The organism is Paraburkholderia sp. MM5482-R2 (assembly GCF_050436125.1).
Classification (GTDB): domain Bacteria; phylum Pseudomonadota; class Gammaproteobacteria; order Burkholderiales; family Burkholderiaceae; genus Paraburkholderia; species Paraburkholderia tuberum.
In genome coordinates this window covers 859,659-975,001 of sequence record NZ_JBNDLP010000004.1, presented here as the reverse complement: position 1 = coordinate 975,001, position 115,343 = coordinate 859,659, and the positions used below count along the sequence as shown (strand labels likewise).

The 115,343-nt window shown below is 62.4% G+C and carries 96 protein-coding genes and 7 pseudogenes (1 of these 103 only partly in view); 53 read left to right on the top strand and 50 right to left on the bottom strand.

Features of this window, described 5'->3' with window-relative positions; genetic code table 11:
* Positions 1–29: 29 nt before the first annotated feature.
* Genes OKW37_RS40525 through OKW37_RS40515 form a run of 3 tightly spaced genes read right to left on the bottom strand, consistent with a single transcriptional unit; the run spans position 30 to position 2,234 of the window.
* The gene (locus OKW37_RS40525; protein ID WP_429402452.1) at positions 30–941 is read right to left on the bottom strand and encodes a hypothetical protein; all 912 of its coding nucleotides are present in this window, start codon (positions 939–941) and stop codon (positions 30–32) included.
* A 5-nt stretch (positions 942–946) separates the two neighbouring features.
* Positions 947–1,159 (bottom strand): hypothetical protein, encoded by a 213-nt coding sequence (locus tag OKW37_RS40520; RefSeq protein WP_184056627.1) that lies wholly within the window; start codon positions 1,157–1,159, stop codon positions 947–949.
* Positions 1,149–2,234 (bottom strand): DNA-binding protein, encoded by a 1,086-nt coding sequence (locus OKW37_RS40515; RefSeq protein WP_429402543.1) that lies wholly within the window; start codon positions 2,232–2,234, stop codon positions 1,149–1,151. Before OKW37_RS40515 ends, OKW37_RS40520 begins: the two co-directional genes overlap by 11 nt.
* On the opposite strand from OKW37_RS40515, the pseudogene OKW37_RS40510 reads away from it, so the two are divergent.
* A pseudogene (locus OKW37_RS40510) lies at positions 2,149–2,622 on the top strand (tyrosine-type recombinase/integrase); the annotation flags it as partial. The gene OKW37_RS40515 and the pseudogene OKW37_RS40510 overlap by 86 nt on opposite strands.
* Positions 2,623–2,845: 223 nt before the next feature.
* Here OKW37_RS40510 and OKW37_RS40505 read toward each other — a convergent pair.
* Together OKW37_RS40505 and OKW37_RS40500 are read right to left on the bottom strand one after the other, a co-directional pair.
* Positions 2,846–4,843, bottom strand: coding sequence for a PhoX family protein (locus OKW37_RS40505; protein ID WP_429402453.1), 1,998 nt, complete (start codon positions 4,841–4,843; stop codon positions 2,846–2,848).
* Positions 4,844–5,025: 182 nt separating this feature from the next.
* Positions 5,026–5,559, bottom strand: coding sequence for a hypothetical protein (locus OKW37_RS40500; protein ID WP_429402454.1), 534 nt, complete (start codon positions 5,557–5,559; stop codon positions 5,026–5,028).
* 135 nt (positions 5,560–5,694) lie between these two features.
* Between OKW37_RS40500 and OKW37_RS40495 the strand changes: the two genes are divergently transcribed.
* From OKW37_RS40495 to OKW37_RS40450, 10 genes are all read left to right on the top strand, one after another.
* Positions 5,695–6,393: an IS6 family transposase gene (locus tag OKW37_RS40495; RefSeq protein ID WP_429402455.1), complete on the top strand. Its 699-nt coding sequence runs from the start codon at positions 5,695–5,697 to the stop codon at positions 6,391–6,393.
* 359 nt (positions 6,394–6,752) lie between these two features.
* Positions 6,753–8,462 (top strand): phosphodiester glycosidase family protein, encoded by a 1,710-nt coding sequence (locus OKW37_RS40490; RefSeq protein ID WP_429402544.1) that lies wholly within the window; start codon positions 6,753–6,755, stop codon positions 8,460–8,462.
* A 24-nt stretch (positions 8,463–8,486) separates the two neighbouring features.
* On the top strand, positions 8,487–8,837 hold the full coding sequence (locus OKW37_RS40485; RefSeq protein WP_429402456.1) for a transposase: 351 nt from the start codon (positions 8,487–8,489) through the stop codon (positions 8,835–8,837).
* Between the two features lie 32 nt (positions 8,838–8,869).
* Complete coding sequence (locus OKW37_RS40480) at positions 8,870–9,103, top strand: IS3 family transposase (RefSeq protein WP_429402457.1); 234 nt, start codon at positions 8,870–8,872, stop codon at positions 9,101–9,103.
* 262 nt (positions 9,104–9,365) lie between these two features.
* Positions 9,366–10,226, top strand: a complete 861-nt coding sequence (locus OKW37_RS40475) for a transposase (RefSeq protein WP_429402458.1) — start codon at positions 9,366–9,368, stop codon at positions 10,224–10,226.
* Between the two features lie 705 nt (positions 10,227–10,931).
* Positions 10,932–12,908 (top strand): type VI secretion system Vgr family protein, encoded by a 1,977-nt coding sequence (locus OKW37_RS40470; RefSeq protein WP_429402459.1) that lies wholly within the window; start codon positions 10,932–10,934, stop codon positions 12,906–12,908.
* A gap of 18 nt (positions 12,909–12,926) precedes the next feature.
* Positions 12,927–13,373, top strand: a complete 447-nt coding sequence (locus OKW37_RS40465; RefSeq protein ID WP_187619882.1) for a DcrB-related protein — start codon at positions 12,927–12,929, stop codon at positions 13,371–13,373.
* Positions 13,374–13,386: 13 nt separating this feature from the next.
* A complete protein-coding gene (locus tag OKW37_RS40460) occupies positions 13,387–17,496 on the top strand; it encodes an RHS repeat-associated core domain-containing protein (protein ID WP_429402460.1) in 4,110 nt (1,369 codons plus the stop codon).
* Between the two features lie 11 nt (positions 17,497–17,507).
* Complete coding sequence (locus OKW37_RS40455; RefSeq protein WP_429402461.1) at positions 17,508–18,128, top strand: hypothetical protein; 621 nt, start codon at positions 17,508–17,510, stop codon at positions 18,126–18,128.
* Positions 18,129–18,286: 158 nt separating this feature from the next.
* Complete coding sequence (locus tag OKW37_RS40450) at positions 18,287–19,630, top strand: IS4 family transposase (RefSeq protein WP_429402462.1); 1,344 nt, start codon at positions 18,287–18,289, stop codon at positions 19,628–19,630.
* A 180-nt stretch (positions 19,631–19,810) separates the two neighbouring features.
* Here the strand turns inward: OKW37_RS40450 and OKW37_RS40445 are convergent, their stop codons facing one another.
* Positions 19,811–21,265 carry an IS5 family transposase gene (locus OKW37_RS40445; RefSeq protein WP_429402463.1) on the bottom strand — a complete coding sequence of 485 codons (1,455 nt, stop codon included), beginning with the start codon at positions 21,263–21,265 and terminating at the stop codon, positions 19,811–19,813.
* Between OKW37_RS40445 and OKW37_RS40440 the strand changes: the two genes are divergently transcribed.
* The 4 genes from OKW37_RS40440 to OKW37_RS40425 all read left to right on the top strand — a co-directional run bounded on the left by OKW37_RS40440 (position 21,258) and on the right by OKW37_RS40425 (position 25,152).
* On the top strand, positions 21,258–22,793 hold the full coding sequence (locus OKW37_RS40440) for an ATP-binding protein (RefSeq protein WP_429402464.1): 1,536 nt from the start codon (positions 21,258–21,260) through the stop codon (positions 22,791–22,793). The genes OKW37_RS40445 and OKW37_RS40440 overlap by 8 nt on opposite strands.
* Before the next feature lie 48 nt (positions 22,794–22,841).
* Positions 22,842–23,171 carry a hypothetical protein gene (locus OKW37_RS40435; protein WP_429402465.1) on the top strand — a complete coding sequence of 110 codons (330 nt, stop codon included), beginning with the start codon at positions 22,842–22,844 and terminating at the stop codon, positions 23,169–23,171.
* 305 nt (positions 23,172–23,476) lie between these two features.
* Positions 23,477–24,589 (top strand): BMP family ABC transporter substrate-binding protein, encoded by a 1,113-nt coding sequence (locus OKW37_RS40430; RefSeq protein ID WP_429402466.1) that lies wholly within the window; start codon positions 23,477–23,479, stop codon positions 24,587–24,589.
* Between the two features lie 26 nt (positions 24,590–24,615).
* Entirely contained in the window at positions 24,616–25,152 is a 537-nt protein-coding gene (locus OKW37_RS40425; RefSeq protein WP_429402467.1) for a nucleoside deaminase, read from the top strand.
* A 149-nt stretch (positions 25,153–25,301) separates the two neighbouring features.
* Here OKW37_RS40425 and OKW37_RS40420 read toward each other — a convergent pair whose 3' ends face one another.
* The 7 genes and pseudogenes from OKW37_RS40420 to OKW37_RS40390 form a co-directional block, all read right to left on the bottom strand.
* A complete protein-coding gene (locus OKW37_RS40420) occupies positions 25,302–26,369 on the bottom strand; it encodes a purine-nucleoside phosphorylase (protein WP_429402468.1) in 1,068 nt (355 codons plus the stop codon).
* A 300-nt stretch (positions 26,370–26,669) separates the two neighbouring features.
* Positions 26,670–26,903 (bottom strand): annotated as a pseudogene (locus OKW37_RS40415) (GntR family transcriptional regulator); the annotation flags it as partial.
* 53 nt (positions 26,904–26,956) lie between these two features.
* A complete protein-coding gene (locus OKW37_RS40410) occupies positions 26,957–28,567 on the bottom strand; it encodes an HAL/PAL/TAL family ammonia-lyase (RefSeq protein ID WP_184058647.1) in 1,611 nt (536 codons plus the stop codon).
* A gap of 19 nt (positions 28,568–28,586) precedes the next feature.
* Positions 28,587–29,381, bottom strand: coding sequence for an ABC transporter ATP-binding protein (locus OKW37_RS40405; protein ID WP_184058645.1), 795 nt, complete (start codon positions 29,379–29,381; stop codon positions 28,587–28,589).
* A gap of 25 nt (positions 29,382–29,406) precedes the next feature.
* Positions 29,407–30,153, bottom strand: a complete 747-nt coding sequence (locus tag OKW37_RS40400; protein WP_184012210.1) for an ABC transporter permease — start codon at positions 30,151–30,153, stop codon at positions 29,407–29,409.
* 18 nt (positions 30,154–30,171) lie between these two features.
* Positions 30,172–30,894, bottom strand: coding sequence for an ABC transporter permease (locus tag OKW37_RS40395; protein ID WP_018422333.1), 723 nt, complete (start codon positions 30,892–30,894; stop codon positions 30,172–30,174).
* A 95-nt stretch (positions 30,895–30,989) separates the two neighbouring features.
* Entirely contained in the window at positions 30,990–31,850 is an 861-nt protein-coding gene (locus OKW37_RS40390) for a transporter substrate-binding domain-containing protein (protein WP_429402469.1), read from the bottom strand.
* A gap of 155 nt (positions 31,851–32,005) precedes the next feature.
* On the opposite strand from OKW37_RS40390, the gene OKW37_RS40385 reads away from it, so the two are divergent.
* Positions 32,006–32,332: a LysR substrate-binding domain-containing protein gene (locus OKW37_RS40385; RefSeq protein WP_429355234.1), complete on the top strand. Its 327-nt coding sequence runs from the start codon at positions 32,006–32,008 to the stop codon at positions 32,330–32,332.
* A gap of 52 nt (positions 32,333–32,384) precedes the next feature.
* Here the strand turns inward: OKW37_RS40385 and OKW37_RS40380 are convergent, their stop codons facing one another.
* Positions 32,385–32,546 (bottom strand): hypothetical protein, encoded by a 162-nt coding sequence (locus OKW37_RS40380; protein WP_429402470.1) that lies wholly within the window; start codon positions 32,544–32,546, stop codon positions 32,385–32,387.
* A 327-nt stretch (positions 32,547–32,873) separates the two neighbouring features.
* Between OKW37_RS40380 and OKW37_RS40375 the strand changes: the two genes are divergently transcribed.
* Together OKW37_RS40375 and OKW37_RS40370 are read left to right on the top strand one after the other, a co-directional pair.
* Positions 32,874–33,473, top strand: a complete 600-nt coding sequence (locus tag OKW37_RS40375; RefSeq protein ID WP_184058641.1) for a LemA family protein — start codon at positions 32,874–32,876, stop codon at positions 33,471–33,473.
* Between the two features lie 51 nt (positions 33,474–33,524).
* Positions 33,525–35,474, top strand: a complete 1,950-nt coding sequence (locus OKW37_RS40370) for a M48 family metallopeptidase (RefSeq protein ID WP_429402471.1) — start codon at positions 33,525–33,527, stop codon at positions 35,472–35,474.
* A gap of 83 nt (positions 35,475–35,557) precedes the next feature.
* On the opposite strand, the gene OKW37_RS40365 is transcribed toward OKW37_RS40370, so the two are convergent.
* Positions 35,558–36,475, bottom strand: a complete 918-nt coding sequence (locus OKW37_RS40365) for a mechanosensitive ion channel family protein (RefSeq protein ID WP_429402472.1) — start codon at positions 36,473–36,475, stop codon at positions 35,558–35,560.
* A gap of 440 nt (positions 36,476–36,915) precedes the next feature.
* Between OKW37_RS40365 and OKW37_RS40360 the strand changes: the two are divergent.
* The 7 genes and pseudogenes from OKW37_RS40360 to OKW37_RS40330 form a co-directional block, all read left to right on the top strand.
* Positions 36,916–37,239, top strand: a pseudogene (locus OKW37_RS40360) (hypothetical protein); the annotation flags it as partial.
* Positions 37,236–37,484 carry a helix-turn-helix transcriptional regulator gene (locus tag OKW37_RS40355; protein ID WP_429402473.1) on the top strand — a complete coding sequence of 83 codons (249 nt, stop codon included), beginning with the start codon at positions 37,236–37,238 and terminating at the stop codon, positions 37,482–37,484. The pseudogene OKW37_RS40360 and the gene OKW37_RS40355, both read left to right, overlap by 4 nt.
* A 149-nt stretch (positions 37,485–37,633) precedes the next feature.
* Positions 37,634–38,119 (top strand): Hcp family type VI secretion system effector, encoded by a 486-nt coding sequence (locus OKW37_RS40350; RefSeq protein ID WP_429402474.1) that lies wholly within the window; start codon positions 37,634–37,636, stop codon positions 38,117–38,119.
* A gap of 12 nt (positions 38,120–38,131) precedes the next feature.
* Positions 38,132–38,649: pseudogene (locus tag OKW37_RS40345) on the top strand (DUF2778 domain-containing protein).
* Entirely contained in the window at positions 38,630–38,896 is a 267-nt protein-coding gene (locus tag OKW37_RS40340) for a hypothetical protein (RefSeq protein ID WP_429354425.1), read from the top strand. Before OKW37_RS40345 ends, OKW37_RS40340 begins: the two are co-directional and overlap by 20 nt.
* Positions 38,897–38,909: 13 nt before the next feature.
* Positions 38,910–39,176, top strand: a complete 267-nt coding sequence (locus tag OKW37_RS40335) for a hypothetical protein (RefSeq protein WP_429355232.1) — start codon at positions 38,910–38,912, stop codon at positions 39,174–39,176.
* A gap of 130 nt (positions 39,177–39,306) precedes the next feature.
* A complete protein-coding gene (locus OKW37_RS40330) occupies positions 39,307–39,447 on the top strand; it encodes a hypothetical protein (protein ID WP_429354424.1) in 141 nt (46 codons plus the stop codon).
* Positions 39,448–39,542: 95 nt separating this feature from the next.
* Here the strand turns inward: OKW37_RS40330 and OKW37_RS40325 are convergent, their stop codons facing one another.
* The 3 genes from OKW37_RS40325 to OKW37_RS40315 all read right to left on the bottom strand — a co-directional run bounded on the left by OKW37_RS40325 (position 39,543) and on the right by OKW37_RS40315 (position 40,927).
* Positions 39,543–39,680 carry a hypothetical protein gene (locus OKW37_RS40325; protein WP_429402551.1) on the bottom strand — a complete coding sequence of 46 codons (138 nt, stop codon included), beginning with the start codon at positions 39,678–39,680 and terminating at the stop codon, positions 39,543–39,545.
* A gap of 34 nt (positions 39,681–39,714) precedes the next feature.
* Positions 39,715–39,978, bottom strand: a complete 264-nt coding sequence (locus OKW37_RS40320; RefSeq protein ID WP_429402475.1) for a DUF1348 family protein — start codon at positions 39,976–39,978, stop codon at positions 39,715–39,717.
* Positions 39,979–40,069: 91 nt separating this feature from the next.
* Positions 40,070–40,927, bottom strand: coding sequence for an oxidoreductase (locus tag OKW37_RS40315; RefSeq protein WP_429402476.1), 858 nt, complete (start codon positions 40,925–40,927; stop codon positions 40,070–40,072).
* Between the two features lie 115 nt (positions 40,928–41,042).
* Between OKW37_RS40315 and OKW37_RS40310 the strand changes: the two genes are divergently transcribed.
* Both OKW37_RS40310 and OKW37_RS40305 read left to right on the top strand, forming a co-directional pair.
* Positions 41,043–42,017 (top strand): LysR family transcriptional regulator, encoded by a 975-nt coding sequence (locus tag OKW37_RS40310; protein ID WP_429402477.1) that lies wholly within the window; start codon positions 41,043–41,045, stop codon positions 42,015–42,017.
* A 199-nt stretch (positions 42,018–42,216) separates the two neighbouring features.
* A complete protein-coding gene (locus OKW37_RS40305) occupies positions 42,217–43,074 on the top strand; it encodes an MBL fold metallo-hydrolase (RefSeq protein WP_429402478.1) in 858 nt (285 codons plus the stop codon).
* A gap of 180 nt (positions 43,075–43,254) precedes the next feature.
* Here OKW37_RS40305 and OKW37_RS40300 read toward each other — a convergent pair whose 3' ends face one another.
* The gene (locus tag OKW37_RS40300; protein WP_184068182.1) at positions 43,255–44,187 is read right to left on the bottom strand and encodes a LysR family transcriptional regulator; all 933 of its coding nucleotides are present in this window, start codon (positions 44,185–44,187) and stop codon (positions 43,255–43,257) included.
* 189 nt (positions 44,188–44,376) lie between these two features.
* Here OKW37_RS40300 and OKW37_RS40295 point away from each other — a divergent pair, with 189 nt between their 5' ends.
* From OKW37_RS40295 to OKW37_RS40285, 3 genes and pseudogenes are all read left to right on the top strand, one after another.
* Positions 44,377–45,177, top strand: coding sequence for a putative hydro-lyase (locus tag OKW37_RS40295; RefSeq protein ID WP_429402479.1), 801 nt, complete (start codon positions 44,377–44,379; stop codon positions 45,175–45,177).
* 149 nt (positions 45,178–45,326) lie between these two features.
* Complete coding sequence (locus OKW37_RS40290; RefSeq protein ID WP_429402480.1) at positions 45,327–46,634, top strand: MFS transporter; 1,308 nt, start codon at positions 45,327–45,329, stop codon at positions 46,632–46,634.
* Between the two features lie 50 nt (positions 46,635–46,684).
* Positions 46,685–50,319 (top strand): annotated as a pseudogene (locus OKW37_RS40285) (hydantoinase B/oxoprolinase family protein).
* An 83-nt stretch (positions 50,320–50,402) separates the two neighbouring features.
* Here the strand turns inward: OKW37_RS40285 and OKW37_RS40280 are convergent.
* The 6 genes from OKW37_RS40280 to OKW37_RS40255 form a co-directional block, all read right to left on the bottom strand.
* Positions 50,403–50,756, bottom strand: a complete 354-nt coding sequence (locus OKW37_RS40280; protein ID WP_184033060.1) for a DUF1428 domain-containing protein — start codon at positions 50,754–50,756, stop codon at positions 50,403–50,405.
* Between the two features lie 137 nt (positions 50,757–50,893).
* Positions 50,894–51,229, bottom strand: coding sequence for an AraC family transcriptional regulator (locus OKW37_RS40275; RefSeq protein WP_316251738.1), 336 nt, complete (start codon positions 51,227–51,229; stop codon positions 50,894–50,896).
* An 80-nt stretch (positions 51,230–51,309) separates the two neighbouring features.
* Complete coding sequence (locus OKW37_RS40270; protein ID WP_429402482.1) at positions 51,310–53,265, bottom strand: ABC transporter ATP-binding protein; 1,956 nt, start codon at positions 53,263–53,265, stop codon at positions 51,310–51,312.
* Positions 53,265–54,257, bottom strand: a complete 993-nt coding sequence (locus OKW37_RS40265) for an ABC transporter permease (RefSeq protein ID WP_090811125.1) — start codon at positions 54,255–54,257, stop codon at positions 53,265–53,267. Before OKW37_RS40265 ends, OKW37_RS40270 begins: the two co-directional genes overlap by 1 nt.
* The gene (locus tag OKW37_RS40260; RefSeq protein WP_026226132.1) at positions 54,254–55,207 is read right to left on the bottom strand and encodes an ABC transporter permease; all 954 of its coding nucleotides are present in this window, start codon (positions 55,205–55,207) and stop codon (positions 54,254–54,256) included. The genes OKW37_RS40265 and OKW37_RS40260 overlap by 4 nt, the downstream gene beginning before the upstream one ends.
* 132 nt (positions 55,208–55,339) lie before the next feature.
* On the bottom strand, positions 55,340–56,920 hold the full coding sequence (locus OKW37_RS40255) for an ABC transporter substrate-binding protein (RefSeq protein ID WP_429402483.1): 1,581 nt from the start codon (positions 56,918–56,920) through the stop codon (positions 55,340–55,342).
* Between the two features lie 314 nt (positions 56,921–57,234).
* Here OKW37_RS40255 and OKW37_RS40250 point away from each other — a divergent pair, with 314 nt between their 5' ends.
* From OKW37_RS40250 to OKW37_RS40240, 3 genes are all read left to right on the top strand, one after another.
* Complete coding sequence (locus OKW37_RS40250; protein WP_429354418.1) at positions 57,235–58,125, top strand: GNAT family N-acetyltransferase; 891 nt, start codon at positions 57,235–57,237, stop codon at positions 58,123–58,125.
* A gap of 260 nt (positions 58,126–58,385) precedes the next feature.
* Complete coding sequence (locus OKW37_RS40245) at positions 58,386–59,786, top strand: aspartate aminotransferase family protein (RefSeq protein WP_429402484.1); 1,401 nt, start codon at positions 58,386–58,388, stop codon at positions 59,784–59,786.
* An 88-nt stretch (positions 59,787–59,874) separates the two neighbouring features.
* The gene (locus OKW37_RS40240; protein WP_090811115.1) at positions 59,875–60,378 is read left to right on the top strand and encodes an Lrp/AsnC family transcriptional regulator; all 504 of its coding nucleotides are present in this window, start codon (positions 59,875–59,877) and stop codon (positions 60,376–60,378) included.
* 93 nt (positions 60,379–60,471) lie between these two features.
* Here OKW37_RS40240 and OKW37_RS40235 read toward each other — a convergent pair whose 3' ends face one another.
* The 11 genes from OKW37_RS40235 to OKW37_RS40185 all read right to left on the bottom strand — a co-directional run bounded on the left by OKW37_RS40235 (position 60,472) and on the right by OKW37_RS40185 (position 70,865).
* Positions 60,472–60,873, bottom strand: a complete 402-nt coding sequence (locus OKW37_RS40235; protein WP_184068210.1) for a helix-turn-helix domain-containing protein — start codon at positions 60,871–60,873, stop codon at positions 60,472–60,474.
* A gap of 11 nt (positions 60,874–60,884) precedes the next feature.
* Entirely contained in the window at positions 60,885–62,057 is a 1,173-nt protein-coding gene (locus OKW37_RS40230) for an NAD(P)/FAD-dependent oxidoreductase (RefSeq protein WP_429402485.1), read from the bottom strand.
* Entirely contained in the window at positions 62,054–63,430 is a 1,377-nt protein-coding gene (locus tag OKW37_RS40225; RefSeq protein WP_429402486.1) for an FAD-dependent oxidoreductase, read from the bottom strand. Before OKW37_RS40225 ends, OKW37_RS40230 begins: the two co-directional genes overlap by 4 nt.
* Positions 63,409–63,720 carry a (2Fe-2S)-binding protein gene (locus tag OKW37_RS40220; RefSeq protein WP_184044624.1) on the bottom strand — a complete coding sequence of 104 codons (312 nt, stop codon included), beginning with the start codon at positions 63,718–63,720 and terminating at the stop codon, positions 63,409–63,411. The genes OKW37_RS40225 and OKW37_RS40220 overlap by 22 nt, the downstream gene beginning before the upstream one ends.
* Complete coding sequence (locus OKW37_RS40215; RefSeq protein WP_184005824.1) at positions 63,717–64,493, bottom strand: amino acid ABC transporter ATP-binding protein; 777 nt, start codon at positions 64,491–64,493, stop codon at positions 63,717–63,719. The genes OKW37_RS40220 and OKW37_RS40215 overlap by 4 nt, the downstream gene beginning before the upstream one ends.
* Positions 64,494–64,511: 18 nt before the next feature.
* Positions 64,512–65,168 (bottom strand): amino acid ABC transporter permease, encoded by a 657-nt coding sequence (locus OKW37_RS40210; RefSeq protein ID WP_018422365.1) that lies wholly within the window; start codon positions 65,166–65,168, stop codon positions 64,512–64,514.
* A gap of 114 nt (positions 65,169–65,282) precedes the next feature.
* Positions 65,283–66,086 (bottom strand): ABC transporter substrate-binding protein, encoded by an 804-nt coding sequence (locus tag OKW37_RS40205; RefSeq protein ID WP_184005820.1) that lies wholly within the window; start codon positions 66,084–66,086, stop codon positions 65,283–65,285.
* Between the two features lie 77 nt (positions 66,087–66,163).
* Positions 66,164–67,441: an NAD(P)/FAD-dependent oxidoreductase gene (locus OKW37_RS40200; RefSeq protein WP_429402487.1), complete on the bottom strand. Its 1,278-nt coding sequence runs from the start codon at positions 67,439–67,441 to the stop codon at positions 66,164–66,166.
* A gap of 81 nt (positions 67,442–67,522) precedes the next feature.
* The gene (locus OKW37_RS40195; protein WP_429402488.1) at positions 67,523–68,191 is read right to left on the bottom strand and encodes a haloacid dehalogenase type II; all 669 of its coding nucleotides are present in this window, start codon (positions 68,189–68,191) and stop codon (positions 67,523–67,525) included.
* Between the two features lie 106 nt (positions 68,192–68,297).
* Positions 68,298–69,791, bottom strand: coding sequence for an aldehyde dehydrogenase family protein (locus tag OKW37_RS40190; protein WP_429402489.1), 1,494 nt, complete (start codon positions 69,789–69,791; stop codon positions 68,298–68,300).
* 459 nt (positions 69,792–70,250) lie between these two features.
* On the bottom strand, positions 70,251–70,865 hold the full coding sequence (locus tag OKW37_RS40185) for a cupin domain-containing protein (protein WP_184068225.1): 615 nt from the start codon (positions 70,863–70,865) through the stop codon (positions 70,251–70,253).
* A gap of 317 nt (positions 70,866–71,182) precedes the next feature.
* Between OKW37_RS40185 and OKW37_RS40180 the strand changes: the two genes are divergently transcribed.
* The 9 genes from OKW37_RS40180 to OKW37_RS40140 all read left to right on the top strand — a co-directional run bounded on the left by OKW37_RS40180 (position 71,183) and on the right by OKW37_RS40140 (position 82,806).
* Entirely contained in the window at positions 71,183–72,067 is an 885-nt protein-coding gene (locus OKW37_RS40180; protein WP_429402490.1) for a GNAT family N-acetyltransferase, read from the top strand.
* 6 nt (positions 72,068–72,073) lie between these two features.
* Complete coding sequence (locus OKW37_RS40175; protein ID WP_429402491.1) at positions 72,074–72,997, top strand: 2-hydroxyacid dehydrogenase; 924 nt, start codon at positions 72,074–72,076, stop codon at positions 72,995–72,997.
* 94 nt (positions 72,998–73,091) lie between these two features.
* Positions 73,092–74,180, top strand: coding sequence for a tartrate dehydrogenase (locus tag OKW37_RS40170; protein ID WP_184071942.1), 1,089 nt, complete (start codon positions 73,092–73,094; stop codon positions 74,178–74,180).
* Between the two features lie 83 nt (positions 74,181–74,263).
* Positions 74,264–75,742, top strand: coding sequence for an NAD-dependent succinate-semialdehyde dehydrogenase (locus tag OKW37_RS40165; protein WP_429402492.1), 1,479 nt, complete (start codon positions 74,264–74,266; stop codon positions 75,740–75,742).
* A 2-nt stretch (positions 75,743–75,744) separates the two neighbouring features.
* Entirely contained in the window at positions 75,745–76,737 is a 993-nt protein-coding gene (locus OKW37_RS40160) for a M14 family metallopeptidase (RefSeq protein ID WP_429402493.1), read from the top strand.
* Positions 76,734–77,078: a cupin domain-containing protein gene (locus OKW37_RS40155; protein ID WP_187613530.1), complete on the top strand. Its 345-nt coding sequence runs from the start codon at positions 76,734–76,736 to the stop codon at positions 77,076–77,078. Before OKW37_RS40160 ends, OKW37_RS40155 begins: the two co-directional genes overlap by 4 nt.
* Before the next feature lie 52 nt (positions 77,079–77,130).
* Positions 77,131–78,459, top strand: a complete 1,329-nt coding sequence (locus OKW37_RS40150; protein ID WP_429402494.1) for an NAD(P)/FAD-dependent oxidoreductase — start codon at positions 77,131–77,133, stop codon at positions 78,457–78,459.
* 385 nt (positions 78,460–78,844) lie between these two features.
* Positions 78,845–79,978: a substrate-binding domain-containing protein gene (locus tag OKW37_RS40145; protein WP_429510124.1), complete on the top strand. Its 1,134-nt coding sequence runs from the start codon at positions 78,845–78,847 to the stop codon at positions 79,976–79,978.
* Positions 79,975–82,806: an ATP-binding protein gene (locus tag OKW37_RS40140; RefSeq protein ID WP_429402496.1), complete on the top strand. Its 2,832-nt coding sequence runs from the start codon at positions 79,975–79,977 to the stop codon at positions 82,804–82,806. Before OKW37_RS40145 ends, OKW37_RS40140 begins: the two co-directional genes overlap by 4 nt.
* A 39-nt stretch (positions 82,807–82,845) precedes the next feature.
* On the opposite strand, the gene OKW37_RS40135 is transcribed toward OKW37_RS40140, so the two are convergent.
* The 3 genes from OKW37_RS40135 to OKW37_RS40125 form a co-directional block, all read right to left on the bottom strand.
* Positions 82,846–83,478, bottom strand: a complete 633-nt coding sequence (locus OKW37_RS40135) for a response regulator (RefSeq protein ID WP_090811083.1) — start codon at positions 83,476–83,478, stop codon at positions 82,846–82,848.
* Positions 83,475–85,100: a response regulator gene (locus tag OKW37_RS40130; protein ID WP_429402497.1), complete on the bottom strand. Its 1,626-nt coding sequence runs from the start codon at positions 85,098–85,100 to the stop codon at positions 83,475–83,477. The genes OKW37_RS40135 and OKW37_RS40130 overlap by 4 nt, the downstream gene beginning before the upstream one ends.
* A gap of 255 nt (positions 85,101–85,355) precedes the next feature.
* Positions 85,356–85,673, bottom strand: a complete 318-nt coding sequence (locus OKW37_RS40125) for a hypothetical protein (RefSeq protein WP_429354404.1) — start codon at positions 85,671–85,673, stop codon at positions 85,356–85,358.
* 309 nt (positions 85,674–85,982) lie between these two features.
* Between OKW37_RS40125 and OKW37_RS40120 the strand changes: the two genes are divergently transcribed.
* From OKW37_RS40120 to OKW37_RS40110, 3 genes are read left to right on the top strand one after another with little or no spacing between them, the layout of a single operon-like run.
* Positions 85,983–86,228: a hypothetical protein gene (locus OKW37_RS40120; protein WP_026226136.1), complete on the top strand. Its 246-nt coding sequence runs from the start codon at positions 85,983–85,985 to the stop codon at positions 86,226–86,228.
* A 26-nt stretch (positions 86,229–86,254) separates the two neighbouring features.
* Entirely contained in the window at positions 86,255–86,464 is a 210-nt protein-coding gene (locus OKW37_RS40115) for a hypothetical protein (protein WP_429402498.1), read from the top strand.
* Positions 86,465–86,503: 39 nt separating this feature from the next.
* Positions 86,504–86,767, top strand: coding sequence for a hypothetical protein (locus OKW37_RS40110; protein WP_429402499.1), 264 nt, complete (start codon positions 86,504–86,506; stop codon positions 86,765–86,767).
* Between the two features lie 73 nt (positions 86,768–86,840).
* Here OKW37_RS40110 and OKW37_RS40105 read toward each other — a convergent pair.
* The 6 genes and pseudogenes from OKW37_RS40105 to OKW37_RS40080 all read right to left on the bottom strand — a co-directional run.
* Positions 86,841–87,043 (bottom strand): annotated as a pseudogene (locus OKW37_RS40105) (NUDIX hydrolase); the annotation flags it as partial.
* Between the two features lie 206 nt (positions 87,044–87,249).
* Positions 87,250–89,682, bottom strand: a complete 2,433-nt coding sequence (locus OKW37_RS40100; protein WP_429402500.1) for a WD40 repeat domain-containing protein — start codon at positions 89,680–89,682, stop codon at positions 87,250–87,252.
* Between the two features lie 670 nt (positions 89,683–90,352).
* Positions 90,353–93,052 carry a CoA-binding protein gene (locus tag OKW37_RS40095; RefSeq protein ID WP_429402501.1) on the bottom strand — a complete coding sequence of 900 codons (2,700 nt, stop codon included), beginning with the start codon at positions 93,050–93,052 and terminating at the stop codon, positions 90,353–90,355.
* Positions 93,053–93,079: 27 nt separating this feature from the next.
* Entirely contained in the window at positions 93,080–94,366 is a 1,287-nt protein-coding gene (locus tag OKW37_RS40090) for an ATP citrate lyase citrate-binding domain-containing protein (RefSeq protein WP_429402502.1), read from the bottom strand.
* Between the two features lie 7 nt (positions 94,367–94,373).
* Positions 94,374–95,261, bottom strand: coding sequence for an amidohydrolase family protein (locus tag OKW37_RS40085; protein WP_184068267.1), 888 nt, complete (start codon positions 95,259–95,261; stop codon positions 94,374–94,376).
* The gene (locus OKW37_RS40080) at positions 95,258–96,562 is read right to left on the bottom strand and encodes an MFS transporter (RefSeq protein WP_184068270.1); all 1,305 of its coding nucleotides are present in this window, start codon (positions 96,560–96,562) and stop codon (positions 95,258–95,260) included. Before OKW37_RS40080 ends, OKW37_RS40085 begins: the two co-directional genes overlap by 4 nt.
* A gap of 143 nt (positions 96,563–96,705) precedes the next feature.
* Between OKW37_RS40080 and OKW37_RS40075 the strand changes: the two genes are divergently transcribed.
* The 3 genes from OKW37_RS40075 (at position 96,706) to OKW37_RS40065 (ending at position 100,431) form a co-directional block, all read left to right on the top strand.
* Positions 96,706–97,449, top strand: coding sequence for a GntR family transcriptional regulator (locus OKW37_RS40075; RefSeq protein WP_184068273.1), 744 nt, complete (start codon positions 96,706–96,708; stop codon positions 97,447–97,449).
* A gap of 307 nt (positions 97,450–97,756) precedes the next feature.
* Positions 97,757–99,064: an MFS transporter gene (locus OKW37_RS40070; RefSeq protein ID WP_090811874.1), complete on the top strand. Its 1,308-nt coding sequence runs from the start codon at positions 97,757–97,759 to the stop codon at positions 99,062–99,064.
* Positions 99,065–99,627: 563 nt separating this feature from the next.
* A complete protein-coding gene (locus OKW37_RS40065; protein WP_429402503.1) occupies positions 99,628–100,431 on the top strand; it encodes a hypothetical protein in 804 nt (267 codons plus the stop codon).
* 209 nt (positions 100,432–100,640) lie between these two features.
* Here the strand turns inward: OKW37_RS40065 and OKW37_RS40060 are convergent, their stop codons facing one another.
* The gene (locus tag OKW37_RS40060; protein WP_429402504.1) at positions 100,641–101,519 is read right to left on the bottom strand and encodes an NmrA family NAD(P)-binding protein; all 879 of its coding nucleotides are present in this window, start codon (positions 101,517–101,519) and stop codon (positions 100,641–100,643) included.
* A 115-nt stretch (positions 101,520–101,634) separates the two neighbouring features.
* Here OKW37_RS40060 and OKW37_RS40055 point away from each other — a divergent pair, with 115 nt between their 5' ends.
* Positions 101,635–102,558: a LysR family transcriptional regulator gene (locus tag OKW37_RS40055; RefSeq protein ID WP_429402505.1), complete on the top strand. Its 924-nt coding sequence runs from the start codon at positions 101,635–101,637 to the stop codon at positions 102,556–102,558.
* Positions 102,559–104,062: 1,504 nt separating this feature from the next.
* Here OKW37_RS40055 and OKW37_RS40050 read toward each other — a convergent pair.
* Complete coding sequence (locus OKW37_RS40050) at positions 104,063–105,784, bottom strand: dihydroxy-acid dehydratase (RefSeq protein ID WP_429402545.1); 1,722 nt, start codon at positions 105,782–105,784, stop codon at positions 104,063–104,065.
* A gap of 205 nt (positions 105,785–105,989) precedes the next feature.
* Here OKW37_RS40050 and OKW37_RS40045 point away from each other — a divergent pair, with 205 nt between their 5' ends.
* From OKW37_RS40045 to OKW37_RS40035, 3 genes are all read left to right on the top strand, one after another.
* A complete protein-coding gene (locus OKW37_RS40045) occupies positions 105,990–108,755 on the top strand; it encodes an MGH1-like glycoside hydrolase domain-containing protein (protein WP_429402506.1) in 2,766 nt (921 codons plus the stop codon).
* 170 nt (positions 108,756–108,925) lie between these two features.
* On the top strand, positions 108,926–110,248 hold the full coding sequence (locus OKW37_RS40040) for a DUF2254 domain-containing protein (protein ID WP_429402507.1): 1,323 nt from the start codon (positions 108,926–108,928) through the stop codon (positions 110,246–110,248).
* Between the two features lie 10 nt (positions 110,249–110,258).
* On the top strand, positions 110,259–110,936 hold the full coding sequence (locus OKW37_RS40035) for a carbonic anhydrase (protein ID WP_429402546.1): 678 nt from the start codon (positions 110,259–110,261) through the stop codon (positions 110,934–110,936).
* A 199-nt stretch (positions 110,937–111,135) separates the two neighbouring features.
* On the opposite strand, the gene OKW37_RS40030 is transcribed toward OKW37_RS40035, so the two are convergent.
* Positions 111,136–112,533 carry an MFS transporter gene (locus tag OKW37_RS40030; RefSeq protein WP_429402508.1) on the bottom strand — a complete coding sequence of 466 codons (1,398 nt, stop codon included), beginning with the start codon at positions 112,531–112,533 and terminating at the stop codon, positions 111,136–111,138.
* Between the two features lie 112 nt (positions 112,534–112,645).
* On the opposite strand from OKW37_RS40030, the gene OKW37_RS40025 reads away from it, so the two are divergent.
* Entirely contained in the window at positions 112,646–113,518 is an 873-nt protein-coding gene (locus OKW37_RS40025) for a LysR family transcriptional regulator (protein ID WP_429402509.1), read from the top strand.
* A gap of 270 nt (positions 113,519–113,788) precedes the next feature.
* Here the strand turns inward: OKW37_RS40025 and OKW37_RS40020 are convergent, their stop codons facing one another.
* Both OKW37_RS40020 and OKW37_RS40015 read right to left on the bottom strand, forming a co-directional pair.
* Positions 113,789–114,457 carry a LuxR C-terminal-related transcriptional regulator gene (locus OKW37_RS40020; RefSeq protein WP_429402510.1) on the bottom strand — a complete coding sequence of 223 codons (669 nt, stop codon included), beginning with the start codon at positions 114,455–114,457 and terminating at the stop codon, positions 113,789–113,791.
* 18 nt (positions 114,458–114,475) lie between these two features.
* Positions 114,476–115,343 (bottom strand): annotated as a pseudogene (locus OKW37_RS40015) (S1C family serine protease); it runs 39 nt beyond the window's last position.

Sequence of the window (115,343 nt, the reverse complement as noted above, 5' to 3'; positions counted from 1 at the left end):
ATGTGACCATTCGCGGCCTCGCTCACCGATCAACGGTGCTGCACTTTCCGTGTCGCCATGTAGGTGTCGAACAGGCCCGCATGCAGCCGGCTGAGCTCCTGGCGCAGCCCGATGAGTTCATGCTGGTCGCCTTCGTGCTCCCGGCGCCGGATCTCTCCGAGCAGGGCCGTCGCGCGCGATGCCGCCTGGTCACGCTGCACGCGCGCCTCACCTAACCTGCCGGCGAGCGCCGGCTTCACCAACAGCAGCCATGCCGGGAACCACAAATAGTCGTCGACCTCGCCGGTGCCAGGGAATTCGGCATCGAAGCGCCGGCGCAGCGCGTCCAGCGAAGCATCACCCAAGGTGGGCAACAACGCCACGAACCTCGCCGGCGCCAGCCACGCCAGCTGCGCGAGCAGCGGCCACGCCGCATCCAGGCCGGCCGCCCGGTAGCGTGCCTCGGTCATCCACGCAAGCGGTGCCGGGATGCGCGACCAGGACTCGATGGCTTCGACTGCTTCAATCGCAGCCGCCCCGTCGCCCGCCAAAAGCCACAGCGGCACGGCGTGACTGTCTGCGTCGGCGGTACGAAACGGTAGCGATTCAGCCCGCTGAGCAAGCGCTCGCCAGCACGGCGTGAGCCACGACTGAACATTCTGCGCGGGCAGCACCCGCCGGGCGGCAGGTACGACCTCGTCCTCGAGATGCCGGCGTGCGCTGGCCAGCGTCTCGTGATCAGAAAAGGGCGTGGGCGATCCGCGTTCCAGCTCACGAACCAGCACGCTCATCGCTGGGAGCGCGCCATCGTCCGGATATTCGCCGGCGAGCAGCTCCAGTGCCGTTCGCGCCGCCACCGCATCGCGCCGCTGCAGCGGCTCCAGCACGTCGTTACGCAACATGACATCACGGCTGTCGGCGAAAATGTCGAGCTGCTGAATGGTGGGCTGCTGCATGTTCATCCCGCTCAGAAGAGCTGATCGTGAAGAGCGGCCAGATTAGCCCACTTCACCGTGCTGCGGAAGGTGCTTCCGTCTTCGTGCACCGACTCGATGATCACGCGCTGGCCGCTCGCTTCGGCGATCACGCGCACGGTCCGCTCGCCATAGCGCAACAGCGCGCCGATCGGCGGACAGACCGGGGCCTTCCGTCTCTTGCGCGGGCGGGTTCTATTTTCCATCCCTCTTTCCCCGCTTGCGGTGCACTACGGTCTTGCTGGCTGGCGCGGGCGTGACGCGCGGCGCGCGTGAAGGGCGTGTCGCCACCGGGCGCGCCGGGGTGGAGGCGGACTTCGCACGGGCTGGGCGGGCGTCGCGTGTATCCGCCTGCCGCAGTGCCGCCAGCTGTTGCTGCATCGTGACGTTCGTGGCCAGCACGGCATCGAGCCGTCCCTGCAGCACGCCCGCCTGGCGACGCACGTCCCCGAGCCGCGCCTGCAGCGCCTCGACCGCCCGGTGATGGTCCGCCCCGCGACTGTCGGCCCGCTTCACCGCGGCATCGAGGTCCTTCCGCAGCTTCGCGGCCGCACCCCACTCGCGGTCGATCTCCAGCAGCGCGCGCTTTTCCGATGCTCGCAGGCGCTCCTCGGCGCGTTCCGCGCTCTCGCGCAGCTTCTCGAGATCCCGCGAGAAACCTTCGCGCACCTTGTCCAGTTCACGGTCGCGCACGAGCGCCTCGGCCTTGAGCCGGACGACCTCGGCCTCGCACGCCTGCCGCGCCGCGTGGCCCTCGGTCTGCGCCTTTTCCAGTTCGCGCACCTCGACCTGCGCGGCAAGGAGCGTCGCCGTGCGCTGTTCGAGCGCGGTCTCGACGCGACCCAGTTCGTCGCGGGCAGCAACGACCGACCGTTGCGCCTCGACCTCGTCGCGCAGCGCGTCGAGCGCGGCTTCGGCAGAGGCGGTTGCGCGGGTCCAGAGCGCCGCGACCAGTTCGCCGGCGGCCGGCCCCAGATCGGCGGGCAGGTCGGGGTGTTCGATGCGCACCCGGCTCTTTTCGCGCAGTTCGGCCCAGAATTCACCGAGCACCTGGGTCGGCGTGCTCATGCTGCCGCGCTTCACTAACTGGTAAAGCCGGTTCGCGGTCGGCGCGATCCCGAAGCGGAAGAACAGTAGCGCGCAGACTTCGCGGTACAGCTCGCGGGTCTTCGGGAATTCGCCTTTCAGGCGGTCGATTTCAGCCGAGAGGCGGGTTTCGTCGGACAGGACGCCCCTCGATGCGCTTGAACTGTCCGCCGATCTCGACGGCCGCGATGGCAGCAACCGGGCGCGCGGGCATTCACAGATCGCCGCCCACGACGACCTGAATGCGGTCCGCGCATGGCTCGCGCGGGTCGCCGACAAAAAGGCCACCTTCGAGAATTACCGCAAGGAAGCCGAACGGCTGCTGCTATGGGCGATCGTGCAACTGGGCAAGCCGCTGTCGTCGCTCACGCACGAAGACCTGCAACTCTTCCGGCAATTCCTGAAAGACCCGTTGCCGCACGCGCGCTGGGTCGCCGACGGCGGGCGCAAATACCCGCGCCATGATCCGCGCTGGCGGCCGTTCTACAGGACGCTCCGGCCGAGTAGCCAGTACCAGGCGATGGTGATCATCAACGCGCTGTTCGCGTGGCTCGTCGAAGCCGGCTATCTGGCTGGCAATCCGCCCCGTAGTCGCTGACTATCACCACGCAGTTGCCTGAATGCAGGGCTATGTCACAGTTCGAAGAGTGTCTTGCGAACACACAACCTTGCCTCCCGGCTCCAATAAAAAACCGCCTCCAGAGAGGGGGCGATGAACCGCTCGCGAACCGTGCTTTTCGTATCGGATCAACGCGCCATCAATTTCCCCACAATGAGACTTGCGAGGATCTCTGCGAGCCTTGCCGTCACACCAGCTTGATCGATGTCGGGTCTGCTGTCAGATAGCCGACCGACGCGCCGAAGCGATCCCTGTAATTCACGCGCACAAGCGGATCGAGCGTGTCCCTGAGCGCCTGCGTATGCTGGCTGCCCCAGTCGCCGGCATGCTGGAAGTTGCTCATGATGTAGGTCCAGCCGTTGAGTTCGTCGACCGCATGCAGACCGGTCGATTCGGCGCCGGCGGGTGTCGACAGCAGACGCGTGAGCTGCTTCGTGTCGACGTTGTACGCCCACAGGAAATTGTTCACGTGGTAGCCGCTGTCCTCGCCGATAAAGAGCGTGCGCAGCTTCTCCGAGAATTTCAGGTTGTCCGGGTTGGCGACCAACTCCGGGTCGGCCTTGTTGCCGAGCGCGTCGGCGGCGATGTCCTTGCCGACCAGCAGCGCGCTGGTGTGCACCGGCACCCACTCGCTGTTGATCGCGGCACCCTGGTTATCCTTCTGGCCGCCCGCGAGCTTGTGCTGAAGCACGCCGCCGGCGTTGATCGCGGCGTCGACGGAAATGTTGCTCTCCGCGTTCCAGCCCTTCGCGTTGCCCTTCACCATCGAGTCGACGATGTTCTGCAAAGCGGAGTACGCGATCTTGTCCTTGATGTTGACCGTCGTCCCTTCCATCTTCGTGAAGCCCATGCTGCCGCCCGCCAGGTAAGCGTAGCGATGGGTTTCGAGGAAAGCCGCAACCTTCTCCTTGCCCGGCATGATCCTGACCCACTGCGCGGTGCCGCCGGCGAAGATCTTCCGGTAGTTAGCGTCGGCAGGATCGGTCCACTTGACGTCGATGACGTCCTGCGGCCGATTCGACTTCGCCATGGCCTCGACTTCCGCGCTCGTCGCGTGACCCAGCCTGATCCACGTCAGGTCCGCGCCCGCCGCGGCCGGATCGACCGAGAAGCCCGCGCCCACTTTCGCCACATACAACGTGCCGGCCGACAGGTCCTTCTCGTTGTCCGCCACGAACATGAAGAGGCCGCTGTTGGTCGCGTCGTCGCCCATCAGGACCGTGCGGTTGTCCGGCATCACCTGCACCAGTTCGTGCGAAATGCGCCCGAGGCAATAGTGCTTTCTGACCGAGCCGGTGCCATCCGCCTTGACCGTGATTTCCGGCAGATGACCATAGAGATACGGGTTGAAAGCAATGTTCGTGTTGCCGTACAGGTTATCGTTGAACGCCTTGTACTGCGCCAGATTGCTCGAGCTGGCCGTGAACGCATCCGGCTCGTATTCCTCGCTCGACAGATGCGTGTTCCACGGCGACAGGCTCGCGCCGCAGGTGATCCACAGTCCATTCGCGGGCGACGTGTCGACGTTGTGATACTTGACGAGCGTCAACTTGCCGGTGGCCGGATCCTGATCCAGCGTCAGCACCGCGATCGGCGACGGGAGGCGGCCATACATGTCACTGCCGGACTGCGAGCGCGTCGTGTATTCGAACTGGACCACAGCGAACACCGTGTTGCCCTTTACGCCGGCGACCATCGCGCCATCGATCTTCAGCAGCGACGTACCGTCCGGCGAGTCCGAAAAGAACTGGCGCCGTTGCGCGGGCACCGAATCGTCGTCGATCGGCTGGTTGTTGATGTCGAAGTACCCGCCTGCCAGCACGGTGCCGCCGTTGCCGTCCGGGACCAGATCGCCGGTCATGAAGAACGGCCGGTACGCGAGTTTGTAAGCCTTTTGGGAGCCGTCGGAATACGAAACCGTCAGGCCTGAGCCGACCGTGGTGGTTGCCATCAGCGACGGATTGGCGAGCGACGGCGCCGGCATGCTGGTGAAAGACGCCGAAGTGAAGTTCGCGACCGGGGTGGCAGGCGTAGTAGGCGTGGCGGAATTGGCCGACGGAGTCGCCAGATCGCCGCCGCAAGCGGTCAGCATCGACGCCGTGGCGATGCCGCCTAGCGGCAGCATCGGCGCACCGGCAAGTAGTTTCAGGGCCTTGCGGCGAGAAATGTCGAACGGCTCTGCCATGTTGTCGTGATCCAGGGTTCGGGTAGCGTGGGGGAATGCACAGCCGGCACGCAGTCAGCCCCAAACCACATGGTTCACGCTCGCGCCGCTATGACGCGAGGATTCTATGAAGTGAATATGAAAGTATATTGACAGGCTTTAGTAATTTTTGAATCACCCTGGTCAGCCGGCCTGCCCCGCCTCTAGCCCGGGCGGCGAAATTCGTTTTCGACCCAGGCCACGGCGCTCGCCTCGCTGAGCTTGAAGCTGGGCGCGACCTGCACTTGCGCCAACTGCTCGCCGAAGGTGTCGAGCGCGGTCAGCAGCGCGTACGGTTCGATGTCGTCCGCAACGATGTCCAGCGTGATGTCGAGTTCGTCGTTACCGTCCGCGCTCGCCACCCGCACTTCTTTATGGAGTTGCGCACGCAGTTGCTGCTCATGGCGGCGCAGGACTTCTGAGGCGGTCTTCACCAGCGTGTTGAACGCCGACGTGTCGAGGGGTTTCGGATCCTTCTTGTTGCGGCCCATCGTCCACGGCCCGACGAGCGCCGGTTCCGCTTCGCCGTCCTTGATCATTTCGACGGCCCAGCCTTCGTCGTCTTCGTTCTTGATGACGCGCGCGGTCCAGCCGTCGTCGCGCCACAGACGTGCTTCGTGCACGGCTTCGCCTAATCCGGACGAGCCTTCCGTCGTGGGATCAGCAGCGGTGTCGGACGATGGAACGGGTGTATGCAACGCTGCACGTTTGGCGTCGACACGAAGCCCAGCGCGAATGGCTTTTGCGCTTTACTTTTCCGTCCGGCGGACCGGTTCTGTTGCAATAAGGCGGTCGCCTATGATGTGCGGAACAGATGAACGACTGAAAGCTTGATGAAGACTCTGAATCCGACCGTTGCCCGCGTGCTCAAACGCCTGCATTACCCGCTTGATGTGATCCTGACTTGTGTTCGCTGGTATGTGGCCTATCTGCTTAGCCTGCGAAACCTCGAAGAAATGATGGCTGAGCGAGGCATCTCAGTGGATCATTCAACCGTGCACCGTTGGGCGCTCAAGCTGCTGCCGGTGCTGGAAAAAGCGTTTCGCCGCCACAAACGCCCCGTGGGCAAGAGCTGGCGCGTCGACGAGACCTACATCAAGGTCAAGGGCCAATGGAAATACCTGTATCGCGCCGTCAACAAGGCCGGCAACACCATCGACTTTCTGTTACGGGCCCATCGGGATAAGACTGCGGCGCGGCGGTATTTCGAAAAGTCGATGGCCCTGAATGGCGAACCCGAGACTGTGACGATCGACAAAAGCGGCGCCAATATGGCTGCGTTGCAAGCCATCAACGCCGAGCGCGAAACGCCCATCAAGATCCGGCAGACGAAGTACTTGAACAATCTCATCGAACAGGACCACCGCGCGATTAAACGGCGTACCCGCTCCATGCTCGGGTTCAAGAATTTCCGGTGCGCACGCATCCTGCTCGGCGGCATCGAGGTAGCTCACATGATCGCCAAGGGGCAGATGCAAAACAACGGGGCCCGACAAACTTTCGCCGAGCAATTCTATTCGTTGGTGAAATAGGTAGTCCTAGTCATATCCGGCTTTGCTCAAATTGCAATCGGTATCGCGACAAAACCGAACCTCTACTGCCGACTTCCACGCGCATCAATCCGAAGCGATAGCAATTCCCGCCTCCGCCGTCAACGACATTCTGGACGGTACCGGTCTGACGCTTACGATATATTCGCAATGAATTATCTCAAAATCAATTTCGTGATTGATGCGTACTGCATATCAAATAATCTTTCTCAGCGATGTCACCATAGCAAATTAATATTCAATTAAGCTAAGGTTGTTCAGGATTATGATCTGAACAGGCCTAATTCGCTTCTTTGACGAATTGACAAGTAAGAAGAAAATTTGATTTGGAGAGTCGGTTGATGAAGAAGTTGGCCGATAGATATGTAGTTGGAGAATTAGTACTGGCGGCTGCGGCAGCCTTGATTCTATCGGGGTGTGGAGATTGCATTTCTGACGGATCTTCGTCGTCCTTAGCTACTGCGGCGCCCTCCCCGGCGGTCTCATGGCAACTACCCGCGGGCGAATTGCCGCTCGGACCGCCGGGGCTACAGGAAGCGCGTACGACCACACAGGTCAGCCCCGGTGTCACGTATTACCAGATCACTCGCGGCCAGGCGGCCAGCACCGATTCCTGGACGGTCACGGTTCAGTTCGCGAAGACACAGATCGCTGCGGCCCCTGCCGCTGCAGCGATGGCGGCAGCAGGTTATCCGGTACGCTATGACCCGGCGGGAACCGGACCGGACGGGTCGCCACTTGGTTTCAACGTGTCGATCGGCCAGTATGCAACTCAGGCCGCTGCACAGGCTGTTGCAACGGCAATCGCTCAACAAACCAGCAACGCGTATAAGCCCACAGTCCGCAATACAGGTCTTGACGGTAACGCGTCGTCGACCGGGCCATGGCTCGTCAATGTCCTGGCCATTTCACCTACGTTCAAGGGAAACCTTCAGAACATAATCGCGGGCGGCAATGCATCCGGCAGCGGCGGCATGCTGGGCACGGGCGGCGAAACGCCCCAGGCAACGGCCGCGCGCCTGGGGGCCATTGCTGCAATAAACTCCGGTTTCTGGTCGACCAATGCCAACCCCGCCGGTGTCCAGTTGAAGGGTGCAGCCAGCACGATTGTCTCCAACGGCAAACTTGAGGGTATGGCTGCTAATGGAGAGCCGGGTGTTTCGTTTGCGCAGGTGGACGGGCACCCAACCGTCGCTTTCTTACCCAACCTGTCGACGACAGTGACCGTGACCAGCGCGAACGGCACGAGCACGCCAATCGTCGCGTTTAACAGCTCGATTCTTGGTCAGATATTCAATTGTGGCAGCCCGGATGAAACGCCTGCCCCGGAGCGTGCACACGACTACACGTGTACAAACTATAACGATCTCGTGCTGTATGACAGCAATTTCAACGGTGGCCTGACGTCCTCAACCACGGTTGATCCGGGCTACAGCGGGCCGACTTACGAAGTATTGGTGAGCAGCAATGGTCAGGTCCTGTCAGGAAGTGCGACGCTGGGGGCGCCCCCGCCTAATGGCGGTTACGCTTTGCAAGGGCTTGGTACGAGCGCCGCATGGCTGCAACAAAATGCGCCGGTTGGGACGGCGCTGACAGTCGCGTCGCAGGTCCAGTCGAACAACGCTCCGGTGACACTGTCGCCGGGCGTGTCGCTGACCGCTGCCGGCCCAACCTTGTTGCCGGCTGCGACAGTTCAGGGAAGAGCCGTGACAGAAGGCTGGTCGCCTGACTATGCAGGCGTCGATCGATCAAGCTTTTACTGGGGATGGTTCAACGCACGTAACCCGCGCACGATGATCGGCACGGCTGCGGACGGCACGATCCTGCTGGTCGAGACTGACGGACGGCAACCCGGCCTTGCTTTGGGTACGACAATCCAGGAAACAGCAAACGTCATGGAGTGGCTTGGGGCGAGCAAGGCGATCAATCTCGATGGTGGTGGGTCGAGCGCGATGATCGTGAACGGTGCGGATGTCGGTCACCCATCCGACAGTGCGCCGGCGAATCCGACACAACGGGCGGTAGCGTCTTCAATCGTATTGACTCGGTGAGCCACGTGGAGTTGACCCGCTTTCGTGGACACCTATCCTTTGGAACAGGAGGTGTCCATCATGGGAAAGCACCGCAACCCTTACCCTCCCGAATTTCGGGCACAGATTGTCGAGCTGGTCAAGGCTGGGCGCACACCTGAGGAACTCGCGCAGGAGTTCGAGCCAACCGCGCAGACGATCTACAACTGGGTGGCGCAAGCCGATCGCGACACCGGCAAGCGACGCGACGGCCTGACTACGAGCGAGCGTGAAGAACTTACCCGTCTACGCCGCAAGGTGCGCCAGTTGGAGCTTGAGCGCGAGATTTTGTCAAAAGCCGCGGCCTGGTTTGCACGGGAGACCGGAACGGTGCCCGACAAGGGTTCGAGTTCATGAGAACAAACCAGGCCGCCTGGCCCATTGCCACGATGGCACGACTGCTGGAAGGCTCCGCCAGCGGCTTCTACGCGTGTCTGAAACGTGCTCCATCGAAACGTGCATGCAGCGACGCTGAGCTGCTGGGGCGTATTTGCGCCATTCATGCGAGCTCGCGCGGCAGCTACGGCATGCCTCGCATTCATTTCGAACTCACCGAGCAAGGTGTGCGCGTTGGGCGCAAGCGGTTGCTCGCCTCATGCGCCTGGCGGGTCTATGCGGCGTGAGCCGGCGGCGCTGGATCAGCACCACACGGCGACAGCCTGACGCACGACCCGCGCCGGATCTCGTGCAACGGCACTTTGTGGCCGACGCGGGGTGCCGTCAATAAAGGGATTTTTTCGTACGCGTGCGACGTGAAGTCGCACCAGTTATTCAACTGGTTGCGGGTTTTCGACGGCCGTGGAATTTGTCTGCAAGCCGCGCCAGGACTGGATTTCAGGTCAGAGTAGCCAGATCGGCTAAAGTCCAGATTTCTGGACGCAGCGAATGACCCGAAGCCCATACTGGCAAGAGATTCCAACAAGATTGCGCCTGGAGCAGTTCGAGCAATTTGTCTGGCCGCATCTGAGCCTGGGCCGTCGCGGACCTCCCCCCACGCTGGCCTTGCACAAGATCTTCAACTACATCCTGCAGGCACTGTACATGGGTTGCCAATGGAAGATGCTGCCGATCGAAAAGAATGCCAACGGCCAACCCGAAATCCACTACACGCGCATCTACCGCACGTTTCGTCGCTGGCAGGCCGATGGTTGCATCGATGCCATCTTTTCGGGCTCGGTGCAGCAACTTCATCAGGACCAGCTGCTTGACCTTTCGGTCATCCACGGCGACGGCACCACGACGGCGGCGAAGAAAGGCGGCGACAATCTCGGGTATAGCGGGCACGAGCATCTGAAGGGCGACAAGGTGGTGGCCTTGTGCGATCGCAACTGCAACGTCATTGCTCCATTCATCAGCGTTCCCGGCAACCGCAACGAATCACCGCTGTTGCGCGACGCGCTGCCCAGCCTTACCGCCATGGCCCGCGCCATTGGCGCGGACCTGCACGGTTCAATCGTCAGCCTGGATGGCATCTACGACTGCAGCGCCAACCGCAAGGCGATCTTCAATCGCGGCATGACCCCGAACATCCCCGAGAATCCGCGCGGACGCAAAACACCGAAGCGGGGCCGCAAGCAGCGCTATGATCCGGCCATCTTCGAGGAGCGCTTCAGGACCATTGAACGGGTCTTCGCCTGGGAGGACAAGTTCCGCCGTCTGCTGCTGCGCTTTGAACGCATCAGTGACGTTCACTACGCGTTCAAGACGCTTGCCTATACGATGATTAACCTGCGCCACTACTGCTGAACCAGCGCGGCGCTCGCACTTCACTGACTGCGGCACGCGCCGTGATTGCTCACGCCTGTTGCATTTGCATTCCTGATCATAATGCAAACTCCGATATCGAGATACCAGTCGCTTTTCACAACGATGTTCCTGGCTTCGCACGATTACCAACGGTCATCGTAGTTCTTCCGTTCGCAATGGACGGAAACGCGCAACCAGTTGTCCGCTTCAGTCAGTTCAACGGCACATTTCACGGGCAGGCTGGCAATCAGGATGAGATGTCCTGTCAGACTCGCCATTCTGAAATTCGTTTACTCGACAGACTTAACCGAATTTTTCTTTATTGAACAACGCCATCAGCACCCCAGTGAAAGATTCAGGGTGTGCTTTTCACGGCGCGGCATCCGGTAGTCGTTTCCCGAAAGTCGAGGCCAGCTGCAAGTTTTTTGGGCCCTCGCCCATGTACAGACATCCTGTCGAACGGTATTTATTGTGATCGCTGTCGATCCGGGCAGCGATTTCAAATTTTCCGTCGACACACCCAAGTCCTTGTCCGTATTTGAGATGCACTCCGTGGAGCTGCGCTGACACCGGATGGGCAGCCGGTATTCATGGAGGAGGATTGATGCAGACAGGCTTGATGAAACGATGGGCGCAGGACGCGAGGAATAGATGCGTGCGCTGCGATGACAGTGTCCGGTCCGGTTCATTGGGAGGACGGCGCTCATGCTGACCCTTGTGCCCCCCCGCACCTTTACGGTCAGCGGTGCCGCGTTGCCCACGCTGCTCAATGGCGAGCCGGCCCTGCAGTTACGCACGATCTCAGGCGAGGAAGCGCTGTCGAAGATCTACCAGTACGAACTGGAACTGGTCACGACGCTGGATCCGCTGCTGTCCGACCATACCGCGGCCAATTTCGACCTGAAGGCAATGGTCGGAAAGGAGATGACCGTGACGGTCCAGCTCGACGGGATGGGTGCATTTGTACCGGGCATGCCAGGTATGACAGGAGCCGCCAATATCGGCGCCGGCGTGCGGGAGATTAGTGGCATCGTCACCGCAGCAAGCCTGGTCCGGCAGTTGGAGCGCCAGTTCCTGTACCGGCTGGTGCTCAGGCCATGGATCGTGCTGGCCGAACGGCGTACGGACTACCGGATCTTCCAGAACATCACGGTGGTCGAGATCATCGACGCGGTGCTACGCGGCAACTATCCATACACCTGCGAAAAACGCCTGGGTAACGTGTATCCGAATCTGGTCTACCAGGTGCAGTACGGCGAATCGGATTTTTCCTTTATTCAGCGCTTGATGGAGGAAAACGGCATCTACTGGTTCTTCGAGCATTCCAATGGCATCCACCGGATGGTGCTGGTCGATAACCAGGGGGCGCACAGGCCCGTGGAGAGCGCGGCTTACCGCACCTTGTGGTATTACCCGCCCGACTACAAGATCGACCGGGAATACATCAGTGCGTTCGACACCACCGAAAGCATCCAGTCCGGGATCTGGACGACCAACGATTTCGACTTCACCAGGCCGAAGGCCGATCTGGCGGTGCAGAACGCGCTACCGCAGGACACAGCGCACAACCGGCTGACGGTTTACGAGTGGCCGGGCGACTACACCGACCCGGCGCAGGGCGAGCAGTTCGCGCGTGTGCGCATGGAGGAAATCCGCGCGAAGGGCGAGCGTGCTGAAGGCCGCGGCAACCTGCGCGATGTGGTGTGCGGCACGACGTTCACGCTGGCGGGTTACCCGCAGGATGCCGCGAACCGGGAATACCTGGTGATCCGCGCGAGACTCGACGTCGAAGAGATTGCCGAGGCGACCGGTGCGGCGCAGTACCGCGTCAGCACGACGTTCGACGTGCAGCCGACGACCACGATATTCAGGCCGGAGCGCACGGTGGACAAGCCGCGCACGACCGGCCCGCAGACCGCGATCGTGACGGGACCCCGTGAGCAGGAAATCTGGACCGATCAGTACGGACGCGTGAAGCTCAAGTTCCACTGGGACCACTCGGATGTCAACGACCAGAATTCGTCGTGCTGGGTTCGGGTGTCGTACCCGTGGACGGGAAGCAACTTCGGTGGGGTGAACATTCCGCGCATCGGCAGCGAAGTGATCGTCGATTTCGAGAACGGCGATCCGGACCGTCCGATTGTGACCGGCAGGGTGTTCAACGCGATGACGATGCCGCCGTGGGAGTTGCCAGGTAGTGCGACGCAAAGCGGGATCATCAGTCGATCCATGAAAGGCGGGCAATCCAACTTCAGCGGCATCCGCTTCGAGGACAAAGAGGGTTCGGAAGAGTTCATGCTGCAGGCCGAGAAGGACATGAACTCGACCATCAAGCATGACGAGTCGCACACGGTCGGCAACGATCGCGTGAAGACAGTCGTGAGGGATGAAACGGGCAAGGTCGGTCGCGACCGCACCGTCGCGATCACCCGTAACGAAAGCATCGGCGTCGGCAGTGGCTTCGCGATGCTGGTCGGCGCGCTGCCCGCCGCTGACGCCCCGGCTCCCGCTGCCGGTACCTACACCCTGAAGGTCACCGAAAGCCTCGTCCTCGAATGCGGCGCTTCGAAGATCACCCTGCTGAAGAACGGCCACATCGCACTCGAAGGCGTCCAGATCGTGGAAACCGCGAAAGGGGCTTTCCAGATGACTGGCAAGCGAATCGATCTCAACAATTCCTAACGCTTAGCTACCCATTCCATGACCTCGCGCTATCGCATCGACGAGGGCAGTATCGATCTGCCCGAAGGATTTGAAGACCGCAGTACGAACATTTTTGTTTTTGGCGACCCGGACCGCTCACCGCTGAACTTAAACATTGCGCGTGACACGCTGGATGTGGGAGAAACACTGCCGGCCTACGTCGACCGCCAGATCAGGAAACTCGAAAAGATCCTGCGCGGCTACCGTCTCCAGCATCGCCAGGCCGCCCGGCTGGGCAGTGGCGATCACGTATCCGAGGGCGAGCAGATCGATGCTACCCGCAAGGAGGGCCAGCAGACCATCCATCAGCGACAGGCAGCGTTCCTGTGCGCGCCCCGGCGCGCGCTGATTTTTTCGGGCACGAGCATCAGGGCGTTCACCGGCGAGCAGAATGCCCTGTGGTCAACGTGGCTGGCGAGTTATCAGTCTTCATCGGCTGACTGAGCGGGGGCACGCCATGTACGAAGCCGCCCGTCTGCACGATCCCATTGCCCATTCCAGCGCACTCGCCGGTTTTCTGGTGGGTGCGTTGATCGGTATCGCGATCATCGCGGCCGTCGCCTTCGCTACCTGTACCTGTGGCTTTGGCGCGGCCTTGGTGGCGGGCCTGGTGGCGGGCTTTGCCGCACAGGGTGTATTGGCACTTGGGGAGGCGATAGGCCGCAGCATCAAATCGACGGCCGGGAAAATCAGCAGCGGCTCACCCAGCGTCTTCATCAACGGAGAGGCCGCTGCACGTGTCGAGTTCAGCGCGGTCGCATGCGAGAAACACGCGCCGATCAAACGCATCGCCGAAGGTTCCAGCAATGTGTTCATCAACGGCAAGGCGGCGGCACGCAAGGACGATCGCACCGAATGCGATGCGACCATCGGCGACGGGTCGGGGAATGTCTTCATTGGCGGAGGACGGGTTGCGTATCTGAAGATCGATCCCGAAATCCCCGACTGGCTGCGCACCACCGCCCAAGTGGCGTTCATTGTCGCTGGGCTCGCGGGCGGGCTCGCCGGCGGGCTCAAGGCGGCAGCAGAGGAAGCCGGAGAAGCGGGTGAGTCTTTCGGTGGGCGGTGCGCAACCAAATACGCTGCGGGTTTTCTTGAGGACGCCGCCATATCCGAGGCCATCGGCGGATTGATCGGCAGTCCGGTCGAGGTCACCTCAGGGCGCAAGGTGTTGCTGCCCGAGGCCGACTTCGTGCTGCCCGCGCGTATGCCGGTGTCCTGCTCACGCTTCTATTCGAGTACGCTGCACGAACCGGGGCTGCTTGGGCCGGGTTGGCGCCTGGATTGGGAAATCACCCTGCGTCGCACCGATGACGCGCTGATCTACATCGGTCCGCAAGGGCGTCCGATCCATTTCCCGTTGCTCAAACCAGGTCACGAACTGTATGACGCCGCGGAGCTGATCTGGCTGTCGCGCCTCGATGACGGGCGCTACCTGGTGCGAACACCGGAGCGGTATTACTTCCTGTTCGGCGACTTCGATGACAGCGGACTGGCCCGTCTGGTGATGATCGAAGGCCCCGACGCGCAGCAGATGACGCTGACATGGGATACCGCTGGCCGGCCGGTGGAGGTCCAGGCGGATGGTGGTTACCGGCTACGTCTGCAGTATCAGGAAGCGCCCGCGCGTCTGAGCCGCATCGAACTGCTCGAAGGCGGCACCCTTGGCACGCTGGTCAGCTACGGCTACGACAGTGCGGGCTATCTGGCGTCGGTGACCGACCGCGCGGGCGTGGTGACCCGTCGTTTCGGCTACAGCGACGGGCTGATGACCCATCATGCCAATGCCGAGGGGTTCCTCTGCCGCTATCGCTGGGAGATCCTTGCTGGCCAGCCGCGCGTGATCGAACACGACAACAGCAGCGGCGAGCGATACGGTTTCCACTACGACTTTGCCGCCGGCCACGCCGAAGTGACCGACACGTTCGGCAATGTCGCGCGGTGGGACTTCGACGCGAAGGAGCAGATCACTGCCCACACCGGCTTCGATGGCGCACAGTACGGTGCTGAATACAACGCCTCGGGATGGCCGATCGTACTGCATCTGCCGGGTGGGCGCACCCGGCGCATCGACTATGACGAACTGGGCCGGCCGGTGGCTCACACCGATCCGCTGGGCCAGATCACCCGCACGGACTATCACGCGAGTACGTCGCTACCTCGTCAGACGACCCTGCACGATGGCCGCCGTTGGATGACGGTTTACAACGGGCAGCATCAGGCGATCGAAACCGTTGATCCGCTGGGGCGGCGCACCGTCATGCACTACGGCGAGGACGGCCAGTTGCAGCGGGTCACCGATGCGAAGGGAGGCATCGTCACGCTGGAACACGACGCACGCGGGCTGCTGAACGCGCGCACCGACTGCTCGGGCAAAACCACCCACTACACGTACGACCGCGACGGCCTCCTCGACACGGTGACCGACGCGCTGGGCCAGACCACGCGCATCCGCTACGGTGCGCAGGGCCTACCCGAAGCCGTGACACGACCTGACCGGCAGACCGAGCGCTATCAGTGGAATGCCCTGGGTTACCTGGTCAGGCATACCAACGCGGCACATCACACCCAGCAATGGGAGCGCGATGGGGTGGGTCGGGTGCTGCGCCATACCGATGCTGAAGGGCGCACAGTCCACTTCGAGCGCGACGCGCATGGGCGACCGGTGAAGCTCACCAATGGGAACGGTGCGAGCTACCAGTTCGGCTGGGATGCGGCGGACCGCCTGCTTCGTGAGCAGCGCGTCGACGGCAGCGTGCACGAGTTCCGCTACGATGCGGCCGGATTTCTGCAATACATCGCCAGCCAGGCGGGCTCGTCGCGCCGCATGGAAGTCCATGAGCGCGACGCGCTGGGCCGGCTGGTGCGCCGCAGTGGCGACCATAGCGACACGGCGTACCGGTACAACGTGCTGGGCCAGTTGACCGAAGCCCGCCGCACGCCCACCGTTGCCGGCGAAGACCTGGGCATCGTGGCGGACACAGTGCGGATGGAGTACGACGCGGCCGGCCAGTTGCTGGCGGAATGGAGTGCTCACGGTCGCGTGGCCTACGAGCGTGACGAACTGGGTAATCCGCTGGCACTGACCCTGCCGCAGGGACAGCGGATCGAGACGCTTTACTACGGCTCCGGGCACGTGCACCAGATGCGCTTCGAGGGCGCCATCATCGCCGACTTCGAGCGCGACGACCTGCACCGCGAAATCCTGCGCACGCAAGGGCGGCTGAGCACGCACACCGGCTATACCTCACTGGGCCAGATCGCGTGGCAACGTGCCCATGCGCCGAAAGCGGAGGCGTCCAACGTACCGGACGAGACGCACAGTGTGCTATGGCGGCGTTACCGGTATGACCGTAGCGGCGAGCTGACGGAAAGCTACGACAGCTTCCAGGGCCATACGCTCTACGATTACGATCGCACCGGCCAGTTGCTGAGGCGCAGCGCCGAGAGCTTCGACGTCGAGCGCTTTACGTGGGACGCGGCGGGCAATCTGCTGGACGATGCCGGGCGCGAGCCTAACGTCAAGCTATCCCCGCTGCTGGATAACCTGCTGAGGCGCTACCGGGGGGTGTCGTACACCTACGACGACTGGGAGCAACTGGTGAGCCGCAACGGCATGGGCCTGCGCTGGGATGCCGAAGGTCATCTGCTGTCGGTGGACGATGGCGTGCAGCACACCGCTTACCGGTACGATGCACTGGGCCGGCGTATTGGCAAGTCGACCCGCGCCACACGGCACCCGGGTATGCCGCGCGACACCAAACCGCCGGAAGAAATCCGCTTCGTCTGGCAGGGCTTGCGGCTGTTGCAGGAACAGGACGGCAAGGGACAAAGCCGGACGTACCTGTATGACCCGGTGCGTGGGTATGCGCCGGTGGCGCGGATCGATCGTGCCGGCAGAAGCGATCACAGCGAGGTCTATCACTACCACACCGACCCGACTGGCACGCCGCGTGAAGTCACCGACGCCGACGGCAGGCCCGTGTGGAGCGGCAATTACAGTGCATGGGGCCAGGTACGGGCGAACATGCAGACGGCGGTGTTCAATCAACCGCTGCGCATGCCGGGGCAGTACCATGACGAGGAAAGCGGGCTCTCGTACAACACGTTCCGGTATTATGATCCGCATTGCGGACGGTTTATCTCGCCTGATCCGATTGGGTTGGCGGGCGGGCTGAATCTTTATCAGTATGCGCCCAATCCGATTCGGTGGATCGATCCTCTAGGCTTAGCAGCTGCCAATGGCGGCAATGCGCCAGTACACGGTGGAGCGGGCCACAATCAGGTCATTGATGATCATATTGCTGCGCTTCGACAAACTGACGGCGTGACGAACATACGGAAAAACCAGCAGCAGGTTGATGTGAATGGCGATAAGGTCGGAACCAATAGACCTGACATTCAATTTGATCAAGATGGGAACCACTACAATGTTGAGTACGACACAAACCCAAGAGCAAGCGCTGCTCACCAAACTCAGGTTACGGCTAATGACCCTAATGCCAGAAGTACATTCTGGGAAATAGACCAACAAGGCAATAAACAGACCGGTCGATCGTCATGCTAAAGGAGATTGGATTGAATCTGTATAAGTGCGAGAAATTTAAATTCTCATATATTTCATCGTCATTCGATGAGGTCAAAGAATTTCTCTTTGAAAAGACAAGGAGTAATTCTCTCTACAAGCTGATTTGCAGCAGCGATTCCCTGAATGATTTTTTTGGTGACGAAGGGCGATCCCCTCAAGTATACAACAGCAATGGCCGGCTGAAGGCATTGTTCTTTAAGAGTCAATCTGCCGAAGGCATTGTGATGATCAGCAATGTGATCGATGGATGGGAAAGTTTATGCTTTCAACTTAGCAAGTCGATCAGGGGCAATATTTATATATTCCACTTCGATTGCTCGGGTTCGAGCGATATGTTCAATGGATTCTCGCTTCTCGCAGATGGGATAAATGTCAGAACGGTGTATGCAATGAAAGATCCAAAATGGAAATTTTTCGAAAATGGGGATTCGCTATGGTTTGAGGACCGTGAGTGTTATAAAAAAAGAATAATATCAGAGAGAGTTAATAAACCGATTTTAAAAAAATATTGTAATTCATTGAATTTGAACGTAGAAGATGATAATTTTTGGAGGCTTGATGGTGAGTCTCTATTGTTTGGTTACACCCCCTCTGGGACGCGACCGTTGTAATGCACCAAGACTGAGTTCCGCCGGATTTACCCATAGCGTTATACACATTTCGTTGTCCGCGCCGCCCGCGCCAGCAAGCCGTTTACATTCAATGACTTGGAGGCTGGGCTTGTAAACTTTGGCCGAATCGCGTCTACTCTTGCAATTTGGGCGGGCGCGTGACGAAGGCTGCACAGCAGTGGATCGAGCAGGAATTTGCGGGGCTGGACCTTGGCGACGCCCGCCTGGACAGGAGGGCAAAGAAATTGATGGAACGACTTGCGGCCAATCCGACGGCCAGTATCCCGCAGGCGTGCGATAGCTGGAGCGAGACGTGCGCAGCGTACCGTTTTTTGCGCAATACGGATGTGGCCTGGGAAGCCATACTGGAGCCGCATTGGGCGAGCACGCAGGAACGCATGCGCAGCCAGTCGGTGGTGCTGTGCATCCAGGACACGACCGAGCTTGATTTCAACGGCCAGGACATCGACGGGCTGGGGCCGTTGAACTACGAAGCAAGGCGCGGGCTGTACTTGCACCCCACCTATGCGGTGACGACCGAACGCGAACCGCTGGGCGTGCTCGACGCGTGGATGTGGGCGCGTGAGGAGCTTGATGCCGATGGCGTTCGTCCTGGTCCGAAAGAAAGCACACGCTGGGTCGAAGGCTACGAGCGCGTGGCGGAAATGGCGCCGGACATGCCGCACACGCGACTGGTGTACGTGGCCGACCGCGAGGCCGACATGGTGCAAATGATGCGCCGGGCCAGCGAGCTGGGCACGCCGGCGGACTGGCTGGTGCGCGCCAAACATGACCGCTGTTTGCCCGGCGGCGATGGCGCCAGGCTGTGGGCGAGTACAACCAGCGCTGAGCCCTTGGGTGAAATCACCTTCGTGACCGGCGCCCGCGAGACTCAGAAGAGTCGCACCGTGCGCCAGCAACTGTGGGCTCGCGAAGTCGAGATCGCGGACGGCGAGCGCGGCAAGATCAAGGTTCACTGCGTAATCGCACGCGAAGTCGGGGCGCCCGCTGGCATCAAGCCGATTGAGTGGCGTTTGCTGACCAACCGAGCCGTCGCAACCCAGGAAGAAGCGGTCGAACTGATCAATTGGTACCGGGCGAGATGGGAAATCGAAATCTATTTCCATGTCCTCAAGAATGGCTGCGAAGTCGAGACCCTGCAATTGGCCGCTGTCGACCGGATTGAGCGCGCGCTGGCCTTGTTCCTGGTGGTGGCTTGGCGCGTGACGTATTTGATGCGCAAAGGCCGAACCTGCCCGGATCTGGATGCCGCCTTGTTCTTCGATCCGGACGAAATTCGTGGCGCCCATCTGCTGGCAAAAAAGAAGATGCCGGCGACGCCGCCCACTGTGAATGAGGTCGTGCGGCTGATTGCGCAAATCGGTGGTTTCCGCGGCCGAAAGAGTGACGGTGAGCCGGGCGCCAAGACCATCTGGCGAGGGCTCGATCAGGTACTCGCTGCCGCTGACACGCTACGCGCGCTCCGCGAAGGGCTCGGCTAATGACTTCTGTATAACGCTATGGGGTTATGCACTGCGTTATCTGCCATAACGATAAAAACGATCGCTATATGATAAAGCAGCTTGATATGAGTTCATGGTATGAGATTTACGAAGAAAAGTTGAATTCTCTGTTGAAGCGAGCATTTGCTTTGATTTAGCAATTAGTCGGACCTGCAAAATTCATTTAGCGAGTTGAAGGAAGCCGCGTACGGAGCGTGAAAGCAACGTTATCGACGTGAAGTCGACGAACAGGCGCAGAACCATGAGAACAAAAAAGGCAGGCTTGATGCCGAGCCGGGCGATGGCGCGCAGCAGCCAGCGCAGGTTATAGCCGACGGCGCACAGCACCGCATGCAGGGCGTCGCCAGTTTGCCCCTTCAGCCAGCAGCGTCGCATGCCGTGATCCTGCTTGACATGGCCGATGATCGGCTCGATGGCCTGTCGCCGTTTGAGCCAGCGGCGCTGGGGTGCCGACAACGTCCTGCTCTTGCCGCGATGCACGACCTGTACCGGCGCCACGTCGGCATCGACGCCGCGAAACCCGAGATCGACCAGCGCCGTCTTCGCACGGGGTGCGCCCGGCACCTCCTGCAACAGGATCGATGTCTGCTCGAGCTGTTCAGCCAGGGTGTGGCCGTCGTAGGGGTTGCCCGGGAACGCCCGTGCGCCGACGATCAGGCCTTGCTTCTCTGTGATTGCCAGGCTGACCTTGACGCCGAACTCATAGGGCTGCCGCGCCTTGCCCTTCCCGATGCACTCGACTTCCGGGGCATGCAATGCGTACAGTTTGTTCTTGTCCTTCGGGCGCTGGCGGCAGATTCGCCACGCCCGTTCCAGCCAGACGCGAAGCTTGACCTGCTGTGACTCCGAGGCGTCAGGCAGCTTGCGCTCGATGTCTCGCAGCAGTCGTCCCAGCACTGTGCGCTGTCGTTTGAGCACGCGACGCAGGCGCTTGAATTGTTTGGCGTGCGCGTAGCCGCCAGCACGGCGACGCAGACGCTTGCCCTCGCGTTCGTAGGTCTGCTTCAGACTCAGACCCGCGCGCTGCGCCAATTGCACAAGTTTGGCCCGCGCCACATCAAGCAGGCGACTGTCGGTCGGATACGCGATCGCCTTCTCCTGGACTGTGGTGTCAACAATCACGCGTTCGAATTCGGCGGGTGTTACCGCCTTCATGTGCACGGCGGCGGCGATCGTTGTGGCCAGCAATTCCTCGACACCCGCTTCGCCCAGCGCTTGCCGGAAACGCACCAGGTTGGTTGGGTCGCACGGCAGGCGGGGCTGAAAGTACTCTTCGCCGCAGAAGAACTGGAAGTACACGTCCTGCGCCCAACGCTCGCATACCGACTCGTCACTTTCGTTGTACGCGTGCTTCAGGTAGAGCAGGCCGACCATCAGGCGAACCGGCAGGCGCGGCCGGCCTGCCGCGCTCGGGCCAGCCCCCGCCAGCGTCGCCGCACTACCGAACAGATCGACATCATCATTGACTCGTCCTTCGCGAGCACGCCGCTCGAACACCGGGGTCAGCGTTGCTTCGATCGACACCCACGGCATTCGCGTGGCCAACACCGCCAGCGGGTGACGAAGATCAATCATCGCGTCCAGACGGCTGCGAAAAAAATCGGGCGTGCTCATCGGTGAGGCTCGCAAACTCCCGGAAAGAAAATCAGATCGATATTGCTTCTGGGAGTTCGACAATCAACGAACTTCTTCCGATCACTTGCTGCAGCTGGCTCTGCTCAGTTCTGAAGGGGCGACGAATTACGGCACCAGCATGATCGACCTGGGCCGGTTTCAGATCGATTTGGAGATGCGGACGCTGCACCAAAGCGGCACGCTCGTACCTGTCGGATCTCGCGCCTTCGATATTCTTGCCGTGCTCGTGTCGGCCGCTGGACGACTCGTTACGAAAGACGAATTGTTGGATAGTGTCTGGCCGAAAACCGTCGTCGAAGAAAACAATATCCAGGTCCATCTGTCCGCGTTACGCAAAATACTTGGTGAGGATCGCAACCTGATTGTCACGATCCCTGGTCGCGGGTATCAGTTGCGACAACGACCCGTTGAGAGCCGGGCTCCTGCGGTCGAGTCCCGAGCCTTCAGACGTAGCCTGCCGCTACGCGAAACCCGGCTCACAGGCCGCGACGCAGCCGTTCGGCAGATCAGCATGTTGCTCCAGACGACGCAGGTATTGACGCTCACTGGAGCCGGCGGTATTGGGAAGACGAGCCTGGCTATAGAGGTAGCACGGCAGGCATCGAACGATTCTTCCCGCGCTGTGTGTTTTGTCGAACTTGCCACGGCAACAACCGAAGATGCGGTCCTATGCGAGGTCGCCGAAGCATGCGGGCTGTCCACGCTCGATGCTGCAGTCGACGTTGCGCAACTGGCTGCGGCGGTTTCCGGCAAACGTCTGCTCCTCGTGCTGGATAACGCCGAGCATGTGATCGACGCCGTCGCGCGGATCGTCGACGCACTCGTAGCGGCAAGCGAAATTCTGCGTGTGATGGTAACGAGTCGTGAACCGCTTCGCCTGATGCAAGAGACGGTGTACCGGGTCGAGCCATTCGACGTGCCGCCTTCGCATTCAACCCATGCGGAGATCGTCCAGTTTTCAGCGGTAAAGTTGTTTTTGCTGCGCGTCAATTCAATCCAACGGTATGCATACGCCGGCTGCGAGGAAATTCATCTCATCGGCGAGATCTGCCGCCGGCTGGACGGCATTCCTTTGGCAATCGAGCTGGCAGCGGCGCGCGTCGCTGGCCTCGGCATTGGGGGTGTTCATCGCTATCTGCACGACCGTTTCAGTTTGCTGACGGGCGGCTACCGGACCGCTCTGCCACGCCATCAAACCTTACGTGCGACGTTCGACTGGAGTTTCTTCATCCTGAATCCATGCCATCAGTTACTGTTCAGGCGCCTCGCGGTATTTAGCGGCGGCTTTACGTTCGATGCGATGTGCGCGGTGGTGTGCGACGAGAAATACGCTGTGGCGGACGCGATCGGCGGCATCGGCGATCTGGTGGCGAAATCGCTCGTCAACATTGAGCTGGAGGGGCCGGTAAGCAGGTATCGCCTTTCCGATTCGGCACGTGCCTATGCGCTGGAGAAGCTGCATGCGCAAGGCGAGCAGAGGCTGATCGCGGCGCGCCATGCACGCTAGGCCTCCCATTGCTTGCGACCGTGTCTGGCTGACAGTGTCGCTGAACAATTGGACCTGGAAATCGATTTCCGGCAGTCGCTGGATGATGCACGCAGCGCTTTCGATTGGGCGTTCTCGCGGCATGGCGATACGCGGATTGGAGTCGAGCTCGCGGCAGGTCTCACAGAGGCGCTGCTCGATGCGGGCCTGATTCACGAATGCCGCACGCGTGCCGAGCAGGCCATCGATGCGCTTGAAGAACTGCCCCCTGCCTCGGTGGACTCAGACACCGAAAATGCGCGTACGTGCCACTCTCGCCTCGGCATTGATCTATGCTCATGGGCCCGTGTCAAAGTCGGCACAATCGTGGACGGAACTGCTGGCTCTTGCTGGCGATAGAGGCGACGGTTCTGGTGCAAATAGTGAAGGTGAATCGGTTAAGGTGTTGCCCCCCGATCTCATCATCCGACAATGATGTCCGAGCGCGGCCTGTCGCTGGTCCACACGACGATCGCTGTCTCCTATTCGAACTCCGCGATCCGCAGGCCAATTTCCCAAAGGCTTCATATCCATTCCGTTATACGACACATAACGAATCAATATTTCGGCCTTGATATTGACTCACCATCATCGCTGACGCGACGCAGCCAGTCGGCTGGACGACTGGCGTCGTCTCCTTCCAGTTCCCCATCTTCGGAGACTCCATGAGAACAAACTTCGCTCGCGCGGTGGTGCGCTCACTGCGCCCTGCGGTTACGCTTTTAGCCGCGCTTGGCATCTATGTCGCGTTGAGCCCCACTGCCGCCGCCGCGGTGCCGATGGGCGTCGCGTTCGTCTACCTCGGCAACCCCGGTGACGCTGGCTGGACCTACGCACACGAACAGGGTGTGAAGGCGATCGAAGCGAGGTTCGGCGACAAGATCAAGGTCACGCGCGTCGAGAACGTACCCGAATCCGCTGACTCGGAGCGCGTGTTTCGCGACCTCGCGAACAAGGGCAACAAGATTATCGTGGGCTCGAGCTTCGGATTCCAGGACTTCGAACTGAAGACTGCAAAGGATTATCCCGACGTCGTCTTCGAGCATGCGACCGGATACAAGAAGGCCACGAACTTTGCGACCTATGACGTGCGCACCTACCAGAGCGCCTATCTGGCTGGGCTCGTCGCCGGCTATACGACGAAGACGAATACGCTCGGCTTCGTCGCCTCGGTGCCGGTCCCGGAAGTGGTGCGCAACATTAACGCCTTCACAATGGGTGCGCGTTCGATCAATCCGAATGCGAAGGTAAAGGTCATATGGATCAATAGCTGGTTCGATCCAGGCAAGGAGAAACAGGCGGCCGAAACGCTGATCGGCCAGGGAGCCGACGTGCTGATCCAGAACACCGATTCGACGGCGACAATGCAGACTGCCGAGCAGAAGAATGTGCACGCGTTCGGTTGGGACTCGGACATGAAGAAGTTCGGCCCGAATGCCCAACTGGGCGCATGCGTGAGCTACTGGGGCGTCTACTACTCTCACCTGATCGAACAGGTGCAATCCGGCACGTGGACCAACGCGCCGACGTGGTGGGGTCTCAAGGAAAAAGCAATCGACCTCGCTGACATCAACACTGCAGCCGTATCGCCTGCCGCGCAAAAGGCGCTGGCGCAAAAGCGCGACGACATTATCGCTGGCAGATTCGATCCGTTCTCCGGACCGATCAGGGATCAGAATGGCGCGATCAAGGTGGCAGCCGGCACGTCGCTGCCCGACGCCGAGTTGCTGCGGCTCAACTGGTTCGTGCAGGGGGTCGAGGGCACGTTACCGAAGTAACTCAACCAACGTGGAGGAGACACACTTTGAGCCTTATCACTTCTCCGAAACAGAACGCGTCGGCGTTCCCTGAGCAGGGGCTCGCGCCGACACGCGAGCAGATCGTCCGCCATCTGCGTCATGCAAGCGTCATCGCAGAACGTGCGATGCTGTTGGGCCGTCACCCGTTTGGCGCCATACTCGTCGGGCCTGATCAGGAGTCGGTTCTAATAGAACAGGGCAATGTCGATTCCGTCAATCATGCGGAAGCGGTGCTCGCGCGTATCGCCGCGCTCAACTTTACGCCGCAATTCTTGTGGGGTTGCACGCTCTATACGACGGTTGAGCCATGTTGCATGTGCGCAGGCACGGCATATTGGGCCAACATTGGGCGGGTGGTTTTTGCAATGACGGAAGAGCGCCTGCTGCAAGCCACGGGCAATCATGCAGAGAATTCGACGATGAGTGTGTCGTCGCGGTATGTCTTCGACCATTGCCAGAAGCGCATTGAACTGGTCGGGCCCGTGGCCGAGGTCGAGGAAGAAGTGATGCAGGTGCAGCGCAGGTTCTGGGGACGCCGATGAGCATGGCGCATCGCGGCCTTATGTTCGCATCATGCCGCGCGCGGAGCCGCCACCGCCCGCGCAGCGGCCGCCGCGGCAACTGACGACAACGGTGGACACGATCGCTGTGCAGACCGGCACGCGGTACGCTCCACCACGCCGCAAACGCGCTACCGCTGCGGTACGCCGTCGCGCCACTCGCCCCAATGCATGACGATGTCCTGCACGAGCGGATTGCCCGTCAGGAACAGATTGTCGATCGCGATCGTGAAGCCCCCCTGCGACGAGTAGTTGAGCAGATTGTCCGCGCTCGACTGGCCCGCGTACGGCCGGTCGAAGTCCGAACCAGCGCGCAGCACCGCGACACGGTTCAGGTCAACGCGATGCACGGTCGCCGCGCGCGTCAGCGCCTCGAAGGTGGCGTTGTCTTCCTGCTGCGTCGTGCAATAGGTGCCCTTGCCGTCGGTCAGGATCTTCGTCCATTGCCGCGCGCGCTCGCCGAGATCGGTGCCCGACCACCAGGTATCGCCCGCCAGCGTGTCACACTGGATCACGGTCGGCGGACGGTTCGCGGGCGCATAGTTGTATTTGGCGCGGGCAGCCTGCGCCTGTGCGTCGTCGGTCAGCGTCACGTTGCGCGACAGCGCGAATGCCGCGTTCGAAAGCGCCGGATTGAGCTGGAACACTTCGGTGCGATAGTCGAGCGGCGGCTTCTGCGTCGGGCCCGTCGTGTTGATGCCGAGATAGCCGGTATTCCAGCCCGGCGGAATTTCGCGTCCGTCGATTTCCCATTGAATCCCGAAGTCGACGAGCCAGTTCGCCCACGCAGCGGAACCGACGGTGCCCTGAAGCGGATCAATACCAGCGATGCCCGCCACCATGAAGTACGTATGACGCAAGTCGAAACGCGGCGAGAACGTCAGCGCCATGATCGACGCGGCGGCATTCGCGTGCCCCATGCCCGTCGTCATCACGCAGACCTCCTGGCGATTGCAGTGTACGGCAGGGTAGTCAGGAGACAGGCCCGCGACGGTGATGTCCTGCCACGGGCCGAGATGATCGAGCCATACCTGGCCTTCCGGACCGAACATCGAAACGATCATCACCTTGACCGGCCGGCCACGCGACGCGCCGTCGTCCTGCGCGAAGCTGTCGTCGGCATGCGCGATGGCCGGTGCAACTGCCGCGCCTGCCACGAGCAACGATGAAATCGCTGCACCAAAAGCACGATTTAGCATAAGAGGTCCCACCTGATATGTAAGAACTGCGGTTGCGAAAAGTGAGTCGCGTGCCGTGTTGTCGACTGACGTCGTGGTTTTTTGTCGGCGTGCAGCGTGGGACCTGGGCGTGAGCCGTTCAGGTGACAGTGAGTATAAGCAGAGAAAAATCTGTATTGCCAAGCGGCGGCGAATTTTGATGCGGACGAAACGGCAACGGCGGACACAATGTACAGCGACTGGTTCTGGCGCAAATAGTGAAGGTGAATCGCATTCGCAAAGGCCAATTCAACCTGGCGAAGCTCGGCCTCAAAGATACCGCCGCGTGAGCACACGTCGTGCGCTCAACTCGCGCAACACGCGCGAAACGGTCATGCGTGCGACTCCGGACTCCTTGACCAACTCGGTTTCCGAAGGGATTGCGTCTCCAGGCTTCCAGGTGCCATCGGCTATGCGCTCGATTACATAGCGCTTGATCTGTTCGTATGCTGGCGCAAGCTTGCGCTGCAGCTTCAACCGCTTCGCCTCTCCACCCGCCTGCGCCGCCTCAGTCATGACTGTCCTGGTTGCACCGTGAACGATTTGCGCGGCGCCGCGCGACGCCAGCCTCAAGTACCCACCGCCCCGGGCAAAGCATCGTTCGCCGAGGCCGCCGCGCTGCCCGCCACGCAGTCCGTTGGTGCCGGAATGCAGAAATCCCGTGAGGGCCGGACCGTCAGCGGGCCGGGCAACGGCGGCGGACCATCATCCATGATCATGTGGAATGCGCGTGTCATGTCGTCCGCAAGCGGACGGTCGTCACGGTAGGTCGGCAAGACAGCGCGAACCTGGCTATACAACGCCTGCGTATACGGCGCGCGCTCGGCTGCGATAGGCTGCAGGTCGTATGCCTGAACCGCGGCAAGCAGTTCAATGCCAAATATGCGGCCGCTGTTGTCGATGACGGCCAGCGCCTTGAGCGCGGCCGGCGTGGCGTGGCAAAGGTGATCTTCCTGCAAGCCGGACGTCACACCGCCGTCGAGGCTCGCGGGCGCGGCCTCGCGGCGGTTCTGCGCGACCAGCGCCGCCGCCGTGTATTGCGCGATCATGAAGCCCGAGCGCGTGCCGCTCGCTTGCGCGAGAAACGCGGGCAACCCGCTCACGAGCGGATTGACGAGACGATCGAGACGCCGCTCCGCCATCGCGGCCACCTGCGCGACCGCAACCGCGAGGCTGTCCATGGCGAGCGCGATCGACGCGCCGACGGCGTGCGCCTGCGAGAACACGCGCGGCTCCTCGGGCGTGCCGGCGATGATCGGATTGTCAGTCGTCGAGGCGAGTTCGCGGTTCACGACTTCGGCCGTCGCAGCCAGCACATCGCGCGCCGCACCGTGCACATGCGGAATCGTGCGCATGCTGAGCGGATCCTGCGTACGCCGTCCGAGTGCCGCCGCCAGCAGACCGCTGCCCAGCAGCGCCGCGCGCATGCGCGCGCCGACCTGCGCAAGGCCCGGTGAGACGCGATACGCGAGCGAGCCCGCGTCGAACGCCACCATCTGGCCGCCGAGATTCTCGAAGCTCATCGCCGCCACGGCGTCGGCCCAGTCGAGCAGCCGGTGCGCGCGTTGCAGCGCGAGCGCCGCGAGCCCGGTCACGCACGGCGTGCCGTTCACGAGGCTCAAGCCTTCTTTCGCTTCGAGCGACAAGGGTTCGAGCCCCAGCCGGCGCAGCGCCTCGGCGCCGCTGATGCGCTCACCACGCCAGTTCACGTGCCCCGCGCCGACGCACACGAGTGCGATATGCGCCATGTGGCTCAGATAGCCGACCGAACCGAGCGCGGGCACTTCGGGCAGGCAATCGGCCTGGAGCAGCGCGACGAGCCGCTCGACGAGTTCGACGCGCACGCCCGAATGCCCGTGCGCGTAATTGTTGATGGCTGCGGCCATGATCGCGCGCGTCTCCTGCGCGCCGAGCGACGCGCCGACGCCCACCGCGTGGCTCATCAAAATGTTGTGCGAAAGCGTGTGCTGTTCGGCCGGCGACACCACCACGTCGCACAACGCGCCGACCCCGGTGTTCACGCCGTAGGCGCGCATGCCGCGCGCGATGATCTGCTCAACGAGCGCGCGCGCGGCGCCAATGCGCTCGCGCGCTTGCTCGGAGAGCTCGAGCGGTGCGCCTGCCGCGACGGCGCAGACTTCGCGCCAGTCCAGCGGGTTTCCGGTACGGATGACGGTCATGATGAACCCCGACGATGGATCAATGTGCGTTGCGGTCCTGATGGCTCGACACGAACTGGCGGAAGCGCTCCGACTTCAGTTCGCCGAATACCTCCGCGGGCGTGCCGTCCGAATCGACCTGGCCCTGATCCAGGAACATCACGCGATTGGAAACGTGTTTCGCGAAGCCCATCTCGTGCGTGACGACGAGCATCGTGCGGCCCTCGTCGGCAAGCGTGCGCATGACGCGCAGCACTTCGCCCACGAGTTCGGGATCGAGCGCCGAAGTTGGCTCGTCGAACAGCATCACCTTCGGATGCATCGCGAGTGCGCGCGCGATTGCCACGCGCTGCTGCTGGCCGCCCGAGAGATGTGCGGGATAGTGGCCGCGCTTGTCGGCGAGGCCGACCTTCGCGAGCAGCGCCTCGGCTTCCTCGACCGCTTCGGCGCGGCTGCGCTTTTGCACGCGCATCGGGCCTTCGATCAGGTTCTGCAGCACCGTCATGTGCGACCACAGGTTGAAGTTCTGGAACACCATGCCGAGCTGCGAGCGCACGCGGTCCACCTGGCGGCGGTCGCCCGGTTGCAGCTTGCCGTCACGGCGGCGCTTCATCTTCAGCGCTTCGCCGGCAAGCGCGACGGTGCCGTCGTCGGGCATCTCAAGTAGGTTCAGGCAGCGCAGGAACGTGCTCTTGCCCGAGCCGCTAGCACCCAGGATCGAAATCACGTCGCCTTCGTGGGCGTCGAGCGAAATGCCCTTGAGCACGTGATGATCGCCGAACGACTTGTGGATGTTCCTCACGGACAGGGCGGCGACCGGTGCGACTGCGTTCATACGATTCTCCGGAAAGATGGGCCGATCAAGACGCGACGCGGCGGGTTTCGAGTTGCGTGGCGGGGCGGCGCACGACGGTGGGCGCGGCGCGCAGATGGCGCGAGAGGCGCCGCTCGACGAGGCCGATGAGGCGCACCACGAGGAAATTCAGGCATAGATAGATCAGCGCAGCGCACGTGAACACCTCCGTCGTGCGATAGGTCTGCTGAATGATCTGTTGCGCGACACCTGTCACTTCCCAGACGGTGACAAGGCTTGCGAGCGCCGTCGACTTGACGAGCAGCACGGCTTCAGTCGAATAGGCGGGCAGGCACTGCCGCAACGCGATGGGGCCGATCACGCGGCGCAGCAGCGCGAAGCCCGACAGGCCGATTGCATGACCTGCCTCGATCTGCCCGACCGGCACGGCCATCAGGCCGCCGCGGATGATCTCGGCGGTGTAGCCCGCCGTGCACAGCGCGAGCGAGAGCACGGCGCACACGTAGGGCTCGCGCAGCACGGGCCACAGGAAGCTTTCGCGGATCACGCCGAACTGTCCGAGCCCGTAGTAGACGAGAAACATCTGGATCAGCAGCGGCGAGCCGCGGAACACGAGAATATAGGCGCGCGCGAAGCGGTTAGGCAGCCAGTGCGGCGAGACGCGCATCGTGACGATCACGAGCGAAAGCAGGCCGCCGAGCACGAGCGAGGTGAAAAAGAGGCTCAGCGTGGTCGGCACGGCGGCAACGAGCTGGCGCGTCGTGTCGAGAAGAAAATCGAAATCGATATGCATGATGAGGCCGCCCTTGCGTCAGTTGCGCGCGAAGTTGCGCTTGAAGGAGCGGCCGACGATCGTCTCCGCCCGGCCGAACACACGGTTCGAAACGCCCGTCATCGCGAGATAGAGCGCTCCGCCAACGACGAAGAACAGGAAGTACTGGTGTGTCGATCCCGCCGCGACCTGGCTGGCACGCAGCAATTCGACGAGACCGGTGACCGAGATCAGCGCCGAGTCCTTGAGGCTCAACTGCCACACATTGCCGATACCCGGCAGTGCGAATCGCAGCACCTGGGGAATCAGGATGCGGCGCGCCATGGTGAGCGTCGGCATGCCGATCGCGCGCGCAGCTTCGAGTTCGCCGCGCGAGACAGCTAGCACGGCGGCGCGATAGACCTCCGTCTGATACGCGCCGGAAATCATGCCGACCGCGAACGCGCCAATCACGAACGGCGGCACGCCGATGAAGCCGTCGGCACCGAACCACTGCCCGATCGAGGACACCAGCGTCGAGCCGCCAAAGTAGAACAGATAGATGACAAGCAGTTCCGGCACGCCGCGGAAGACGGTCGTGTAGAAGTCGCCGATCACGCGCGCCGTGCGAAAACGCGAGAGCTTTGCCGCTGCGACGAGCGCGCCGAATACCGCGCCGATCGCGAGCGCCGCAAGCGTCAGCACCACCGTCATGAACGCACCGAGCAGGAGCAGGCCGCCCCAGCCATCGGTCCCGAAGCCGAGCATTTCGAAAAGAGCCATCACGCCACCTCAACCAAGCCTGCGAAACAAGCCGCGCGGCATCAGCCTTTCGAGCCGGATCAGGCCGAAGCGCGCGGTCACGTTGTGAGCGACGCTCAGGGCGTCACATCGGTCTTGAACCACTTCTCCGAAAGCTTCTTCACGGTCCCGTCGGTAATCGCCGACGTTATCGCCGCGTCGAACTTCGCCTTCAGGTCCGCGTCCTGCTTGCGGAACGCGAGGCCTTCGCCCGGCCCCCAGATCAGGCCGCCGATCTTCGGGCCGGCCGTCACCGTCGGCACCGCTTCCTTCTTGTCGGCATTTGCGGCGTAGTACGTCACATCGTCGAACGACGCGTCGATGCGGCCATTGGACAGATCGAGATCGCGTTCCGGCGAGGTCTTGTAGACGCGGATCGACGCGACATCCTTGAAGTTCTCGTTGATGAAGCGCGTATAGACCGTGCCCGACTGAATGCCGATGGTCTTGCCCTTGAGCGCCGTGCGCAGCGCCTGGACGGCGGGCGCGTTCGACTTGGCGTCGGTGTCGAGCTTCAGCGGCGCCGGGTTGCCGGTTGCCTTCGGCAGGATCTTCGTGTCGGTGACCGCGAAGGTCGCCGGCGTGGACGCATACGGCTTCGAGAAGGCAATGATCTTCTCGCGCTCTGGCGTGATCGAGATCGCATCCATCAGAACATCGAACTTTCCGGCTTGCAAGCCGGGAATCATGCCGTCCCAGTCCTGCGCCACGAGATTGCACTTGAGTTGCGCCCGCGCGCACAGGTTAGCGGCGAGTTCGGGTTCGAAGCCGCCCAGCTTGCCGCCCGGCAGCGTCATGTTCCAGGGCGCGTAGCCGCCTTCGAGGGCGATCGTCACTGTCGTCCAGTCCTTCGCCTCGGCGGTGTTGCCCGCAAGCGCCGCCGCTCCAAACGCGACACCGATCAAACTCTTGACCAACCATCTGCACTTCGCCTGCATGTCCACACTCCTTGGATTGCCGAAAACTTCATTACGGTAGCGCGCCAATCGCGGTTTCGTCTTGTCTAGACAAGATGCGGGAAGTCGAATTTTGGCGCAAGCGCAATTTCTGAAAATGTCGCCGATTCAGGGTATCCACCAGGTTAGGGTCTCGGATCTGGCGCTTTACCCCGCCTGGCGGCGAACGCACAGTGGCAGTCACGGGTAATCGCATCAGCGACGATGCCGATGCAGTTCGTCGCTGGGCGATAGCCGGGGAAGGCCTTGTCTACAAGTCGCGACTGGACCTCATCGACGATCTGAAGGCAGGTCGACTGGTGGAGTTGTTTCCGCCGGCGTATTGCGAGCCTTCGCCGCTGCACTTGATTTGTGCTCACCGTGCGCAACTGACACCGACGATCAGCGCGTTGAATGCCTTCCTGCGCGAGCGCTGCTCTGCATTGCTGGCGAGCTACCCCTCGGGAGGCTCCCGCTCTGCGTAACGAAGTTCGCCCTTTCCTGATCGTCTCAATGAGTCGACCGAAGGCTCAGGCGCTAGCTCAGTGTCTTGAACTGGATACCCGGCCAGGTGAGTTTTGGCAGCCTGCTTTCCAGGCAGGTGCGGAGTTCCGGCACCTGCGCCGCTTGGTCGGAATCTCCCGGTCTGGTGAGGTAATACGCGTCACCACTTCCAACGGCGGTTTTAAACGGCAGCATGAGTTGCCGCTCGTCGATCGCGTCCTGTCGACCAGCTGCATCTCGCCGACGACGTTGCGCTCGCGGTCCGCGCGAACGTCGCGGTCATTACGACGCTCTCCGCACAGATCGCCATCGTGGAAAAGCGTCTTCGAAAAAACGTCGCACACACGCGGACTGCGCCCTCTTTACTCCAGTACCCGGCAATTGATGGAGCACGCTTAATTCGTACCCTTTGTCTTATAACAGTTTCACGAATTGATTGAATTAAATGTCATTTCACTTATCCTGTTTCCATAGTCGCGCGATGGTCCAAACCAGCAGTCCTCTCGTCGGAGGTCACGGCCAATGAGTCCCGTCGTCGTCACCCTGCTCGTGCTGCTGGGCGTCGGGCTACTGCTCGCGCTCCGCCTCATGGGCATCTACAACGGGCTAGTGGTCGCCCGGAACCGCTTCGCGAACGCCTTCGCCCAAATCGACGTGCAGCTCAAACGCCGCTACGAGCTGATTCCGAACTTAGTCGAAGCGGTCAAGGGCTACATGGGTCACGAAAGGGAGACGCTCGACGCCGTCATCAAGGCCCGCAACAGCGCGATGGCAGCCGAGCAGAAAGTCGCCGCCAACCCCAGCGACCCGGCGGCCATCAGGGGGTTTAACGAGGCCGAGGCCCAGCTCGGCGGCATTCTGGGCCGGCTCTTTGCGCTATCCGAAGCGTACCCGGACCTCAAGGCCAACCAGAACATGCTCGCCCTGCAGGAGGAACTGAGCTCGACCGAGAACAAGATCGGCTTCGCGAGGCAAGCCTTCAACGACGCCGCCACCGACTACAACAACCAGCGCGAGGTCTTCCCAGCCGTCATGGTGGCCGGCATGTTTGGTTTCAAGGAAGCGTCACTGCTCGAAACCACAGAGGCCGAGCGCGCAGCGCCCAAGGTGTCGTTCCGGTAACCGGAACCGCCACGGCTCCGTGTGCTTCACGCTCTCAAAACCGCGCCGACCATGGCCACCAATTTCTTTCAGCAGCAGGATTCGGCACGGCGCAAGACCTTCCAGCTGGTGGTCTATTTCGTCCTCGCGATCCTGATTCTGATCGCCCTCGTGTACGGTCTGTTGGTGGCGCTCAGCATGTATGGCGCTCACGAGCCCGTGTCTTGGTGGCAACCTGACATGCTCCTGCTCGCGGCGCCGGCGGTGGGCATCCTGGTCGGCGGTGCCAGCGCGCTCAAGGTGTCCCAGCTCGCTTCTGGCGGGCAGGCCGTCGCCTTGATGTTGGGCGGTAAGGAGGTGCCCGGCACGAGCACCGACGCGCGGCAGAAGCGGCTGCTCAACGTGGTCGAGGAGATGGCCCTCGCTGCGGGAGTGCCGGTGCCCCCCGTATATGTTCTGCCGGAGACCGGCATCAATGCCTTCGCGGCCGGCTACGCCCCGGGCGATGCTGTGGTCGCCGTCTCCCAGGGCTGCCTCGACTACTTGACCCGTGACGAGCTGCAGGGCGTGGTGGCGCACGAGTTCAGCCATATCCTCAACGGCGACATGCGGCTCAACATCCGGCTGATCGGCCTGATCTTTGGGATCATGGCGTTGTCCATCATCGGCCGCAGCCTCATGTTCGCTTCCCGCGCACGCTCGTCGGGAAGACAGGATTCCCGCGGCGGCATGGTGCTACTGGGCCTGGGCGTGTTTGTGCTGGGACTGGTGGGAGCGTTCTTCGGTCGGCTGATCATGGCAGCGGTGTCCCGGCAGCGCGAGTACCTGGCCGACGCGAGCGCCGTCCAATTCACGCGCAACCCCGACGGGATTGGCGGGGCACTCAAGAAGATCGGCGGGCTGGCCGAGGGGTCGCGCATCGACACCCCCCGGGCCGCCGAGGCTGGTCACATGTTTTTCGCCAACGCTTTCGCCGGCGAGGGGCTCGCCGGACTGCTGGCCACCCACCCGCCCCTCGTCGAGCGCATCCGCCGGCTCAATCCCCCGTTCGACGGCCAGTTCCCGGAAGTGCGACCGGTCGATGTCGATCGGGAACAACTCAAGGGCACCCGCCCCAGCCGCGTCCCGCCGTTCGCCGGGGTTCCCACGTTACCGGGGCTGCCGCAGGTGCCGGTGCCGGTATTGGGCTTCGCCGCCGATGCGGCGTCCCGCGTCGGCCACATTGATCCACAAGTGATTGACTACGCCCACGAGCTGCACGACAGCATGCCCGAGGTGCTCCGGGTCGCCGCACAGGAGCCGTTCAGTGCTCGCGCCCTGGTCTATGCTCTTCTCATGGACCCGCGGGCGGACCTGCGGGAACTCCAGCTGACCCAGCTGAAGGCCGACGCTGAGCCCCAGGACTTCGCGGAAGCCTTGCGGCTGGTTGTCCCTGTCCAGGTACTGCCGGACACGCATCGGTTGCCGCTGCTGGACCTGACCTTGCCAGCCCTGCGGCAGATGTCGCCGCGCCAGCACCGGGCTTTCCGCGCCCAGGTCGAGATGCTAGTGATCGCCGACCAGCGGCTGAGCCTGTTCGAGTACACGCTCCGCTGTGTGCTGCATCGCCATCTCGACGCCCAGTTCCTGCCGCAGCGTCAGACTCGTCCAATGCACAGTTCGCCGCAAAAACTGGCGCAGCCGGTGGCGACGGTGTTAGCGCTGTTGGCCTGGGAAGGCCAGCCGGAACCCGACCAGGCCGCCCGGGCTTTCGATACCGGCATGCGCGGCTACATTGGCGGCGACCACACCCACCGCTTGCCGCCCCGCGAGAAATGCACCCTCGCCGGTTTCGACGCGGCCCTGCAAACGCTCGATCAATCCATCCCGGCCATCAAGCAGCGGATTGTCGCCGCCTGCGCGGGCTGCATCGTGGCGAACCAGCAGGTCACCGTCCGTGAAGCGGAGCTGCTCCGCGCCATTTGCGATACGCTCGACTGCCCGCTACCGCCGCTCGTCGCGAGCGAATCGGAAAGACGATGAACGACATTGCATGCAGGGTTTTGTCGCGGCAAGGAACGCAGAACAACTGCGATCGCTATGCCGCGAGATCGAAGAACCGCGGGTTACACCCCCTGCTCCGGTTTTCTGATCGCGGATGACCCTGCCTGACCGGCGGCTGCGCCGGTTGCCGACGCGGCCGTCGCGCTCGGCACGATGTGCAGTTCACGGGTGCGCAACGGCAGCGAACATTGCGCGTCGGTCAGTGTTTGACGCACCCGGCGCGCGAGTTCCCAGCGCATGGTCCAGAACATGTCCGTGTTCGACCAGACGCGGATATTCAGCACCGCCGTGCTGTCGTCGAAGCGGATGACCATCACCTGCGGCGCGGGATCGCGGAGCGCACGCGGGTCGGCCGCGGCGAGCGTGCGCAGCGCCTCAAGCGCGCGATCCACATCGTCACCGATCGAGATCTCCACTTCGAGATCGAGCCGGCGCATCGGATTACGGCTGAAGTTGCGGATCGAATTGCTCCACAACGCGCTGTTCGGCACGTATTCGCAGATGCCGTCGGGTTTGGTGAGACGCGTCGTGAACAGATTGACTTCGTCGACCGTGCCCGCGACACTGCCGGCTCCGCCCTCGATATAGTCGCCGACCTTGAACGGCCGCAACACCAGCAGCATGATGCCGGCCGCGATGTTCTGCATCGTGCCTTGCAGCGCGAGACCGACCGCAAGACCGGCTGCGCCAAGCACGGCAATGATGCTGGCCGTCTGGATGCCTAACTGCGACAGCGCACCGACGATCGCGACAATGCGAATGCCCCACAGGCCGATGTCGCAGAGGATCGGTCGCAGCGTGGCGTCCATGCGTGACTGACGCGCAAGGAGCCGGCTCAGCGACATCGAAGCGCGGCGCGCGACCCACCATCCGATCACCAGTATGCCCGCAGCGGCGCCCAGATGAATCGAGAACGCGGTGAGCATATCCAGCAGGAAGGCCCATCTGCCCGGACTGATTTCGACGAGAAGATTCTCCATGTGTCTTGACGATCCCTATATTGGACAGCGGGTAGATTGCCGCGCGCGAGCATCGACGGTATATGTGGACGAACTCGACTGGCTTCCGGGAATTTAACCAGATAACTTCCGTTTTGGGCATTATCAGCGGTTAGAGCTGCGTGTTTTTTCTGAGCCTGTTATCCAGATCGCTTCTGTCGTAACGGCAGCCGCCCGAGCTAGCGGCTGCCCGCCCCGAGTTCCGTGAACGGCCCCGCCGGCGTGACTTTGAGGAGACGGAAACGATGTCCTCACGCCCCGTTCGACCTTCTCTGCAGGCGTTTCGATAAACCACTCAAGATACCCACAGAAGCTGGGCACAAGCCTGTGGACAACAGGCTCATGACTCGCTCAACTCATTGAGCGCATTGGTTTTCACTCACATGCTTCCGATAGGTCGGCTGCGTCGCGGCCACACGCGTGTCGGACGAGCCGCCGTCGCCGCGGCGGCGCTCTCGCTCACCTTCATCGTGCGCGGCGCGCTGCACGTACCGATTCAAGGATCGGTCGCGCTCTTTCTCGCTGGCGCGGCGCTGCACCTGTTCGCCACCACTTCGATGGGCATTTTCATGGCCACGCTCGCGCGCAGCATGCCGCAGTTCGTGCAGAACGTCATGCTCGCCGCGCCCACCACGCATTTCGTCGAGCTCGGCCAAGCCATACTCTTTCGTGGCGCGGGCATCGCCGTGGTCTGGCAACCCTTCCGGTGGCTCGCGGCGATAAGAGGTCACACAGCGCATGAATGAGCGCCCTGCTACGCCGCGCGGAGGTCGAGCAGCGTATCGGCCTGACCGGATCGACGATCTATCTGAAGATCGCGCAAGGCAAGTTCCCCAAACCCATCAAGGTCGGCGTGGCGGCGGTGCGCTGGCGTGAAAGCGGGGTCAATCAATGGATCGCAGGACATCCACCCGACCCGCATCGCGCGGGTCTTTTTTTGCCTGCGCGCTGCGCTCGATCAGATCGCAGTCACACTTCCGATGTTTGTTAAATCACGTCAAGGTATTGATAGTGCATAGCATCCCCGTTGCAAATGTTTGCGTAGCCGGGTAAAAAATTGTCCGTTCGTAGCGCATACCTTATTAAAAATGAGGTCGTAACCATGCAGCGCTCATTTGACCATTCAAGGAAAAATTCAAGATGCCAATTCCTGCCCATATGTGGCTGAAAGATGATGGCGGCGCAGACATCAAAGGCTCGTCAACCGTTCAGGATCGCGAGGGAAGTATCGAAATTATCGGCTTCAGCCACGGCGTGAATTTGCCGGTCGATGCGGCCAACGGCAAAATCACCGGCGCGCGTGCGCACTCGCCGATTGCGTTCGAAAAGGAGTTCGATGCGGCGACGCCTTATCTTTACAAGGCCGTGGCGAAGGGGCAAACGCTGCAGTCCGCCGAGATCATGTGGTATCGCATCAACGATGCAGGCAAAGAGGAAGTCTATTTCGTGATCACGATCGAAGGTGTGAAAGTGTGTGGCATCAACCCCGGCATGGCTAATACCAGGCTGGCGCAGGCAACCGCACTCAATCACGTTGAAGCGGTCTCCATGATGTACGACCGCATCACGTGGCATTACCTTGATGGCAATATCAAATACACCGATTCGTGGAATGAGCGCGGATAAGGGGGCGTGACAATGGCCTATCAGGGTAAGTTTTGGTGAACAACGAGCAGTTTTCACCGCTCACAATTTTCGGTGTCGGCACGTTCGACGCGTATTCTGGAAACGATCAATACCGCAATCGCGGTGGCTGCACGGCTGTGCCAAGTAACGGTCCGATCCCTGCCGGAAAATACTGGATCGTAGACCGGCCCACTGGCGGTATCGGGTCTCAAGCTTGGGCTTCGATAAAGGACACAGTTAATTCAGCGATTGGGAGTGCGGTACATCATCGCGAATGGTTCGCACTGTATCGGGATGATGGACTCATTGACGACGTGACATGGATTGATGGTGCCAAGCGCGGACAATTCCGGTTGCATCCGGCAGGCGGCGAAGGTATTTCACTCGGCTGTATTACGCTTCCGAGCCGCACGGATTTTCTGAGAATCCGTAACGCGCTGCTGCACACCATGACCATTCCTGCCGGCAATTCGGGGCTTCGCGCCTACGGAACAATTGAGGTCATCACGTATGGCAACACTTGTCCGTAGGCTGTTCAAGGTGGCGCTATTTGTCGGCCTGTTCTGCCTTTCCGTGCCCTACGTCCACACATACCCTATACCGATGCCGGAAAGGCAGGCGCTTGCGTGGTTACACGCTGCAAATCGGCTTGGCATTCGCGACCCGGATGATTTATACATCCCGGTCATGCTGCTGGCTGATCTGCTTGTGGCGACGCTTGCCTATGTGCTGATCATGAGGCTATGGCGGCACTGTCGCGGCAAAAGGCAACGTTGAGAAATAGCGAATGATGTCCGCACTTGTCCGTAGGCTGTTCGAGGTCGCGCTGTTCATCGGCCTGTTCTGCCTTTCCGTGCCGCATGTCCACACGTACCCCCGGCCAATGCCTGAAAGCCAGTCGGTGGTATGGTGGCGTGCTTCGCGCTGGCGTGGCATCCGCGATCCCGAAGATTTGTATTTCGTGGTCTGGGTGACTATTGATCTAATCGTGGCGACGCTTGCCTATGTGGTGATCATGAGGCTATGGCGGCGCTATCGCGGCAAAAAGCCACATTGAGAAATAGCGAGTGACGGCCGCACTTGTCCGTAGGCTTTTCAAGGTCGCGCTCTTTATCGGCCTATTCCTTCTATCCGCGCGCTACATTGGCCGGAATGGGCCGATGCCAGAGAGTGAGGCGCTTAGGTGGTTGAGCATCGCCAACGGCCTTGGCCTGCGTGAAGCCGATGATGTTTATGTCCCGGTGATGCTGACGGTTTGGTTGGTCGTCGCTGTAGTGGCTTATATCGCAATCATGAGGCTATGGCGGCGCTATCAACGCAAAAACTAACAGGGTCGATGAGCAGCGATCGGGCCGAATTCATTCCTGCGCGGTCCCGTCCAGTCCGGCGCGTGATGATCGCGTTGCGGGGGTTAACTGGTGGGTCAGAAAGTGCGCGTTTGCTCAGAGCCAGGCGAGACAAGGCTTTGCACGGCGCGCGCGAATTTGGTCTGGAAGGCGATCCCTTCGATGATCCCGGTGATATCCGCGATTCTGGTGGAACTCGTCCTGATCTTGCTCATCGTATCGACCAACGACGGTGCTCAGCGCAATTTTTCAAAGACCCAGCTCGCTCAGACCTGGGTGATCGTCGGGGCGGCGACCCAGCGGCGAATGGAACTTGCGATCGCTTGCCTTGATCGGCATGTCGTTGATACAGGCATACCGGTGGTGCGTCAGACCATCAGGTCCAAACTCCCAGTTCTCGTTTCCGTAGGAGCGGAACCAATTGCCAGCGTCTTCTGCAAGTCGAACCTTCTCGATTGCGGATTCAAGGGTGAACGGTGGGATGGGCGGGCGCACTTCAGCGTTTATGGACATCACAGACTCCCCTTATCCAGGCGGGATTGAGATAGAAATGGGCACTACTCAGCAGCGCAACCGCGCTACACGTTCGTCATCTCGAGAGAACTCAGTCTGAGAAATCGGTTGACGCCGATAGTGCCTTCCACGTTTCAGTTTCCGTAGCCACATAGGCGTTCTTTTCAGCTATCGCCTTCAGCGTGTCGGTTCCGAGCGGCAGACGCAGTGGCGGTCTCGGTACATCGACAAGCGTGACGAGGGCCTTCGCAAGCTTCTGCGGGTCGCCCGGTTGATTGTGATTCATTCCTTCAGCGAATCGACGCACATTGCCCGACGTCTCGTCGTAGTCGTCGATGACCTCCTTGCCGACGACGAGCGACGACGCATCGAGGAAATCGGTACGGAAATAGCCGGGCTCAACGACGGTCGCGTGAATGCCGAGTGGCTTCAACTCCGCGTGGAGCGCTTCCGTAATGCCTTCGACGGCGAATTTCGTCGAGCAATACACCCCGAATCCCGCCGCCGAGCGATAGCCGCCGATCGAGGACACGTTGATCACATGGCCCGAGCGCTGTCCCCGCATCACTGGCAGCACCGCACGCGTGACATTGAGCAGTCCAAAAACGTTGGTGTCGTATATGCGACGCACGTCTGCGTCGGCCGATTGCTCTACGGCTGCGAGCAGTCCGAAGCCGGCGTTGTTGACCAACACGTCGATCCTGCCAAACTTTGCCAAAGCTGCCTGCGCGGCTCTTTTGGCCTGCTCCTCGTCAGTTACGTCGAGCGCGACCGGCAACAGCGCAGGTGATTCGCCGAGACGCTCAATGATCGCCCGAACGTTGCGTCCCGCCGCAACCACTGCATTTCCGTCCGCCAGGGCCGCTTGTGCGATCAGTGCGCCTAACCCGCGTGAGGCGCCCGTAACGAACCAGACGCGCTTGAACTCGTGCTTCGTAGCGTTGCTCATGATTTGCTCCCGTTTCGTGGTGAACGTGAAGAGAAGCATAGGGCGCGCGATTAACAGCTACCAGGCATCGAATGCTAGACTCATAATCAACCAATATTTGCGAATGGACTCAGCCATGAATGAGGTCCGGGCGATTTCGGTGTTCGTCCGCGCAGCAACGCTCGGCAGCTTCCGTCGGGCAGCTGCGGACCTGGGCATCTCGCCGCAGGCCGCGAGCCACGCGGTCATGCAGCTCGAAAAGTCGCTTGGCGTCCGGCTGTTTCATCGGACAACGCGAAAGTTGAGTCTGACCGAAGAGGGGCAAAGACTATTGCAAGGTGTCGAGCCAGCGCTCGCTATGTTGTCGTCCGCGATTGACGATGCTCGCCGTTCAGGGGAAGAAGTTGCGGGGCCCCTACGGCTAAGCGCTCCGACGGCGCTCGGGCGAACGGTACTCTGGCCATCGATCCTTGAGTTCGCGGCGCTATACCCTGACGTGCAGATCGATATTCGCTTCGACGATCATTTCACGGACCTCGTCAGCGATCGCGCCGACGTCGGCTTCCGCGGCGGGTCCCCGCCTTCCGAGGGGGCAATTGCCAGGCGACTGCTACCGATTCAGTTGATCGTATGCGCGTCGCCAGCCTATCTCGAACGGTACGGCACGCCGAAAACCGTGGACGAGCTCGATGCGCATCGTTGTTCTGGATACCGGCGTGCGAACACCGGCAAGCAGGCGCCGTGGGAATTTATGGTGGGCGGGGAGATTGTGTATCGGGAGATGGCTGCTTCGGTCTGTTCGAACGATATCGACGCGGAAACCGAAGCGGTACTGGCCGGCGTGGCAATTGGGCAGCCTGGAAGTTTCTCGGCCGTCTCACACATCCGGGCTGGACGGCTCGTGCCTTTGCTCACTCAGCATTTGACCCAGCGCGAGTCGATTTACGTCTACTACCGTCGCCGGACGGAACAACCGCTGCGCGTGAGAACCTTCATCGACTTCATCGTTGCGCGCCTCGCGGACAACAGTCAATTTTTCCTCACAGCAGAGGAGTTGGTTACTTCGACGAGCAGAAGCGGCCGCGCCAGGAGCAGACGAAGTGCCGCGTAGGGGTGTCTGTTGCGGCAAGCGTAGCCAGCCGTGGTAAATCACGCGCCAAACGCAGACAAGGCTTCGTAGCGGAACAAGGGCGTGGCGAACGAGCCGTTTGCGCCTGTACGTCAATGATCGTGTAACAATCCCTCCAACGACCGCGAGACGCCAGCGAGCGTCGAGCCGGCGGATGCGCACGTCAGCCCGGGAGCATCAGATGAAGCCCATACGTAATACCGACTCTGCTTCAGGAGAGTGGTACATCGACACTGCATGCATCAATTGCGGTGCATCTCGTCACGTCGCGCCTGGGCTGATTGTCGAGCGCAACGACAAGAGTGTCTTCGTTCGGCAGCCGGCCACACCGGAAGAGCAGCTTGATGCCTGGCGTGCGGTGCTCGTCTGCCCTACGGCGTCGGTACGCAGCGAAACGAAACAGCCTCGTCCGAACGCGGCGATCTTTCCGCAGCAGATCACATCGGGCGTGTGGCGCTGTGGATTCAACGCACGGTCGTCGTTTGGCGCACATTCTTATTTTGCCGCGCGTCCGGAAGGCAATCTGCTCATCGACTCCCCGCGCTATGCGGCGGAACTCGTGAAATGGTTTGACGGCGCTGGCGGTATTGCGCACATTCTGCTGTCGCATCGTGACGACGTCGCAGACGCGGACAAATACGCGCGTCAATTCGGCGCGCGCGTCTGGATTCACCGCGAGGACGTGTCGGCTGCCCCATACGCGACGGATCTGCTCGACGACGGTTCAGCACTGAACATTGCGGCCGGCGTGCGCGCGATCCCTGTACCCGGGCACACTCGGGGTAGCGTCGTGTACCAGCTCGATGATCGCGTGCTGTTCTCGGGGGATTCGCTTGCCTGGAGCCCACGCCAGCAGGACCTCGTCGCGTTCAGGGACGCGTGCTGGTACTCGTGGACAGCGCTCACCGAATCGCTCGGCAAGTTGGCCGCGTATCGCTTCGAATGGCTGCTTCCTGGTCACGGTTGGCACGCGCATTTGCAGGCTGCGGAAATGAATGCCCGCTTGCTCGCATTGGTTGCACGCATGCGAAAGGACTGAATTCGCTGTTTTTCGCTAAAACGCGTCGTCCTTGCCCCTGTGGAAACGCTTGAACTCGAACCGCACGTGCCAAACAATCGCCTCGACCAGGATCGACGAAGTCGTCAACGATCTGGAGCGCGGGGTCGAATGACTCTTCCCGGGTCGCTTGCCGCCTCCAGAGTCCGCAAGAGCCGGGCTCTATAGCCGCTCGATCAGGCGTCGGTCTCCCTGCTCGCAGTATTCATGACACGCCGCACGTGCCGCGTTCGCTGCGCCGTGCACGAAAAGCGGCGCATCCGCGCGTCGGGACATCGACACCACGATGGACGGCGGCGAGGGCTGCAGCGGCAGTTCGACCACCTCGCCTCGCGCGATCAGATCATCGACGAACAGACGCGGAATTGCCGCCACGCCGAAGCCATCGCGCACGAGTTGCACGATCACCGAAATCGATGGCGAACCCGTAATGCGCGTATCCGCGAGCGGCACGCCGTTGGCGAGTGCGAGCTTGCTGACGATGTCCTCCAGCGCGCGATGAGGCGCCGTCCCGCGCCCGAATGTGAGGATCGGATGACGCAGCACGCGTTTCGCGAGTCCGCTGCGCGAAGGCGGTAGCAGCCCCGCGCGCGCGATCCAGTGCACCGGATAGTTCGCGAGCGCATCGCAGACGATCGATTCCTCGTCGCTGCCTTCCACGCGAACGATGAGATCGAGTTCGCCCGCCATCAGACGCCGCTGCAGTACCACGCTCACGTCCACCGCAAGCTCCACTTCGAGCTGCGGATAGTCCTTCGAGAGCCGCCGCAGATAGTCGGCAAGCCAGCTATGCACGACCGTCTCGATCACGCCGAGTCGCAACTTGCCGCGCATCGCGCCTTCATGTGACGCGGCGGCCTGCAACTGGCGCGTCGCCTCGACCACGGCCTTCGCGTAGCCGAGCAGATATTCGCCGTTCGGCGTGAGCCGAAATTCCCGGCTCTCGCGATCGACGAGCACGGTATGCAATTCGTCTTCCAGTGCCTTCAGGCGCTGCGAGATCGCCGCCGGCGTGGCGTGAAGCGCGGTCGCCGTAGTGCGGAAACTGCGCAGCTTGGCAAGCGTGACGAAGGTTTCGAGGAAGCGCGTATTCATCAGTCAAAGGTGGGCAGTGCAATGGAAGCAAACCGCTCCAAAAATCTCAACGTGACTCGGGAAAACCCGCGATTCCGTTAAGAAATTCTATTCACCTGGCGCAAAGAAAACTAGCTGGCGTCAAATTTTCTTCTTTTCTATGCTTCGCCTGACGGTAGGCAAGGCGCATCGCCCACCGCAGACAATCCGATGCAACCGCCAGAGCACGCTAACACCATGACTCCATCCGAATTCCGCCAGGCCGTCCGTCACCGCGACTTCCGTGGCCCGACGGCCGGCCATTGCGGCGACTACGCGCAAGCCAATCTCGCGATCCTGCCCGCTGCGCACGCGCACGATTTCCTGCGCTTTTGCCATGCGAATCCGAAGCCATGTCCGCTGCTCGGCGTGGGCGAGCCTGGCGAGTTCCGCGTGCCGATGCTCGGGCGCGACATCGACATCCGCACCGACGTGCCCGCGTACAACGTCTATCGCGACGGCAACCTGAGCGAGCGCGTCGAATCGATCGAAGCGCTCTGGCAGGACGATTTCGTCGTATTTGCAATTGGCTGTTCGTTCTCGTTCGAGCACATGCTCGCGAAGGAAGGCATCGGCCTGCGCCACGTCGAAGAAGGCCGCAACGTGCCGATGTACCGCACCAGCATCCCCAACCAGCGGGCGGGCGTGTTCGGCGGCGAACTCGTCGTGTCGATGCGGCCGCTGCGCGGCGCCGACGCGATCCGTGCCGTGCAGATCACGAGCCGCTTTCCGGGCGTGCATGGCGCGCCCGTGCATATTGGCGATCCAGCGGAACTCGGCATCGTCGATCTCGCGCGCCCCGAGTTCGGCGACCCGGTGACGGTCCGCTCGGGCGAACTGCCTGTCTACTGGGCTTGCGGCGTGACGCCGCAAACGGCACTGATGGCCGCGAAGCTGCCGCTCGCGGTTGCGCACGCGCCGGGCCACATGCTGATGACGGATATCACTAACGCGTCGCTGGCTATTTTCTGACCGTCCCGGCGGCGCGCCGCGCCGTCGTGCAACAAGCGATTCACAGCACCTTGAAGCCATCGGGCCGCGCGGCCCGGAGGGAATGACGCATCCCTACGTTCGTGCGTGGCTTCGATCGTTTCGCATGCGTCTATCCATAGGAGCAGCAGATGGACAGCAAGACACTCACGGCGAGCGTCGACGATGCCGCCGACATGAAGTCAGGAACGGGAAGCCCGCAGCTTTCCTGGTATGCCGAAGCCGGTCCGCACGCGCGTCGCGCGTTCTGGAGTTGCAAGGTCGGCTACATGCTCGACGGCATGGACACGCAGATGCTTTCCTTCGTCATCCCGACGCTCGTCGCTACCTGGGGCATCTCGCTCGCGGACGCCGGCTTCATCGGCACGTTGACGCTGCTGTCCTCTGCGCTTGGCGGCTGGATTGCCGGCATTCTTTCCGATCGCATCGGCCGTGTGCGCACGTTGCAGCTCACCGTCTTGTGGTTCGCCGTGTTCACCGGCCTATGCGGCCTCGCGCAGAACTACGGCCAGTTGCTCGCGGCTCGCGCGTTGATGGGCTTCGGCTTCGGCGGCGAGTGGACGGCGGGCGCGGTGCTGATCGGCGAGGTGATCCGCGCGCGCGACCGCGGCAAGGCGGTCGGTCTCGTGCAGTCGGGCTGGGCGCTCGGCTGGGGCATGGCGGCCCTGCTCTACGCGGTGCTGTTCTCCGTGCTGGCGCCTGAAATCGCGTGGCGCGCATTGTTCCTGATCGGACTCGTGCCTGCCCTGCTCGTGCTCGCGATCCGCCGCTATGTGAAGGAACCTGAAGTATTCGAACAGGCCAGGGTTCAGCAGTACGACACTCAGGACACGCCGCGCTTCACTGAGATCTTCTCTCCCAGGCTGCTTTCGACGACGCTGCGCGCCGCACTGCTTACGACGGGCGCACAGGGCGGCTACTACGCGATCACGACGTGGCTGCCGACTTTCCTCAAGACTGAACGTCATCTCACGGTAATGGGCACGGGCGGCTATCTGGCGACGATCATCGCGGGCTCGTACGCGGGCTATCTGTGCAGCGCGTGGCTCACGGACCGCATCGGCCGCAAGCCGAACTTCATTTTGTTCGCGCTGGGCTCGATGGCGATTGCCTTCGCGTATACCTCGTTGCCGCTCACGAATGCATCGATGCTGTGGCTCGGCTTTCCGCTCGGCTTTTTCGCGTCGGGCATTTTTTCCGGCATGGGCGCGTTTCTCACCGAACTGTTTCCGACCCGTGTGCGCGGCTCGGGCCAGGGGTTTTGCTACAACGTCGGCCGCGCGATCGGGGCGCTGTTTCCGGTGCTGATCGGCGTGCTGTCGAGCCGCTTCGGCCTGGGCACGAGCATCGGGATTTTCGCCGTGGCCGCGTATGGCGTACTGATCATCGCCGCGCTTACGCTGCCCGAGACGCGCGGTCGCGAACTCGAATCGGCCTGATTTTCACCTTGCGCACACCACTACCACTTTCGCATCACGACCACGACACCATGAAGCACGATCACGCCTCCGATGTTTGCACGCCGTCCCGCTGGCAGTTCTGGATCGACCGCGGCGGCACGTTCACCGATATCGTCGCGCGCCGCCCGGATGGCACGCTCACCACGCACAAGCTGCTTTCCGAACACCCGGAGCAGTATCGCGATGCGGCTGTCGCCGGGATTCGCCATGTGCTTGGCCTGCGAGCCGGAGAACCCATTACGTCGCGCGACGTCGAGATGGTCAAAATGGGCACGACGGTCGCGACCAACGCGCTGCTCGAACGCAAGGGCGAGCCGGTAGCGCTCGTCACCACGCGAGGCTTGCGCGCGATGTGTTGCGGATCGCGTATCAGAACCGCCCTCGCCTGTTCGATCTCGACATCGCGTTGCCGGAAGCGCTCTATGAGAGCGTGGTGGAAATCGACGAACGCGTGAGCGCGCAAGGCGAAGTGGTCGCGACGCTCGATCACGCGGCAGCGGAGCGCGCACTGCGCGAGGTCTACCACAGGGGCATCCGCGCACTCGCAATCGTGCTGATCCACGGTTATCGCCACACGTCGCATGAAAGCGAGCTTGCGGATCTGGCGCGCCGAATCGGCTTCACGCAGATCTCGGTGTCCCACGAAGTCTCGCCGCTGATGAAGATGGTCTCGCGCGGCGATACGACCGTGGTGGATGCCTATCTGTCGCCCATCCTGCGCCGATATGTGGATCAGGTCGCCAGCGAAATGCCGGGCGTGAACCTGCAGTTCATGCAAAGCAGCGGCGGACTGACACGCGCCGATGTATTTCAGGGCAAAGATGCGATTCTCTCCGGCCCGGCGGGCGGTATCGTCGGCATGGTGCGCGCGGCACAGGCAGCGGGCTTCGAGCGCGTGATCGGCTTCGACATGGGCGGCACGTCGACGGACGTCTCGCACTTCAACGGCGAGTTCGAGCGCGTATTCGAAACGCAGGTGGCAGGCGTGCGGATGCGCGCGCCGATGATGAGCATCCATACCGTGGCGGCAGGTGGCGGCTCGGTGCTCGGCTTCGACGGCGCCCGGCTGCGTGTCGGCCCCGACTCGGCGGGCGCCAATCCGGGTCCGGCGGCGTACCGGCGCGGCGGCCCGCTCGCGGTCACCGACTGCAACGTGATGCTCGGCAAGATTCAGCCCGACTATTTCCCGCGCGTCTTCGGTCCGAACGCGAACGAGTCGCTCGATCGCGAGGTCGTCGCTGAACGCTTTCGGGCACTCGCCGATGAAATCTTCGCGGCTACGGGTCAGCGTCGCACACCGGAAGAGCTCGCCGAAGGTTTCCTGGAGATCGCCATTGGCAGCATGGCTAACGCGATCAAGAAAATTTCAGTGCAACGCGGCCACGACGTCTCGCAGTATGTGCTGACGACTTTCGGCGGCGCGGGCGGCCAGCATGCGTGCGGTGTGGCCGACGCGCTCGGCATGACGCGGGTGTTCGCGCATCCGCTTGCCGGTGTGCTCTCCGCTTACGGCATGGGCCTCGCGGATCAGACGGCGATGCGCGAGCGAGCGCTCGAAATCTCGCTCGACGACTCATCGCTTGCGACGCTGGAAGCCGCGCTCGATGCGCTCGCGGCCGATGCAACCGGCGCACTGCTCGAACAGGGCGTGGACGCCGCGCGTATCACGACTGAGCGACGTGTCCATCTGCGCTATCAGGGCACCGATTCATCGCTCGCAGTGCCAGCGGGCAGCGTCGATGCGATGTGCGCCGCTTTCGAAGCCGCGTATCGTCAACGCTATGCGTTCCTGATGGCAGATACGCCGCTCATCGCGGAACTCGCTTGCGTCGAAGCGATCGGCCATGCCGACGCGCCAGTCGATGCCGGCAGCCTGCCGCAGCGCGCGGCAGGCGACGCGCCCCATGCGCAGTCGGTTGTGCGCATGTATTCGAGCGGTAGCTGGCACGACGCATCGCTCTACCAGCGCGAAACGCTGTGCGCAGGCGACACGCTCGACGGCCCGGCGATCATCGCCGAAAAGAACGGCACAACCGTGGTCGAGCCGGGATGGCAGGCGGTGCTGACCGTTCAAGGCAACGTGGTGATGACCCGCGTGCAACCGCTGCCCACGCGCCGCTCGATCGGCACCGAGGCCGACCCCGTGCGCCTCGAAATATTCAACAATCTGTTCATGTCGATTGCCGAGCAGATGGGATTGCGTCTGCAAAACACGGCGTATTCGGTGAACATCAAGGAGCGCCTCGACTTCTCGTGCGCGATCTTCGATGCTGCGGGCAATCTGATTGCGAACGCGCCGCACATGCCCGTGCATCTGGGATCGATGGGCGAGAGCATCAAGACCGTCATCGAGCGAAATCGCGGCGCGATGCGCGACGGCGATGTGTTCATGCTCAACGACCCGTATCACGGCGGCACACATTTGCCCGACGTGACCGTCATCACGCCCGTGTTCGCGGACGGTTCGGCCGAGCCGCTCTTCTACGTCGGCTCGCGCGGCCACCATGCGGATATCGGCGGAATCACACCCGGTTCGATGCCGGCCGCTTCGTCGCATATCGAAGAAGAAGGCGTATTGGTCGATAACTGGCAGCTTGTTTCAGCGGGCGTGCTGCGCGACGCCGAAACACGCGCGCTGCTCGCATCGGGCCGCTATCCGGCACGCAACGTCGCACAGAACATGGCCGATCTGCGCGCGCAGATCGCAGCGAACCAGAAGGGCGTGGACGAGCTGCGCCGCATGGTCGCGCAATTCGGCCGCGACGTGGTGCTCGCCTTCATGCAGCACGTGCAGGACAATGCCGAAGAAGCGGTGCGCCGCGTGATCGGCGCCCTCAAGGACGGCGCGTACCGTTACGAACTCGATAACGGCGCGGTGATCGACGTCGCGATTCGCGTCGATGCTGCGACGCGCAGTGCGACCGTGGACTTCAGCGGAACGTCCGTGCAACTGCCGAACAACTTCAACGCGCCGAAGGCGGTCTGCATGGCAGCCGTGCTGTACGTGTTCCGCACGCTCGTCGGCGACGACATCCCGCTCAACGCGGGTTGCCTGAAGCCCCTCTCGGTGATCGTCCCGGACCGCTCGATGCTCAATCCGGTTTATCCGGCAGCGGTGGTCTCGGGCAACGTGGAGACATCGTCCGCGATTACGAATGCGCTCTATGGTGCGCTGGGCATCGTCGCTTCCAGTCAGGGCACGATGAACAACTTCACGTTCGGCGACGCGCGCTACCAGTACTACGAGACGATCGCAGGCGGCAGCGGCGCGGGCGATGGCTTCTGCGGCGTCGACGCGGTACAGACGCACATGACCAACTCGCGCCTGACCGATCCCGAAGTGCTCGAATGGCGCTATCCCGTGCGGCTCGAGTCGCACCTGATCCGCGCGGACTCGGGCGGCGCGGGACGCTGGCGCGGCGGTAACGGCGCGATCCGGCGCATCCGCTTTCTCGCGCCGATGACCGCGTCGATTCTCTCGAACAACCGCATTCACGCGCCTTTCGGCGCGGCAGGTGGACGCGCGGGAAGGCGGGGCAGCAATCGCGTCGAGCGCGCGGACGGCGAGATCGTCGCATTGGACCATATCGCCAGCGTCGAGATGGCCGCGGGCGACGTGTTCGTGGTGGAAACGCCGGGTGGCGGGGGTTTCGGGGAAGCGTAATGCTTCATGGACTGCGGATGTTCAATGCCGGACAGCGGCGTCGGCTCGCGTCTCACTCGAACCGGCGCCATATTTTTACGCCATCACGCGTCGACGATCACTTCGAAACCGCCATAGATTAGCCGCTGACCGTCAAAAGGCATTGGATCTTTTCCCGGTTGCAGCCGTTGGTCGGCCATCACCGCTTTCATCCCTTCGTCTCGAGACTGACGCGACGGCCAGACAACCCAGGAGAACACCACCGTCTCATCATCCTTGCGCTTGATCGCCATTGGGAACGACGTCACCTTGCCCTCTGGCACGTCATCTCCCCAGCACTCGACCACCTTCAACGCGCCGTACTCCTTGAAGACGGCCGCCGCTCTTTCGGCGAACTGCCTGTAAATTTCGCGGTTGGCCGTAGGTACGGGGACAACAAATCCATCGATGTAATTCATTTGCAATCTCCTTGTTTGCACACGCACAGTAGGTGCCGGTTGGCAGCGCATCGCAACACGGCCGCCCATACGCACGACGAGCGGGGAGTCAACAAATCGACAATAGTCGCGTCCCTTTGCTCTGATAGCCTGCGGCTCTATCTGAATGCGCTGCCCGCTTCTGGCGAAGCAACGAAATGCCCCGGCGTCACGCCGACCGCGCGCCGAAAGTGTCGGCCAAGGTGACTTTGATCGAAAAATCCGACTTCGGCAGCGACCTCACAGGGCGGGACGCCGTCACGCAATAGCCGTTTAGCGTGCTGGATTCGCACCAGACACACATAGCGATGAGGCGAAATACCCACCTCTTTGCGAAACAGGGTGGCGAAGCGCGAAACACTCAACCCGGCGGTGCCGGCGAGCGTCGCGAGGCTGACGGGCTGCGCGAACGAACTCTCGATAAAAGCCACGGCCCGCCTGATCGCGCGCGACATCGCCACGGTCCTGTCGCCTGCGCAGTCGTAGAAGACTCCGGTCATGTTCTATCCCCTCGCGCTACGTTTTCGTAGCGGCATCAGACCCGCACCGTGCCGGACTGCGCGAGCACGCTCGCCGCGGCAACACCGTCGGGCGGCCCGCTCTGGTATCGCTCCAGTTCCGCTTCGCTGCGATGGCACAGCACCTGCGCGCCGCTCGCGAGCGTGCGCACGCTCGGCGACGTGCGATTGCAGACACCGTCGATGCGCATCGGGCATCGCGCGAGAAATGTGCAAAGCTCCGGCTCATGAGTCGACTCACCGATCGGCGGCAACGTCTGATGACAACGCTCGCCCGCTTCTTCGAGCCAGCCGGCGCGAAGCTCCGGCGCCGACGACACGAGCAGATGCGAATACGGATGATACGGCGGCGCCGACAACGCGTCGCGGTTGCCCGTCTCGACGCGGTGCCCCGCGTACAGCACGACGATGTCGTCGCTGATCGCACGCACCTTGGCGATGTCGTGCGTGATGAACAGATATGACACGCCGAGCTTCTTTTGCAGATCGCGCAGCAGCTCGAGAATGGCAGCGCCGACCACCGTATCGAGCGCGGACGTGACTTCGTCGCACAGGATCAACTTGGGTTCGGCGGCCAGCGCCCGCGCGAGATTCACGCGCTGTTTCTGCCCGCCCGACAGCTCTCCGGTGCGCCGCTGCGCCAGCTCGGCAGGCAGGCGCACCAGGCCGAGTAGTTCGGCGACGCGGCGCCGCGCGGCCTCGCCCTTCATGCCGTGATAGAACTTCAGCGGACGCGCCAGCGTGCGCTCGACGGTGTGGGTCGGATTAAGCGCGGTGTCGGCGTTCTGGAACACGATCTGGATACAGCGAAACTGTTCGCGGCTGCGGCGGCTGAGGTTGGCGGCGAGCGGCTCACCGTCGAGCAGCAGATTGCCGCGCGCCATCGGCACGAGCCCGGCGATCACCTTCGCGAGCGTCGTCTTGCCCGAACCGGATTCGCCGATCACGCCTACCGTCTGACCACGATCGATCACGAGGTCCACGTCGCGCAGAATGACCTTGTGCGGCCAGCCCTTCGCGTCGGTGCGGCCGTAGCCGGCCGTCAGACCACGCAGTTCGAGCAGCGGCGCGTTCGGCTGGGCTGCGTCGGGAGCCGCCGAGGTGGAGGCAGCTGGGGCCACGGGCGTCACGGCAGCAATCAGACTTTGCGTGTACGGGTGCGCCGGCGCATGCAGAATCTGTTCAGTGCGGCCCGTTTCGCGGATTTCACCATTGCTTAGCACGACGATGCGATCCGCCATCTGCGCGACCACCGCCAGATCGTGCGATACGTAGACGGCCGTCATTCCGCATTGGCGGATCACGCTGCGAAACGCTTGCAGCACGTCGATCTGCGTGGTGACGTCGAGCGCCGTGGTCGGTTCATCGAGGATCACGAGTTCGGGGTCGGTGATCAGCGCCATCGCCGCCATCAGCCGCTGCAACTGGCCGCCCGACACCTGGTGCGGGTAGCGCCGGCCGATCGTCTCCGGCTCCGGCAGCGCGAGCGCGCGGAACAGTTCGACCGCTTTGGCCCGCGCGGCGCGCTTGCTGAGCGTGCCGTGAATCAGCGCGCTTTCGATCACCTGGTCCATGATCGGGCGCGCCGGGTTGAACGCCGCGGCCGCGCTTTGCGCGATGTAGGCAACCTTGCGGCCACGCAATCCCGCGAGCGCTTTCGGCGAGAGCCCGAGCACGTCGGTGTCGCCCACCCGGATCGCGCCGCCCGCGATGCGGCAGCCGCTGCGTGCATGGCCCATCAGCGACAGTGCGATCGTGGTCTTGCCCGAGCCCGACTCGCCGATCAATGCGAGCACCTCGCCGCGCGCAATCTCGAAGTCGATGTCATGCACGATCGTCGTATCCGGCTCGCCGGGCCGGCTTCCCACCACGCGCAGCCCCCGTACCTCGACCAGATTCGACGGGGGTAGCGGCGCGGTCCTCGAGATGGCCTCAAAGGCCGCGTGAGCACGTCTGAAAAAGGGTGCCTTCATCAGTGGCCTCCATCGGCATCAGGCATGCCCTTGCGGCGGCCATGATGCGGCAGTCCGTCGATCAGCAGGTTCACGCCGACCGTGAGGATCGCGATTGCGATCGCGGGCAGGATCACGACCGGCACGCCTTCACCGAGGCCGGCGATGTTCTCGCGTACCAGCGAACCGAGATCGGCATACGGCGGCTGCACGCCGAGACCGAGAAAGCTCAGGCTGCTCAATAGCAGCACGACGAAAGTGAAGCGCAGTCCGGTGTCGGCGAGGATCGGATGAATCATGTTCGGCAGCATCTCGAAGCACGCGATGTAGAGTGCGCTTTCGCCGCGCGCCCGCGCGACCTGCACGTATTCGAGCGTGCCGATATTGACCGCCAGCGAGCGGGCGATCCGGTACGAGCCCGGCATGTAGCTGATCGCCGCGGTCACGATCAGCAACGGCAGTGACGAGCCGAACGCGGCGACGATCATCAGCGCGAACATCTTCGACGGGATCGACGTCACCGCATCGAGCAGCCGGCTCATGGTTTCGTCGATCCGGCGGCCGGCCACGGCCGCCAGCAGTCCCAGCATGGTCCCCGTGAGCGCCGCGAGCAGCGCCGCCGCCAGCGCGAGCACGACCGTCAGGCGCATCCCGTAGATGATGCGGGTCAACATGTCGCGACCCAGGTAGTCGGAGCCGAACGGCAGCTTCGCGCTGAAGCCCGCGAATACGTCAGGCGTGAGGATCGCGCCGATCGAATGCGGCGCGAGCCACGGTGCGAACGCCGCGACGAACAACGCGCAACTGACCATCGCCAGGCCGATCCAGCCGCCGGTCGACAGGTTCATGCGTTGCGCGAGGCTGCGGCGGCGCACCGGTCGAGGCGCCGGGCCTCCGCCGCCGCCCCAGGACCGCGCGGGATCGGCGCCCTCCGGCATCATGCTGCTGCGTTGCACCGGTTCGAGCGCACCGAGCCGGTGAGGCGCATCGGAAGAAGGTCGAAGAATCGTCATGTCCGCAGCCTCGGGTTCGAGATGATGGCGCACAGGTCGGCTAGCAGCACGAGCAGCAGATAGCCGAGGCAGAACAGCAGCGTGCAGGCCTGTACGAGCGGGAAGTCGCGGTTGCTGACCGCGTCGACCATCAGGCTGGCGAGGCCCGGGTAGTTGAAGATGGTCTCGACGACGATCACGCCGCCAAGCAGATAAGACAGGCTCAGCGCGATTGCATTGGCGATCGGGCCGATCGCATTCGGCAGTGCGTGGCGCAGTACCACGCGGGCGGGGCTCGCGCCCTTGAGCATCGCCATTTCCACATACGAAGAACTGAGTTGCTCGATCACCGCGGCGCGTGTCATGCGGGCCATCTGCGCGATCACGACCGCGCACAGCGTGACGACCGGCATCGCATACGCGCGCAGAAAGTCGTGCAGGCTCTCGATCTCACCGCTGTACGACAGCGCCGACAGCCAGTGCAGCTTGACGGCCAGCACCAGCACCGCCAGCGTCGCGATCAGGAACTCGGGCGTGGCGACCAGCGACAGCGTACCGAGGCTCACGATCCGATCGATCAGCGAGTCGCGCTTGACTGCCGCGAGAATGCCCGCCGACACCGCGATCGGCACCGACACCCCGGTGGTGATCGCCGCGAGGGTCAGCGACTTCGGCAGGCGCCCTTCGATCATCTCGGACACCGGCAGATTGCTCGACAGCGACACGCCAAAGTTCGCGTGCAGCAGACCGACGAGCCAATGGAAGTACCGCAGGTATGCCGGCTGGTCGAGGCCGAACTGCAGCCGCAGCGCCGCGACCGTATCCGCCGTCGCCGACTGGCCGAGTGCGGCCTGCGCGGCATCGCCCGGCAACAGGTTGGTGATCACGAAGATGATGATCGAGACAATCAGCAGCGTCAGCGCAGTGACGGCGACGCGCCGGCCGATCAACTGGGCGATATTCCCGTTCATGGGCATGAGCTCCTCGGTTAGGCTGCGCGACACGGCGAGTCATACATGAGCCGTGCCGCTCGGGCGCGCTGCGGCTGCCTGCCGCGAGCGGCGCGGCGGGGGCCACCCGCCGCGTCCGGGCGCTTCAGCGGGTCAGGCGTTCCACCACACGTACTCGGCGAAGTTGAAGCCCATCATCGCGCCGGTAGGCACGGGCTGGAGCCCTTGCAAGTGCTTGTCGTTCGCATCGAGCAGGCTCAGGAAGGTCGGGATGCCAATGCCGCCCTGCTCCGATACCAGCACCTGCATGTCGCCGTACATCTGCTTGCGTTTCGCATCGTCGGTTTCCGAGCGGGCCGCGGCCAGCAACTGGTCGAACTTCGGGTTGTTCCAGCCCGACTCGTTCCACGGGGCGTCCGACTTGAAGAACTGCGTGAACAGCACATCGGCGCTCGAGCGCGGATTGACGTTGCCGAACCCGAGCGGATGCTTCATCCAGTGCGTCGACCAGTAACCATCCGCCGGCACGCGGTTGATGTCCAGGTTCACGCCGATCTTCGCGGCGGACTGCTGCAGCAGCACACCCATCTCGATCGAGCCGTTCGCGTCGGTCGTCGCATAGATCGGCGGCAGCGCCGTACCGATTGCTCCGGCTTTCTGGAAGTGGAACTTCGCCTTGTCCGGATCGTGCGGGCGCTGCGGCAGCGACGCATTGAAGTAGCGGTGTCCGGGCGGAATCGGTTGATCGTTGCCGATCACCGCATAACCGCGAAACACCGCCGAGCGGATCTGCTCACGGTCGAACAGATACTTCATGCCCTGCACGAAATCGGGGTTGCCCGTCAGCGGGTTGTCGCGGCGCATGATCAGATCGGTATAGAGGCCCGACTTGGTCTCGCGCACCTCGTAGCCCGGCGTCGCGGCAATGCGCTGCGTCGCGCGCGGATCGACGGAATTGATCAGGTGAACATCGCCGGACAGCAGCGCATTCACCCGTGCCGAGTTATCGCCGATACCGATCAGCTCGATCTGGTCGAGGTAAGGGCCGCCGCCGGTCTTCCAGAAACTGTCGTTACGGATGCCGACGGTCGAAACGCCGGGCTTGAACGTCTTCAGCTTGTACGGGCCGGTGCCGACGGCCGTCGTGAAGTCCGTCGTGCCGTCCTTGATGATCACGAATTGCGGCGTGGCAAGAATCACCGGCAGGTCCGCGTTGGCGGACGCGAGCGTCAGCGTGACTTCGTTGGGACCGGTCTGCTTCGCCTCCACGAACTGATCGGCCAGCGTCTTCACCTTCGACGCCGTTGCCGGATTCTTGTGACGCATCAGCGAGTAGACGACATCGGCGGGCGCGAGTGGCTTGCCGTCGTGGAACGTGACGCCTTTGCGCAGTTTGATCACCCACACTTTCGCGTCGCTGGTGTCGATCGATTCGGCGAGATTCATCCTCGGCGTCAGCGACGAATCGAGCTGCGTCAGGCTGCTATAGAACATGAAGAAGCGGATGTAATCGGAGCCTGCCGAACCCTTGGCCGGGTCGAGCGTATCCGCGGTCGAGGATGCGTCGTAGGCCACCCGGATCTTGCCGCCTTTCTTCGGCGTGGGTGCCGCGAATGCCGGGCGAGCCCCCGCCAGCAGACCTCCCGCGCCGGTGGCAAGGATGCCGCCGGCGGCCAGCAAACGCATCATGTCACGGCGGCTGAAGCCGCCCGTTTTGATTGGGTCGTCGTACATGCAACTGCTCCTCACTCGGGATTGAACGCGGGGTATCCAGCATTGGTGTTCGACGGCGCTCCGCGTGCTGGTCGCGGCGCGGTGGCATTGCATGAATCGATTTAAGCACTGCAAAAAATGGCGTTGATCGCGTATCGGCGGACTCGACCATTCGAAAACATGGTTTTGAGTGGTCAAAACAGCATGATTTGCCGCTCCTGGCGTTGACCCTGATGTTCTGGACAGGACGCCCCCCACGATGAGAAGTTCGTACTAGTCAATCACCGGGCAACGTGCAACAGTCGCGGCACGGCCGACTATTCACGGAGCGCCCCGTGTCCGATCCAACGCCTCACGCACGTTTCACCTACAGACGCCTGACAGCCGACGACATCCCTGCCGCTCAACGCCTGTCCGCCGCGATTGGCTGGCCGCATCGCCGTGAAGATTGGCGGTTCTCGGCGCGCACCGGGATCGGCTTCGTCGCCGAGACGGCGGGCGCGCTGGTCGGCACCGTGGTGTGCTGGAAGTTCGGCGCGGATCAGGCGACGCTGGGCATGCTGATCGTCGCGCCGGAGCATCGCGGCGTGGGTATCGGCCGCACGTTGCTCGCGCACGCGCTCGACGAGCTTGGCAAGCGTGACATCACGCTCTATGCGACCGAGGCTGGCCTGCCGTTGTGCGACGCGCTCGGCTTCGAGCGCTGCGGCGCCCTCGACCAGATGCAGGGTGCGGCGTTCCGGCCGCCGCTCGTTGCGCTGCCCGCCAACGAGCGGCTGCGCCCGCTCGGGGCGAGCGACGCGCAGCAACTCGTCGCGCTCGAATCACGCGCTAGCGGCCTCGATCGCAGCCACGTACTGCCGCCTCTGCTCGATCTGGCCGACGGTATCGCGCTCGATCGCGACGGTGAACTACTCGGCTTCTCGCTGTTCCGCCGCTTCGGACGCGGCTTCGTGATCGGCCCCGTCGTCGCCAGCGCGTTTCCCGACGCCGTGCGGGCCAAGGCGCTGATCAGCCATTGGCTCGCGCTGAACGAAGGCGCGCTGGTGCGCATCGACGTGCCGCACGGGCACGGCCTGCGCGAGTGGCTAACCGGCCTCGGTCTCGCACGCTCGGAGACGGTCGTGAAGATGCGCCGGCTTGCATCCGCGCCAGCCGATGGCGAGTCGAGCCGCGCCGACCCGGGGCTGCATCAGTATGCGGTGATCGCGCAGTCGCTCACCTGAGCCAGGTGAAGCCACGCTGAACCTGAACCCGCTGCACCGCGGCGCCTCTCTCTTCCACGCGCAAACACGGCCGCTCATGCACGGCAGCGTTGGGGTTCGCCCTGCTATTAAGCACGCCCAGCAGAAAATGCTGTCTGCGGGGTGAAAAACGCTGCGTCGACGCTCTTTAGGCTTTTTTTTGGCTGAACGGCACGCATACGGCTGTCGCTACTATCGAGGGGTGACTCTTACCTGATCGCCACGTGCGGGGAACCACCATCATGTCAAACTCATCGCTGATCGACGCCGACCGCAAGCACCTGATTCACCCGGTCATCAACTATCGCGCGCACGAAGCGCGCGGCACCACCGTACTCGAATCCGGCCAGGGCGCGTATCTGCGCGATATCGACGGCAACGAACTGCTCGACGCATTTGCGGGCCTGTGGTGCGTGAACGTGGGTTACGGCCAACAGAGCATCGTCGAAGCGGCGACGCGCCAGATGATGAAGCTGCCCTACGCGACCACCTACTTCCACTTCTCGTCGGAACCCGCGATCGAACTGGCCGAAACACTGGTGTCGCTTGCGCCCGCTTCGCTGCAGCACGTCTATTTCACGCTCGGCGGCTCCGATGCGATCGACTCCGCGATACGCTTCATCACGCATTACTTCAATGCAACGGGGCGCCCGGCGAAAAAGCAGATGATCGCGCTCGAACGCGGCTATCACGGATCGTCGTCGGTCGGCGCGGGGCTCACTGCGCTGCCCGCGTTCCACCGCAACTTCGACCTGCCGCTGCCGCACCAGCACCATCTGCCGTCGCCGTATGCGTACCGTCAGCCGCAAGGCGGTGACGCGCAAGCGCTGATCGCCGCATCCGTCGCCGCGCTCGAAGCGAAAGTCGCGTCACTCGGAGCGGAGAACGTCGCCGCGTTCTTCTGCGAGCCGATCCAGGGTTCGGGCGGCGTGATCGTGCCGCCGGTCGGCTGGTTAAAGGCGATGCGCGACGCGTGCCGCCGCCTCGACATCCTGTTCGTCGCCGACGAGGTCATCACGGGCTTCGGTCGTACCGGCCCGCTCTTCGCGTGCGAGGCCGAACAGGTCGAGCCTGATCTGATGACGGTGGCGAAGGGGCTGACCTCCGGTTATGCGCCGATGGGTGCGGTGCTGATGTCCGACGAAATCTACCAGGGCATTGCAGGCGATGCGCGCGATACCGCGGTCGTCGGTCACGGTCAGACCTACTCCGCGCATCCGGTAAGCGCCGCCATCGGGCTCGAAGTACTGCGTCTCTATCAGGAGGGCGGTCTGCTCGCGAACGGCATCGCGCAGGCACCGCGCTTTGCCGCCGGGCTCGACGCGCTGCTCGCTCATCCGCTGGTGGGCGACTCGCGTCATCGCGGGCTGCTCGGCGCGCTGGAACTGGTCGCGGACAAGAACTCGCGGGCACGCTTCGATCCGTCGCTGAAGCTGCCGGACCGGATCACGGCCGCAGCCTACCGCAACCGCCTCGTGTTCCGCGCATTCGGCGACAGCATTCTCGGTTTCGCGCCCGCGCTGTGCTTCGGCGAGGCCGAGTTCGAACAACTGTTCGGCCGTCTGCGGCGCACGCTCGACGACGTGCTCGAGCAGGCGGAGGTGCGTGCCGCATTGCGCGGCGCGAGCCGCGCGGCCGCCTGAGCGCGTGATAACATCGGCCTGCGCGTTGCTTGACCAAGGCGAAGCGCAACGAAGCGAAAAGCAGAACCTTCGACGGGCAGACCGATACATGACGACAAGCGGCGACACGAAGCTGGACCGGATCGACCTGCGTATTCTTTCGCAACTCCAGAAGAAAGGCCGTATCACGAACGTCGAGCTTGCGGACGCCGTGGGGCTCTCGCCGAGCCCCTGTCTGATTCGCGTGAAAAGGCTTGAAAAAGCCGGCTATATCGTCGGCTACGGCGCACATATCCAACTGCAGAAACTCGGTGACGTGCAGATCGTGTTCACCGAGGTCACGCTCGCCGACCATCGTCGCGAAGACTTCGCCAAGTTCGAGGCGGCGATCCGTCCTGTGGACGAGATCATTGAATGCCATCTGGCGAGCGGCGGCTACGATTACCTGCTGAAGTTCGTCACGCGCAGCGTCAATCATTATCAGAGCGTGATCGAAGGGCTGCTGGAGCGCGACATCGGCATCGAGAAGTATTTCAGCTACGTCATCATCAAGACGCCATTCGTGAAATCCGAATACCCGCTGGAAACGCTCTTCTCGCAGCAGCATCAATGAAGCGGTGACGGTTTCGGCTGCGCGCAGCCGGCCCGATCGGGTCGAATGCGTTCGAAGCCACCGGCGCGACGCCGGTGGCCTGTCGACTTGCAGTCAACCATTCGCGCTCAGCCATTCCCCCGGCGTTCTGCCAAGCACACGTTTGAAGTGCCGGCATAGATGGCTTTGATCGAAGAAGCCCACCTCGGTCGCGACGATCGACGGCGGCAAGCCTCGTCGCAACAGGCACTGCGCATGCCGTACGCGCACTAGCCGCACATATTGCTGCGGCGACACGCCAATCTCCGCGCTGAAGCGCACCGCAAACCTCGAAATGCTCAACTGCGCGACGGCAGCCAGTTCGGACAGGCTGATTGGCTCGGCGAAACAGGCATCGATGAAGTCGAGCGCACGCTGCACGGCGCGGCTCACGCGATTCGGCGCGCGCGTCGGATGACGGCTCGCGCCCGCAAGCTCAGGCGTGGATGATGACGAAGTTGGGCTCAGGCTCAGCATCGACGCTCCGCTCACGCAACGCGCGACGTGGGCGGCACTGTCGGTGCCGTCTCCCGACTGGTCGCGAAGCGGCGGATGTCGAACGGCTCGAGCGGCGTGCTGGTGGCGCCGGTGTCGATCAGTTCGGCCATCGTGTCGCCTACGCCCGGACCAAGCTGAAAACCGTGGCCGCAAAAACCGAACGCATAGAACAGTCCGCTGGTCGTCCCGCTTGCACCCATGATCGGCTTGTCATCGGGCATATAGCCCTCCACGCCGCTCCACACCCGGATGATGCTCAGCTTGCGCAGCATCGGCGCGACCCGCTGCAGCTGTCTGAACTGCAGCAACGTGCTTGACGGGAGAACCTTCGCGCGACGCTCGTCGAGATACGCAGGCGCACGCGCGCAACCGCCGATCACGATATTGCCGCGCGCGACCTGGCGGAAATACACCACCTCTTCGATCTGCGGCGACGACACGCCGACCACCGGCTGGATCGCATACGGCACGGGTTCGGTAACGGCCATCTGTGGACCGTTGACGGCGATCGGCACCGCTTCGCCAAATTGCTCCGACAGCAGGTTGCCCCACGCACCCGCCGTGATCAGCAGCACGGGCGCATGGAACGTGCGGCCGTCGGCGCTCGTGGCGCGAAACTCGGCGCCCTCTTTTTCCACCGTCACGACATCGCAGTTTTCGACGATCCGCGCACCGAGCCGAGCCGCGGCGCGGGCGAACGCGGGCGCCGCGAGGCGCGGATTCGCGTGCCCGTCCATCTGCGAATAGGAGCCCGCCAGCACCTCCGCACCGAGAAACGGAAACCGCGCGCGCAGCGCGTCGCCGCGCAACAGGTCGAGCTTGAGACCGTAGTGCGCGGCCTCCTTCGCATAGGTTTCGAACTGGTCGGCCTGCTCTTCGCGATAACAGACGCGGACATGGCCCGACATCAGAAACTCGGCGTCGTGCTGGATCAATTCCGGCAGACGCCCCCAGATTTCGCGCGAACGGTTCGCCAGCGGCAACTGCGGCAGAAAGCGCCCTTGACGGCGCACGTTACCGAAGTTGGTGCCGCTCGCCTGCTGCCCGACGAGCTGGCGCTCGAGCAGGATCACCGAGCGGCCCCGCTGCCTCAGAAAAAATGCGGCGGACGCACCCATGAACCCGCCGCCCACGATCAGAACATCGGCTTGTGCACGGTTCACTCGGTATCCTCCACGGTCGCGATGGCCAGCGGCTTTACCGGCGCCTGTCCACGAAGTCTGCCAACCTGCTCGAGCGGCACGTTCGCCGCCGCCGCGATCACCTCCGCACCCGCATGGCCGCAGTAACGTCCCTGACAGCGCCCCATACCGACACGGCTAAAGGCCTTGGCACGGTTCGCTTCCTGCGCGCCTTCATCGCGCACCACGCGGCGCAGTTCGCCCGCGGTGATGCCTTCGCACCGGCAAACGATCGTATCGTCGGACAGACGCGCCGCCTGCGCGGCAGGCCACGCAAACGCCTCTGCCAGACCCAGCCGGAAGCGATCCATTTTGCGCTGTTCGCGCGTCAACGCGTCGAGCGTGGTCGCCGCAACGGGCCGCCCGAGATCGCTCAGCGCAGCGTGGGCCGCGAGCCGTCCGGCGACCTCGGCGCCGTCCGCGCCGAGCACGCGCGCGCCATCGCCCGCGATATAGACGCCCTTTTCGCTACTGCGACCGAGTTCGTCGAGTTGCGGCACCCATTGCCGCGTGATCGCGTCGAAACGGAACGCACAGCGCGCGAGATCGGCAAGCTGGGTTTCCGGCCGCAGGTGATAGCCGAGACCGACCGCGTCGCATTCGACCTGCGCGACGTTGCCGCGCGCATCGCGAAAGCGTACGCCAAGCACGCCGTCGTCCGGAGTGCCGAGAATTTCGAGCGGCTCGATGCCGTTTTCCACCCGCACGCCTGAGCGCTTCAACGCGCTCACGAGCGCGCGGCCCTTGCGCAATACGTCGACGCGCGCCAGCAATTTGGGCAGCGCGCGCAAGCGCGCACCGGTCTTCGACGTGTCGAGTACTGCCGCTACCCTGGCGCCCGCCTGCACATACTGGTTCGCGACCAGATACAGCAATGGGCCGGTACCCATGAAAACGACCTGACGGCCAATCGCGCAGGCCTGCGACTTCAGCGCGATCTGCGCGGCACCGAGGCTGTAGGTACCGGCGAACTGCCAGCCTTTGACCGGCATCAACCGGTCGGTCGCGCCGGGGCACAGGATCAGCGCGTCGTAGCGCAACACGCTCGCGTGCCCTTCATGCACGATATGCAGCTTGCCTTGCGCGACGTTCCACGCCAGCGTCTGCGGACGGTAATCGATCTGCGGGCGCAGTCGCTCGAAAGTTTGATGGAGATTCTCCGCGCGCGCGGCTTCCGTGCCGTACAGCTTCGAATACGGCCGCGTGAAGCCATCGGGCTGACGCCGGTAGATCTGGCCGCCATCGCGCCTGCCTTCGTCGACGACGATCGGGCGGATGCCGGCCGCCAGCAGCGTTTGCGCGCAGCGCACCCCTGCAGGCCCGGCGCCGACGATTACGATGCGAGGTTCGGCCATTGCGCCTCCGGTTGCGTCGTGACGACGCGCATGCCTGCTTCGACCACCGTGGTGCAGGCGCGCAGCCGCTCGCCGTCCGCGGTCCATACCCAGCAGTCCTGACACGCGCCCATCAGGCAAAAACCCGCGCGTTGTTCCGCGCCGAACTCGGACTGCCGCACATGCCGCACCGAGCACAGCATCGCAGTGAGCAGCGTGTCGCCGGCCAGCGCTTCGACCGGCGCGCCGTTGATCGTCAGTTCGACTTTGGCGCGAACCGTCTCGCCTACGCGTACGAATCTGCCGTTCATGCCGCGGCTCCTGCCATACCGTCGGGCGCCACATGAGCGTCGCTGCGATTGGTCAGCACGTGGCGCAGGAACTCGCGGGTGCGCGCCTCGCGCGGCGAGCCCAGCACCTGCTGCGCCGTGCCCTCCTCGATGATGAGCCCCGCGTGCAGAAAACACACCCGGTCTGCCACCTCACGCGCAAAGCCCATTTCGTGGGTGACCACCAGCATCGTCATGCCTTCCCGTGCGAGGGTGCGCATCACGCCGAGCACTTCGCCGACCAGTTCTGGATCGAGCGCCGAGGTCGGCTCGTCGAACAGGATCGCCTTCGGCTTCATCGCGAGCGAGCGCGCAATCGCCACCCGTTGCTGCTGCCCGCCCGAAAGCTGATGAGGATAGGCGTGCAGCTTGTGGCCGAGCCCCACCTTGTCGAGCAGTTCAGACGCTTCGCGTTGCGCGTCCGCGCGCGCGAGGCGCTTGACATGCACCGGCCCTTCCATCACGTTCTCGAGCGCCGTACGGTGCGGGAACAGGTTGAAGCGCTGAAACACCATGCCGACCTGGGTGCGCAACTGGTTGATGTTACGCGCGCGCTGTTCGACGCGCTCGCCGAGCAGACGAATTTCGCCTTCGTCGTATGACTCCAGCGCGTTAATGCAGCGCAGCAGGGTTGACTTTCCCGAGCCCGACGCACCGATCAGGCAGACCACTTCGCCCTGGCGGACGTTGAGCGAAATGCCCTTGAGAACGGGTACGGTGCCAAAGCTCTTGTGCACATTCGTGATTTCGATCATCGCATCCTCACTTCGCACTTATCTCGCCCTGTGCCGACCGAAACGTCGTTCAAGCGTGCGGGTCATGCTCATCAGCGGCAAGCTCATCGCGAGATAGCCGAGCGCGACGAGCGTATATACCGTCAGATTCTGAAACGTCGACGACGCGATCAGTTGGCCTTCGCGCGTCATTTCGGCGACCGTGATGGTCGACGCGAGCGATGAATCCTTCAGCATCATCACGAGCGTGTTGCTGTACGGCGGCAGCGCGACCTTGATCGCCTGCGGCAGGATCACCCGTATCATCGTCTTCACGCGGCCCATGCCGATCGACTGCGCGGCTTCGTACTGACCCGGATCGACTGCCTCGATACCCGCCCGGAAAATTTCCGCGACGTAAGTCGAGTAACCGAAACCAAGCCCAATGATGCTGGCCTGCAGCGCCGACACCTGGATGTGGATTTCCGGCAGCACGAAGTAGATGTAGAACAGCAGCACGATCATCGGCAGGCCGCGCACGACGTTGATCATCGTGCTCACACCGCGTACGACGAGGGGATAGCGCGACATCTTCAGCAATGCCCAGGTCAGGCCGAGCACGGTGCTCAACACCAGACAACCCAGCGTGATGACGATGCTCATCACCGCGCCTTGCAGCAAAATCGGTACAAAGTCGGCTATATCTTGCCAGTGCATGTCGTGCCTTCCATTGCTCTTCGTATTCGTTCAGTCCGCCGCGCCGCTGCGCGACGGACCTGGCAGGACGAGTCCCGCGTCGCCGCGGGCACGGCTCCTTTCACGCGAAGCCAATCAGCTCACGAGGTGCCACTTTTTGAGGATCGCGTCGAGCGTGCCGTCGGCCTTCATCTTCGTCAGCGCGTCGTTGATCTTCGCCATCAGCGCGCTGTTGCCCTTCTTCACCGCGATCGCGATGTCGAACTTTTCCATCGGCACATACGCGTCGTCGACCCGCGTCCCCGCCATCGCGCCCGCTGCTTCCTGGGCCTTCAGGATCGGATAGTCGTTGAAGCCCGCGACGATGCGGCCTAGCGCGACATCGCGCGTCATGTCGGCGGGGCTGTCATACATCTTCACTTCGGTGAAGATGCCGAGTTTCTTCAACTGATCGCCGTAGTCGGTACCGGTCGGCGCCCCGATCGTCATGCCCTTCAGGTCCTGCACCGAGTGATAGACCGCCTTGTTCGTGTCCTTCACGATGATGCCTTCGCCAAACGCCGTCACCGGCTGCGAGAAATCGACCACTTCGGCGCGCTTCGGCGTCGGCGTCATGCCGGCAACGATGATGTCGATCTTGCCCGATACCACCGACTGGATCAGCGCCGAGAACGGCACCGCGTCGTACGACACGTTAAAGTTTTCGCGCTTGCCGATCTCCTTGACGACATCCGGCATCAGGCCTTCGATCTGCTGCGTCTTCACGTTCATGAACGTGGTCGGCGCGCTCGACGGCGGCGAGCCGGCGGTGAGCGTCGCCGTTTCGGCAGCGTGGGCGGCGCCGAACATCATCGTCATCGCGAGGCCCGCGCCGGCGGCAAAGCGCTGCACAGTGTTGAAGCGGACGGCGGCTGCAGGCTGGAACATGAAACGCAACATGGGGATTTCCTCTGGGAATAGTGATTTTCAATCTACGCGCTGCCCGACCATCTAACGGTAGCGATCAGTCGATCCATTCAATGCAGTACATCCTGCAACCTGTAATACGCGCCGACGAGCGGCAGAAACCACGCGCGTCCAAAATGTCCTGGAATCGCGGGCCATTCGAGCGTTCGCCACGGATTGCGCGAGGCGGCGCCGAACATCACGTCTGCCATCAGACGACCCATGTGCACGGACATCTGCACACCGTGGCCGCTGTAGCCCATTGAATAGAACAGTCCTTCATGCTGGCCTGCGCGCGGCAGCCGGTCGGCCGTCATGTCGACGAGGCCGCCCCAGCAATAATCGATGCGCACGTCGGCCAGTTGCGGGAAATAGCCCGCGAGCCCATCACGCAGAATCCGCCCACTTTTCTCGTCCGAACGCGGATTCGACATCGCGAAGCGCGCGCGGCCGCCGAACAGCAGACGCTCGTCCGGCGTCGCACGAAAATAGTTGCCGATGTTCAGCGTCGTCACATACGAGCGGCGCGTCGGCAACACCGCATCGAGGCGCGCCTTGCCAAGCGGCTCGGTTGCGACGATGAAGCTGCCGACGGGCGCGATGCGGCGCCGGAACCATTGCAGCGGACCGACCTGCGACGTGCCGGTGGCAATCAGCACGCGCTCGGCGCGTACCGTCCCGAGCGGACACTGCACGTCGAACGCGTTGCCGCCGAGCGGCTTGAGATTCGTCACCGGCGTGTTCTCGTAGATCTGCGCCCCACGCCGTGCGGCTGCCGTGCCGAGACCCACGCCGAATTTGCCCATGTGCATCTGCATGCCGTTGCGTTGCACGAGGCCGCCGAAAAAGCTGTCCGACCCGACCTCGTTGCGAATCTGCTCGGGCGGCACGAGTTCGACATCGGAATCGACTTCGCGCCGCAACACCTCGTACGACTTCGCGAGCGACGCGAAATGCTGCGGTTTAGCGGCGAGTTTGATCTTCCCGGAGTGGCGCAGATCACAATCGATCTGCTCCTCCCCGATGATCGTTTTCACCGTTTCGACGGCGCCGGCATACGCACGGTAGAACTCCGACGCGCGTTCGCTGCCGATGCGCGCGGACAACGCCGCGTAGTCCTGCGCGACGCCCGTATTGCAGTGGCCGCCGTTCCGGCCCGATGCCTGCGCCGCGAGTCGGCCCGCCTCGAACACGATCACCGACATGCCACGTTTGGCCAGCTCCAACGCAGCCGACAGCCCGGTGAAGCCGCCGCCGACCACCGCAACGTCCACCCGCTGCGGTAGCGGACCCTGGGCGCCGCCGGTAAAGCGTGGCGCAGTGTCGAGCCAGTAGGAGTCGAGCTTCATCGTGATGCGTTCCTGTCGGTTGGTTGCGCCGCTTTCAGCGGCGCGCGGGAAGCGATGTCGTGAGCGGGCCGGACGTGCGAATCAGAGGCCGAGCAGCGATGCCAGTTGCGGGATGCCCGACACTTCGTTGACGCCGTAATACGGGTTCAGCGGCTCGTGACCGCGGTTGACGAACGCCTTGTGTTTGATGCCCATGTCGTACGCGGTCATCAGGTCATAACGGAAGCTCGACGACACATGCAGCACGTCTTCCGGATTGCAGTCCAGTTGCGAGAACATGTACTCGAAGGCTTTCTGCAGCGGCTTGTACGCCTGTGCCTGCTGGGCGGTGTAGACCTTGTGGAACGGCGCGCCGAGCTTGTCGACGTTGCTGTGGATCTGGTCGTCCGATGCATTCGACAGGATCACGAGCTTGTACTTCGAGGCCAGTCGCGACAGCCCTTCCGGCGCGTCCGCGTGCGGGCCCCAGCTCGGCACGGCCTCGTAGATCTTCAGTGCGGTCGCTTCGTCGAACGGCACGCCGGTGCGTTCGCAGGTGCGGCGCACCGAGTTCACGACCACGTCGCGATAGGGCTTCCATGCGCCCAGCACTTCGTCGAGGCGGTAGCCACGGAAGAACTCGACAAACTCATCCATCTTCGCCTTGTCCAGCTTGTCGCCGTACAGCTCGCGCGCGGTCTGGCCCATCTGGAAGTTGGTCAGCGTGCCATAGCAGTCGAAAGTGATGTACTTCGGCTCGAAATCGATCATGGTCAACATCCTGTCGTCGTGGCGAACCTGGTTGCAGGCTCGGGGTTCAGTTTCGGGTTGAATCAGTGCGGTTGATGCTTGCGTATATCCGGTGTAAAGCCGGGCTTCACAGCGTTTCGAAATCGATCAGCACACTCTTGTGCCGCATGCTCGCCACCATCGCTTCGCGGCCGAGATCCTTGCCGATACCGGACTGGCCGAAGCCGCCCGTCGGAATGATCATGTCGCCGCTGCGGCCGTAACGGTTGATCCAGATGGTGCCCGCGGCGATGCGGCGCATCGCCCGCAGCGCCTGACCGATGTCGCTGCTATGGACCCCCGCCGCGAGACCGTAGATCGGATGCGCGGCGAGCGCGATGCCCTCTTCCTCGTCTTTGAATGTCTGTATCGTCAACACCGGGCCGAATAGTTCCTCGCGCACGGCGGGCGTCTCTGAAGTCACATTGGCGAGCAGCGTCGGGCGGTGGAAATAGCCTTCGTCGGTGCCTTCGAAAAAGCCGCCGCCGAAGATCACTTCCGCGCCGCTCTCGCGGCTCTGCCCGATCAGCGCTTCGATGCGTCGCGCCTGGGCGCCACTGATGATCGGCGAATAAGCGGTGCGGCTGTCCCACAGCGGGCCGGGCTCGATCGGCTGCAGTTGCCGTTGAATGGCGGCGATCAGCGGCTCGGCCATGAGCTCGTGCACGATCAGCCGCGTGCCGGCCACGCAGGCCTGGCCGCCGTTGGCCGTAAAGCCGCGGGCGACACAGCGCGCCGTGTGCTCGAGGTCCCGCACATGTTCGAACACCAGTTGCGGGCTCTTGCCGCCGAGTTCCAGCGTGACGGGCTTGGTGCCGTGCATCGCGGCGTCGCTCATGATCGCGGCGCCCGTGCGGGTCGAACCGGTGAAGCTCATCTTCGCGATGCCTGGGTGACGCGTCAGCGCGGCGCCCGCCGTCGCTCCACGGCCATTCACCACGTTGAAGATGCCCGGAGGAATGCCGGCTTCGATGGCGAGTTCCGCGAGACGCAGCGTCGAGAACGGCGTCATTTCCGACGGTTTCATCACGACCGCGTTGCCCGCCGCGAGCGCGGGACCGCACTTCCATGAACACATCGACAGCGGAAAATTCCACGGTGTAATCGCACCGATCACACCGTACGGCTCCGATGCAACAAAACCGAGACTGTCGCGGCGCGTGGCCGCGATATCGCCACCAAGCTTGTCGGCCAGCTCCGCGAAGAAGCGGATCGCCTCCGCGGTGAACGGCACATCTGATGTATAGCTTTCCGTCACCGGACGCGTCGAGCTGACCGTTTCGAGTTGGGCGAGGCTCACCGCATCGCGATCGATCAGATCGGCCCAGCGGCTCAGCACCTTCGCGCGCTCGCGCGGAGAGCGGGTGCCCCAGCCGCTCGTCTTCCATGCCGCTAGCGCATTGCTGACCGCGTGATCGACGGTGGCGTCCGACGCGTCCGGCACATGGCCAAGCAGCGCGCCGTCCGACGGCCGGTGAACGGCGATCTGCGCTTCGCCCGCCGAATAGTACGCACCGCCAATGAAATGCCCCTGCGGCAACGGCACGGCTGAAGGATCGAAATCGAGTGACGGAGTGGACATGTCCGGCCTGATCAGTAGGTTCAAGTGTGTGGTGCCGCGTGCGCATACGCACTGATGACTGCGGCACCACTCGGCACTGCTGTTCGCCATCGCGACCGCCGAATGAACGAACATCGGATGAAGTTCATTTTAATGAACACGAAATGAAATACTAGTGGTCAAAAATAAACTGTATGAAAAGTTCGTTGTGCGCTGCGATAGATTGCCTGCCTCGGAGAGCACACCGCCGCACTGGTGGGCACGGGCCGCAAGCCCACACGGCTGGGGCGCGCACGAGCGAGGCGACGCGACACGCCCGCTCCGTCGTGCAATGCAATACCGAAAAGTGAATGAGAGAAAGGCGTTGACGTCAGCCGCCGTCCGTGCGAACCGGACGCAATGCGTCAGAGCGAGCGAGGAAAAGAGAGGGAAGACAGCGCCGCTTGCCACACGACATGCGGCTCCGGTACAACAAACAGATCAAAGATGAATGACGGGCGGCTGCGTGTTCATGATCCACAGCAAACGAGCAGTCTTCCTGCTTTCGTTACGCACGCTATGCGGCACCGTGCTCTTGAACTGGAAGCTGTCTCCCGCGCGCAGTTCGGAGCGCCGGTCGCCGACATTCAGCACGACCGTGCCTTCCAGCACCAGGCCCGCCTTCTCGCCGATGCCCACCAGCACCTCTTCGGAACCGGAGCCGGCCGGCAGCATGATGATCATCATCTGCAAATCGTGATCGCCATGCGGCGACAGCAATTCTTTCTGCATGCCGTTCTTGCCGACTTCGAACAGCGGCCGCTCGGCCGCCTTGCGCACGAAATCGCCGGTGATCGGGTCCGAGACCGCGTCGTCTTCTTCGAGCAGCGCGGTCAGCGGAACCTCCAACGCCAGGCGCAGGCGCTCGAGAATACGCACCGACGGATTGGCCTTGTTGCGCTCGACCTGACTGACGGTGCCGACCGACACGCCCGCGCGCATCGCCAGTTCGTTGATCGACAGACCCTGCGCGACGCGCAGCGCGCGCAGACGAGCGCCGACGTCGCCGTGACCCGGGTCGGCCGTGCGCTTCTTGCTGAGCTCGGTTCGCTGCATGTGTCTCCCGTTGATGACGCTGCGGCCGGCTGCCCATGTGCCGCCGGTGCGGTTGTTGTGCTGGGCGCGCACGGTCGCATCCGACGAGACGCCAGCCGCCTCGTTACAATGAACGCCCGTTCAATTTTCAGCATTATATTGAATATAGCACCCGCGGGGTGAACGCCAAAAATACCTGTGCAATTGCGTTGCGCGTCGCTGCCGCCGTGAAGCAGACCCGAGCACACACCGGCCCGAATAACAAAAAGATCGTCCTATGAAGCAGGCACCGGGAATGCCACAGTCTAGGCTGATCATGCCGCCAGCAGGAGTTTGCAGTGTCCGAATCAACCGTGAAGAAATCACTGACCTATCGCCGCTTCACTTCCGATGACATCGCCGCCGCCCACGGCCTCTCGGTTGCGGTGCGCTGGCCGCACCGCGCCGATGACTGGCGCTTCATGTACGACGCCGGCACCGGCTTCGTCGCTGAAGACAATGGCGCCGTGATCGGCACCGCGCTCTGCTGGAAATTCGGCGCGGACCGCGGCACGCTCGGCCTCGTGATCGTCTCGCCGGACGAACAGGGCCGTGGCATTGGCCGCAGGCTGATGGAACTGGTGCTCGAAGAACTGGGCAACCGCGTGACCTTCCTGCACGCAACGGTCGCGGGCAAGCCGCTTTACGAAAAGCTCGGCTTCGTCAGCTGCGGCGGACTCACCCAGCATCAGGGCACGCTCGGCAGCGTGGCCGCTGTCGCGCCGCCGGCCGGCGAACAGTTGCGTGCCGCGAGGCCGGACGACACGCCGAAGCTGATCGAACTCGCGTCGCGCGCGAGCGGCTTCGACCGCAGCGCGACGATACCGGCGCTGCTCGGGTTCGCGCAAGCCGTGGTTCTCGAACGTAACGGCGAAGTGGTCGGTTTCTCGCTGTTCCGTCCGTTCGGACGCGGCTACTCGGTTGGACCGGTGGTCGCGCAGCATGGGTCCGACGATCTGCGTGCCCGCGCACTGATTTCGTACTGGCTCGCGCAGCACGCCGGCGACTTCGTGCGGATCGACGTGCCGGACGACGCCGGCATCAACGACTGGTTGACCCATGTCGGCATGCCGCGCGTCGACTCGGTCGAAAAGATGGTGCGCAACGCGCCCGCCGACTTGCGCGAGGTGGCCCCCGACCCGGGCTGGCGCGCGTTCGGCATCATCAATCAGGCGATGGCGTAACCGCCAATGACCGTCCTCTACAAAGCCGATCCGGTGCGTGGAGCGCTATGGGCCGAGCGCTTCGCGCAGCTGGCGCCCGACGTGCCGTTCCGGGTGTGGCCGGACCTCGGCGATCCCGCGGCCGTGCGCTATCTGGTCGCGTGGCAACCGGGAGACCTCGCGCTCACGCTGCCGAATCTCGAAGTGGTGTTTTCGGTCGGCGCGGGAGTCGATCAACTGGATCTGTCGCAGATTCCGGCGCATCTGCCGGTGGTGCGGATGCTCGAGCCGGGCATCGTCGAAGGCATGGTCGAATATGTCACCGAGGCGGTTCTGGCGATTCACCGCGATCTGTTCGATTACGGGTTGCAGCAGCGGGCGCGCGTCTGGCAGCCGATGCCGTCGCGCGCCGCCGCGTCGCGTCGAATCGGCGTGCTCGGCCTCGGCATGCTTGGCCGCGCGGTGCTGGAGCGTTTGCGGCTGTTCGGCTTCGCCTGCGCGGGCTGGAGCCGCTCGAAGCACGAGCTCGAAGGGATCGACTGCTATGCGGGCGAGGCCGGGCTCGATGAGTTGCTTGCCCGTGCCGACATCCTGATCTGTTTGCTGCCGCTCACGGACGCCACGCGCGGCCTGCTCTGCCGGCGGGTATTCGACATGCTGCCGCGAGGCGCGTCGCTGGTTCACGTCGGCCGCGGACCGCAACTCGTCAGCGCCGATCTGCTCGACGCGCTGCAACGCGGGCAGATTCACAGCGCGGTGCTCGATGTCACCGACCCGGAGCCGTTGCCCGCCGACCATCCGCTGTGGGCGCAACCGCGCGTGCGCATCACGCCGCATATCGCGAGCGCGACGCGGCCCGAACCGGCCGTCGATGCGGTACTGGAAAACCTGCGCCGCCATCGCAGCGGCGAGCGGATGAACGGCTTGATCGACCGGACGCGCGGCTACTGATACCCATGCGCGGCCCGCCCCCCGAACGCAACCCCATTTCGCCATCCGCGCGGCGTCGGCAGACGGCGCGCGATCACGGCAAGGAGAGAAACGTATGACCCGCAAATACCGCATTGCCGTGATTCCCGGCGACGGCATCGGCACCGAAGTGATGCCCGAAGGCCTGCGCGTGCTGGACGCCGCATGCAAACGCTTCGACATCGGCATCGACTACCGCCATATCGAATGGGCGTCGTGCGACTACTACGCGCAACACGGCCAGATGATGCCCGACAACTGGAAGGCGCAACTGCAGGACTGCGATGCGATTCTGTTCGGCGCGGTCGGCTGGCCCGACAAGGTGCCCGACCATATTTCGCTGTGGGGTTCGCTCCTGAAGTTTCGCCGCGAATTCGACCAGTACGTGAACCTGCGCCCCGCGCGGCTGTTCGAAGGCGTGCCCTGCCCGCTCGCTAACCGCAAGCCGGGCGATATCGACTTCATGATCGTGCGCGAAAACACCGAAGGCGAGTATTCGTCGGTGGGCGGCACGATGTTCGAGGGCACCGAGCGCGAAGTCGTGATGCAGCAGTCGATCTTCACGCGCCACGGCACCGAGCGCGTGATGAAGTTCGCGTTCGACCTTGCCCGGCGTCGAGCGAAAAAACTCACGGTTGCAACGAAGAGCAACGGTATCGCGATCAGCATGCCGTGGTGGGACGCCCGCGCCGATGAAATGGCCGCCCGCTACCCGGATGTGAAGATGGACCGTCAGCACATCGACATCCTGTGCGCGCGCTTCGTGCTGAACCCGGATCGCTTCGACGTGGTGGTCGCATCGAACCTGTTCGGCGACATCCTTTCCGATCTCGGGCCGGCGTGCACGGGGACGATCGGCATCGCGCCGTCGGGCAACCTGAATCCCGATCGGCGCTTTCCGTCGCTGTTCGAGCCGGTGCATGGCTCGGCGCCCGACATCGCCGGCAAGGGCATTGCCAATCCGGTCGCGATGATCTGGTCGGCCGCGATGATGCTCGACTTTCTCGGCCACGGCGCGGGTGTCGAGCGCGATGCGCACGACACCATCGTCGCCGCGATCACGCGGGTGCTGAAGGAAGGCCCGCGCACGGGGGACCTGGGCGGCAGTGCATCGACCACGGAGGTCGGCGCGGCGATCGCGGCTCGGGTCGCCAACCCGTCCTGATCACTCACAGAGCAGGCAGCACTGACTGCCCGGCGCGCGTCGGGCGCTCTGCCATCGCATGCCAACCGGCACGGAGACCTCATATGAGCACGAATCTCGAACAACAGGCCCGCGCGCTGATCCGCACGGAGAACTTCATCAACGGCGAGTGGGTCGCCGCCGCGAGCGGTCGGCGTTTCGCGGTCACCGATCCGGCAACCGGCAAGCTGATCGCGGAAGTTGCCGACAGCGGCCCCAGCGACGCGCGAGCGGCCACGGACGCCGCCGCTAAAGCGCTGCCCGCGTGGCGCGCGAGGCTGGCCAGCGAACGCGCGGCGGTACTGCACCGCTGGCACGCGTTGATCGTCGCGAATCGCGACGCACTCGGTGCGTTGATCTCACTCGAACAAGGCAAGCCGCTCGCCGAAGGACGCGCCGAGGTGAACTATGGCGCGTCGTACGTCGCGTGGTTCGCCGACGAAGCCATCCGCATCTACGGCGACCTGATTCCGCAGCAGCAGCGCGGCAAACGGATGAGCGCGGTCAAGGAACCGATCGGGGTCGTCGCGGCCATCACGCCCTGGAATTTTCCGCTTGCGATGATCGCGCGCAAGATCGCACCCGCGCTCGCGGCGGGCTGCACGGTGGTCGCGAAACCCGCGGAAGACACGCCGCTCACCGCGATCGCACTGGTGATGCTGGCGCACGAGGCGGGCGTGCCGAACGGCGTGCTCAACCTGATCTCGGCTTCGCGCGCGGCGGCGTCCGAGACGGTCGGCGACTGGCTCGCCGACAGCCGTGTCCGCAAGATCACGTTCACCGGATCGACACCCGTCGGCAAGCATCTCGCGCGCGAATCGGCGGGCACGCTGAAGAAGCTCTCGCTGGAGCTCGGCGGCAATGCGCCGTTCATCGTATTCGACGACGCCGACCTCGATGCCGCGGTCAATGGCCTGCTGGCCGCGAAATTCCGCAATGGCGGGCAGACCTGCGTGTGTCCGAACCGCGTCTTCGTGCAGCGCGGCGTATACGAACGTTTCTCCGCGCTGCTGTGCGCGAAGGTGGCCGAACTGCGGGTCGGACCCGCCAGCGACCCCGCCTCGCAGATCGGGCCCATGATCAATGAGCGCGCTGTGGACAAGATCGCTCGTCATGTCGAGGACGCGCTCGAGAACGGCGCACTCGTGCTGACGGGCGGACGACGGCTCACCGAGCTGGGACCGCACTATTACGCGCCCACGGTGCTGGGTAACGCCACGTCGTCGATGGTGCTGTGCGGCGAGGAAACCTTCGGCCCGGTCGTGCCGCTGTTCCCATTCGACAGCGAGCAGGAAGCGGTGCAGGCCGCCAACGACACGCCGTTCGGGCTCGCCTCGTACTTCTACAGCGAGAACATGCGCCGTATCGAGCGTGTCTCGCGCGCGCTGGAAGCTGGCATCGTCGGTATCAACGAAGGCGCGCTCGCTTCAGAATCGGCGCCGTTCGGCGGTGTGAAGGAATCCGGCTACGGTCGCGAAGGATCGAAGTATGGTCTCGATGACTATCTGTCGATCAAGTATCTGTGTCAGGGAGGTCTGGAGTAAACATGGAAGCCTATCCGATCGAAGTCGAATTTCCGGACCTCTCGGCGCACGCCGACGGCAATACCGGCATTGCATACGTGCACTCGTTCGACTCCGGCCAAGCCGGGCCGCACGTGATGATCAATGCGCTCACGCATGGCAACGAAGTGTGCGGCGCGATCACCGTCGACGCGTTGTTGCGCAGCGGCCTGCGCCCGCGCCGCGGCAAGCTCACGCTGTCGTTCGCGAACGTCGCCGCGTATGCGCGGTTCGATCCCGCGACACCAGACAAAGCGCGTTTCGTCGATCAGGACTTCAACCGTGTCTGGACCGCCGCGAAGCTCGACGATCTGGCGACCCGCTCGTCGGAACTCGATCGTGCGCGCGCGATGCGGCCGGTGATCGACACAGTGGATCTGCTGCTCGACCTGCATTCGATGCATGAAAAAAGCGCGCCGCTGATCGTCGCGGGGCCGCTGCGCAAGGGAGCCGAACTGGCCGAGCGGCTCGGCACGCCCGCCACCGTGATTCAGGACGAAGGCCATCCCGAAGGCCGCCGGATGCGCGACTACGAGGGCTTCGGCGACGACACGAGTCCGAAGAATGCCCTGTTGATCGAATGCGGCCAGCACTGGGAAGCCAGCGCGGTGACGGTTGCGCGCGACTGCACCGCGCGCTTTCTGTTGCTGTCGGGCATCGTCGACGCAGCCGACCTGCCGCCCGGCTGGATCGCGCCATTGCCCGACGAAATGCGCATCGTGCGCGTGACCGAACCGGTCGTCGCCAGGAGCATGGATTTCCGTTTCGCGGGCCCTTACACCGGCCTCGAGACGTTCGACAAGGCCGGCACCGTGATCGCATGGTCCGACGGTCAGCCGGTCTCGACTCCGTACGATGACTGCATGCTGGTGATGCCCTCGCTGCGCCAGTTGCGCGCCGGCGTCACCGTGGTCCGGCTAGGCCGGATCGAACGACGTATCGACCTCCGCTCACGACAACAGGAAACAGCGCAATGAAAGTTCAGCAGATCAGGCAAGCCGCGGAAGTCTCCGCACTGGAGGATTGGGGAACCGCGGGCCTGCCCGGTACCGAACCGTCGCGCGTATCGGGACGCCAGTACGTCATTCCCGGTCACGAAGCAATCGATACCGGCGTGTTCGAGTGCTCGCCCGGCACCTACCGGCGCTCCGTCAAGCAGGCGGAGGTGATGCATTTCATCAAGGGCAGCGGCAGCTTCACGCCCGACGGAGAAGACACGGTCCGCTTCGCCGCCGGCGACACGCTATTTTTCCAAGCCAACACGGAAGGACTCTGGAACATCGATGAAACGCTGCGGAAGATCTATGTGATCTTCTGACAGCGTACGCACCCGGTACCCGGCTGCTCATGTCAATCATGGTTGCTCAAACATGCTAAGAATCGACGAAGTCCCGAATAGCGAGGGGTTCCCCGATCGCTGCGACGTAGCCGTGATCGGCGGCGGCATTATCGGCGTCAGCACCGCTTACGCGCTGGCACGGCGCGGCGTATCGGTCGTGCTGCTCGAAAAAGGCATCATTGGCGCGGAGCAGTCGGGGCGCAACTGGGGTTGGGTGCGTCAGCAGAACCGCGACCTTTACGAGTTGCCGCTCGCGATGCAGAGCCTGAAGCGTTGGGGCGAGTTGAGCGACGAACTCGGCGAGGACATCGGTTTTCGGCGCAGCGGCATTCTGTACGCAAGCGAGCAGTCTGCCGATGTCGCCCAGTGGGAAACATGGCTCGGCAAGGCGCGCGCGCTCGGCTTCGACAGTCAGCTGCTGTCGGCTCGAGAACTGGCCGCGCGCGTTCCGCATAGTCGGGCGAAGTGGGCGGGCGGCGTGTGGTCGCATTCCGATGGACGCGCGGAGCCGTCGCGAGCAGCGCCCGCCATCGCAAGAGGCGCGCAACGACTCGGCGCGCGCGTGCATCAGACCTGTGCGGTTCGCGGACTCGATAGCAGCGCGGGTCGAATCTCCGGCGTATGGACCGAGCGCGGCCGGATTGGCGCGAGCAGCGTCGTGCTGGCCGGCGGCGCGTGGAGCGCCCTGTTCTGCCGGCACCATGGGATCGATCTGCCGGCGGTCAATGTGATCGGCACCGCGTTGCGCACGGCGGAAGCGCCGGCCGTGATAGACGGGTGCTTCTCCGGCCCGAACTTCGCGATGCGGCGGCGGCTGGACGGCGGCTACACGATCGCGGTGCCGGGCTATGGACGCATGGAGATCGCGCCACAGAACCTGCGGCACGCGGTCAAGTTTCGCCAGATGTTCCGCAGCAAACTCAACAAGAAGCTCAAATTCCGGATCGCGCAACCTTTCTTCGGCGGCCCCGAAGGAAGTGCGGACTGGGGCCACGACGACATCTCTCCGTTCGAGGTGACGCGGGTTCTCAATCCCGTGCCCGATGCCGAGTGGCCGACGCGTGCACTGCAAAACGTTGCGACGGTCTTTCCCGAACTGTCGGGATTGCGTATCGCTCATGCGTGGGCAGGCGCGATCGACACGATGCCCGATCTGGTGCCGTTGATGTCACGCGTGGAGAGCAAGCCGGGCCTTGTGATCGCTTCGGGGTTCAGCGGTCATGGATTCGGGCTGGGACCGGGAGCCGGCATGCTGGTTAGCCGCATCGTGACGGACGACGCGACTGGGATCGAGACACAGCCATATCGATTGACGCGCTTTAGCGATGGCACCCGGCTGGCGAAACCCGAGATGATGTAACGCCTGACGTCGCCCCGCGAAATCTCATGTTCCCAGCCCGATCGCGGGAAGATGCAGTTTCGACCGTTTCACCGCCATTCCTCAACCCCGGATACGGCGAAGCGGCTTCCGTGCCAAACGACACTGCCAGTCGTCATGCTGTCGTACCTGCTTGCAGTCGAGAAACTCTAAGGCTTGCGATCGATGAACGGTTGATCGCGCAATCGTGGCAAACACTGACCATCAGACCATTGCAGTTGAGTGCCGACCACGCTTGATCCAATCTGCGCCAGCGCATGACCGATGACACGCGGGAATCGGCTTGTAATATCCTGCTAAAAAGGTCATCCGCGAGCGGCTTTGGGCACCCCCAATCGACCTCGACGGAGCCAATGGGGGGAACAGCATGAAGGGCTTCCTTCTGGCGTTGGCTTGCGCGTGTGTGCTGCCGGCCGCCGCCGCGCAGGATTTATTGCCTGGCCCTGCGCCCGGAGCCCCGGTCGCCGCGACGGACTTCCTGGCCCTGGCCAGGCGAGTGGTCGACGCCGCTTCGCGACCCGCTGCACCCTGGAACGGGCCACGCAAGGGGCCACCCGCGCAATCTGGAAAACACATCGCGGTCGTCACCGAGGATTTGCGCAATGGCGGCATCCTCGGTGTGGTCGATGGTGTGCTGGAGGCGGCCAAGGTGATCGGCTGGCGCGTGAGGATCTTCGATTCCGCGGGTGCGGCCGACCTACGTCTGAAGATGCTCGCGAATGCGCTGGCAAGCCACCCCGACGGTCTGATCCTCGCCGGGGGCGACGCACGCGCGCTGCTCCCCGCACTGCGGCCGTTTGCCGAGAACAACATCCCGATCGTCGGCTGGCATGTCGCGGCCCGGGCCGGACCGGTGCCCGGCACGCCCGTGGCGATGAACGTGGCGACGGATCCGCTCGAGGTCGCGCGCGTGACCGCGCTGGCGGCCATCGTGCAGTCCGGCGGGCATGCGGGTGTCGTCATCTTCACCGATTCCAATTTCCGAATTGCGCAAGGCAAGGCGGATGAAATGGCTGCCGTCGTTCGCGCGTGCAGTGGCTGTACCCTGCTTGAAGTGCGCGACGTGGCGATTTCGCGCAGCCGGGAACTGGTGCCGGGGACGACACGCGCCCTGCTCGCGCGTTACGGCCCGCGCTGGAACTGTGCGCTGGCGATCAACGACATCTACTTCGACTACGCCGCCCCGGTGTTGACTCAGGCGGGAATGCCGAACGCTGCAATGATCATGCTGTCGGCTGGCGACGGCAGCGAGTCCGCCTTCCTGCGCATCCGCACCGGCACGTTCCAGACCGGCACCGTGGCCGAACCCCTGAATCTGCACGGCTGGCAACTGGTCGACGAAATGAACCGACTTTTCGCGGGCGCCGGCGTCACGGGTTACGTGACGCCGGTGCATCTCGTGACGGCGGACAACGTCGCCGCGGACGGCGGCGATCGTCTACTCTACGACCCTGACAACGGCTATCGCGACATTTATCGTCAGATCTGGCAACGACCGTGAAACTGCCTTTCCCACAATCGCTCACCGCTCAATTTGCGCTCGTTGTTTCGTGCCTGGCCGCGCTGGTGGTCGTCGTCGGAGCCACGACGATTTACTCGTTGACCGGTTCGGCCCACTCGATCCGCCAGCTGGCCGAAGAGCGGCTCACGCGCCTCGCGGATGCGCAGGATCTGGTACAGCACACGCTGACCATTGAACGCCTCGCATTGCAGTTGTCTCGCGACGATACGATCGATGCCGTGCGCGAGACCCATCGGCATGTGCTCGAACAGCTGGCATCCTTCGACCGCCTGGTTGACCGCCTGGCCTCCGCGGCCGCAAGCGACGACCCAGAGGTCGACGCGCTGACGCTTTATCGGTCGAGCCAACGCTTTCGCAACATCGTCAACATCGAGGCGCAGGTGCGCGAGACCGCGCTCGGCCCCCGGGGCGCGCCGGCGGATGGGCAACGGCCGGGCGTGTCGCTGACCAGCCTCGACAAGGATCTGCGCGGCGCGGCCGAGGCTCTGGCCGTCGCGGCGCAACGGCAGTCCGATTATTTGACGCGCGACTACCGCGAAGCAGTCCAGGATCTGGCCGTTCGCGCAGATCGCACACGCAAATGGGTGGCAGGTGGAGTCGCGGTGAGCCTGCTGCTCACCTGGCTAATCGCCCGCGAATTCCTCGGGCGCCATGTCGTGGCGCGCCTGCGCCGCGTCAGTCACTTTCTGCGGCACGGCGATGCCGGGAGCACGCAAGCCGGAGTCCCCGTGCACGGCGGCGACGAGATTGCCGATATGGCGCGCGCAGTCGAGCAGTTCCTTGAAGACCGGCGCCGGCGCCGCCAGGCCGAGGATGCGTTGAAGGAGCTCAACGCCGGACTCGAGGCGCGCGTCGCACAGCGCACGGCCGAACTCAGTACGGCGCTTGCGGGTCAGGCGGCCGAGATCGCCGAACGTCAGCACGCCGAAGACGCCGTCCGGGAAAGCGAGAACTTTCTTAACAGCATCATCGAAAACATCCCGGACACGATCTTCGTCAAGGAGGCCGCGACCTTGCGCTTCGTGCGCTGCAACAAGGCTGCGGAGCAACTTCTCGGCTACCGGCGCGAGGAGCTCCTCGGCCGGTCCGTCCACGATCTGTTTCCCGCGGAGGAGGCTGAATTCTTCGCGCTCAAGGATCGGGCCGTGCTGGAGTCGCATCACATGATCGACATACAGGAAGAGCCGGTTCATACGCGACATGGCGTGCGCCTGCTGCACACGATGAAGATCCCGATCGCCGACGTGCGCGGCGTGCCGCAGTTCCTGCTCGGCATCTCACGCGACATCACGGAGCACAAGCATGCCGAAGCGGAATTGCGGCGCTATCGCGAGCACCTCGAAGATATGATCCGCGAACGGACAGCGGAACTCGCCGTGGCCAAGGAACATGCAGATACGGCCAACCAGGCAAAAAGTGACTTTCTCGCGCACATGAGCCACGAACTGCGTACGCCGCTGAACGCGATTCTTGGTTACGCGCAGATCCTCACACGCGACACGACACTCGATCAACGCCAGATCGACGGACTCGCGGTCATCCAGCGCAGCGGCGAACACCTGCTGACGCTCATCGACGACATCCTGGATATAGCCAAGATCGAAGCTGGACGAATGGAACTCAATCTTTCCGACGTTCCGCTCGAACAGTTCGTCTGTTTTGTTGCCGAGACGATGCGGGTCAAGGCAACGGAAAAGGGCCTGGCCTTCGATTGCGACATGCCACCCGATCTGCCCGCGGCTGTCCGGGTGGACGAAATACGGCTCCGTCAGGCGCTGCTCAACCTGCTTTCCAATGCGATCAGATTTACCGAGCAGGGGAGCGTGCATCTGAGCGTCGCTTTTACGCCGCCCGCGCGACTATGTTTCAAAGTGCAGGACACCGGCATCGGGATAGATGAAGGGCGCCTGGAGGAAATCTTCAGGCCTTTCGAGCAAGTGAGCGACGACCGGCACCGCTTTGGCGGCACGGGGCTGGGGCTCGCCATCAGCCGGCAACTCGTCCGCCTGATGGGCGGCGACATCCATATCGAGAGTCGCCGCGATATTGGCAGCGTCTTCTCGATCGAGCTGGATGTCCAGGTGGTGGCGCCCCCGGCGGCTGTCGCCGCGTCTGGACGGATCGTGAGCGGTTACAAGGGGCCGCGCAAGGCTATCCTGGTCGCGGATGACGTGGCGGAGAACCGTGCCGTGATGGTCGATATGCTGGGGCCGCTCGGATTCGACATGGCGGAGGCTGGCAACGGATCCGAAGCTCTGGAGAAAACCCGCACCCTGCATCCTGCGCTTGTCCTGATGGATGTGGTCATGCCCGGGATGGACGGGCTCGAAGCCACGCGTTGCCTGCGCCAGATGCCCGAGTTCCGGGATCTGCCCATCGTCGCAGTCTCCGCAAGCGCCTCGGGGACCGATGCGGCGCACAGTCTCGCGGCCGGCGCAAACGCTTTTCTTGCCAAACCGATCGATTTCGGCCGGCTATTGTCCCATGTCGCGTCGCTCCTGAATGTCGAGTGGATCGACGAAGCGAGCAAGGCGCAAGTCACTGGCGCGGACCACACGGCTGTACCCGCTGCCGCTCCTTTTACCGCGCCCTTGATGGCACCGCCGCAGGGGGAGATCGAAGCGCTGCACTACCTGGCGCGACTCGGCGACATGCGTGCCATCGTGCAACACGCCCAACACTTGAGCGAGCTCGACGAGCGCTATCGACCCTTCGCAGACCACCTTTGCCGGTTGGCGAAGGCTTACCGGTCCAAGGCGATCCTCAGCTTCGTCGAGCAATATCTGGAAAAGAGGCTACCGCGGTGATTCGCGCCTCAGAACGTCAACCGCATCATCCTTCGTTTTCTACTCGACGATCATTCCGTGCCGGATCGCGTACCGGATCACCTCAGCGTTGTTGGAAAGCCCGAGTTTCTGCATCAACCGCATCTTGTGTGTGCTGATCGTTTTCGCGCTGAGGGCACATGCCTGGGCAATTTCATTGATGCTCCTGCCTGCCGCGAGCATCTGCAGGACCTGGAATTCGCGGTCCGACAGGACTTCATGTGGCGGGACGTCGCCGCGCTGTGTATCGAACACCATCGCATCGACGAGCTTCGGATCGATGAAACGGCCGCCGTCCGCGAGCTTGCGGATTGCCGCGAGCAGCACCTCCGGATCACTGTCCTTGGTCAGATATCCCGTTGCTCCCGCGCGCAGCGCGCGCGACGCGACCTGGGCCTCGTCGTGAATGCTCAGCACCAGCACCGGCAACGAAGGATGTTCCGCCCGTACCCTGCGGATCAGAGCGACGCCGCTGATGCCGGGCATCGTCATGTCGAGCAAGAGAAGATCGAGCGCGCACGAGCGCAGCTTGTCGATCACTTCCGCTCCTTGCGCCGCTTCCGCCGCAACGACGATATCGCTCGTGGTCGCGATGATCTGTCTGAGTCCGCCACGGACTATCGCATGATCGTCCGCAATGAGTATCCTGATCATGTTCGAGCTCCGCCATCGAGCGGAATATGAATCGAAACCATGGTGCCCGCGCCCGGCGAGCTGTCGATCGAAAGCGATCCGCCGATCAGCCGCGCGCGCTCGTTCATGCCGAGCAGGCCATATGAATAGTTGCGACTCACCACTTGCTGATCGAAGCCGCATCCGTCGTCACGCACCTGCAGCAAGAGCTGTGAGGCCGTCGAAACAAGCGTCACCTCGACACGTGTGGCGGCGGCATGACGCGCGACGTTCGTCAGCGAAGCCTGTGCAATGCGGAACAGGGCCGTCGCGTGGGCGTCGGACAGCGCGGGTTCGCCGCCTTCGATGCGCAATTCACACGCAATCGCATTGCGGCGGTTGAACTCGTCGACAAGCCATTCGAGCGCAGACACGATGCCGAAGTTAAGCGCCGCGGGCCGCAGGTGGCTCGCGACATTGCGCACCATCGAGATCGTGCCTTCGACCAGTTGGCGCATATCGTCGGCTTTTTTTGTCGCTTCCGCGTCGTGCGCGATGCGCATTTTGAGCAGAGACACGTCCATCTTGAGCGCGGTCAGCAATTGCCCCAGCTCGTCGTGAATTTCCATCGCAATGCGCTTTCTCTCCTCCTCGCGGATCGCCTCCATGTACGCGGACAGTTCGCGTTGCTGCTCGCGCGATTCGACGAGTTCCTGTTCCATCTGCTTGCGCCCCGTAATGTCATTCAGGCCCACATAGATCGCGGGAGAATCGTCGTAAGTCGCGGCGCGCGCCGTCGCCATCGCCCAGAACCGGGTACCGTCCTGGCGCCGGAACTGTATCTCCGTGTTGCGCAAGCCACCCTTGGTCCGCAGATGTTCGATCAGACGCTCGCGCTCGCCCCGCTCGGCGTAGAAATCCGCGATATTGGCGGACAAGCCTTCGTCCATGCCGAAGAGTTCGCGCAGCGGCGGGTTCGTGTACAGGATGTGCCCATCCGGCATCGAGGTGATGCACAGCGGCACCGGACTCGTTTCGACAATCGCGCGAAAGCGAGCCTCGCTTGCCTGCAGGCGCGCGTCCGCGCGCCGCCGCTCGTCGATCTGCGCCCGCAAGTTGGCGTTGGCGCGCGCCAGCTCTTCGGTGCGCAATGCGACACGTCGCTCCAGATCGTCGCGCGCTTGCGATAACGCGGCCTCCGTTTCCTTGCGCACGGCGACTTCCGCCAGCAGTTGCCGGTTCTGCGCGAGAACCTGCTTGTGCATCACCCGCAGCTCGAGGTGCACGCCAACGCGCGCGACCATCTCATCGACGCGCAATGGCTTGGTCACATAATCGACACCGCCCACCAGAAAGCCTTCGACGCGGTCCTCGTTGTCCATCAGCGAGGTCATGAATATGACGGCGATATCGCGCGTGCGCTCATCGCGCTTGAGGCGCCGACAGGTCTCGAAGCCGTCGATGCCCGGCATCTTCACGTCGAGCAGGATCACATCGGGCTGCGAGAAGGCTGCGCGCTCCAACGCTTCGATACCGTCGAGCGCCACCAGCACGCGAATGCCGCGCGCCTCGAGACTGTCGACAACCACGCCGAGATTCCCCGGCGTATCGTCGACGATCAGAATCGTGCCCGTATACGCGACCGGAGCGGCGAGATGGCTCATGATGCGGTGTTCCCTTCGAGATACCGCTCAGCGGGTTGCAGGAGCCCGCTCCACCATGCGTCGAAAATGTCGAGCGCCATATATCCCCGCGAGTGCCGCCGTTGTGGTCGTCCTATTCTGCACTCGATGCCGGCGCCTGGTCCATCACGCCCGCTACGGGTTTCAAACGTCCGATGAAACGGCGCGCCCCGTGGCCTCACAGCCGCCGCATGCGTGCCTGTAAGCAGTTGCGCGCCTGGCCGGCGTTGCCGTTCGCTAGTGCGACACCTCGCCCGCCACCGCGATCAGTCGGACCGTGCGCGGCAAGGTCAGTTCGTCGATGAGGTCGGCCACCTCGCACAGCGCGCGAAAATCATACTCGTCGATCTGCTCCGCGTGATTGCGTCGCAACTCGCGCATGGCTTCGCCCAGGCGCCTGAGCGCGTTGGTCGTGCTGTCTATCAACGGCCAGCAGTGCATCAAATACGCAAGCGATGTCACGCTGCGCGTCTCGCACCAGGTGTCGAACAGTCGCAGACATATCGCGTCGATTTGCTCGATGACGTTTTCCCGTTCCGATAGATAGCCGATCATGTTGCATCAATTCGACATTGCATTTCGATGGCTCATCATCTACGAGCAGAAAGTGTGTCGCATTCAGCGCAAGCTGGAAAATCAGGGTGTGACTTCCTGATTCGCGTGTCAGGAAATCCTTAATGTCATTCATGGCGAAAGCCCCCGCAGATGGGTAAGACCCTTAAATGGCGTTCTATATGCTGTTCCGGTTCAGGAAGTCCTGACGGCTGAAACCAGCGATTCCTGAAACGACATTCCGGCCGGCGCCGATTGGACGCACGCACCGATCGCCATAGCATCGAATCATCGTGCATCGCGGGGAAAATCATGGCGGGCAACAGATCGCTGCGTTCTCAGGTCGAAAAACTCGTTGGCCCGACGGGGGGCCGAGGGGCGCGCGTGCGTCTGCTGAACCGCTCGCGCTCGGGTGGAACATGCCGGGTGTGCATTCAAATCGATCTGCCGACCGGGGCGTTTTCGCTCTTCTTCTTTCGCCATGCCGACGGCGCATGGCACGTGTTTCCGCCGGGCCAGCGCCGTCCGGAAATGGGGATAGGCCGCATGGCGGCCTGATCGTTCAGCCAGCCGGGGAAACGCACATGCACGACGATGCTTCGAACACACTGCCGCAGGACGTGATAGAGCTGCGCTCGTGGCTCAACGACTGGTACGACCATGCATTCGCCGTAGGCTACGTCCATCCGCCCTTCACGCTCGATGAAGCGACAGCCGACCGGCTCGAAGGCTACTTCAAGGCGGGCCTGACGCCGGCCGAAGGCGCAATCTTGTTCTTTGGCGTCGTGCATTGAGAGGCGAGCGATGAAGGCGAAAGACGGTGAAGTCAATCAATGAAACATCACATTGTCGGGCGTTATCGCGGATTCGTCATCGAAGCGCACATGGAGCCGCGGACGGCCCGTTTGTCCGTTGGAATCGCGCTGACATGGTCGTTGCGTAGAAGGACAAGAAAACAGCACGTCACCGGTGACTTAGCCGATGCCGTTACCTACGAGTCGGAAAGTGTTGCTCTCACGTGCGTCGACCGCAAGGCTCGCGCTCTTATCGATGCCATGCTAGCGAATCAGGAAGCGTTAAAAACCGTGGGGCTGTAACCCCGATGCCTGGAAGGCCCGCGCCTCGCGCAGCGTCACGCGGACTCGAACGATCAGGAAAAAAACGGCTCGACTAGCCGCAGACATCCCTGCCGAGATACACAGCGACCGCGCCTGTCACGGCGAAGCCTGGCAATTGCTCCGGCGACGCCAGATGCGCGGCGACGATCTCGCGATTATCGAGCCGCAGTTCGGGTCCCGGATACTGCCGCCCGGAAACCCCCATTCGGCGCGGTACGACGACTTCAGCAGCAACAGCGACTGACCGACGTAGATTGGGCTGATTCAACCGGTCGATGCAACGCAATGAACGCCGGATGAGCGGCTCTCGGTGCAGAGGAAAACATGAGCGGACCTACGAGTAGGCGATGGACCTGCTCATGGCCGCGGACTTCGATGTGAGAGCTAGTCAGGAAGATTGGAAAGCAATTGGTCGCGCTGGCCAAACGTATCGTTGCAGCTCGCTCCGACCGGTCGGCGAGTTACGATCCACATACGTTTTCGCCCCGGCGCCCGCGTACGAGAGAAAGGGCAGCTTCATCATCGGTTGTGAGCAGGTTTGCTCCCACGAGCCTTTCCCTACACACGGCTTTAGCCAGGCTCTGACCTCGCTTCTGCATGAGCCATCGGATAGGCCACACCCGCGCGGTCTGATCCGCGGACGCAGTTACCACCCGCTGGCCGTCCGGGCTGAAGGTGGCGGAGCTTACCGGTCCCTGATGTCCGGTGAGCTTCGCGATCACCTCGCCGGTCGCCGCGTCCCACACCCGCGCGGTCCCGTCCGCGGATGCGGTCACCACGCGCTGGCCGTCCGGGCTGAAGGCGGCGGAGAAAACCGGTCCCTGATGTCCGGTGAGCTTCGCGATCACCTCGCCGGTCGCTGCGTCCCACACCCGCGCGGTCCCGTCCGCGGACGCGGTCACCACGCGCCGGCCGTCGGGGCTGAAGGCGGCAGAGAAAACCGGTCCCTGATGCCCACCGAGCTGGGCGATCTGTTTGCCGGTGGCCGCGTCCCACACCCGCGCGGTCCTGTCCGCGGACGCGGTCACCGCGCGCCGACCGTCCGGGCTGAAGGCGGCGCAATAAACCAGATCCTGGTGCCCGCTGAGCTGCGCGATCTGTTTGCCCGTGCTCGCGTCCCACACCCGCGCGGTCCTGTCCCTGGACGCGGTCACCACCCGCTGGCCGTCCGGGCTGTAGGCGACGGAATCAACCGGGCCCTGATGCCCGCTGAGGAGCAAGATCTGTTTGCCGGTGGCTGCGTCCCACACCCGCGCGGTCCCATCCCAGGACACGGTCACCACCCGCTGGCTGTCCGGGCTGAAGGCGACGGAATCAACCGGGCCCTGATGACCGCTGAGGAGCAAGATCTGTTTGCCGGTGGCCGCGTCCCACACCCGCGCGGTCCCATCCGCGGACGCGGTCACCGCGCGCCGACCGTCCGGGCTGAAGGCGGCGCAATAAACCAGATCCTGGTGCCCGCTGAGCTGCGCGATCTGTTTGCCGGTGGTCGCGTCCCAAACCCGCGCGGTCCGATCACGGGACGCGGTCACCACCCGCTGGCCGTCCGGGCTGAAGGCGGCGGAAATAACTGACCCTTGATGCCCTCTGAGCAGCAAGATGCCCATCGCCGCGTCCCATGCGCGCGCGGTCCTGTCACGGGACGCAGTCACCACCCGCTGACCGTCCGGGCTGAAGGCGGCGGAATTCACCGGCCCCTCGTGTCCGGTGAACTGCACGATCACCTGGCCGGTCGCCGCATCCCACACCCGCGCGGTCTTGTCATCGGACACGGTCACCACGCGCTGGCCGTCCGGGCTAAAGGCGGCGGCGCTCACCGGTCCGCGATGCCCAGTGAGCTGCACGATCGCCTGGCCGGTCGCCGCGTTCCACACCCGCGCGGTGTTGTCATCGGACGCTGTCGCCACGCGCTGGCCGTCCGGACTGAAGGCGGCGGAGAAAACCGGTCCCCGATGCCCTATGAGCTGCGCGATCACCTGGCCGGTCGCCGCATCCCACACCCGCGCGGTCTTGTCATCGGACGCGGTCACCACGCGCCGGCCGTCCGGGCTGAAGACCGCGGAGCTTACCGGTTCCCGATGCCCGGTGAGCTGTGCGATCACGTGGCCGGTCGCCGCATTCCACACCCGCGCGGTCCTGTCCGCCGACGCGGTCACCACGCGCCGGCCGTCCGGGCTGAAGGCGGCGGAGAAAACCGGTTTCTGATGCCCGCTGAGCTGCGCAATCTGTTTGCCCGTAGCCGCGTCCCATACCCGCGCGGTCCTGTCCGCGGACGCAGTCACCACGCGCCGGCCGTGCGGGCTGAAGGCGGCGGAATAAACCAGATCCTGATGGCCACTGAGCTGCGCAATCTGGTTGCCCGTAGCCGCGTCCCATACCCGCGCGGTCCTGTCTGCGGACGCAGTCACCACCCGCTGGCCGTCCGGGCTGAAGGCGGCAGAATAGACCAGATTCTGATGGCCACTGAGCTGCACAATCTGTTTACCCGTGGCCAGGTCCCACACCCGCGCTGTCCCATCCCAGGACGCGGTCACCACCCGCTTACCGTCCGGGCTGAAGACGGCGGAATCAACCGCATTCTGATGGCCACCGAGCAACGCAATCTGCACTGATGCTTGCGCGCCACGCATAAGCTCAAGCTCTGCTTCTGCCGATCCCGGCGAGAGCCAACCGTTGCCCAACGCCAGCATCGCGAAGCGCATTGCGCGGTCATAATTTCCGGCGTCGTTCGCCGTTGTCGCGGCCGACGCCAACGCCAGGGAAGTCTGGCGTGCGACCGTCCGAGTCTGGTGAATGATCCACCCGGCAGTCACAATTAGAATGAATACGATTGCGCCAATCAGTACCTGGATGCGTCGCTGCGCGCCCTGTCCGTGCTCGCTCTTCGTTGACATGGGCTTGACCCTCAACGATTTGTTGCAACGGCGACTCGCGCTCCGCGCGTGCAATCTCCTCGCGCCCGCAGCAAGTCCATCGATAGGAAAGGTCGTCCGCGCCCAGCCGAAAGCAATTCGCACATGTCCAATTCGCAAAGAAATCGCTCGCCCCACACCGTCGCCCAGACGTCTGGGGGCTCCCGGTCGCATCGTCTCACGCCACACCACGCACTCGATTCCAGGAAACAGCACATCAGTGCGCACCAGTGTCCGCTGACAGGGGCGGATTCAACCGGTCGATGCAATAGTTCGATGAAATCGTTCAGCCGGTGTTTCGTAATCCAGGGTCTTCCTTGGGCGCTCGTTCCGCCTTGCAGGAGACGTCACTGATGAAATTGCTAAATGATCGCGTTAAACCATATGTTCGGTATCGCGCATGTTTCAGGTCCGGGTAAAGCACACTTCCGAGACAGCGAACGTCTATGATCACCGCAACCCAAAGAGGAGAAGCCTCGCGAAGCGAAACGCGTCGTAGTTGAGCAAGGCCAACGAATAATCGCCACATAGGCTCGGGTTGTTCGGAAAAGCGTGCACGACTCGCACCCCCAATCCCGTGCGGAGACAACTGATAGTTGTGGGCATGAACCCGGCAGCGCGGAAAGACTTCGTGCGCTTCCGGGTCATTCCGCTACGCAACGAAACGACACTCCGACGCTGGTGTACGTGTATCCATGTTCCTTCCCCGGTTCATATGGTCATCGATTTCAGCCGCGCAACCGAGCATGCGAGGGTAAAGAAAGATGGTAAAGGCGGCCGTCTCCAAAGCGTTGCGCGAATACGTTCCGTCACGATACGGCTGCCAGAGCATCTTGAGCAGTAACGCGGCAATCACCGCATCGATGTTGACGCAGTAAACGTTTCGCGAAACCCCCGCGTCGAACAGGCTTTGGACCAACGTCCGGTAAAAGTCGTGGAAGATGTTGTATTCGTCGCGCTCGGCGAACAATCGCCGCACGAACATTTCACGCGGGTCGTGATTGACGGGTTTATCTTTAAACACCGGATGATTCACGCCAGGGATTTTCTGGATGTCCAGGCTGCCGCTCGTTTTCTTGCTCGATTTGTATTTGGCGTAACTTTCGACGTACGTCATCGCTAGTGCTTTCAAATCCAGCCCGTGCGCAGGATTGCCCGGGTCAGTCAGTCCGCTATGCGCGAACTGGTCCAGCAGAAACGCAATTCCCTCAAATCCATTGCCACCGTGTGTGTAACCACTGTGCGTAAGGAAGCCGATTAACGCCTTGTTGAGTTGGACGCGCTCGGGGTCTTCGGGACCATCGGCAGAGACCGCACCTTTTGCACCCTGCGCGGAAATCGTTCCGGGTCCATTTGACAGCAGCAGACCGACCAGCAATTGGAAGGAAAACAAGTCGCTCGTGCCTGGCCACAATCCAAACAACGCGCCGAAGGCGGTTTCACCAAGCGAACGCTCCTCCAGGACTGTCTTCGTTTCGACGCCGCAGAAGCTGTCCGGACCATGCTGGTCCGAGGGCACTGAAGCGCCTATCAGGGAGCCGAAAAGTTGTATCCACCACGGAAGGCTCTCAGCCGAAAGGCGTGAAATGCGTTTGCGCATGAGCGGTCCCCATGCGAGCGTCGCGCAAATGGCTGCCAATACGCCATCGGTAGTCGGCTCGCCGGGCAGGCTTTCAACATATTGCACGAATGTCGACTTCACGTCGCGAGCTTTGAGTCCCGCCAGGATTGCGCGGGCCCGAAAATCCGGTTCACTGCCGACGAACAGGTTGAGGTCGGTGACTTCGGCGCGCGAAAAGTCGAAACTCTCATCCATCGCGTTCTCGAGCTTCACCGGGGCAAAGGCGTCGATTAGAGCGCGGACCGCCTGGCGAGGCCCGGCTTGCCCTCGGGGCCCGATGATACTCGCCGCCGCTGCAAGGACAGTGTTTGGTGCATTACCGGCATCCCGTGCCGCCTGGGCAGCCCCAAGTGCGGGATGTCCATACAGGTTCAGGAACGCACTCACAGCGACATTGATTAGCGCGCGGTCGTTCATCCCGCCGGGTTCGTGGAGCAGCGCGAGGCTTACGTTTGTCTCAAGGGGGTACTGCGCCGCATCAAGCATCGAAACGCCGTAGAGACTGGTCACCTGCGACTTTGGGTCCATCTGCGACGCGCCAGAAGCATCCTTCATCGACTGTCGCGGTGGTACAGCTCCAACCTGTTTGTCGAGCGCGGCAATCTGGGCATCGTATGGGGCCGTGGCCTGCACGACAGGCAAATCCAGCGCCTGCGGCAGGCTCAATCCGCGGTGACTGCTAAACCACGGTTTTAATGCGAGGTTACCTTCCGGCTCGAAATCTGGCCTGCAGGCGTTTTCACGCATCACAGCCGTGAGTGCTGCGGGTATGTGCGCGATGTTCGTGACAAGCGCACCCTTTGCCGACACGGCCGGATTGTCCGGTGTGAACACACTTGACACCCCGAATCTATCGAGAAACCATTGTTCTTTCGATGCGGCGTCGTCCGCGCCTCCGGACATAGCACCCGCGTGTCCGACAGCACGGGTCAGCTTTGACTTCCAGCGACCCACGACGCACGCAACCACCGGCTTCGTAAAGTTGGCGTCGAGCTCGTAGTAGCCGCCCGGTTCGACATAAAGAACGGCCGCCTTGCTTCGCGCGTCGTTTGCCAAGGCCGCAGCGAACTCGGGCGCCGCGAATTGAATGTAGACGTCTTTGCCACTTGAGATGGCTGTAGTCGTGCCCCATCCGGCCATCCGCAGGTAGGTTGCGATGGTAGTCGTGAAGTTGCCCGAGTTGGAAAACAAGGCAATCGAGCCACGCCGCAATGCCTCTTCAGGGTGGTCGCCGCCCAGCGCTCCCCCGATACGCACCTGGTTCCAGGCGTCAGCCACGCCGAGGCTGTTGCCGCCAAAAATGTCGACCCCGTTGGACTGACCCATCGCGCGGATTTCGCGCGAGTCACTGACGGCCAGCTTTTCGGTAACGATGAAAATCTTCTTCAGTTCCGGATTGACACGGATTAGCTCAGCCACGCCGTCCCGTGCAGCGGAAGGCGGCAGATAGATGACGCCGCAGTTGAACCGGTGACCATCGTTCAGGCCTTCAAGGACATTGTTGTAGACCGGCACGCTTCCAAGTGCCGTTTCCAGTACCTGTCCGCGCTTTCCCGGAGCCGTACCAAACACCACGTTGCCACCGGAATAGGCATGACCGACGGGCGTGACATCGCTCGACTCGCCGCCCAGAATGTTGAGCACGCAAACGCGGTCGTCCTTTGTGGCAACTTGGGATAACGAACTAATTCCTACGAAGTATTTAAAATCGCCAATTCCCTGCTTGTACATAATGATTCTCCTCAGTCGATGAGATGCTCAGGCAGCCTGTTTGACCGCAATTCCCAGCTTCGCGGCAATCTGCTCACGGCCGCCTGCTTTCATCCATTGGTCAACCTGCTTCGCGTACAGGACCACCTCGCTCATGTCCGAGTCAAAGCCGAAGAAGGTGTACGGCAATCCCAGCGAATCGAGCGTGTCGCGCAATGCTCCCATTCCGCGAACCAGATTCGGACCGCCACGGCCGACCACCACATAGAGCGGCGTCGGGCCGTGCTGACTGAAGTGCTCGCGTAACGCGTCGGCCATTGCGCGAAATGTTTCGAAAATATCCGTGTTGTTCGACTTTCCACCAATGATGAACAGCACATTGCTCTGCTCAATCCAGTGCTTGAAGCAGATGCGGGCAACTTCCTTCATTTTTTCGTAGGGTGGGTTGCCGCCGAAGTCTGACGAGATGATGGCGTCGTCTCCGAGCATTTGCGTGACAAGGGAGTTCGCGCCGCCACCGAACGTCGGAGCGAGAATGCTGCCCTTCGCGTTAATGACGTAGACGTCGCTCTGCCCCTGATACGTGCGAAGCTGGTTGATTTCCTGTTCGAAGTCTGAATAGTCGACTGCGAAGAGATGCGCGGGCAGGTCAAGGCGCTGCCAGCGCGGGTCATCACGGTCGAAGCCGCATTTGAAGTCACAGGCGACGGGTGTCAGCCGTCCCTTGCTATTCTCGCGCATCCGGATTGGATTGAGTTCGAGGGTCGTCATTCCGAACCCGTGGTAGAGCTCCCATAACTTGGGGAGGTGCTGTACAAGCGGCGAGATAATCTGTTTGGGTGCGCCCAGCGTCGAAAGCGCGTTCGCCACGACGAACGCCTTGAGCCCGGTGAGCGGGTCAAACGGAATCTGCACGACTTGCGACTTGTCCAGTTCCTCGATGTCGACGCCACCGTGATGTGTGAGCGTCATCGTCGGTGCGCGGAAGTGTGTCGAGTCGGTAATCGAGAAATAGACCTCGTACTCGGCCGGCACACCCGCCTCAAAGGTCACACCATTGGCTTTCGACACAGTATTGGCAACGTGATGTTCGACGAAGTAAAGACGCTCCTTCTCCTTCAAGGCGGTCGTCAGGTCAGTCGCGCGGCCAATCAGACCGGCCTTGCCCTTCTTGCCAACACCGCCCTTGAAAACCGGCTTGATGAAAATCATGCCGTGCTTTTTCAGCATCGCTCGAATCTGTTCTTCGCTAGCGTCCGGACCCAGAATCTCGGGCGTCGGAAAGCCCACGAACTGCAGCAATCTGGCGCCGTGCAACATACCGGTGACTTGCATGATGACCTCAGGAAGTGAGTTGGGAAGTCGGTGTCGTCGGGACAATATCCCTCACGGGGTCTTTGTCGAACCCGTAAAACGAGTGCGGGGTTGAGCACAGGATTGCCTCGACAATCGCGGGCGCAAGATGTAAGTCCAGCAACGCGGTAAGCGTCTGGCTGTAGGCCGTCGCATGTTCAAACTGCGTATGTGGCCAGTCGCTACCCCACATCAGACGTTCGGCGCCAAATGCGTCTATGAGTTGGTCCGTGGCATCGCGCATGAAACTCGAGTCCGGCTCCGAGCACCGATAGGCGCCCGAAATCTTGACCCACACGCGGCCAGATGGGCCAAACTCCAACAGGTCGTTGAAGCCCGGGTCGCGTGTGCCGCTGTCCGGGTCAGGGCGGCCAAAATGGTCAACGACGACTGGCAAGCCCACATCCAGCAAAGTGTTGACGAGCGGCGCCAGGTCCGACGCCTCCCTGTGCAACTCAACATGCCAGCCTAGTTTTGATAACTGCCGCCAAAGCGTTACATATGGCGCCGAGCCCAGCTTGGGGAGCGTCTGTCCGACAAGGTTGAGACGCACGCCCGTCACACCCTGACAGTTCAGTCGCTGCAGGTCGTCTTCTGAAATTTCGGGGGACACGACTGCTACACCTCGCAGCCGGCTAATGTCGCTGGTCAGCGCCTGTAAAAGATGGCTGTTATCGGTGCCGAGAAAGCTGGGCTGGACAAGGACGGCATTGCCAATATCGTTCTCGTCCAGAAGCTTCCGGTAGGCGTCCAGCGTTGCGTCATAGTCGGGTGCGTAGCGCCGTCCGTCCGCCAGCGGCAGAGTCCTGGCAAACACGTGCGCGTGCGTGTCAACGCGCGGCAGCCGTGGCCGCGCGATGGATGGGGCCTGAGTCATCGCTGGCTCCGGTGATGGTCAAGCGCTAATTCGGCGTCGGCGACCAGTTGTGAAGCCTGCTCGACGCCGGACGGCCGCAAGCGCTTGCCGCGCGTTTCGGGAAGCAACAACACGGCAACCATCGCCAGCCCGTACGCAATTGCGGCATCGATACCAATCGCTGCTCCCAGCGACATCGAATGACTCATGTACCCGACCAGCACCGGGAAACCCGCCGAGGCGATGCGACCGAAGTTGTAGCAAAAGCCGACGCCTGTCCCGCGCATGTCCGCAGGATAGAGTTCGTTGAAAAGTGCGCCCAGGCTGGCCGGGATGCCGGCGGCGAAAAAGCCTAGCGGGAAGCCCAGAACAAGCATCTGCGTGTTGCTCAATGGAAGCATCACGTAGGCGAGCACGGTGACGATGCAAGAAAATGCAAAGAATGCGATGTTGCGACGCCGTCCGATACGGTCGAGCAGGTAAGCGCTCGCCATACAGCCGCACCAGAAAGCCACGATAACAACCGCAAGATACCCACCGGTGTTGAGGACCGACAGATGTCTTTCCTTGGAGAGGAAGGTCGGCAGCCAGGTCATGATGGCGTAGTACCCGCCGTGTGCGCCTGTGCCCAGAATCGCCCCGATAACGGTGGTCTTGATGACGCGCGGCTGGAATACTTGCGCGATTTGCCCCCACACAGAAACCACTGGTTCAGCGCGAGACGGCTCAACGCGCACAGGTTCGCGGAGATTGCGGCGGACGTAAAGGACGAGAAGCGCGGGCAGCAGGCCAGCACCGAACATGACACGCCACGCCGTGTCTGACGGCAACCACGAAAAAGCTGCGGCATACAACAGCACTGCGCCGGCCCAGCCGACAGCCCAGGCGCTCTGTACCGCGCCCATGGCCTTGCCGCGGTGTTCCGTCCGGATGGTCTCAGCCATCAACACGGCGCCTGCAGCCCACTCTCCGCCGAACCCGAACCCTTGCAGGGCCTTCAGGACCAGTAGTTGAGGAAAACTCTGGGCGAAGGCACAAAGGAAAGTGAATCCTGCAAACCAGAGAATCGTAATCTGCAGCGTCCGCACCCGACCAATCCTGTCGGACAAGGCGCCCGCCAGCCAGCCGCCCATCGCCGATGACACCAGTGTCACGCCGCTGATCGCGCCCGCCTGCGTGTGGTCGATGCCGTACGCTGCGATGATTGCGGGGATTGCGAGGGTAAACATCTGCACATCAAGGGCATCGAGGCCCCAACCCGCGAAACATCCCCAGAAGGTGTTTCGTTCGAGAGGTGTGCCTTGCTTGTACCAGGTGAACATCGCCGTCTCCAGGGTAAATTCATATATTCATGTATATGACTATATGTTTAGTTTAGGCGCTTCGACGAAGAAGTCATTGGGGATTTACCCTTGTTCCGGCAGATGTTGTACAGTGACTATTCCTGTGAACAACTATATGAATCATGGATATGCAGTCGTTCTCGGCCAGGCCAGACAGTCGTTTGCCGCGATACCAGCAGCTACGCGATGACCTGGTGCGCCGCATCGCGGAGGGCGAGTGGGCGCCAGAAAAGGCAATCGACACAGAGGCGGAGCTCAGCCTGTTTTATAACGTGTCGACCGGCACACTTCGGAAAGCCATTGATTTGCTGGTGGCCGACGGGGTGCTCACCCGCACCCAGGGAAAGGGGACCTTTGTCCGGCGCCCGCGCTTTGATTCGTCGTTGTTCCGCTTCTTCCGATTCAAGTCAGCTGACGGGAAGCCGGTCCGACCGACGGCGAAGGTGCTCAGCCGCGAGGTCGTCAAGCCAAACGAGACGATTCGCTCAACCTTGCAGATGAAGGCGACGGAGAAGGCTGTTCATCTCTCGCGGGTACGATTGATTGACGGACAACCCGTTTTGTCGGAAGAAATATGGCTACCTCGAAGCCGTTTCGAAGCGCTGGCGACTCTGCCCCTTGGTGGCTTCGAGGATTTGCTTTATCCGCTTTACGAGCGGCTTTGCCGCCAAATCGTCGCATCCGCAACCGAGATTCTGAACGTCGAACAGGCGACGGACGCTGATGCGGCGCTCCTGCATATCGACGTTGGCAGCCCGGTAATCCTTGTGCACCGTGTGGCATCCGATTTCGCCGGGACGCCTATTGAATGGCGCACCACGCGTGGTGCTGCTGCAGCGTTCCAGTATCAGGTCGATATTCGCTGACAACGCGACTTCCTCGCCGCGTTTGGTGCTGTCATAGGGACCGACAACGCGAACTGACTTTCTGTCACCCGGCAGGTCGCATTTTTCCTGCGACTTTCAGGCTCTACACCTCGTTCGCCGAATACATCACTGGTCGCCAGTTGCGGCCGCAGCTCGCTTGCGTGCGCTCGTCCGGGTTATACCTCATTGCAGCCCGACCTCAAACATACAAACATATACATGACTATATCAATCTGCTTGTTTTCGTCTGACTGACCGTTTTCGAAACGCCAGTCGAGCGGCAGCGGGCATGGAACTTGGAGCGAACATGTCTACGTCCGTAACACGTGAGCAGCAGGTAATGAAGAAAATGGCATGGCGGCTGATGCCGCTGCTGATTGTCATGTTTCTCATCGCATTCATCGACCGGCAGAACGTCGGCTTCGCGAAACTGGAAATGGTTCAGGCACTCGGCATGACGGAAGCCGCGTATGGCCTTGGAGCATCGCTGTTTTTCATTGGCTACCTGCTGTTCGAGGTGCCCAGCACACTGGCGCTACATCGGTTTGGGGCCCGGACGTGGCTCGCTCGCATCATGATTACGTGGGGCGTCGTTACAGTGCTAATGGCGTTCACCAGGTCCCTGCCAGCTTTTTACTCGTTTCGGTTTGCGCTGGGTGTTGCTGAAGCCGGGTTTTATCCAGGCGTCATTTACTACCTGACGCAGTGGTTTCCTCAAAGCTACCGGACACGTGTGCTTGGCCTTTTTACCCTCGGCAGTTCGCTGGCAAACATGCTTGGCGCGCTGGTCGGAGGGCTGCTCCTTTCCTTGGGCGGAACACTGGGACTGGCGGGTTGGCAATGGGTCTTCCTTGCCACCGGTCTTCCGGCAATACTGATTGCCTTCGTAGCGCTTAAATATCTACCGAGCTCCGTCGAGGAAGCGAACTTCCTTTCTCAGGATGAGAAGGACATTGTGGTCGCAGCGCTTGTGCGCGAAGCGTCCCCGGAAGCAAAGGAGTCCCGGCCATGGGCGGCATTGCTTGACCCGAAGGTTCTCATGTTCGCAGCAACCTACATGCTGATGTCGACGTCGCTCTACGGCGTTACGTACTGGCTGCCCACGTTGGTTAAGAGCTGGGGCGTTTCGTCGAGCGTCAATGGCCTGCTTAACATGATTCCGTGGGCACTCGCGGCTCTTCTCCTGCTTTGGCTTCCCGGGAAGCTCAAACGTGAACAGGTGGTGTTAAAAGCAATGGCCATAGTCGCCGGCATCGGCGTCGTATGCTTTGCATCGAGCCTCGTGTTGCCGACAGTGTCGTTGCGCTTCATTGCTCTGTGTCTGGGCGGCGCCTGTATTCCACTGCTATACCCTTGCTTCTGGTCGCTTCCCCCACGCTTCTTTTCTGGCGCTCGAGCCGCCGCAAGTGTCGCTGCCATCAACTGCATTGGAAACCTTGGAGGGTTCTTCGGACAGAACCTCATGCCGTACGTTGGCAAGGTAACCAACAGTCATGTTGCACCCATGCTCGTTCCGACTGCATGCCTGTTAGCTCTCGCAATCGGTACCATCATTGCGTGGACAGTCGGTGGGCATCGCAAGGCGGCGCTTGCGTCATCAACGGTTCCGCTTTGATGCGGGCCATGACACCCCCAAGCTATTTGCACAGACGCAATGTACCCTCATTTGAGCCGCATGTTCGATTGATTGCAGACTGAGCGCGGTTCAACTTCGCGATGGTTTGAAGCCATCCGGCCCGGCTTGGGAGTGCCGTTCCGGAGCAAGGCTCGAATCGACCGCTCATAGCCCTTTGCGCATCAAATAAGACGGGTTATTTGCGTGCAACCCCATCGGTTGTACGCGGCGAATGGCCGCTGACGAGAAAGCCGGATGTCTCTTCAGGGTCGCGTGCTGCCGGTCATGACCCGACACTTGTCGATCGCACAACGATTGGCAAGGTTCGGCCAATTTGAGACGGTCGCGAACGGCTCTGCGAGGTCGCTGAGCGGCTGCCACAAGCGCTGAGTCCGTCCCCGTCAAGTATTTCGAGGGCGGCTGATCTGGCCAGTCTGTGCCTAGCCAGCGAGACCCAAACCCTGATTTGAAAAGGCCGATCCACTGGTTAGATTTGATGCCATGTCCCTCCCCAACGTAGCAAGCGGTCATGTGGATCTATACTGGGGCACCTGGAGGCTTCGATGGCTAATCAAGACAGACTGCATCCGCTACGTCCGCTCCTGAAGAATTGGGTTTGGGAGCATGGCCGAATCGGTACCCGATATCTGGACTGCACCGATGGCGAAATCAAGTTTGACGAAGGCAAGAAGTCGCGCTTCGCGGCCGAAGAATACATTTACGTGCCGCTCGACAAGGATGCTGACGACGATGCGCCTGTGGAAGGTCCTGCGATCCAGGAGGCGGGGCTCGCCCGGTTTTTGAGGGCAGCGCAGTTAGGCAGGCCCGAGGAGGCCGGCACTATCGTGGAGGTCCAGCGCGCAGTGCAGGACTGCATGGAACTCGGCCTGTTCAGCGCATATCAGTTGAGCGCCCAGCAGGCGGCCGCACGTTATGCGCAAGAACCCATGTTCGAGGATGAAATCCGCGCTGCGGTTGTCGACGATATCCGACGTATCTACGCGGGCATGCGCGAGCAATTGGCGCTGTACGATTTCAGTGTGCTTTACGGCTTGCCCACGCCCCTGATCATCAGCGAGGCGCCGTTCATCGACTGGCGCGTGCGCGCTAGTCCGGCCCTTCCGTTTGTCTCGCTTCCTCTTGGGCCATACTGCCTGCTGGTGGGTGCGCCGTCGGGCAGGAGCAGCCGAATTGGCCCCGTGGTCTGGAAGTCCGCCGCGGCAATGGGCCCGTTGAAGGACCACAACCGCCAAATCGCGGAGCACGCACGGTTGTGGCTGGTGGCGACCACTGACGACCAACTCGTCGCGGTACAAAGCCGCTTTGCTGATGCCAGGAGCCCCAAGCCAGAGGATGCGAGGCCCTGACTGAAGTCGGCGGGAAACGCGTTGAATCGTTCGTGCTTCTGGAGACGATTTACGGACGTCCGCTCCCTGAAGCCACGAGTGTCACGCTGGGTCGATATCCGCGCGGCCTTCATAAGCAGCGGAATACACCCGAGAGCAGGGGTCGGCCCCGTCAAGCCCCCCGTCGCGCGTGCCAGCCTCTGAAAGTCGCGATCGCGTATCCTGGCAGGTCAGTCCTTAGCCCACGCCGCAGCCATGGCGACGGCAAAGTCCCGATAGGATCTCGGTTGCCGTCCCAGCAGTGTCGCCAGACGCTCGACGTCCGCGCTGGACGCGACCGCGCCGTCCTGCTGATACCGGCCCATCATGAGTCGCATGTCGTATGCGAGCCAGGCAGGAGCAACCGACTTGAGGCGCTGCTCAAGGACGTCGAGATCGTCGCCACCGTAGCGGACGGGACGTCCCAGCGCCTCGGCCCAGATCGAAACCACGGTCTGCGCATTGATCACGTCAGGACCGACGAGTTCGTACGTCTCGCGCGGCAGCGGGTTTGAGCCACGCTCGCGGCGCAGCAGTTCGCGCGCGGCAGCCTCGCCGATATCACGGACGTCGACCATGGAAATGCCTTTCGCGCCAATTGGCATGCCGTAGACGCCGTGCGAAAGCAGCGGGTCTTTCTGCCGGACGTCGTTCTGGATGAAATACGCGGGGTGCAGCACCGTCACCGGCAGGTCGAGGTGTTCGATCATGCGCTCGACCGTATGTTTGGCGGTGAAGTGCGGCACGTCGACGTATTCGGCGCCCTTGAACACCGACAGATAAACCACGCCTTTCACACCCGCTTCCCGTGCGACGCTCAGGGTCTGTACCGCCTGAGTCAGCTCGTCCGCGATGTTGGGCGCAAGCAGGAACAACGTGCTGACGCCGATCATCGCCTGCCGCACCGCGTCGACGTCGGACAGGTCGCCCTTCACTGCGGTGACGCCACCAGAAAATCGCGCTTTCTCCGGTGTGCGGGTCAGCGCGCGTACCTCGGCACCGCTGCCGCCCAGATGCTCGATAACCTGCTTACCGATCACGCCCGTGCTGCCTGTAACGAGGACTGCCATGGGTATCTCCTTGAAGTGGATGGGCTGGGTCCGCCCGTGAGACAAACAATAGTCGTTTCGCTTAATAGTCGAAAGTGCCAGAATTCATACACTTCGTCTCATAAACGGAACGATCATGGATTTGACGTCGCTCGGCGATTTCAATGCAGTTGCACTGCACGGTGGCTTTGGGCCCGCCAGCCGGGCGCTCGACCGCCCCAAGGCCACCCTCTCGCGGCGCGTGGCCGAGCTCGAGGAAAGCCTCGGCGTCAGGCTGATCGAGCGAGGCTCACGCAGGCTGCGTCTGACAGAAGAGGGCGTTGCACTCCATGAACGCACGCGGGGGCTCATGGCTGAGATTCAGGAGGCGGGTGAAGCGCTCGCCTCACGCGCCCCGGTGGCGCGCGGGCGGCTGCGCATCAGCGCGCCTGTCGTTTTCGCGCATGTCGTGCTGTGCCGGATCGCTGCGCGCTTTGCGCTCGCCTATCCGCAGGTCGAACTTGAGGTCATTGCAGAAGACCGCATCGTGGATCCAGTGGAGGACGGCTACGACCTCGTTATCCGTATCGACCCGGCGCATGGCGAGCAGCTCGTGGGACGGCGCATCCTCGGTGACGAGCGCCTCGTGGTCGCGGCGCCGGGCATGTCGATACCTTCGAGACCGGCACCCGATGCAACCGGGTTGGAGGTGCCGGCCGTTATGTCGGCCGCGGCACCATCAGGCGCGTTATGGCACATGCGAACGGAAGACGGTGGTGCGATAGCGATCAGGCCGATGCCCGTGTTGCGGCTGTCATCGTTGCTGATGGTGCGTGACGCGGTGCTCGATGGCGTAGGCGCGGCGCTCTTGCCCAGATTGCTGGTTGAGCATGATGTGTCGACAGGAAGACTCGCCTGTTGGGGAAAGGCGGGCTCGTCCGTGGAAATCTGGGCCCTTTACAATTCGCGCCGGCTTCTGAGCGCGAAGGTGCGAGCGTTCATGACTATGCTGCAGGAGTTGCCGGGTCGGGAGCGCAAATGGGGTGGCGCTAGCAGCTCCAATGATTCTCCGCGCCGCTAGCTTTCTCTGTGGTAGCGCGGCGACGTGGTCGAGCCGTCGAGCGGCTGCTTTCGGCGACATTGAGTGTCTCAAACGGGTCGTTCACGGTCCGCCGTTGTCGCCGGTAACGGTTGTCGGTGTAGAGAACAAAAATTACGAGGACCAGGGGCAGCGTAACGCGAAGACTCTGATGCAGATCCTCGGCGGCGACGCAATCCAGCCTTGAACGCCAGCAGGTAGCAGTTGGCCAGAAGCCGACCTTCGTTCGAAGTGTCACCTAGACATTCAAAAGGCAGGTTTATTCTGCAAGCTGCCATACGATCACCTGGAGCACCATCGATAAAATGCATCACTAGTCAGCTGACCGATCACGAAGTGTTCCGGTTAGGTAGGTACCCCAACAACAACAGCATACGGATTTAATCCAAATTGCGCGAAAAGATGGACTCTAGCAACAAGGTAGCCAGAATCTATCCGCAAGTGAAGCCTGTGCAGCGCGTCGCCATTCTCTCGTTCGACAGGCATCCATTCGTCTCCCACGTACTTCCACGGCGCCGACTCCTTCAGCAGACACAGGTCGCGAACCAAAGGTATGAACCCATCTACGCCGAGTTGACCGACGGCGTAGCTAAAAGCGATCTTAGCGAGCATGGACGAGAACTTCGTTGGGTGGATTCTATGTGCTACCGACCAGTTGGCATTCAGAGCCCGTAGACGAGTCGCGAAGTCCGACTGGATTGTGACGATGTCGATCCGCATCGCAGGCCACCCCTTCGTCTCTGGCGCCTTTGTTATTAATGCCGGAGGCGGTAGCCGTAACACTAGGAATGAGGCCGGCACCGCGTCCCATGGGAGCTCTACGGTAGACGAACTACCGTTTTCCGTCTCAGTGACAGTGAGCGAAGACTTGCGCGTCTTCTTTCGACGGGCCGACTGAATGCCGGTAGTCGAGCGCATAAGCCCGAAAATTTCCCTCAGACAATGCAACTCCGCTTTGCTAGTAAGTTTTTGGCAAGCTTCACAACTTGACCGAGGAAGAACACAGTCGCCTTTCAGGCCAGCCGGTATGACGTGTTCGTCGGTCAGCGTTCCGGTCGCATTACAGTAGATGCAGCGGCCGGGCGGCGAAAAGCGGGTGAGCGTATCCATGCTCGACACGAGCCTCCTGGCAGGGAATCGCGTGAATGGTTCATTGTGCCTATGAATGCCGTCATTCACCATACGTCGACGCGAAAGGCAGCTTCGGGTCGACACTCGACGATGGCGCCGCCATCGAACAGGCTGCGGCGGATGGTCGGTTGAACCGGCTCGTAGTCCGCAACCCAGCGGGACCCGATACCCCCTACATTTCGCTTCTTTTCCCCGGTGATCTGCTGGGTCGCCTCGAAACACTGTGGCCCAGGCAATCCGCAATCTTCGACGACACCTCCGGCGAGGGACGAACTCTTCGTCGATTGCGCTTGATCAGGCGCAGAACAGATCGAGTCGCGCGGGCGCTTCGGTCAGGGAGTAGAAAAAGCACCCGCTACTTAAGCTCTTCGGAAGGAAACGCGGTGAGAAAATCAAAGTCGCACCCTGCCGCGGCAGAGAGCACGTGATCGTGATAGAGCCGCTGGTAACCGCGCGCATACATCCCTTCCGCCGGACGAATCTCAGCGGCACGACGCGCCAGTTCGACCTCGTCAACCAGTAGATCGATCCGCTTGTCCCGCGCCGAGAGCCGGATCCGATCACCGTTGCGCACCAGCGCCAGCGGGCCACCGAGCGCCGCTTCTGGCGTCACGTGAAGCACGATGGTCCCGTACGCCGTGCCCGACATGCGCGCATCGGAAATCCTCACCATGTCCTTCACCCCCGCCCGTGCAAGTTTCTGCGGGATCGGCAGATAGCCGGCCTCGGGCATGCCTGAAGCACTGCGCGGCCCCGCGTTCTGCAATACGAGAACGTCGTCCGCGCGAACGTCCAGACCCGGGTCGTCGATGCGCGCGGCCAGATCTTCGAGCGAGGTAAATACCACGGCACGCCCTTCGTGTTCGAGCAGTTCGGGAGTAGCGGCGGCGCGCTTCAGAACCGCACCGCCGGGCGCCAGACTCCCGTTCAGAACAATCAGCCCGCCATCGGGACTGACCGGTTTCTCCGTCGAGCGGATCACGGCCGTATCGATCGGATCGGCAAGCGGCCTGTTCAAACGCTCCTCGAGACTGTGCCCGGCGATATCGCGACAAGTCAGATCGAGTTGGGGCATCAGTCCGCGCAGAACGCCCTCCAGCCCGCCGGCTGCATGGAAATCCTCCATGTAACCGTTGCCTACCGGCTTGAGATCCACGAGTACGGGCGTTTCATCAGACAGCCGGTTGAACTCGTCGTAATCGATCTTCAGTCCGATACGACCAGCAATCGCCGCCAGATGAATCACGGCGTTGGTCGAACCGGAGACCGCGAGCAGCACGCGCAAGGCATTGCGCACCGACGCGGGCGTCACGATCTCGGCCGGTTTCGGTCCGCCATTGAGGGCCATGCGCGCAACCAGCGCTCCGGTTTCTTCGCAATTGCGCAGACGATCCGCGTGCACGGCCGGAATCGCCGCCGAACCGGGCAGCATCATGCCCAGCGTTTCCGCGATCAGCGCCATGGTTGACGCCGTGCCCATGACCGCACACGTTCCCGCCGTGACGGCCAGACGCCCCTCCACTTGCCTGATCTCCTGCGCCGAGACTTTCCCCGCGCGGAAATTCGACCAGAAGCGCCGGCAGTCTGTGCACGCGCCAAGCCGCTCGCCGCGATGTCGCCCGGTCATCATCGGACCGGCCACCACCATTGCGGCGGGCCGCTCCGCGGAGATCGCGCCCATCAACATCGCCGGCACGGTTTTGTCGCATCCGCCGAGCATCACCACCGCATCCATCGGCTGGGCACGAATCATTTCCTCGACGGCCATCGCCATCAGATTGCGATAGACCAGCGAAGTCGGCGAAAGGAAGACCTCGCCAAGCGACATCACCGGAAATACGACCGGCAATGCGCCCGCCGCGAGCACGCCGCGTTCGACCGCCTTGATCATTTCGGGAAAGTGGCGATGGCAGTTATTGAAACCGCTCTCCGAGGTGCAGATCCCGACGATCGGCTTGTCGAGCGATTCGCCGGTGTAGCCCATCGATTTGGCAAACGACCGGCGCAGATAGCGCGCGAAGTCGTGATCACCGTAGTTCGTCAGGCCATTGTCCAGACCACGCGATTTTTGATTCATGTCCAGTTCCTTACGATCAGGCGATGCAGCGCGGATATAGCGAAAGAAAACGTCAGATGAAACCAGGAGCGAGGCGGCCTCCGACCTCGATAAGTCTAAACGACGCCTATCATCCAGATACCGCCCGGCGCCGCACGCGTGACGGGATGGGCGGGGACTCACGCACTGAACGTGTTCGACGGTCGATCCCGGTTTGGGAGGTCACATGTCATCGCTACGCGCAAACGATCTGCTCCATTCGAAGGAAGGGTTCCGTCTGCATGGCCAGGACCTCGACTGCTGGCGCCGCTGGGGGCCTTATCTGAGCGACCGGCAGTGGGGCACCGTTCGCGAAGACTACAGCGACTACGGAACCGCATGGGAGTATTTCCCCCACGAGCATGCGCGCAGCCGCATGTACCGCTGGGGCGAGGACGGCATTGCCGGATTCGGCAACGACCCACTCGACTGGTGCGTGTCGCTCGCGCTCTGGAACGGGCGCGACCCCATCCTGAAGGAGCGGCTGTTTGGCTTGACCAATGCGCAAGGCAATCACGGCGAGGACGTGAAGGAGCTTTACTTCTATGTCGATGGCACGCCGACGCACTCGTACATGAAGATGCTGTACAAATACCCCCACGATGCGTACCCGTATCAGGACCTGATCGAGGAAAACGGCCGGCGCGGCGCCGATCAGCCCGAATACGAAATCCTCGATACGGGCGTGTTCGACGACGATCGCTATTTCGACGTCTGGATCGAGTACGCGAAGCACACACCCGACGACATCGTGATGCGCGTAACCGTCGAAAATCGCGCGGATCAGCCCGCGCCACTCCATGTGCTGCCGCTCTTCTGGGCGCGCAACCGCTGGGCGTGGTCAGGCAAGCCCGGCAAGCCGTCGCTCACGCTCGAGCCGGAGTCCGCCGAGGGCGCGCGCGTGATCGCGCACAATCCCGCGCTGGGCACGATGATCGTCACGGCCTCGGCGCCGCAGCCGATCGAATGGCTGTTCTGCGAAAACGAAACCAACGTCCGCCGCCTTTTCGGCATCGCCGGCGCAGGCCCGTTCAAGGATGGCTTCAACGATTACCTCGTCGATGGCGAGGAGCACGCGATACGCGGCGACGCAGGCACCCGCGCCGCCGCGCATCTGGCCCTGTCGCTCGCGCCGCACGAGCGCGCGGTGCTGTATCTGCGCTGGCGTCCGGCGGCACTATCGGGCATCACGCGCGACGACGCGCCGCTCGACTTCGAAGCGCTGTTCGCGCGCCGGATCGCGGAGGCCGATGAGTTCTACGCCGCGCTCCAGCACGACATCAGCGACGCCGACGCGCGGCTCGTGCAACGCCAGGCGCTCGCCGGCATGTTATGGACGAAGCAGTATTACCAGTTCGACGTGACGCGCTGGCACGACGGCGACCCCGGTCAGCCGAAGCCGCCGAAAGGACGCCGGCACGGGCGCAATGCCGACTGGCGGCATATGTGCAACGGCGACGTCGTTTCGATGCCGGACAAGTGGGAGTACCCGTGGTACGCGTCCTGGGATCTCGCGTTTCATGCGGCCGCGTTCGCGATGGTGGACCCCGACTTCGCGAAGAAACAGCTGCTGTTGCTCGTGAAGGAACGGTACATGCATCCGAACGGGCAGTTGCCCGCCTACGAATGGGCATTCGGCGACGCGAATCCGCCCGTTCATGCATGGGCGACGTGGCGCGTGTACGAACTCGATCGTGAAGTCACGGGCGTCGGTGACCACAAGTTTCTCGAGGTGATGTTCCACAAGTTGCTGCTGAACTTTTCGTGGTGGGTCAACCGCAAGGATGCAGAGGACCGCAACATCTTCCAGGGCGGCTTTCTCGGGCTAGACAACGTCGGCATCTTCGACCGCTCTTCCCCGCTGCCGACTGGCGGCCGCATCGACCAGGCGGACGGCACCGCCTGGATGGCCTCGTATGCGCTCGACCTGATGCAGATCGGACTCGAGCTCGCGATGACGAACAACGCGTACGTCGAAATCGCGGTGAAGTTTTTCGAGCATTTCCTGTATATCGCAGAAGCCGTCGGTTGCAGCGAAGGTTGCAGAACGGGGCTATGGGACGGACACGACGAATTCTTTTATGACGTACTGCATCTTCCAGACGGAACCCGTGTGCCGATGCGCGTTCGCTCGATCGTCGGCCTGATTCCGTTGTTCGCCGTGCATGTGCTCGAAGAACGCATATACGGCCACCTGCCCGGCCTGCGAGAACGGCTCGCGTGGTTTCTCGATCACCGGCCCAATCTGGCCAAACTCGTATCGCGTTGGACCGAACCCGGCAAAGGCAACACCACGCTGCTCTCGCTACTGCGCGGATACCGGATGACGGCACTGCTGCGCCGCGCGCTCGACGAAGACGAATTTCTGTCCGATCACGGCGTGCGCGCGCTGTCACGCGTGCATCGCGATACACCGTACGAGTTCGATCATGGCGGCGCGCATGTCTGCATCGCGTATCAGCCGGCCGAATCGGATTCGCGCGTATTCGGCGGCAATTCGAACTGGCGCGGGCCTGTGTGGATGCCCGTCAACTATCTGCTGATCGAATCGCTGTATGAATTCCATCGCTACTACGGCGACGAGTTCCGCATCGAATATCCAACGGGATCGGGCAACCGGTGCTCGCTCAGCGAGATCGCCGACGGTCTCGCGCGGCGTGTCACTACCCTCTTTCTCAAGGACGAGCACGGCGTGCGGCCCGTGATGGCGGCTTATCCGCAGTTGCAGGCCGACCCGCGCTCGTCTGATCTCGTGCTGTTCCACGAGTACTTTCACGGCGACAGCGGACGTGGCGTCGGCGCTTCGCACCAGACCGGCTGGAGCGGTCTCGTCGCGCTGCTGCTTCAGCCGCGTCTGATGAAGCTGGCCCACGTGGCGGCCGATGTCACTGCCGAAAAGGTGCCGGCAGGCGCGCCCGTCGCCGAAGACGCGCTGCCCGCGATGGCGCGATAGACGGGCATCGAAAATCCGCAATCGGTCGAGACGCGATTCCCGAAACTCTATGTCCTCGACCTATCGGACCAAAGTCTGATTGACCGACCTGAAGGTCACGTGCATCGTCAAAGGCGAACCGCGAACGTTTCGGCCTCCGCTGCCGCATGAATCGTAGGAAGAGCGCAAACATGGACTGGAACCGCTGGTACAGCTTGAAGAGTTACCTCAGATCTTCCCTGTGGACGGTACCGCTCGTCGCGGTGGCGATCTATGCCGTGGTAAAGCCGCTCACTGAAATGCTGGGAAGGTGGCTGATCGGACACGACATCCTCGATCCGAAAACGGGCCTTTTTGCGCTGTCCATGACTGGAGCGCGGTCACTTGTCGGCGACATCGTTTCCGCAGACCTGGCGTTTCTGGTGTTTACCTTCGGTTCGCTGCTCGTCGCAATCCAGGTCGCTGGTGGTCAATATACCCCGCGGATCATCGCGACGACCTTGCTGCGCGATAACGTGATCCGCAGCATCTCGGGATTGTTCGTATTCACGCTTCTGTTCGCCAACAGAACCCTGGGCTGGATGGGTGACAGCGAGGTGCACCAGCTTCAGGTATTCATTGCAGCGCTATTCGGATTCGCTTCTGTCGTCGCATTCCTTTTCCTGATTGATTATGCGGCGAAATGCCTGCGTCCAGTAAGCCTCGTGGCTCGGGTTGGGGAGCACGGGATCGCGGTCATCGAAAGCGTCTATCCCGACCCAGCGACGGGCCGAATCACCCCGCAGAGACTTGACCACGAGCGAGGCGTCCCTGGCCGCATTGTTCGCCATAGCGGTACATCCGGCATCGTTCTGGCCGTGAATCTCGAAAGACTTGTCGCCAAGGCGAGGCGCACTAACTCGGTTATCGAATTCGTGCCGCAAGTCGGCGACTTTGTCGCGGTGGACGAACCCTTGTTTTATTTGTACGGAGACTCTGACGCAATCGATGAAAACCGGCTGCGTACACTGGTTGCTTTCGGGACTGAACGCACGATGGAACAGGATCCTATGTTCGCGTTTCGCATCCTTGTTGATATTGCGCTGAAAGCGTTGTCGGCTGCGATCAACGATCCAACAACGGCCGTGTTGGCCATCGATCAGTTGCAGCGGCTATTGCGTGTAGTCGGAAAGCGGTCTTTGTACTCCGAAGAGATGACGGATAAGTCCGGACTTGTGCGCGTCATCTATCGAACGCCGAACTGGGAAGATTTCGTGCATATCAGTTTCCGCGAGATACGTCAGTACGGCGCGGGCAGCCTTCAGATCGCGCGGCGTCAGCGCGCGGCGATAGAGAATCTCCTTCAGTGCTTGCCGGAGCATCGTCACGACGCCTTGCGTGTCGAGCTGACCCTGCTGGACCGTGCGATCGGCTCGAAGCATCCATTTCCGGAGGACCTGGCGCTGGCCCGTATCCCCGACTCGCAAGGGCTTGGAGGCTCGGAAAGCTCGACAGCAAGGCAACCCGTCCTTTGAGAGGCAAACCATGCGAAAACTCATCATGGGCATCGTTGAATTCCGGGAGAAAATGCTGCCGCAATACGCGCAGCAGTTCAGCAAACTCGCGCTCGCGCAGACACCTGATGCGCTTTTCATAACGTGCTCGGACAGCCGGGTCGTGCCGGATCTGCTTGCATCGACCCATCCCGGCGATCTCTTTACGATGCGCAACGTGGGCAATCTGATACCACCGGCGACTGCGGAGGGCGTCTCTACCGGAGATCTTTCCGAGGCAAGCGCGATCGAATATGCCGTGCTGGTGTTGAAAGTCGCGAATATTGTCGTGTGTGGACATTCGGAGTGCGGCGCGATGAAGGCCGTGTTCTCCAGGAACGCCAAGATGAAATCGCCAAACCTCGATAAATGGCTATGCCACGCCAACAACGCAGCGTTTCGCCTCGAACAGGAAGGTCCGCTCGACGACAGCTTGAAAGCGCACGATCAATTGTCGCAACTCAACGTACTCGTGCAACTCGAGCACCTGATGACCTACCCGATCGTCCGCCAGCAGGTCACTGCCGGGGCACTCGTATTGAGCGGCTGGTGGTTCGAAATCGCGACGGGCGCCATGTACGCCTATGAGCGCACCAGCCGCTCATTCGCAGTCATCGATCGCACAATGGCTGATCGGATGATTGCGCGCCTTGCCGCACGGGCGAGATGACGGGTTGCGAAGCCCGCGACGGGACCGGCATGTCGCTAGCGACCAATGCAATCCCTGCGTCGCGATGCAGACGGCAAGTTCTGTTTCAATGTTCGCTCCGGCCATCAACGGGCATTCAGCTAAAATCCAGCGTGTCTGCTTACAGGCATACATGAGCCATTGCGGTTAACGCGCGACTGCACACCTGAAGAATCGGGTCTTATCTGTCAGAGGCCAGAATCCTGGAAGTGTTCTCAATGTGCACGGGCCGTGGCGTTCTGATTCCGTACAGGCACATCACGCTGCCGCACAGCAGGAGCACCGCAGCGGTCATGATGGAAAGATGCATACCTTGCATAAATGCATCAGGACGGTTATCGCGCACGAAAAACCCGAACACCGCCACCCCGAGCATGCCGCCTACCTGCCTCGCCGAGTTGAGCACTCCTGACGCGATACCCGAGCGGGAAGCATCCACGGATGACAGCGTGACGTTTGTCATGGTCGGCACCATTAAGGCAATGCCGCTTGCGGCTATGAGCATTGGCACGACCAGCATCCAGTACGAGCCGTCTACGCGAACCGGCAACAGCAGCAGATAACCCGACGCGGCAATCAGCATGCCGGCAATCATAAGTTTCTTTGCGCCGACGCGGTTGAGCAGCCGACCCGCCAGGATATTCACTGCCATCAGAACGACGGTCATGGGCAAAAACGCGAGGCCGGTCCACTGAGCTGATAACTGCTGCTCTATCTGAAAGAAGAGACTAAAAACAAAGATCAAGCCGTAGTAGGCAAAGTTCACGATGACGCCGGCGGCCGAGGCCGCAGAGAACGTAGTCGTTCGAAAAAGAGCCAATGGGAGCATGGGTTCCGTACGGCGTGACTCAAGCCACAGAAACGCCAAGGTGGCAACAACTGAGAACAGTAGCGCACCATAGACCAACGGATGATGCCATCCAAACCGGGCCGCTTCCGTGAGGCACACGGTCAGAGCGACGAGCGCCAGAATGGCCGCCACCTGGCCGGCAAGGTCGATGCTTCGGCTATGCGCGCGTGCGGCTGTCGCCGCATGACGGAGAGTAAGGCTCACGCCTGCAATTCCGATCGGCAGGTTAATCAGAAAAATGCTGCGCCAGCCCACGTGAGTCACCAGCAGCCCACCTAGCACAGGTCCTGCTGCAAGTGCAATTCCGCCTGCAGCACCCCACCAGCCCACCGCTCGGCTTCTTTGCTCCGTATCAGGGAACGCCTGGCGCAGCATAGCCAGCGAATTGGGCACCAACAGCGCGGCGCCCATGCCCTGTACGACGCGTGCAGCCACAAGAATCGGCAACGAGTACGCGATCCCACATGCAATCGATGCCACAGTAAAGACGGCGAATCCCGCAGTGAAGATTCGCTTTGCGCCGAAGCGATCACCTAAGGCGCCCGTGGTGAGAAGCAGCGACGCGAATGCCAGCGTGTACGCGTTGACAACCCATTGCAGGCCGGTCACGTCCGTGGTGAAACGGGCTCGCAAGGCGTCAAGAGCGACGTTTACAACGCTGACATCAAGCAAAACAACGACAAAGCCCAGCCCTGCGGCGGCGAGAGTGCCGCGTTGATCGCGGCTCATAGACATGCTCATCTGGAATGACCCTTATCGACTGAACGAGTCTCATGGTAGGCATGTCGCCTTTGTGCGAATATTCCCCAAAACCGCACACTATCCTTGAGAAATTGCACAGATGTTCGATTGGGAAAATATTCGTCATTTCCTGGCTGTCGCCCGCATCGGTACGTTGTCAGGGGCCGCGCGTGATCTGAAGGTAGATCACGCGACGGTGAGCCGACGCTTGAGCGCACTCGAGGACGAGGTCAAGACGCGCCTTGTCGAACGGCTCCCCAGGGCCTGCAAACTCACTCTCGCTGGGCAGCGCGTGTTCGAACTCGCGCAGGGAATGGAAGAGAACGCGTACGCGATTGAACGGTTCCTTGATGCCAGCCTATCCCCGCTGAGCGGCAAAGTCACGCTGAGCGCACCGCCGGTACTAGTGGCCAGTTTTCTGGTGAAGCATCTGGCGGAATTCCGGCTTGCAAATCCCGGCGTCCAGTTGTCTGTTTCTGGCCAGGCACGACAGGTTTCCCTTAGCCGAAGGGAGGCGGATATCGCCTTAAGGCTGGTTCGTCCGGAGGAAGCGACCAGCGTCGTACGCAAGCTAGGGCGTATGCCGTTCGACCTGTACGCGAGCAGGGACTATCCGCACCTGCACAATCCATCTGCATGGGAGTTCATCGTCTACGATGCCGGATTCGCGGACATGCCACAGCAGAGGTGGTTGATGAGCGTTGCAAGAGGGCGACCCATTGCTTGCGAAATCAGCGATATCACGGGCCACCTTGCAGCGACCCGAGCAGGCGCCGGCGTGGCTGGCCTCCCGTGCTTCCTGGCAGATACCGATGCGAATCTACAACGCGTCGCATACGACGGCGAACGGTTTTCGCGTGATATCTGGATGGCTGTGCATCGGGATTTGCGGCGTTCTCCGCAAGTACGGGCAGTGATGGACTTTCTGCTGAAAATCGTGGCGGAACATTCCGCCTTTACGATAGGCGGTTAGACGGCGGATGCCAAGGGCCGCCGCCGACGATCGAAATAGTACGGCTGGCACGGCAGATAGCCCATGCCACCGTGACCGTGCTCGAACGCGATGCGTTTCCGACAGCGGACACCTGGCGCAAAGGCGTCCCGCAGGGTCGTCACACTCATGGGCTTCTTGCCCGCGGCAGCGCGGTGCTCGAGGAATTCTTTCCCGGATATAACAGTGAGGTCGTCGTGGAAAGCGGCGGGGACGTCGTCTAGTGTCGTGGGTAGAGAAACGCGAGCTTGTCTATACCATGATGAATCCGTGCCGCATGCCGAGCATCACCGCTTCGGTGCGGTTGGTCGCACCGAGTTTGCCGAAGATTGACGAGAGGTGGAATTTCACCGTGTTGTCCGAGATGTCGAGGTGCCGCGCGATCTCCTTGTTGCCGAGTCCGTCGGCGAGCATCGCCAGCACTTCGATCTCTCGTAACGTCAAGGCTTCGAACGGTTCGCCGGCTCCCTTCTGGCGCGACGGTCTTGGTTCGGCCAACAGCCTTGCGAGGATGTCGGGCGTCAGCACGCAAAGGCCTGCGGCGACGGCTTCGATGGACACGACGATTTCAGCTGGCATCGCGTTGCGCGGCAGGATAGCCACCGCATCGGCGGGCAACGCATCGAAGATCCAGTCGCTGTCCGGGTCGTCGCTCAACAGGACGAGCGACGGTGACCCGGGCGAGAGTTCGAGTAGCGTCTTGAGCGCATCGCTCGCCTCCGGCGCGATGTCGGTGACGACCACATCCGGCACCGATCCGGCGAGGCAATCGACGAGCTTTTCGGCGTCGGGCGCGCTACCCAGGAACTCAAGTGCCGGGTTCGCCTCGACAAGCGCTTGCAGGCTAGCGCGGTCTTGCCACGATGCCGCAATCACTACGACCCGTAAAGGTGCCCTCCGTATCGTCTGTCCATCCGACATTTGGTCGCTTCCCGGACGTCACCTGCACGAATTCCGTTGGGGCCCGTTCGCCCACCGTTACCGAACACGCGTGGCGTTCGCCGCCTCGGATCAAGACGATATGCAACTGCTGCCCAATGCTTGCGGAGCCCAGCGCCGCACTTACGTCACCCATGTCGCGGCAAGGCTTGCCGTCCAGTTCGATCAGTACATCGCCTATCAGCACGCCCGCCTGCTCCGCAGGGCCGCCCGGCGCAAGCGAATTGATCAGCAATCCACTGCTGAACGACAGGTTCATTTTATTGACCCAGGCGTCCGGCAGGCCGACCCGCTGCGTGCCGACACCAAGGTAGCCCCGCGAGACGCGCCCTTTAGCCAACAGTTCATCGGTGACGCGCTCCACGGTCATCCCCGGAATCACGATGCCGGCGCCGCGCATCAGCGCCGAGGTGCAGATGCCGATGACCTGCCCGCGCATGTCCGCGAGGGCCGCCCCGGAGAAACCCGGGCGCAGACCGCCGTCCAGTCGCACGAACGCATCGAGTTGTCCGCCTTTCCACGTGCGCCAAGGACCACCTATGCTGCCGATCACGCCAAAATCAGCGCTGACGCCGGAATCGTCCGCACGTGCGACGGCGAGCGCAAGATGACCCGGCTTCAGTGAGTGGGCGTCGCCGGAACCGATCGGGTCGAGGTCCACGCCGTCCAGTTTCAGCACGCCGACGTCGGACCCCAGATCCAGGCCCGCGAGGACTGCGGCGACCGTACGGCCGTCGGTCAATGTGACTTCGATACCGTCCTCGCGCCTGAGGGTGTGTGCAGCCGTCACGACGACGCCACGTCGCCAGATTACGCCACTCGACGGCATGCGATGTCGGCCGTGTACTGCGACGACACTCCGCCCGAC

Coding starts and splice junctions, on each gene's coding strand:
- OKW37_RS40365 (WP_429402472.1), bottom strand. CDS start 36,475: ATGGAGAATCTTCTCGTCGAAATCAGTCCGGGCAGATGGGCCTTCCTG.
- OKW37_RS40115 (WP_429402498.1), top strand. CDS start 86,255: ATGCACGACGATGCTTCGAACACACTGCCGCAGGACGTGATAGAGCTG.
- OKW37_RS40135 (WP_090811083.1), bottom strand. CDS start 83,478: ATGATCAGGATACTCATTGCGGACGATCATGCGATAGTCCGTGGCGGA.
- OKW37_RS40395 (WP_018422333.1), bottom strand. CDS start 30,894: ATGGCTCTTTTCGAAATGCTCGGCTTCGGGACCGATGGCTGGGGCGGC.
- OKW37_RS40525 (WP_429402452.1), bottom strand. CDS start 941: ATGAACATGCAGCAGCCCACCATTCAGCAGCTCGACATTTTCGCCGAC.
- OKW37_RS40275 (WP_316251738.1), bottom strand. CDS start 51,229: ATGTCGCGCGCGATCAGGCGGGCCGTGGCTTTTATCGAGAGTTCGTTC.
- OKW37_RS40290 (WP_429402480.1), top strand. CDS start 45,327: ATGGACAGCAAGACACTCACGGCGAGCGTCGACGATGCCGCCGACATG.
- OKW37_RS40055 (WP_429402505.1), top strand. CDS start 101,635: ATGGATTTGACGTCGCTCGGCGATTTCAATGCAGTTGCACTGCACGGT.
- OKW37_RS40150 (WP_429402494.1), top strand. CDS start 77,131: ATGCTAAGAATCGACGAAGTCCCGAATAGCGAGGGGTTCCCCGATCGC.
- OKW37_RS40475 (WP_429402458.1), top strand. CDS start 9,366: ATGACCCGAAGCCCATACTGGCAAGAGATTCCAACAAGATTGCGCCTG.
- OKW37_RS40185 (WP_184068225.1), bottom strand. CDS start 70,865: ATGCAGCGAACCGAGCTCAGCAAGAAGCGCACGGCCGACCCGGGTCAC.
- OKW37_RS40490 (WP_429402544.1), top strand. CDS start 6,753: ATGAAGAAGTTGGCCGATAGATATGTAGTTGGAGAATTAGTACTGGCG.
- OKW37_RS40375 (WP_184058641.1), top strand. CDS start 32,874: ATGAGTCCCGTCGTCGTCACCCTGCTCGTGCTGCTGGGCGTCGGGCTA.
- OKW37_RS40445 (WP_429402463.1), bottom strand. CDS start 21,265: ATGAGCACGCCCGATTTTTTTCGCAGCCGTCTGGACGCGATGATTGAT.
- OKW37_RS40245 (WP_429402484.1), top strand. CDS start 58,386: ATGTCAAACTCATCGCTGATCGACGCCGACCGCAAGCACCTGATTCAC.
- OKW37_RS40120 (WP_026226136.1), top strand. CDS start 85,983: ATGGCGGGCAACAGATCGCTGCGTTCTCAGGTCGAAAAACTCGTTGGC.
- OKW37_RS40160 (WP_429402493.1), top strand. CDS start 75,745: ATGGAAGCCTATCCGATCGAAGTCGAATTTCCGGACCTCTCGGCGCAC.
- OKW37_RS40110 (WP_429402499.1), top strand. CDS start 86,504: ATGAAACATCACATTGTCGGGCGTTATCGCGGATTCGTCATCGAAGCG.
- OKW37_RS40430 (WP_429402466.1), top strand. CDS start 23,477: ATGAGAACAAACTTCGCTCGCGCGGTGGTGCGCTCACTGCGCCCTGCG.
- OKW37_RS40205 (WP_184005820.1), bottom strand. CDS start 66,086: ATGTTGCGTTTCATGTTCCAGCCTGCAGCCGCCGTCCGCTTCAACACT.
- OKW37_RS40405 (WP_184058645.1), bottom strand. CDS start 29,381: ATGAACGCAGTCGCACCGGTCGCCGCCCTGTCCGTGAGGAACATCCAC.
- OKW37_RS40355 (WP_429402473.1), top strand. CDS start 37,236: ATGAGCGCCCTGCTACGCCGCGCGGAGGTCGAGCAGCGTATCGGCCTG.
- OKW37_RS40390 (WP_429402469.1), bottom strand. CDS start 31,850: ATGCAGGCGAAGTGCAGATGGTTGGTCAAGAGTTTGATCGGTGTCGCG.
- OKW37_RS40070 (WP_090811874.1), top strand. CDS start 97,757: ATGTCTACGTCCGTAACACGTGAGCAGCAGGTAATGAAGAAAATGGCA.
- OKW37_RS40210 (WP_018422365.1), bottom strand. CDS start 65,168: ATGCACTGGCAAGATATAGCCGACTTTGTACCGATTTTGCTGCAAGGC.
- OKW37_RS40085 (WP_184068267.1), bottom strand. CDS start 95,261: ATGACTCAGGCCCCATCCATCGCGCGGCCACGGCTGCCGCGCGTTGAC.
- OKW37_RS40480 (WP_429402457.1), top strand. CDS start 8,870: ATGGCACGACTGCTGGAAGGCTCCGCCAGCGGCTTCTACGCGTGTCTG.
- OKW37_RS40280 (WP_184033060.1), bottom strand. CDS start 50,756: ATGAATTACATCGATGGATTTGTTGTCCCCGTACCTACGGCCAACCGC.
- OKW37_RS40175 (WP_429402491.1), top strand. CDS start 72,074: ATGACCGTCCTCTACAAAGCCGATCCGGTGCGTGGAGCGCTATGGGCC.
- OKW37_RS40020 (WP_429402510.1), bottom strand. CDS start 114,457: ATGTCGGATGGACAGACGATACGGAGGGCACCTTTACGGGTCGTAGTG.
- OKW37_RS40265 (WP_090811125.1), bottom strand. CDS start 54,257: ATGACGATTCTTCGACCTTCTTCCGATGCGCCTCACCGGCTCGGTGCG.
- OKW37_RS40370 (WP_429402471.1), top strand. CDS start 33,525: ATGGCCACCAATTTCTTTCAGCAGCAGGATTCGGCACGGCGCAAGACC.
- OKW37_RS40410 (WP_184058647.1), bottom strand. CDS start 28,567: ATGACCGTCATCCGTACCGGAAACCCGCTGGACTGGCGCGAAGTCTGC.
- OKW37_RS40190 (WP_429402489.1), bottom strand. CDS start 69,791: ATGTCCACTCCGTCACTCGATTTCGATCCTTCAGCCGTGCCGTTGCCG.
- OKW37_RS40325 (WP_429402551.1), bottom strand. CDS start 39,680: ATGAGCAAGATCAGGACGAGTTCCACCAGAATCGCGGATATCACCGGG.
- OKW37_RS40495 (WP_429402455.1), top strand. CDS start 5,695: ATGAAGACTCTGAATCCGACCGTTGCCCGCGTGCTCAAACGCCTGCAT.
- OKW37_RS40095 (WP_429402501.1), bottom strand. CDS start 93,052: ATGTACAAGCAGGGAATTGGCGATTTTAAATACTTCGTAGGAATTAGT.
- OKW37_RS40295 (WP_429402479.1), top strand. CDS start 44,377: ATGCAACCGCCAGAGCACGCTAACACCATGACTCCATCCGAATTCCGC.
- OKW37_RS40200 (WP_429402487.1), bottom strand. CDS start 67,441: ATGAAGCTCGACTCCTACTGGCTCGACACTGCGCCACGCTTTACCGGC.
- OKW37_RS40235 (WP_184068210.1), bottom strand. CDS start 60,873: ATGCTGAGCCTGAGCCCAACTTCGTCATCATCCACGCCTGAGCTTGCG.
- OKW37_RS40065 (WP_429402503.1), top strand. CDS start 99,628: ATGGCTAATCAAGACAGACTGCATCCGCTACGTCCGCTCCTGAAGAAT.
- OKW37_RS40025 (WP_429402509.1), top strand. CDS start 112,646: ATGTTCGATTGGGAAAATATTCGTCATTTCCTGGCTGTCGCCCGCATC.
- OKW37_RS40080 (WP_184068270.1), bottom strand. CDS start 96,562: ATGTTCACCTGGTACAAGCAAGGCACACCTCTCGAACGAAACACCTTC.
- OKW37_RS40030 (WP_429402508.1), bottom strand. CDS start 112,533: ATGAGCCGCGATCAACGCGGCACTCTCGCCGCCGCAGGGCTGGGCTTT.
- OKW37_RS40225 (WP_429402486.1), bottom strand. CDS start 63,430: ATGGCCGAACCTCGCATCGTAATCGTCGGCGCCGGGCCTGCAGGGGTG.
- OKW37_RS40460 (WP_429402460.1), top strand. CDS start 13,387: ATGTACGAAGCCGCCCGTCTGCACGATCCCATTGCCCATTCCAGCGCA.
- OKW37_RS40340 (WP_429354425.1), top strand. CDS start 38,630: ATGGCAACACTTGTCCGTAGGCTGTTCAAGGTGGCGCTATTTGTCGGC.
- OKW37_RS40335 (WP_429355232.1), top strand. CDS start 38,910: ATGTCCGCACTTGTCCGTAGGCTGTTCGAGGTCGCGCTGTTCATCGGC.
- OKW37_RS40165 (WP_429402492.1), top strand. CDS start 74,264: ATGAGCACGAATCTCGAACAACAGGCCCGCGCGCTGATCCGCACGGAG.
- OKW37_RS40315 (WP_429402476.1), bottom strand. CDS start 40,927: ATGAGCAACGCTACGAAGCACGAGTTCAAGCGCGTCTGGTTCGTTACG.
- OKW37_RS40505 (WP_429402453.1), bottom strand. CDS start 4,843: ATGGCAGAGCCGTTCGACATTTCTCGCCGCAAGGCCCTGAAACTACTT.
- OKW37_RS40035 (WP_429402546.1), top strand. CDS start 110,259: ATGCGAAAACTCATCATGGGCATCGTTGAATTCCGGGAGAAAATGCTG.
- OKW37_RS40465 (WP_187619882.1), top strand. CDS start 12,927: ATGACCTCGCGCTATCGCATCGACGAGGGCAGTATCGATCTGCCCGAA.
- OKW37_RS40130 (WP_429402497.1), bottom strand. CDS start 85,100: ATGAGCCATCTCGCCGCTCCGGTCGCGTATACGGGCACGATTCTGATC.
- OKW37_RS40520 (WP_184056627.1), bottom strand. CDS start 1,159: ATGGAAAATAGAACCCGCCCGCGCAAGAGACGGAAGGCCCCGGTCTGT.
- OKW37_RS40040 (WP_429402507.1), top strand. CDS start 108,926: ATGGACTGGAACCGCTGGTACAGCTTGAAGAGTTACCTCAGATCTTCC.
- OKW37_RS40300 (WP_184068182.1), bottom strand. CDS start 44,187: ATGAATACGCGCTTCCTCGAAACCTTCGTCACGCTTGCCAAGCTGCGC.
- OKW37_RS40270 (WP_429402482.1), bottom strand. CDS start 53,265: ATGAAGGCACCCTTTTTCAGACGTGCTCACGCGGCCTTTGAGGCCATC.
- OKW37_RS40380 (WP_429402470.1), bottom strand. CDS start 32,546: ATGCTGCCGTTTAAAACCGCCGTTGGAAGTGGTGACGCGTATTACCTC.
- OKW37_RS40100 (WP_429402500.1), bottom strand. CDS start 89,682: ATGTCAACGAAGAGCGAGCACGGACAGGGCGCGCAGCGACGCATCCAG.
- OKW37_RS40255 (WP_429402483.1), bottom strand. CDS start 56,920: ATGTACGACGACCCAATCAAAACGGGCGGCTTCAGCCGCCGTGACATG.
- OKW37_RS40350 (WP_429402474.1), top strand. CDS start 37,634: ATGCCAATTCCTGCCCATATGTGGCTGAAAGATGATGGCGGCGCAGAC.
- OKW37_RS40195 (WP_429402488.1), bottom strand. CDS start 68,191: ATGATCGATTTCGAGCCGAAGTACATCACTTTCGACTGCTATGGCACG.
- OKW37_RS40220 (WP_184044624.1), bottom strand. CDS start 63,720: ATGAACGGCAGATTCGTACGCGTAGGCGAGACGGTTCGCGCCAAAGTC.
- OKW37_RS40045 (WP_429402506.1), top strand. CDS start 105,990: ATGTCATCGCTACGCGCAAACGATCTGCTCCATTCGAAGGAAGGGTTC.
- OKW37_RS40090 (WP_429402502.1), bottom strand. CDS start 94,366: ATGCAAGTCACCGGTATGTTGCACGGCGCCAGATTGCTGCAGTTCGTG.
- OKW37_RS40240 (WP_090811115.1), top strand. CDS start 59,875: ATGACGACAAGCGGCGACACGAAGCTGGACCGGATCGACCTGCGTATT.
- OKW37_RS40260 (WP_026226132.1), bottom strand. CDS start 55,207: ATGAACGGGAATATCGCCCAGTTGATCGGCCGGCGCGTCGCCGTCACT.
- OKW37_RS40075 (WP_184068273.1), top strand. CDS start 96,706: ATGGATATGCAGTCGTTCTCGGCCAGGCCAGACAGTCGTTTGCCGCGA.
- OKW37_RS40320 (WP_429402475.1), bottom strand. CDS start 39,978: ATGTCCATAAACGCTGAAGTGCGCCCGCCCATCCCACCGTTCACCCTT.
- OKW37_RS40400 (WP_184012210.1), bottom strand. CDS start 30,153: ATGCATATCGATTTCGATTTTCTTCTCGACACGACGCGCCAGCTCGTT.
- OKW37_RS40125 (WP_429354404.1), bottom strand. CDS start 85,673: ATGATCGGCTATCTATCGGAACGGGAAAACGTCATCGAGCAAATCGAC.
- OKW37_RS40050 (WP_429402545.1), bottom strand. CDS start 105,784: ATGAATCAAAAATCGCGTGGTCTGGACAATGGCCTGACGAACTACGGT.
- OKW37_RS40145 (WP_429510124.1), top strand. CDS start 78,845: ATGAAGGGCTTCCTTCTGGCGTTGGCTTGCGCGTGTGTGCTGCCGGCC.
- OKW37_RS40170 (WP_184071942.1), top strand. CDS start 73,092: ATGACCCGCAAATACCGCATTGCCGTGATTCCCGGCGACGGCATCGGC.
- OKW37_RS40470 (WP_429402459.1), top strand. CDS start 10,932: ATGCTGACCCTTGTGCCCCCCCGCACCTTTACGGTCAGCGGTGCCGCG.
- OKW37_RS40305 (WP_429402478.1), top strand. CDS start 42,217: ATGAAGCCCATACGTAATACCGACTCTGCTTCAGGAGAGTGGTACATC.
- OKW37_RS40215 (WP_184005824.1), bottom strand. CDS start 64,493: ATGATCGAAATCACGAATGTGCACAAGAGCTTTGGCACCGTACCCGTT.
- OKW37_RS40420 (WP_429402468.1), bottom strand. CDS start 26,369: ATGCTAAATCGTGCTTTTGGTGCAGCGATTTCATCGTTGCTCGTGGCA.
- OKW37_RS40155 (WP_187613530.1), top strand. CDS start 76,734: ATGAAAGTTCAGCAGATCAGGCAAGCCGCGGAAGTCTCCGCACTGGAG.
- OKW37_RS40310 (WP_429402477.1), top strand. CDS start 41,043: ATGAATGAGGTCCGGGCGATTTCGGTGTTCGTCCGCGCAGCAACGCTC.
- OKW37_RS40060 (WP_429402504.1), bottom strand. CDS start 101,519: ATGGCAGTCCTCGTTACAGGCAGCACGGGCGTGATCGGTAAGCAGGTT.